103 protein-coding genes and 1 pseudogene (2 of these 104 cut by a window edge) are annotated in these 115,343 nt (G+C 54.3%); 64 read left to right on the top strand and 40 right to left on the bottom strand.

The annotated features are described in order from the left end of the window. The 6 genes from EKL30_RS02750 to EKL30_RS02775 all read left to right on the top strand — a co-directional run. Window positions 1-404, top strand: partial view of an efflux RND transporter periplasmic adaptor subunit gene (locus tag EKL30_RS02750; RefSeq protein ID WP_126705639.1) — the final stretch only. Its footprint begins 847 nt before the window's first position; only the last 404 of its 1,251 coding nucleotides appear in the window; the start codon falls outside the window, past its left edge; its stop codon occupies window positions 402-404. A 65-nt stretch (window positions 405-469) separates the two neighbouring features. Continuing rightward, complete coding sequence (locus EKL30_RS02755) at window positions 470-3,673, top strand: efflux RND transporter permease subunit (protein ID WP_126705640.1); 3,204 nt, start codon at window positions 470-472, stop codon at window positions 3,671-3,673. Then, window positions 3,670-5,199 carry an efflux transporter outer membrane subunit gene (locus EKL30_RS02760; protein ID WP_126705641.1) on the top strand — a complete coding sequence of 510 codons (1,530 nt, stop codon included), beginning with the start codon at window positions 3,670-3,672 and terminating at the stop codon, window positions 5,197-5,199. Before EKL30_RS02755 ends, EKL30_RS02760 begins: the two co-directional genes overlap by 4 nt. A gap of 56 nt (window positions 5,200-5,255) precedes the next feature. Further along, on the top strand, window positions 5,256-5,987 hold the full coding sequence (gene pdxJ / locus EKL30_RS02765) for a pyridoxine 5'-phosphate synthase (RefSeq protein ID WP_126705642.1): 732 nt from the start codon (window positions 5,256-5,258) through the stop codon (window positions 5,985-5,987). Window positions 5,988-6,000: 13 nt separating this feature from the next. Continuing rightward, complete coding sequence (locus EKL30_RS02770) at window positions 6,001-6,576, top strand: nitroreductase (RefSeq protein ID WP_126705643.1); 576 nt, start codon at window positions 6,001-6,003, stop codon at window positions 6,574-6,576. Between the two features lie 21 nt (window positions 6,577-6,597). Next, a complete protein-coding gene (locus EKL30_RS02775; protein ID WP_126705644.1) occupies window positions 6,598-8,037 on the top strand; it encodes a dihydrolipoyl dehydrogenase in 1,440 nt (479 codons plus the stop codon). A 1-nt stretch (window position 8,038) separates the two neighbouring features. On the opposite strand, the gene EKL30_RS02780 is transcribed toward EKL30_RS02775, so the two are convergent. The 5 genes from EKL30_RS02780 to EKL30_RS02800 are packed head-to-tail and all read right to left on the bottom strand — an operon-like array spanning window position 8,039 to window position 14,022. Then, a complete protein-coding gene (locus tag EKL30_RS02780; protein ID WP_126705645.1) occupies window positions 8,039-8,629 on the bottom strand; it encodes an SCO family protein in 591 nt (196 codons plus the stop codon). A gap of 59 nt (window positions 8,630-8,688) precedes the next feature. Beyond that, window positions 8,689-10,767: a M3 family metallopeptidase gene (locus EKL30_RS02785; RefSeq protein WP_126705646.1), complete on the bottom strand. Its 2,079-nt coding sequence runs from the start codon at window positions 10,765-10,767 to the stop codon at window positions 8,689-8,691. Window positions 10,768-10,775: 8 nt separating this feature from the next. After that, the gene (gene folD / locus EKL30_RS02790) at window positions 10,776-11,645 is read right to left on the bottom strand and encodes a bifunctional methylenetetrahydrofolate dehydrogenase/methenyltetrahydrofolate cyclohydrolase FolD (protein ID WP_126705647.1); all 870 of its coding nucleotides are present in this window, start codon (window positions 11,643-11,645) and stop codon (window positions 10,776-10,778) included. After that, entirely contained in the window at window positions 11,642-12,268 is a 627-nt protein-coding gene (locus EKL30_RS02795) for a response regulator transcription factor (protein ID WP_126705648.1), read from the bottom strand. The genes folD and EKL30_RS02795 overlap by 4 nt, the downstream gene beginning before the upstream one ends. After that, window positions 12,265-14,022 (bottom strand): PAS domain-containing sensor histidine kinase, encoded by a 1,758-nt coding sequence (locus tag EKL30_RS02800; protein ID WP_126705649.1) that lies wholly within the window; start codon window positions 14,020-14,022, stop codon window positions 12,265-12,267. The genes EKL30_RS02795 and EKL30_RS02800 overlap by 4 nt, the downstream gene beginning before the upstream one ends. Window positions 14,023-14,280: 258 nt before the next feature. Here EKL30_RS02800 and aceE point away from each other — a divergent pair, with 258 nt between their 5' ends. The 9 genes from aceE to EKL30_RS02845 all read left to right on the top strand — a co-directional run bounded on the left by aceE (window position 14,281) and on the right by EKL30_RS02845 (window position 27,175). Continuing rightward, a complete protein-coding gene (gene aceE, locus EKL30_RS02805; RefSeq protein WP_126705650.1) occupies window positions 14,281-16,989 on the top strand; it encodes a pyruvate dehydrogenase (acetyl-transferring), homodimeric type in 2,709 nt (902 codons plus the stop codon). An 11-nt stretch (window positions 16,990-17,000) separates the two neighbouring features. Further along, window positions 17,001-18,725 (top strand): dihydrolipoyllysine-residue acetyltransferase, encoded by a 1,725-nt coding sequence (aceF, locus tag EKL30_RS02810; protein ID WP_126705651.1) that lies wholly within the window; start codon window positions 17,001-17,003, stop codon window positions 18,723-18,725. Between the two features lie 8 nt (window positions 18,726-18,733). Further along, entirely contained in the window at window positions 18,734-20,536 is a 1,803-nt protein-coding gene (gene lpdA / locus EKL30_RS02815) for a dihydrolipoyl dehydrogenase (RefSeq protein ID WP_126705652.1), read from the top strand. A 143-nt stretch (window positions 20,537-20,679) separates the two neighbouring features. Next, window positions 20,680-22,098, top strand: a complete 1,419-nt coding sequence (gene folC, locus EKL30_RS02820; RefSeq protein WP_126705653.1) for a bifunctional tetrahydrofolate synthase/dihydrofolate synthase — start codon at window positions 20,680-20,682, stop codon at window positions 22,096-22,098. A gap of 48 nt (window positions 22,099-22,146) precedes the next feature. Beyond that, window positions 22,147-22,959, top strand: a complete 813-nt coding sequence (locus EKL30_RS02825) for an SPOR domain-containing protein (RefSeq protein WP_126705654.1) — start codon at window positions 22,147-22,149, stop codon at window positions 22,957-22,959. After that, window positions 22,956-23,444 carry a CvpA family protein gene (locus tag EKL30_RS02830; protein WP_126705655.1) on the top strand — a complete coding sequence of 163 codons (489 nt, stop codon included), beginning with the start codon at window positions 22,956-22,958 and terminating at the stop codon, window positions 23,442-23,444. The genes EKL30_RS02825 and EKL30_RS02830 overlap by 4 nt, the downstream gene beginning before the upstream one ends. Window positions 23,445-23,466: 22 nt before the next feature. Further along, the gene (gene purF / locus EKL30_RS02835; protein WP_126705656.1) at window positions 23,467-24,966 is read left to right on the top strand and encodes an amidophosphoribosyltransferase; all 1,500 of its coding nucleotides are present in this window, start codon (window positions 23,467-23,469) and stop codon (window positions 24,964-24,966) included. Between the two features lie 45 nt (window positions 24,967-25,011). After that, window positions 25,012-26,565 (top strand): murein L,D-transpeptidase, encoded by a 1,554-nt coding sequence (locus EKL30_RS02840; RefSeq protein WP_233582691.1) that lies wholly within the window; start codon window positions 25,012-25,014, stop codon window positions 26,563-26,565. A gap of 55 nt (window positions 26,566-26,620) precedes the next feature. Next, on the top strand, window positions 26,621-27,175 hold the full coding sequence (locus EKL30_RS02845; protein ID WP_126705657.1) for a DUF882 domain-containing protein: 555 nt from the start codon (window positions 26,621-26,623) through the stop codon (window positions 27,173-27,175). Window positions 27,176-27,202: 27 nt separating this feature from the next. On the opposite strand, the gene phbB is transcribed toward EKL30_RS02845, so the two are convergent. From phbB to map, 6 genes are all read right to left on the bottom strand, one after another. Further along, a complete protein-coding gene (phbB, locus tag EKL30_RS02850; protein ID WP_199748457.1) occupies window positions 27,203-27,949 on the bottom strand; it encodes an acetoacetyl-CoA reductase in 747 nt (248 codons plus the stop codon). A gap of 13 nt (window positions 27,950-27,962) precedes the next feature. Further along, the gene (locus EKL30_RS02855) at window positions 27,963-29,732 is read right to left on the bottom strand and encodes an alpha/beta hydrolase (protein WP_126705658.1); all 1,770 of its coding nucleotides are present in this window, start codon (window positions 29,730-29,732) and stop codon (window positions 27,963-27,965) included. A 296-nt stretch (window positions 29,733-30,028) separates the two neighbouring features. After that, window positions 30,029-30,517 (bottom strand): disulfide bond formation protein B, encoded by a 489-nt coding sequence (locus EKL30_RS02860; protein WP_126705659.1) that lies wholly within the window; start codon window positions 30,515-30,517, stop codon window positions 30,029-30,031. Between the two features lie 88 nt (window positions 30,518-30,605). Beyond that, window positions 30,606-31,307, bottom strand: a complete 702-nt coding sequence (locus EKL30_RS02865) for a MarC family protein (protein WP_126705660.1) — start codon at window positions 31,305-31,307, stop codon at window positions 30,606-30,608. Window positions 31,308-31,340: 33 nt separating this feature from the next. Continuing rightward, on the bottom strand, window positions 31,341-33,926 hold the full coding sequence (locus EKL30_RS02870) for a [protein-PII] uridylyltransferase (protein ID WP_126705661.1): 2,586 nt from the start codon (window positions 33,924-33,926) through the stop codon (window positions 31,341-31,343). A 35-nt stretch (window positions 33,927-33,961) separates the two neighbouring features. After that, entirely contained in the window at window positions 33,962-34,768 is an 807-nt protein-coding gene (gene map / locus EKL30_RS02875; protein WP_126705662.1) for a type I methionyl aminopeptidase, read from the bottom strand. Window positions 34,769-35,014: 246 nt separating this feature from the next. Between map and rpsB the strand changes: the two genes are divergently transcribed. The 16 genes from rpsB (at window position 35,015) to EKL30_RS02955 (ending at window position 50,535) form a co-directional block, all read left to right on the top strand. After that, the gene (gene rpsB, locus EKL30_RS02880) at window positions 35,015-35,764 is read left to right on the top strand and encodes a 30S ribosomal protein S2 (protein WP_126705663.1); all 750 of its coding nucleotides are present in this window, start codon (window positions 35,015-35,017) and stop codon (window positions 35,762-35,764) included. A gap of 132 nt (window positions 35,765-35,896) precedes the next feature. Next, window positions 35,897-36,775 (top strand): translation elongation factor Ts, encoded by an 879-nt coding sequence (gene tsf / locus EKL30_RS02885; RefSeq protein WP_199748458.1) that lies wholly within the window; start codon window positions 35,897-35,899, stop codon window positions 36,773-36,775. A gap of 92 nt (window positions 36,776-36,867) precedes the next feature. After that, window positions 36,868-37,584 carry a UMP kinase gene (gene pyrH, locus EKL30_RS02890; protein ID WP_126705665.1) on the top strand — a complete coding sequence of 239 codons (717 nt, stop codon included), beginning with the start codon at window positions 36,868-36,870 and terminating at the stop codon, window positions 37,582-37,584. A 14-nt stretch (window positions 37,585-37,598) separates the two neighbouring features. Further along, a complete protein-coding gene (gene frr / locus EKL30_RS02895) occupies window positions 37,599-38,159 on the top strand; it encodes a ribosome recycling factor (protein WP_126705666.1) in 561 nt (186 codons plus the stop codon). A 28-nt stretch (window positions 38,160-38,187) separates the two neighbouring features. Further along, window positions 38,188-38,946: a polyprenyl diphosphate synthase gene (gene uppS, locus EKL30_RS02900; protein WP_126705667.1), complete on the top strand. Its 759-nt coding sequence runs from the start codon at window positions 38,188-38,190 to the stop codon at window positions 38,944-38,946. Between the two features lie 14 nt (window positions 38,947-38,960). After that, on the top strand, window positions 38,961-39,821 hold the full coding sequence (locus tag EKL30_RS02905; RefSeq protein WP_126705668.1) for a phosphatidate cytidylyltransferase: 861 nt from the start codon (window positions 38,961-38,963) through the stop codon (window positions 39,819-39,821). Further along, window positions 39,818-41,026 (top strand): 1-deoxy-D-xylulose-5-phosphate reductoisomerase, encoded by a 1,209-nt coding sequence (gene dxr / locus EKL30_RS02910; RefSeq protein WP_126706007.1) that lies wholly within the window; start codon window positions 39,818-39,820, stop codon window positions 41,024-41,026. Before EKL30_RS02905 ends, dxr begins: the two co-directional genes overlap by 4 nt. A gap of 20 nt (window positions 41,027-41,046) precedes the next feature. Next, window positions 41,047-42,381: an RIP metalloprotease RseP gene (gene rseP / locus EKL30_RS02915; protein WP_126705669.1), complete on the top strand. Its 1,335-nt coding sequence runs from the start codon at window positions 41,047-41,049 to the stop codon at window positions 42,379-42,381. 69 nt (window positions 42,382-42,450) lie between these two features. Beyond that, the gene (bamA, locus tag EKL30_RS02920; protein WP_126705670.1) at window positions 42,451-44,793 is read left to right on the top strand and encodes an outer membrane protein assembly factor BamA; all 2,343 of its coding nucleotides are present in this window, start codon (window positions 42,451-42,453) and stop codon (window positions 44,791-44,793) included. Window positions 44,794-44,855: 62 nt separating this feature from the next. Continuing rightward, the gene (locus EKL30_RS02925; protein WP_126705671.1) at window positions 44,856-45,410 is read left to right on the top strand and encodes an OmpH family outer membrane protein; all 555 of its coding nucleotides are present in this window, start codon (window positions 44,856-44,858) and stop codon (window positions 45,408-45,410) included. Between the two features lie 5 nt (window positions 45,411-45,415). Continuing rightward, on the top strand, window positions 45,416-46,510 hold the full coding sequence (lpxD, locus tag EKL30_RS02930) for a UDP-3-O-(3-hydroxymyristoyl)glucosamine N-acyltransferase (RefSeq protein ID WP_126705672.1): 1,095 nt from the start codon (window positions 45,416-45,418) through the stop codon (window positions 46,508-46,510). A 46-nt stretch (window positions 46,511-46,556) separates the two neighbouring features. Next, window positions 46,557-47,006: a 3-hydroxyacyl-ACP dehydratase FabZ gene (fabZ, locus tag EKL30_RS02935; protein WP_126705673.1), complete on the top strand. Its 450-nt coding sequence runs from the start codon at window positions 46,557-46,559 to the stop codon at window positions 47,004-47,006. Between the two features lie 2 nt (window positions 47,007-47,008). Then, window positions 47,009-47,803, top strand: coding sequence for an acyl-ACP--UDP-N-acetylglucosamine O-acyltransferase (lpxA, locus tag EKL30_RS02940; RefSeq protein ID WP_126705674.1), 795 nt, complete (start codon window positions 47,009-47,011; stop codon window positions 47,801-47,803). Beyond that, window positions 47,800-49,068 carry a lipid-A-disaccharide synthase gene (gene lpxB, locus EKL30_RS02945; RefSeq protein WP_126705675.1) on the top strand — a complete coding sequence of 423 codons (1,269 nt, stop codon included), beginning with the start codon at window positions 47,800-47,802 and terminating at the stop codon, window positions 49,066-49,068. The genes lpxA and lpxB overlap by 4 nt, the downstream gene beginning before the upstream one ends. Further along, window positions 49,055-49,663 (top strand): ribonuclease HII, encoded by a 609-nt coding sequence (gene rnhB / locus EKL30_RS02950; protein WP_126705676.1) that lies wholly within the window; start codon window positions 49,055-49,057, stop codon window positions 49,661-49,663. Before lpxB ends, rnhB begins: the two co-directional genes overlap by 14 nt. A 74-nt stretch (window positions 49,664-49,737) precedes the next feature. Then, window positions 49,738-50,535: an RNA methyltransferase gene (locus tag EKL30_RS02955; RefSeq protein WP_126705677.1), complete on the top strand. Its 798-nt coding sequence runs from the start codon at window positions 49,738-49,740 to the stop codon at window positions 50,533-50,535. A gap of 27 nt (window positions 50,536-50,562) precedes the next feature. On the opposite strand, the gene EKL30_RS02960 is transcribed toward EKL30_RS02955, so the two are convergent. Then, window positions 50,563-51,396, bottom strand: coding sequence for a pyruvate, water dikinase regulatory protein (locus EKL30_RS02960; protein WP_126705678.1), 834 nt, complete (start codon window positions 51,394-51,396; stop codon window positions 50,563-50,565). Between the two features lie 178 nt (window positions 51,397-51,574). Here EKL30_RS02960 and ppsA point away from each other — a divergent pair, with 178 nt between their 5' ends. Beyond that, window positions 51,575-53,938 (top strand): phosphoenolpyruvate synthase, encoded by a 2,364-nt coding sequence (ppsA, locus tag EKL30_RS02965; RefSeq protein ID WP_126705679.1) that lies wholly within the window; start codon window positions 51,575-51,577, stop codon window positions 53,936-53,938. Window positions 53,939-54,056: 118 nt separating this feature from the next. Here ppsA and EKL30_RS02970 read toward each other — a convergent pair whose 3' ends face one another. Then, entirely contained in the window at window positions 54,057-54,659 is a 603-nt protein-coding gene (locus EKL30_RS02970; protein WP_126705680.1) for a TetR/AcrR family transcriptional regulator, read from the bottom strand. Between the two features lie 162 nt (window positions 54,660-54,821). Between EKL30_RS02970 and EKL30_RS02975 the strand changes: the two genes are divergently transcribed. From EKL30_RS02975 to EKL30_RS19080, 5 genes are read left to right on the top strand one after another with little or no spacing between them, the layout of a single operon-like run. After that, the gene (locus EKL30_RS02975; RefSeq protein WP_126705681.1) at window positions 54,822-56,042 is read left to right on the top strand and encodes an efflux RND transporter periplasmic adaptor subunit; all 1,221 of its coding nucleotides are present in this window, start codon (window positions 54,822-54,824) and stop codon (window positions 56,040-56,042) included. Between the two features lie 17 nt (window positions 56,043-56,059). Then, window positions 56,060-59,212 carry an efflux RND transporter permease subunit gene (locus tag EKL30_RS02980; RefSeq protein WP_126705682.1) on the top strand — a complete coding sequence of 1,051 codons (3,153 nt, stop codon included), beginning with the start codon at window positions 56,060-56,062 and terminating at the stop codon, window positions 59,210-59,212. Window position 59,213: 1 nt separating this feature from the next. Continuing rightward, on the top strand, window positions 59,214-60,623 hold the full coding sequence (adeC, locus tag EKL30_RS02985) for an AdeC/AdeK/OprM family multidrug efflux complex outer membrane factor (RefSeq protein ID WP_126705683.1): 1,410 nt from the start codon (window positions 59,214-59,216) through the stop codon (window positions 60,621-60,623). Between the two features lie 44 nt (window positions 60,624-60,667). Then, window positions 60,668-61,978, top strand: coding sequence for an NAD(P)/FAD-dependent oxidoreductase (locus EKL30_RS02990; protein ID WP_126705684.1), 1,311 nt, complete (start codon window positions 60,668-60,670; stop codon window positions 61,976-61,978). 39 nt (window positions 61,979-62,017) lie between these two features. Further along, complete coding sequence (locus tag EKL30_RS19080; RefSeq protein WP_233582693.1) at window positions 62,018-62,719, top strand: methylated-DNA--[protein]-cysteine S-methyltransferase; 702 nt, start codon at window positions 62,018-62,020, stop codon at window positions 62,717-62,719. A 20-nt stretch (window positions 62,720-62,739) separates the two neighbouring features. Here EKL30_RS19080 and smpB read toward each other — a convergent pair whose 3' ends face one another. After that, the gene (gene smpB / locus EKL30_RS03000; RefSeq protein WP_126705685.1) at window positions 62,740-63,192 is read right to left on the bottom strand and encodes an SsrA-binding protein SmpB; all 453 of its coding nucleotides are present in this window, start codon (window positions 63,190-63,192) and stop codon (window positions 62,740-62,742) included. Window positions 63,193-63,249: 57 nt separating this feature from the next. Between smpB and EKL30_RS03005 the strand changes: the two genes are divergently transcribed. The 5 genes from EKL30_RS03005 to mmsB all read left to right on the top strand — a co-directional run bounded on the left by EKL30_RS03005 (window position 63,250) and on the right by mmsB (window position 67,408). Further along, a complete protein-coding gene (locus EKL30_RS03005; protein ID WP_126705686.1) occupies window positions 63,250-63,684 on the top strand; it encodes a type II toxin-antitoxin system RatA family toxin in 435 nt (144 codons plus the stop codon). Then, window positions 63,684-64,049, top strand: a complete 366-nt coding sequence (locus EKL30_RS03010) for an RnfH family protein (protein WP_126705687.1) — start codon at window positions 63,684-63,686, stop codon at window positions 64,047-64,049. The genes EKL30_RS03005 and EKL30_RS03010 overlap by 1 nt, the downstream gene beginning before the upstream one ends. A 122-nt stretch (window positions 64,050-64,171) precedes the next feature. After that, window positions 64,172-65,326: an acyl-CoA dehydrogenase family protein gene (locus EKL30_RS03015; RefSeq protein WP_126706009.1), complete on the top strand. Its 1,155-nt coding sequence runs from the start codon at window positions 64,172-64,174 to the stop codon at window positions 65,324-65,326. Then, window positions 65,323-66,471: an enoyl-CoA hydratase/isomerase family protein gene (locus EKL30_RS03020; protein WP_126705688.1), complete on the top strand. Its 1,149-nt coding sequence runs from the start codon at window positions 65,323-65,325 to the stop codon at window positions 66,469-66,471. The genes EKL30_RS03015 and EKL30_RS03020 overlap by 4 nt, the downstream gene beginning before the upstream one ends. Before the next feature lie 46 nt (window positions 66,472-66,517). Next, window positions 66,518-67,408 carry a 3-hydroxyisobutyrate dehydrogenase gene (gene mmsB / locus EKL30_RS03025; RefSeq protein WP_126705689.1) on the top strand — a complete coding sequence of 297 codons (891 nt, stop codon included), beginning with the start codon at window positions 66,518-66,520 and terminating at the stop codon, window positions 67,406-67,408. A gap of 12 nt (window positions 67,409-67,420) precedes the next feature. Here the strand turns inward: mmsB and EKL30_RS03030 are convergent, their stop codons facing one another. After that, a complete protein-coding gene (locus EKL30_RS03030) occupies window positions 67,421-68,437 on the bottom strand; it encodes a folate-binding protein YgfZ (protein WP_126705690.1) in 1,017 nt (338 codons plus the stop codon). Between the two features lie 152 nt (window positions 68,438-68,589). Here EKL30_RS03030 and mltG point away from each other — a divergent pair, with 152 nt between their 5' ends. From mltG to EKL30_RS03055, 5 genes are all read left to right on the top strand, one after another. Next, window positions 68,590-69,600 (top strand): endolytic transglycosylase MltG, encoded by a 1,011-nt coding sequence (gene mltG, locus EKL30_RS03035; protein WP_126705691.1) that lies wholly within the window; start codon window positions 68,590-68,592, stop codon window positions 69,598-69,600. Then, window positions 69,600-70,244, top strand: coding sequence for a dTMP kinase (gene tmk / locus EKL30_RS03040; RefSeq protein ID WP_126705692.1), 645 nt, complete (start codon window positions 69,600-69,602; stop codon window positions 70,242-70,244). Before mltG ends, tmk begins: the two co-directional genes overlap by 1 nt. Continuing rightward, window positions 70,241-71,299, top strand: a complete 1,059-nt coding sequence (holB, locus tag EKL30_RS03045) for a DNA polymerase III subunit delta' (protein ID WP_126705693.1) — start codon at window positions 70,241-70,243, stop codon at window positions 71,297-71,299. Before tmk ends, holB begins: the two co-directional genes overlap by 4 nt. 78 nt (window positions 71,300-71,377) lie before the next feature. Next, a complete protein-coding gene (locus EKL30_RS03050) occupies window positions 71,378-72,148 on the top strand; it encodes a TatD family hydrolase (RefSeq protein ID WP_126705694.1) in 771 nt (256 codons plus the stop codon). Window positions 72,149-72,335: 187 nt separating this feature from the next. Beyond that, window positions 72,336-73,247, top strand: coding sequence for an ankyrin repeat domain-containing protein (locus tag EKL30_RS03055; RefSeq protein ID WP_126705695.1), 912 nt, complete (start codon window positions 72,336-72,338; stop codon window positions 73,245-73,247). Between the two features lie 85 nt (window positions 73,248-73,332). Here EKL30_RS03055 and EKL30_RS03060 read toward each other — a convergent pair whose 3' ends face one another. The 4 genes from EKL30_RS03060 to EKL30_RS03075 are packed head-to-tail and all read right to left on the bottom strand — an operon-like array spanning window position 73,333 to window position 75,900. Continuing rightward, window positions 73,333-74,130 carry an RsiV family protein gene (locus EKL30_RS03060; protein WP_126705696.1) on the bottom strand — a complete coding sequence of 266 codons (798 nt, stop codon included), beginning with the start codon at window positions 74,128-74,130 and terminating at the stop codon, window positions 73,333-73,335. 5 nt (window positions 74,131-74,135) lie between these two features. Beyond that, window positions 74,136-74,834 carry a glutathione binding-like protein gene (locus tag EKL30_RS03065; protein WP_126705697.1) on the bottom strand — a complete coding sequence of 233 codons (699 nt, stop codon included), beginning with the start codon at window positions 74,832-74,834 and terminating at the stop codon, window positions 74,136-74,138. Window positions 74,835-74,865: 31 nt separating this feature from the next. Continuing rightward, on the bottom strand, window positions 74,866-75,357 hold the full coding sequence (locus tag EKL30_RS03070; RefSeq protein ID WP_126705698.1) for a glutathione peroxidase: 492 nt from the start codon (window positions 75,355-75,357) through the stop codon (window positions 74,866-74,868). A gap of 33 nt (window positions 75,358-75,390) precedes the next feature. After that, window positions 75,391-75,900: a peroxiredoxin gene (locus tag EKL30_RS03075; RefSeq protein ID WP_233582767.1), complete on the bottom strand. Its 510-nt coding sequence runs from the start codon at window positions 75,898-75,900 to the stop codon at window positions 75,391-75,393. 114 nt (window positions 75,901-76,014) lie between these two features. Between EKL30_RS03075 and arsC the strand changes: the two genes are divergently transcribed. Next, on the top strand, window positions 76,015-76,359 hold the full coding sequence (gene arsC, locus EKL30_RS03080) for an arsenate reductase (glutaredoxin) (RefSeq protein WP_126705700.1): 345 nt from the start codon (window positions 76,015-76,017) through the stop codon (window positions 76,357-76,359). Window positions 76,360-76,398: 39 nt separating this feature from the next. Continuing rightward, window positions 76,399-77,271: a DMT family transporter gene (locus EKL30_RS03085; RefSeq protein ID WP_126705701.1), complete on the top strand. Its 873-nt coding sequence runs from the start codon at window positions 76,399-76,401 to the stop codon at window positions 77,269-77,271. A gap of 51 nt (window positions 77,272-77,322) precedes the next feature. Here EKL30_RS03085 and EKL30_RS03090 read toward each other — a convergent pair whose 3' ends face one another. The 4 genes from EKL30_RS03090 to EKL30_RS03105 form a co-directional block, all read right to left on the bottom strand. After that, window positions 77,323-78,390 (bottom strand): sulfate/molybdate ABC transporter ATP-binding protein, encoded by a 1,068-nt coding sequence (locus EKL30_RS03090; RefSeq protein ID WP_126705702.1) that lies wholly within the window; start codon window positions 78,388-78,390, stop codon window positions 77,323-77,325. After that, entirely contained in the window at window positions 78,391-79,296 is a 906-nt protein-coding gene (gene cysW / locus EKL30_RS03095) for a sulfate ABC transporter permease subunit CysW (protein ID WP_126705703.1), read from the bottom strand. 1 nt (window position 79,297) lies between these two features. Next, on the bottom strand, window positions 79,298-80,158 hold the full coding sequence (cysT, locus tag EKL30_RS03100) for a sulfate ABC transporter permease subunit CysT (RefSeq protein ID WP_126705704.1): 861 nt from the start codon (window positions 80,156-80,158) through the stop codon (window positions 79,298-79,300). 74 nt (window positions 80,159-80,232) lie between these two features. Further along, window positions 80,233-81,243: a sulfate ABC transporter substrate-binding protein gene (locus tag EKL30_RS03105; protein WP_126705705.1), complete on the bottom strand. Its 1,011-nt coding sequence runs from the start codon at window positions 81,241-81,243 to the stop codon at window positions 80,233-80,235. A gap of 209 nt (window positions 81,244-81,452) precedes the next feature. Between EKL30_RS03105 and EKL30_RS03110 the strand changes: the two genes are divergently transcribed. The 4 genes from EKL30_RS03110 (at window position 81,453) to EKL30_RS03125 (ending at window position 86,100) form a co-directional block, all read left to right on the top strand. Next, window positions 81,453-81,890, top strand: coding sequence for an MbcA/ParS/Xre antitoxin family protein (locus EKL30_RS03110; protein WP_126705706.1), 438 nt, complete (start codon window positions 81,453-81,455; stop codon window positions 81,888-81,890). A 1-nt stretch (window position 81,891) separates the two neighbouring features. Next, window positions 81,892-82,596, top strand: a complete 705-nt coding sequence (locus EKL30_RS03115) for an RES family NAD+ phosphorylase (RefSeq protein ID WP_126705707.1) — start codon at window positions 81,892-81,894, stop codon at window positions 82,594-82,596. Window positions 82,597-82,617: 21 nt separating this feature from the next. Continuing rightward, window positions 82,618-83,961, top strand: a complete 1,344-nt coding sequence (locus EKL30_RS03120) for an NAD(P)H-dependent oxidoreductase (protein ID WP_126705708.1) — start codon at window positions 82,618-82,620, stop codon at window positions 83,959-83,961. Window positions 83,962-84,075: 114 nt separating this feature from the next. Continuing rightward, a complete protein-coding gene (locus tag EKL30_RS03125) occupies window positions 84,076-86,100 on the top strand; it encodes a PIG-L family deacetylase (RefSeq protein ID WP_126705709.1) in 2,025 nt (674 codons plus the stop codon). Between the two features lie 7 nt (window positions 86,101-86,107). Here EKL30_RS03125 and EKL30_RS03130 read toward each other — a convergent pair whose 3' ends face one another. Next, on the bottom strand, window positions 86,108-86,887 hold the full coding sequence (locus EKL30_RS03130) for a PRC-barrel domain-containing protein (protein WP_126705710.1): 780 nt from the start codon (window positions 86,885-86,887) through the stop codon (window positions 86,108-86,110). Between the two features lie 214 nt (window positions 86,888-87,101). Between EKL30_RS03130 and EKL30_RS03135 the strand changes: the two are divergent. After that, window positions 87,102-89,330 (top strand): annotated as a pseudogene (locus EKL30_RS03135) (heavy metal translocating P-type ATPase); the annotation flags it as partial. 50 nt (window positions 89,331-89,380) lie between these two features. Here EKL30_RS03135 and EKL30_RS03140 read toward each other — a convergent pair. Further along, window positions 89,381-89,581: a heavy-metal-associated domain-containing protein gene (locus EKL30_RS03140; protein WP_126705711.1), complete on the bottom strand. Its 201-nt coding sequence runs from the start codon at window positions 89,579-89,581 to the stop codon at window positions 89,381-89,383. A gap of 125 nt (window positions 89,582-89,706) precedes the next feature. Between EKL30_RS03140 and cueR the strand changes: the two genes are divergently transcribed. After that, the gene (cueR, locus tag EKL30_RS03145) at window positions 89,707-90,102 is read left to right on the top strand and encodes a Cu(I)-responsive transcriptional regulator (protein ID WP_126705712.1); all 396 of its coding nucleotides are present in this window, start codon (window positions 89,707-89,709) and stop codon (window positions 90,100-90,102) included. A gap of 26 nt (window positions 90,103-90,128) precedes the next feature. Here the strand turns inward: cueR and EKL30_RS03150 are convergent, their stop codons facing one another. Both EKL30_RS03150 and EKL30_RS03155 read right to left on the bottom strand, forming a co-directional pair. Beyond that, window positions 90,129-91,409, bottom strand: a complete 1,281-nt coding sequence (locus tag EKL30_RS03150; RefSeq protein ID WP_126705713.1) for an arsenic transporter — start codon at window positions 91,407-91,409, stop codon at window positions 90,129-90,131. A gap of 59 nt (window positions 91,410-91,468) precedes the next feature. Further along, window positions 91,469-92,392 (bottom strand): LysR family transcriptional regulator, encoded by a 924-nt coding sequence (locus EKL30_RS03155; RefSeq protein WP_126705714.1) that lies wholly within the window; start codon window positions 92,390-92,392, stop codon window positions 91,469-91,471. Between the two features lie 155 nt (window positions 92,393-92,547). Between EKL30_RS03155 and EKL30_RS03160 the strand changes: the two genes are divergently transcribed. From EKL30_RS03160 to leuD, 3 genes are read left to right on the top strand one after another with little or no spacing between them, the layout of a single operon-like run. Beyond that, window positions 92,548-93,519 carry a tripartite tricarboxylate transporter substrate binding protein gene (locus EKL30_RS03160; RefSeq protein ID WP_126705715.1) on the top strand — a complete coding sequence of 324 codons (972 nt, stop codon included), beginning with the start codon at window positions 92,548-92,550 and terminating at the stop codon, window positions 93,517-93,519. Window positions 93,520-93,551: 32 nt separating this feature from the next. After that, the gene (gene leuC / locus EKL30_RS03165) at window positions 93,552-94,979 is read left to right on the top strand and encodes a 3-isopropylmalate dehydratase large subunit (RefSeq protein ID WP_199748459.1); all 1,428 of its coding nucleotides are present in this window, start codon (window positions 93,552-93,554) and stop codon (window positions 94,977-94,979) included. After that, on the top strand, window positions 94,972-95,628 hold the full coding sequence (gene leuD, locus EKL30_RS03170; protein WP_126705716.1) for a 3-isopropylmalate dehydratase small subunit: 657 nt from the start codon (window positions 94,972-94,974) through the stop codon (window positions 95,626-95,628). The genes leuC and leuD overlap by 8 nt, the downstream gene beginning before the upstream one ends. A 284-nt stretch (window positions 95,629-95,912) precedes the next feature. Here leuD and EKL30_RS03175 read toward each other — a convergent pair whose 3' ends face one another. After that, entirely contained in the window at window positions 95,913-96,185 is a 273-nt protein-coding gene (locus EKL30_RS03175; protein WP_126705717.1) for a hypothetical protein, read from the bottom strand. 241 nt (window positions 96,186-96,426) lie between these two features. On the opposite strand from EKL30_RS03175, the gene EKL30_RS03180 reads away from it, so the two are divergent. The 3 genes from EKL30_RS03180 to EKL30_RS03190 all read left to right on the top strand — a co-directional run bounded on the left by EKL30_RS03180 (window position 96,427) and on the right by EKL30_RS03190 (window position 99,238). Continuing rightward, a complete protein-coding gene (locus tag EKL30_RS03180; RefSeq protein WP_233582771.1) occupies window positions 96,427-97,677 on the top strand; it encodes a sorbosone dehydrogenase family protein in 1,251 nt (416 codons plus the stop codon). Then, window positions 97,631-98,011: a cytochrome c gene (locus EKL30_RS03185; RefSeq protein ID WP_370246209.1), complete on the top strand. Its 381-nt coding sequence runs from the start codon at window positions 97,631-97,633 to the stop codon at window positions 98,009-98,011. Before EKL30_RS03180 ends, EKL30_RS03185 begins: the two co-directional genes overlap by 47 nt. Window positions 98,012-98,122: 111 nt before the next feature. Continuing rightward, window positions 98,123-99,238, top strand: a complete 1,116-nt coding sequence (locus tag EKL30_RS03190; protein WP_126705719.1) for a porin — start codon at window positions 98,123-98,125, stop codon at window positions 99,236-99,238. A 59-nt stretch (window positions 99,239-99,297) separates the two neighbouring features. Here the strand turns inward: EKL30_RS03190 and azu are convergent, their stop codons facing one another. Both azu and EKL30_RS03200 read right to left on the bottom strand, forming a co-directional pair. Beyond that, window positions 99,298-99,747: an azurin gene (gene azu / locus EKL30_RS03195; protein WP_126705720.1), complete on the bottom strand. Its 450-nt coding sequence runs from the start codon at window positions 99,745-99,747 to the stop codon at window positions 99,298-99,300. 264 nt (window positions 99,748-100,011) lie between these two features. After that, entirely contained in the window at window positions 100,012-101,016 is a 1,005-nt protein-coding gene (locus EKL30_RS03200) for a tripartite tricarboxylate transporter substrate binding protein (protein ID WP_126705721.1), read from the bottom strand. A 213-nt stretch (window positions 101,017-101,229) separates the two neighbouring features. Here EKL30_RS03200 and EKL30_RS03205 point away from each other — a divergent pair, with 213 nt between their 5' ends. Together EKL30_RS03205 and EKL30_RS03210 are read left to right on the top strand one after the other, a co-directional pair. Beyond that, a complete protein-coding gene (locus tag EKL30_RS03205; RefSeq protein ID WP_126705722.1) occupies window positions 101,230-101,964 on the top strand; it encodes an amino acid ABC transporter ATP-binding protein in 735 nt (244 codons plus the stop codon). A gap of 144 nt (window positions 101,965-102,108) precedes the next feature. After that, the gene (locus EKL30_RS03210; RefSeq protein WP_158618378.1) at window positions 102,109-103,176 is read left to right on the top strand and encodes a sensor domain-containing diguanylate cyclase; all 1,068 of its coding nucleotides are present in this window, start codon (window positions 102,109-102,111) and stop codon (window positions 103,174-103,176) included. A gap of 21 nt (window positions 103,177-103,197) precedes the next feature. Here the strand turns inward: EKL30_RS03210 and egtD are convergent, their stop codons facing one another. The 4 genes from egtD to EKL30_RS03230 all read right to left on the bottom strand — a co-directional run bounded on the left by egtD (window position 103,198) and on the right by EKL30_RS03230 (window position 107,759). Then, a complete protein-coding gene (egtD, locus tag EKL30_RS03215; RefSeq protein WP_255414654.1) occupies window positions 103,198-104,193 on the bottom strand; it encodes an L-histidine N(alpha)-methyltransferase in 996 nt (331 codons plus the stop codon). Beyond that, window positions 104,190-105,464 carry an ergothioneine biosynthesis protein EgtB gene (egtB, locus tag EKL30_RS03220; RefSeq protein WP_126705724.1) on the bottom strand — a complete coding sequence of 425 codons (1,275 nt, stop codon included), beginning with the start codon at window positions 105,462-105,464 and terminating at the stop codon, window positions 104,190-104,192. Before egtB ends, egtD begins: the two co-directional genes overlap by 4 nt. A gap of 94 nt (window positions 105,465-105,558) precedes the next feature. Beyond that, complete coding sequence (locus EKL30_RS03225) at window positions 105,559-106,221, bottom strand: phospholipid-binding protein MlaC (RefSeq protein WP_126705725.1); 663 nt, start codon at window positions 106,219-106,221, stop codon at window positions 105,559-105,561. A 173-nt stretch (window positions 106,222-106,394) separates the two neighbouring features. Beyond that, on the bottom strand, window positions 106,395-107,759 hold the full coding sequence (locus EKL30_RS03230; protein WP_126705726.1) for an APC family permease: 1,365 nt from the start codon (window positions 107,757-107,759) through the stop codon (window positions 106,395-106,397). A 212-nt stretch (window positions 107,760-107,971) separates the two neighbouring features. On the opposite strand from EKL30_RS03230, the gene EKL30_RS03235 reads away from it, so the two are divergent. Then, window positions 107,972-108,832, top strand: coding sequence for a cyclopropane-fatty-acyl-phospholipid synthase family protein (locus EKL30_RS03235; protein ID WP_126705727.1), 861 nt, complete (start codon window positions 107,972-107,974; stop codon window positions 108,830-108,832). A 39-nt stretch (window positions 108,833-108,871) separates the two neighbouring features. On the opposite strand, the gene EKL30_RS03240 is transcribed toward EKL30_RS03235, so the two are convergent. The 6 genes from EKL30_RS03240 to EKL30_RS03265 form a co-directional block, all read right to left on the bottom strand. After that, on the bottom strand, window positions 108,872-109,786 hold the full coding sequence (locus tag EKL30_RS03240; protein ID WP_126706014.1) for an aldo/keto reductase: 915 nt from the start codon (window positions 109,784-109,786) through the stop codon (window positions 108,872-108,874). 52 nt (window positions 109,787-109,838) lie between these two features. Further along, on the bottom strand, window positions 109,839-111,188 hold the full coding sequence (locus tag EKL30_RS03245) for an NTP/NDP exchange transporter (protein WP_199748460.1): 1,350 nt from the start codon (window positions 111,186-111,188) through the stop codon (window positions 109,839-109,841). A 193-nt stretch (window positions 111,189-111,381) separates the two neighbouring features. Beyond that, a complete protein-coding gene (locus tag EKL30_RS03250) occupies window positions 111,382-112,941 on the bottom strand; it encodes a TerC family protein (RefSeq protein ID WP_126705728.1) in 1,560 nt (519 codons plus the stop codon). Between the two features lie 116 nt (window positions 112,942-113,057). After that, window positions 113,058-113,390: a hypothetical protein gene (locus EKL30_RS03255; protein WP_126705729.1), complete on the bottom strand. Its 333-nt coding sequence runs from the start codon at window positions 113,388-113,390 to the stop codon at window positions 113,058-113,060. Between the two features lie 68 nt (window positions 113,391-113,458). Further along, window positions 113,459-114,205 (bottom strand): phosphatase PAP2 family protein, encoded by a 747-nt coding sequence (locus tag EKL30_RS03260; protein WP_126705730.1) that lies wholly within the window; start codon window positions 114,203-114,205, stop codon window positions 113,459-113,461. 119 nt (window positions 114,206-114,324) lie between these two features. Then, window positions 114,325-115,343, bottom strand: partial view of a phosphoketolase gene (locus tag EKL30_RS03265; RefSeq protein ID WP_126705731.1) — the end only. 1,378 nt of this gene lie beyond the right edge of the window; 1,019 of the gene's 2,397 nt are visible here — the last part of the coding sequence; the start codon falls outside the window, past its right edge; its stop codon occupies window positions 114,325-114,327.

Raw genomic sequence — 115,343 nt, forward strand, 5'->3', positions numbered from 1 at the left:
TTCCTAATCCCGATCAAATTTTGTTACCAGGTATGTACATTCGTGTACAGCTACAGCAAGGCGTTGATGAAAAAGCCTTGCTGGTTCCGCAACAGGCATTGCAGCGTACGGCCGACGGGCGTAGCAGTCTGATGTTGGTCAAAGAAGGCAAAGTGCAGGTCGTTCCAGTGTCAGTTGGGCCGCGTATTAACGGAAACTGGATGATAATGCGAGGTCTTAACAGTGGTGACGTGGTCGTAGTCGAAGGCTTCCAGAAGATCCGGCCTGGGGCCTCCGTGCAGGGCATCCCCTGGAAGCCGGCCGCAACGGCGCAAGGACAGCCGCCATCTCCGAGCCCTGCTGCTGAAGCCGCCAGCAAGCCGGCCGAAGACGCCCCTACCACTGACCCGGCGCCCAAGGGTTAAAACAAATTGCTTATCCAGGCTGTGTTAATGGCCTGCAAAGTTAAATGCTTTTAGAGTGAGCACGCATGGCGCAGTTTTTTATTGAAAGGCCGATTTTTGCCTGGGTCATTGCCCTGGCCATTACATTGGCAGGTTTGTTGTCGATTGCGAATATGCCGGTTTCGCAGTATCCAGAAGTGGCTCCCCCGGCAATCTCCATTCAGGCCACGTACCCCGGGGCATCGGCAGAAGACGTAGCGGACTCGGTGTCCAGCGTGATCGAAAATGAACTGAACGGGGCCACGGGCTTGCTGTACTACGAATCGGTCAGCGATTCGTATGGCAGTTCACAGATTACTGCTACCTTCGCGCCCGGCACAGACCCAGAGTTGGCACAAGTAGACGTGCAGAATCGGATTGCGAACGTCACAGCAAAGCTGCCGAGCGCTGTAACACAACAAGGGCTAAGAATTAGTAAAAACAGTGCCAGCTTCTTGATGGTGGTAGCGCTTTCGTCAACAGATGGCACGTTAGGTCAGGTTGCACTAGCCGATTACATTACTCGCAACGTCCAGAACCCTATTTCCCGAGTCCCTGGCGTAGGGAAATTCCAGTTGTTTGCGGCGCCACGCGCCATGCGCGTCTGGGTCGATCCCGATAAATTGACGGGCTTTAAACTCAGCATGGCGGAAGTGAACGCGGCGGTCGCTGCGCAGAACGTCCTGATTTCCGCTGGTATTATCGGCTCACCACCGAATCCCGGCGGGCAAAGGGTGACCGCGCCTATCGTTGTCAACGGCGAGCTGACCACTGTCAAAGATTTCGAAAATATCGTTCTCCGATCCAACGTCGATGGCTCCAGTGTTCGAGTGCGCGACGTTGCCCGCGTTGAAATCGGTGCAGACAATTACCAATTTGGTGCCCGACTGAACGGCAAGCCGACCGCTGCGTTTGCTATTTCGCTGGCCACCAATGCTAACGCCTTGTCAACCGCAGAAGGCGTTAAATCCCGTATGGCAGAACTGGAGAAGTTCTTTCCGGGTAACGTGACGTATTCAATTCCGTACGATACGACGCCCTATGTCGAAATCTCGATTGAACAAGTGGTTCATACACTTCTTGAAGCCATGGTGCTTGTGTTCATCGTGATGTTCATATTTTTGCAGAATGTCCGCTACACGCTGATCCCCGCGCTGGCTGTTCCGATCGCGATTTTTGGGGCCTTCGCCGTAATGCTTGCACTGGGATTTTCCATCAATGTGCTGACGATGTTTGCCATGGTGCTGGCTATCGGTATTCTGGTGGACGACGCCATTGTCGTGGTCGAAAACGTTGAACGGATAATGGTGGAAGAAGGGCTATCGCCCAAAGAGGCCACTAAGAAAGCTATGCCGCAAATCAGCGGCGCCGTGGTGGGCATGACGCTGGTGCTGGCCACCGTGTTTCTTCCGCTGGCATTCATGAGCGGCTCGGTTGGCGTTATTTACCGCCAATTTTCCATTGCAATGGCCGTATCGATTCTATTCTCCGGCTTCTTGGCTCTGACCTTTACGCCGGCTCTATGTGCCACGATACTCAAGCCCATACCCAAAGGGCATCATGAACAAAAGAGGGGCTTCTTTGGCTGGTTCAACCGGTCATTTGACCGGGTTACGAGCCGTTATGAGGGATGGGTCGAGCGCAGTTTAAGGCGGGGTGGTCGTTTGATGATCGTTTACCTGATATTGGTCCTGGTACTCGGCTGGATGTATATGCGCCTGCCTACGGCGTTCCTACCCGAGGAAGATCAGGGCTACATCATCGTTAACATGGAGTTGCCATCGGGTTCGACGAGTAGCCGTACGATGGATGTGATCCATAAAGTCGAAGACTATTTCAGTAAGCAGCCGGAAACCAAAAACATTGTTACTGTGCAGGGCTTTAGCTTTAACGGTAATGGCCTGAATGCGGCCTTGGCATTCGTTCCTCTCAATGACTTCGCGGAACGTAAAGCCAAGGAAAATTCGGCTCAGGCCGTAGCGGCCAGGGCAACACAGAATCTGCTTTTTGGTCTGCCTGATTCCATGGTTTTTGCGATCGTACCTCCGGCGATTTCTTCCTTGGGAAACGCTTCTGGTTTTGATATGCGCCTGCAGGATCGAGGTGGTCAGGGTCACGAAAGCTTGTATGCCGCCACGCAACAATTGCTGCAGCTCGCGATGAAAAGCCCGGTGCTAGCTAACACCCGCATCACTGGCCTGGGGCCTGGCGCACAACTGAGCCTTACCATTGATCGCCAGAAGGCGGCTGCCCTGGGGGTCGACTTCAGGGAAGTGGCTACGCTTCTTTCGACATCGCTGGGCTCTGCCTTCGTTGCCAAGTTCCCCAACATGGGCTGGATACAGAACGTCTGGGTGCAGGCCGAACAGGCCCACCGCATGAACGCCGACGACATCATGAAACTTAACGCACGTAACAGGCAGGGCGAGATGGTGCCACTGTCATCGTTCGTAAAGGTAGACTGGCAGCAAGGCCCGGTTCAAGTCGTTCGCTATAACAGTTATGAATCCATCCGGCTGGGGGGGTCTGCAGCGCCTGGGTATTCTACTGGCGAGGCCATGGCCGAGATGGAAAGATTGGTTGCGGAATTGCCTGCGGGTTATGGCTACGAATGGACTGGCTTGTCATATCAGGAAAAACAGGCGGGCGCGCAGTCCATTATTCTTATGGGCCTGGCGATGTTAGTAATATTCATGCTGCTCGCTGCCTTGTACGAAAGCTGGGCTATCCCGCTTTCAGTCATGCTGATGGTTCCGCTTGGAATGTTAGGCGCGGTGGGGCTTGTAACCGCCCTTGGCATGTCGAACGATGTTTACTTCCAGGTCGGCATGATCACGGTGATAGGGCTGGCGGCCAAGAATGCAATTCTTATTGTGGAGTTCGCCAAAGATACCTATGCCCAGGGGGGCAGTATCATCGACGCCACAGTCGAAGCCGCCCGCCTGCGTTTTCGACCGATTCTCATGACTTCATTTGCCTTTATCCTGGGCGTTGTGCCGCTGGCATTGGCCACTGGCGCAAGCTCTGCGAGCCAAAATGCGGTGGGGCTTGGGGTATTGGGCGGTATGCTGGCCGCTACACCGCTGGCCATGATCTTCGTTCCTACCTTTTTTGTTGTGGTATTAACATTGTTCAAAACCAAGCCTAAGCTATTGGGCAGTCACGCAAAAATGGCGCCTCTGACTTCCGTGCATCACGGGTCTACCGTCCATCCGCCTGCCCAACCTTCCAAAGATGGGGGTCAGCCATGAAGCAGGTTGTTTGCCGAAGAACGGTTCTATCAATGTTGATCGCCGTCGCGCTTGCGGGATGTTCATTAGCCCCGAAATATGAACGTCCGATAGCACCCGTGCCAGGTCAGTATCCGGATCAGGATGCCGTCAGTAACAGCGGCCCTGGCAGCGCACGGGCCATAGCACCAAACGCAGGGTTTAGCGCAGACTTGGGCTGGAGCGAATTCTTCCGCGATCCGCGGCTGAGAAAGCTTATTAGTCTATCGCTGGCTAACAATCGCGATATCCGCATTGCCGTGCAGCGTGTCCAAGAGGCAAGGGCGCTGTATGGAATCGTCGATAGCGATCGCTTGCCAGCCATAGGCGTCGGCGTTACCGGGCAACTCATACGTAGTCCGGAGGACGTTCGCATCCCTGGGACGCAATCCGTTAGCCGCCTTTACCAAGCGGGCGTTGGCATGACCTCGTTCGAACTTGACTTTTTTGGACGCGTGAAAAACCTTTCGGAAGCCGCGTTCCAGCAATATCTTTCCACGGCGCAGGCTTCCCGCACCGTTCATATTAATTTGGTGGCACTGGTTGCCGAGGCATATTTCCGCTTGCGTACCTCGCAACAACTCGAAGGCTTGATGCAGAAAACTTTCGAATCGCGCCAGAATACCTACGCACTGGTTAAAGCTCGTTACGATGCAGGGGTAGCATCCGCATTAGATCTGAGCCAGGCCAAAACCCAGCTAGACACGGTGCGTGTTGATATGGCCACTATCCGGCGCACCGAAAGTCAAGCGCTAAATGCCTTGCAGTTACTCCTAGGCGCGCCCCTTCCAGCCGATTTGCCTGCTCCCGCCGTGTTCGGCCGCGATCAGTTATTGGCTGCGATCCCCGTAGGGTTACCCTCCGATCTTTTGGAACGTCGTCCCGACATCATGGGTGCCGAAAACGCCTTGCTTGCCGCGAATGCCAATATCGGCGCGGCGCGCGCTGCGTTCTTTCCCAATATATCGATCACTGGCTTGCTGGGTTTTGCCAGTCCGCAGCTAAGTGGCTTATTTGGCTCGAGCCACGGCTTTTGGCAGTTCGCGCCGCAACTGCAAATGCCCCTCTTTTCGGGCAGTGTAAGCAAAAATCTGGATTTGGCCGAAGCGCGTAACAACATTGCCGTAGCTCAGTACGAAAAAACGATCCAGACAGCATTCCGGGAAATCGCCGACGCGCTCGCGGGCGAGGCTACCTATTCGAACCAGTTGGACGCTTTGCGTGCGCTGGAAGCATCAGCGTCCGAAACGTTGCAACTTGCCACACTGCGCTATGAAACTGGGATCGACAGTTTTTTGCAGGTACAAAATGCCGAAGTCGCTTTGTACACTACGCAGCAGGCATTTTTTCAGACTGGCCTGGAATCCTTGTCGAATCGGGTAGAACTATACAAGGCGCTGGGTGGTGGGTGGCTTGAGAGTTCGGTAGTTGCCAATGCGCCATCCGTATCGGGACGGGAAACGGGCGTTACGACGGGCAAGGCAAGCGCCAAGACATTGTCTAGGTAAAAGGCGATAATGCGGCGTTAAGGTGAGTGACCAACCATAGGCGGAGTGCAGCTGAGATGATTGAACTAGGCGTAAATATTGACCACGTAGCTACTTTGCGTCAGCAGCGATTTACGACATATCCCGACCCAGTTGTAGCTGCAATGCGTGCTGAGGATGCTGGCGCCGATGTTATTACCTTGCACTTGCGCGAAGACCGCCGCCATATACAAGACAGCGACGTCGCAGCCATACGACCCTTGTTGCGTACTCGCATGAACCTGGAATGCGCAATTACTCCCGAGATGCTGGCCATTGCCTGCCAGATTGTGCCTCACGATGTATGCCTGGTGCCTGAAAAGCGCACAGAACTAACGACCGAAGGTGGCCTCGACGTAGAAGGGCAATTCGATATCGTCAAAAATGCAGTGTCGCAGTTGCACGATGCAGGCATACGGGTTTCACTCTTCATCGATCCCGTCGCTTCCCAAATCGACGCAGCCGCGCACTCCGGCGCGCGTGTCATTGAACTGCATACCGGAGCCTACGCCGAGGCTGTCGATGCGGCGGCTATCGACTTTGAGCTCGTGCGCATGCGCGCCGGAATTGCCCTTGCGGTAGGTAAAGGCTTGCGCGTTAACGCTGGCCATGGCCTACATTATGAAAACGTTCAGACGATTGCTGCCATGCCCGGGATAGCCGAGCTCAACATTGGCCATGCCATCGTCGCTCGTGCTATCTTCGATGGCTGGGAAAAGGCAATTCGCGATATGAAAGCCCTCATGCTCACTGCAAGAGCGGCTTCCTGAAAAAGGACCACAGATGTCAGTTACACCGATCGACTACTTGCTATCAAGACGATCCACTAAATTCGTACAGGCGCCCGGCCCGGATGAATCCGAGCTGAATTTGATTCTTCAATCGGCAATGTCAGCGCCCGATCACGGCCGTTTACAACCCTGGCGGTTCACATTGATCCGCGGCGAACGCATTGCGCAGTTCGCAGACTTTGCTATTCCCGCTATCAAGGCAGCCGGAGTACCGCTTACGCCCGAAAAAGAAGCCAATACTCGGCGCTGGATAGATCAAGTGCCGCTATTGATCGCCATAGCATGCCGCCTTGATCACTCGAACACCAAGATACCCGAAGAAGAACGTTTGCTGGCGGTTGGGTCCGCTGTCATGAACATGCTTAATGCGGCATATATGCTGGGTTATGGCGCCTTCTGGAGCACAGGGTTGGGAAGCTATGTTGATGAAGTAACCGAAGCCTTGGGCTACGACGGGTTGGATTATCGCTTTTTGGGATACCTTGCCGTCGGCACGCCTATTCAAAAACTGGGTCCCCCACAGCGCCCGGATTTTCACGAATTCGTAAGCGAGTGGACGGGCGCGTAAACCTGACTGGGGTCTCCGCTCATGAGAAAACTGAAAACCGATGTGGCGATTATCGGTGCAGGCACTGCTGGCCTTTCGGCCTACCGCGCGGCTAAAGCCGCTGGCGCTAGCGTTATCTTGATCGAAGGGGGGCCTTACGGTACAACCTGCGCTCGTGTGGGCTGCATGCCTTCCAAACTTCTGATTGCCGCGGCTGAGGCCGCTCACGGTGCAACTGCCGCCGTTGGTTTTGGCATTCATATTGACGGTAAGCTGCGCATTGACGGAATACAGGTAATGGATCGGGTCAAACGTGAACGCGATCGTTTTGTCGGGTTTGTGCTTGAAAGCGTCGACGACATCCCTGCCGCAGATAAGATGCGCGGTTACGCCCGTTTTATATCCGACACTGTGCTGCATATCGACGATCACACAGAAATACAGGCTTCTCGAGTCGTCATTGCCACAGGCTCGATGCCGGTGGTACCCGACGCGTACAAGGCCCTGGGCGATCGGGTGGTCGTTAATGACGATGTATTCGCCTGGAACGATCTGCCGCATAGCGTATTCGTTGCGGGTGTGGGCGTGATAGGTTTGGAAATAGGGCAAGCCCTGGCCCGACTGGGTGTCAAGGTTCGCTTGGTGAATCGTAGCGCCAGCCTGGGAGGGCTTAGTGATCCAGACGTTCGCGCCAGCGCCTTGGCAGCCTTCCAAGCTGAACTTAATCTAAGCCTGGATACCAAAGTAATCAAGGCACACCGGGTTGGCGATCAGGTTGAAATCAGCTATCAGACCGCTGGCCAGAGTGCAGTAACCGAGAAGTTTGATTATCTGATGGTTGCCGCGGGGCGACGACCCAATATAGAAATGCTGGATCTTCAAAACACGTCGGCTATCCTCGATGACAAGGGGATGCCAGCTTATGATCGCGAAACGCTGCAATTGGGCTGCGCGCCAATATTTATCGCGGGCGATGTCAACGGCGTATTACCTTTGCTTCACGAGGCGAGCGATGATGGCCGTATCGCGGGGCATAATGCGGCACTTTATCCCGACGTCAAGCCCGGTAAGCGGCGGGCGCCGATAGCAGTGGTTTTTTCTGATCCACAGCTCGCCCAGGTGGGAGTCCGTTTCAAGGATCTCCCAGCTAGGGGTGTGGTATTTGGCGAAGTGGATTTTGCAGATCAGGGACGTTCGCGGGTCATACTGAAAAACGCGGGTAAGCTGCGAGTCTATGCCGATCAGGATAGCGGCCGTTTTTTAGGGGCCGAGATGGCGGGCCCCGCAATGGAGCATATTGCTCATCTACTGGCATGGGCGTTACAGCAAAAACTCACCATCACCGAGATGCTGGGTATGCCGTTTTATCATCCGGTGATCGAAGAAGGCTTGCGAACGGCTTTACGCCGTGCAGAAGCCGAATTTCTAAAAGCGGAATTGGCAAGCGTCCGCCAGGAAGACGAATGCGTGAACATCACGTAGACTAAGGAATAAGCGACTTTACGCCTGCAGTCAAGGCCTCGACTGACTCAGTATCTGCCGCCAGTAAACGGGCATGGCCTTGCTCATCGAACATATACACTCCACGGCTATGGGCAACTTCATAGTTGTTTTTGTCGGTTCCTGACGGCTTTTCGATTTGATACGCGACGCGATAGCGCCGCGCTACGGCTGCCACCTGTTTCTCGCTACCCGTCAGGCCTATGGCGTTTTTGTCGAAGGCGTCGACGTATGCCTGCAAGATTTCGGGCGTATCGCGGTGTGGATCAACGCTAATGAACAAAATTCGAACTTTGCTGGCGTCGTCGCCCAACTTCAACATGACTTGTGAAAGCTGAGCCATGGTCGTTGGGCAGACATCCGGACAGCTTGCATAGCCAAAAAAAAGCATGACCGTCTTACCTTTGAATGCTTTCTCAGTAACGGTCTCACCCCCGGCGGCTTGCAGGGTAAAGCGCAAGTCCGGCAAGAAGCCTTTGACGGCATGGACAGTAGTCGCCTGCTGCGCCATAGCTGGAATCGCCAACATGCAAGCGCAAACGGCAGCGATGAGGTAACGGATAGACGCGCGCATATGAAATCTTAATCCCGCTTTATCAGAGCTCGTCACAAATCGTGAAATGCGGCCCACCATTATAGGTGGGGCTCGGCTTCCGCCATTCCGCTGTGACGCAGCAAGGCTTCAATTGACGGCTGTCGTCCGCGGAAGGCATGGAAAGACTCTGCCGCGGGTCGTGAACCGCCGACGGCGAGAATCTCTTTTAGGAACCGCTGCCCGGTCGCTGCGTTCAGTGTTTCCCGGGTGTCGTCGGGGCCCGCGACTGCAGTTTCTTCAAACGCGGCATAGACGTCAGCGGAAAGAACTTCAGCCCATTTGTAGCTGTAGTATCCGGCCCCATATCCGCCCGCGAACAGATGAGAAAAATTATGCGGGAACCGGTGCCATGACGGTGGAAAAAGGACTGCGACTTCTTGCCGAACCGCGTTCAGCGCTTCCATGACGCCTTGCATGGACAGGCCTTGAGCTTGATGATGAATGCTCATGTCGAACAGCGAAAATTCGACCTGACGCAACATTTGCATGCCGCTTTGAAAATTGCGTGCAGCCAAAAGCTTGTCATACAGTGCGCGCGGCAGCGGCTTTCCGGTATCGACATGACTCGACATGGCTTGCACGACAGTCCATTCCCAACAAAAATTCTCCATAAACTGCGAGGGCAGCTCTATGGCATCCCATTCGACGCTCGCAAACGCAGAGGCGCCCGGTTCATCGACTTGTGAAAGCAGCGCGTGCAATGCATGACCGCTTTCATGGAACAGTGTTATCACGTCGTCGTGAGTCAGGAGGGCGGGTTTGCCATTTTGGGGGCGCGAGAAATTACAAGTGAGGTAGACCACCGGAGTCTGGATAAGCCCTGCGATGTTGCGTCGATTTCGTTCGCTGTCGACCCAAGCCCCGCTTTGCTTTCCATTACGTGCGTATAGATCGATATACAGGGTACCTAGCAAGGTGTTGTCCGCAGCCCTGACTTCAAGAGCTTGAGCATCGCTGTGCCAGGTCGGTGCATTCGAGTGCCGCAAATTAACGTTAAACAGCTCTTCGATGACATGGAACAGGCCTTTCAGAACTTGCGGCTCGGTAAAGTACTGCTTAATTTCTTCCTCTGAGTAAGCATAACGCTCTTCACGCAGCCGTTCCGATACAAAGGCAATGTCCCATGGCTCGAGCGCACTAAGGCCTAGCTTTTCACTTGCAAAGGCCTGTAGCTCAGTCAGGTCGCGGGTTGCGTAAGGCTTTGCCTTCCGTGCAAGTTCGCGCAGAAAGTCCAGCACCTGGGCTGCGTTGTCGGCCATGCGCGTTTCCAGGCGCAGGTCAGCGAAACTGCCATAGCCCAGTAAAGCGGCTTCTTCCGCACGGAGGGCCAGCAACTGTTCAATTAAAGGCGAATTATCCAGTGAGGCGTCGCCTTGCTCGGACGCCACCGTGGCGTAAGCACGATAGAGTTCATGCCGAAGGCTACGATCTTGCGCATTTTGCATGACGGGAATATAGCAAGGCATTTTTAGCACTAGTTTCCAGCCTTCCCGCTGTTCAGCCTCAGCCGCCTGTTTTGCCGCTTGAATAACGTCAGCGGGCAAGCCAGCCAGCCTTGCCGCATCAGTGACATGCAGAGACCACTTATCGACGCTATCGAGCACATTTTCGGAGAACTTTTGCGATGCCTGCGCCTGTTGGTCTGAGATCTCGGCATAACGTGCCCGCTGCTCCCCGACCAGTTCCACACCACTAAGACGGAAGTCACGCAGCGCCAAGTCAACGATGCGTTGCCGTACGGGTGGTTGCTGGGCGAAATTGCTGGAATCTTTCAAACGTTTGTACTGCTCGTACAAGCCTGTATGCAGCCCGACCCACGTAGAAAACTCCGTAACGATAGGCAGGCATTCGTTATAGGCAGCGCGTAATTCCGGTGTATTGACAACAGCATTCAGGTGGCCGGCGACAGACCATGCGCGCCAAAGCTTTTCTGACGCATCTTCCAGTGGATCCACGATGGCTTCCCAGGTCGCCGGCAGGCTATCATCGGCCGCACGCTCTACTGCCCGGCGGGTCTCGTCTATGAGAGCCGTAATTGCCGGTCGTATATGCTCGGGCTTGACGCCTGCGTAATCGATCAGGGAAGAAATGGAAGCCAGGAGGGGATTTTGTGTCATTGCAATATTCAGTGTTCTATAACGGTGTGCTTTGCGCTGCGTTCAGCAGCTTCCAGCGTGTTTACCAACAGCATGGCGATCGTCATGGGTCCGACCCCGCCGGGGACAGGCGTTATGGCGTCTGCTACGGTTTTGGCGGATTCGAAATCCACATCGCCAACCAGTTTTCCGTCGGGCGTCCGATTGATACCCACATCGATGACGACGGCGCCAGGTTTGATCATGTCGCCCGTGACCATTTTCGGCTTGCCGGTGGCGACCACCAGTACATCGGCCCTACGGGTCTGGGCTCCGAGGTCGCGCGTCTTGGAATTGCATAGGGTCACAGTGGCGCCGGCGGCCAAAAGTAGCATGGCCATGGGCTTGCCGACAATATTGCTTGCCCCTACGACAACCGCCTCGGCCCCACGCAACGGGACGTTCTCGGACTCGAGCATCTTCATGATGCCATATGGCGTGCAGGGGCGAAACAAAGGCTGACCCGTCATCAACAGACCAGCATTGCTGATATGAAAGCCGTCGACGTCTTTGCTGGCGGCAATCGCTTCTATCACTTTGCTCGAGTTCATGTGCTTCGGGAGCGGCAGTTGCACAAGAATTCCATGTACCGCAGGATCGTTATTGAGGCCATCGACCACATCAAGCAAAGCCTGTTCAGTGACGTCGGCTTCCATGCGTATGACGCTGGAATGCAGTCCTGCTTTCTCGCACGCGGAGGCCTTGTTCCGTACATATACCTGCGAGGCAGGGTCTTGACCGACCAAGACGACTGCCAAGCCCGGTACTAAACCTTGTTGCTTCAGCGCAAGAACGCGATGCGCGACGTCGGCCTTCACGGCATCCGACAACGCTTTGCCGTCGATAAGGCGTGCTGTCATGCCGTGCCTTCAGCTTTGGTAAGGGCGATTTTCATTAAGTCTGCTACGGTAGTCACTTCAAGCTTTTCCATAATGTTGGCGCGGTGTGCTTCGACTGTCTTGATGCTGATATTCAAATCACCTGCGATTTGCTTATTAAGACGGCCAGCAACAATGCGCTCCAGCACCTGCTGCTCGCGCGCCGTCAGGCGGCTCAAGACCGCTTGGTGATTCTTTTGCGCCTGCGCCTGGCTTACCCGTTCGGTCGCCTGGTCTAGCATGCGCGCAACAATGGTACGTAAATCGGTTTCGTTAAAAGGCTTTTCCAGGAAGTCGACCGCACCCTTTTTCATGGTGGTCACGGCCATTGGAACATCACCATGGCCCGTTATGAACACGATGGGTAAGGGCGCTTGCCGAGCAATCAGCTCTTCCTGGAGCTCGAGGCCGCTCATGCCGGGCATACGCACGTCGGCAATTAATACACCAACTTGATCGGGTTCATAGGCATTTAGAAATTCTTCTGCACCGCTAAAGCTTCTTACCCGGTAACCATTGGCTTCGAGCAGCCATCGCAAGGAGTCGCGTACCGCTTCGTCATCATCGACGATGAAAATAGTGCTCGGCGCTTGAGGTGTAGTCATGCATGCAACTCCTGGGTATCGTGTGTCGTGCTTGGCGCCTCTGGCGTCGCGCATGGCAAGGTAAAACGAAAAATAGTGCCGCCATCCGGGTTTTCACTGGCCCATAGACGACCATGGTGTGATTCAATAATAGTACGGCAGATATTAAGCCCCATGCCCAGGCCTTCAGACTTGGTGCTGTAAAAAGGTTCGAACAAACGCTCGGGATCGCGTAGCCCATGGCCGCGATCAATGACGGCGATTTCTATCAATGGATGCTGGACGCTCACGACCACATGAAGAATATGATAGTCGCTGGTTTCCATCGCCTCGACGCCGTTTTTAAGCAAGTTTAATAATACCTGCTCTATAAGGATCGGGTCGGCCATGACATCAGGCAAAGCCTCAGGCAAGCGTGCCTCGATATCGATCTGGCGCTTGCGGGCGTCGATTTCAGCAAAGCCGACCGCATTATCGAGTATGCGGCTAACCGGAACTCGCTGCCTGCGTGGCTCGCTGCGCTTAACGAATTCGCGGATGCGGCTGATTATTTTACCGGCGCGTTCCGCCTGCTGGGCCGCTTTTTCCAGTGCCTCGAGCAGCCGTTCTGGCTGCGTATTACCAGCTTTAAGCATGGCCACGGCACCCATGCTGTAATTACTGATGGCGGTAAGGGGTTGATTCAATTCGTGAGCCAGTGAAGACGCCATTTCGCCCATGGTCGTCAGGCGGCTGGTTAGCTGGATCTTTTCTTGCTGCACCCGTGAGTCTTCTTCATGGTTGCGGCGCTCGGTAATGTCGCGGGCAACCTGCAGACGCACCCGGCGCCCATCAGTCCAGGCCAAGATACGGTGATGGACCTCGAACCAGCGCTGTACCGACGCTGAAAATATTTCCACGGTTTCGTCAGTAAACCGGCCCAGCCGTCCGCCAAGAAGCTCGCTATGTCCATTGGATTGCGCCCCGAAGACGCGTCGGTATGTTCGATTGGCAAACAATAGCTCCAGGCCTTCGGATGTGTCGGCGACAACTGAAATAGCATCGTCGAGGCCTTCCAGCACTGTCATGAATCGTTCATGCGCGGCGGTTAGCGCCTCGCGTATGCGCTTTGGCTCGGTGATGTCGGTCATGGATGTCATCCAGCCAATTTGCTCACCGTTGGGGTCGCGCAGCGGCGACACATACATGCGTGCCGTGAAGCGGGAACCATCGCGCCGCTGCGCTTCGACTTCAAGACCGCTGCTGGGGGTCCGGCCCGATAAAAGCAGGTCGAGGGTCTCTTGGTGCTGAGCGTGCCTGCCGGGGAGCCAATAAGGGAAGGGGGTGGTGCGGCCGATAAGGTCGGCTTCATTCCAGCCTATCATCCGACAGAAGGCCGGGTTGACATAGGCTATACGCCCGTGCATATCGAACACGCGCATTCCGGTCGACATGGAGTTTTCCATGGCGCGGCGGAATCCGGTTTCGGCGATCAATGCGGCCTCAGCCGTCGTGCGAAAGCGTGTGTAGCGCCACAAGGCCAGAAGGCTAAGGACGATCACACATGACAGGGCCACTACCACCATAAGCAAACGTTGCTGGCGAGTTTCCTGGTCGATGGTGACGAACATGACGCTGTCATTGTGCAAGCGCTGCAGCCAAATGAAGGCGCCCATCACACAAAGGTACAGAACCAGGACGATGGCTGGCGTCAGCCAATAGAATCCGCGGCGGGCATGATTGGCCTGGTCGTAGAACGTCGTCGGGATCAGGGATTTTTTAGAATGGCTCGCCATGGCTCTTGCTTTACTGCGGACAGAGGTACCCACTATTCTAAACCGTAACGAGCCTGTAAATATTTCACATTATAAAAAGTCATATCATAAAATGAAATATTGCTTGAACATATTGACGGTCTTTCCTAGAATTGAGTCCACTGCAGCTTTACGCTGTTTGCTTGCTCATGTCCGAAATGGCCGCCTATCGGGTATAACGGGGACAACGGTCACATGTTGTCAGTGTTCGGATCCAATAATTTAAACAGGAGACACTTGATGTCCTCTCTTGATCAAACCCACGCTACGACAGGTCTCGTCGACGACGCAGCGCTTGAAACCCAGGAATGGCTCGAAGCACTTGAATCAGTATTAGATCGCGAAGGACCTGAGCGCGCTCATTACCTGCTTGAACGTCTAATTGATTTGGCCCGCCGTTCCGGTGCGCATATTCCATTTTCGCCGAATACGGCATACGTTAATACGATACCGCCTGGACTTGAACCTGCTCATCCAGGCAATCTAGTGCTGGAAGAACGTATTCGCTCGTATGTTCGCTGGAACGCAATGACCATGGTGGTCAAGGCCAACAGCCATAACCCACCGGATGGCGGCGACCTTGGCGGTCACATTGCCTCGTTCGCATCGCTGGCAACCATGATAGGCTGCGGCCAGAATCATTTTTGGCACGCAGAAACTGAAGATCACGGTGGCGACCTGGTGTATTTCCAGGGCCATACATCGCCTGGCGTTTACGGCCGAGCCTACCTTGAAGGGCGTCTATCCGAAGAGCAGCTTGATAATTTCCGCCAGGAAGTGGATGGTAAGGGACTGCCTTCATACCCCCATCCCAAGCTTATGCCAGATTTTTGGCAATTCCCCACCGTCTCGATGGGCCTTGGGCCACTCATGGCCATTTACCAGGCTCGGTTCCTTAAGTATTTGCACGCGCGCGGCATCGCTGACACCAGCAATCGCAAGGTCTGGGTATTTTGCGGCGACGGCGAAATGGACGAACCAGAATCGCTGGGCGCCATAAGCTTAGCCTCGCGCGAAAAGCTTGATAACTTGATCTTTGTCGTCAATTGCAACTTGCAACGCCTCGATGGCCCTGTGCGTGGCAATGGCAAGATCATCCAGGAACTCGAAGGCGATTTCCGAGGCAGCGGCTGGAACGTTATCAAGTTGATCTGGGGCGGATACTGGGATCCACTGCTGGCTCGAGACAAAGAAGGCATTTTGCGCCGAATCATGGAAGAATCCGTCGACGGCGAATACCAGGCCTACAAGGCTCACGATGGAAAATTTGTACGCGAGCATTTCTTCGGCAAGCACCCTAAATTGCTTGAAATGGTTAGCCGCATGAGCGACGAAGACGTCTGGCGCTTGAACCGTGGCGGTCATGATCCCCATAAGGTATATGCCGCATTTGCTGCTGCTACTGAACATAAAGGCCAGCCAACCGTTATTCTGGCGAAAACGATCAAGGGTTATGGCATGGGCCACGTGGGTCAGGCCAAGAACCCGACGCATCAGCAAAAGAAACTCGATTTATCCGCCGTACGCGAATTCCGCGACCGTTTCAATATCCCGGTGCCCGACGACAAGCTGGAAGAGCTTCCCTACTTCAAGCCCGCCGACGACTCGCCTGAGATGAAATATATGCACGAGCGCCGCGAAGCGCTGGGCGGTTACCTGCCTAAGCGACGCGAAAAAGCCGACGAGCATCTGAAAGCGCCTGCACTTGAAGCCTTCAAGGCGGTACTGGAACCCACAGCGGAAGGGCGTGAAATCTCCACGACTCAGGCCTTTGTACGGATACTCAACCAAGTGCTGCGCGATAAAGACCTCAGCCCCCGCGTTGTGCCTATCTTGGCAGACGAATCCCGCACGTTTGGCATGGAAGGCTTGTTCCGCCAAATCGGTATCTATGCACCAGAAGGTCAAAAATACACGCCAGTCGATAAAGACCAAGTAATGTATTACCGTGAGACGGAAAACGGCCAGTTGCTGCAAGAAGGCATCAACGAAGCCGGCGCGTTCAGTTCCTGGATGGCTGCCGCCACGTCATATTCGACGAATAACCGGATCATGATCCCGTTCTACATTTATTACTCGATGTTCGGCTTCCAGCGCATTGGTGATCTGGCCTGGGCGGCGGGCGACATGCAGGCGCGCGGCTTCCTGTTAGGTGGCACCGCAGGCCGCACGACGCTTAACGGGGAAGGCCTGCAGCACGAAGACGGTCACAGTCACATCATGTCTTCGCTGATTCCAAACTGCGTTTCATACGATCCCACGTTCGGTCACGAACTCGCCGTCATCATTCAAGACGGCTTGCGGCGCATGGTGGAAAATCAGGAAAACGTCTACTACTACATTACCGTCATGAATGAAAACTACGCTCAACCCGGTCTGAACCCCGGCGACGAGGCCAACATCATTCGCGGTATGTACAAATTCAAATCGACCGACGACAGCAAGCTGCGTGTCCAGCTCTTGGGTTCGGGCACCATTTTGCGGGAAGTTCTAGCGGCACAAGAATTGTTGCAAAGCGATTGGGGCGTAGGCTCGGATGTCTGGAGCGTGACCAGTTTCACTGAATTGCGCCGTGACGGTCTGGATTGCGAACGTCATAACTTCCTGCATCCGGAAGATGCAAAACCACAAGTAGCGTTTGTAACCCAGCAGCTGCAGGACACTACCGGCCCAATCGTGATTTCCACCGATTACGTCAAGGCGTACGGTGATCAGATCCGCCCATATATTCCCAAAGGCCGCGACTTGCGTGTCCTTGGTACCGACGGCTTTGGACGTTCCGATTTCCGAGCCAAACTGCGTGAGCATTTTGAGGTCGATAGGCATTTTGTCGTGCTGGCGGCGCTGCGCGGCCTGGCTGATGAAGGCAAGTTGCCCGTGGCCAAGGTAGCTGAGGCTATCAAGAAATATGGCATCAATCCAAATAAAGCCAATCCGCATCACGCTTGAGGGGGACGACAATGAGCACTAGCAACGAAATAAAGGTTCCGGATATCGGCGATGTCAGCGAAGTCGACGTCATCGAGATATTAGTTGCCGAAGGCGACACGGTCGCCAAAGAACAAAGCCTGATCACTGTGGAATCCGACAAAGCCTCAATGGAGATACCGTCGTCCGCGGCAGGGGTAGTCAAGTCCATTAAGGTCAAGTTGGGCGATAAGGTAAAAGAGGGCACCGTTATCCTCGAAATTGAAGAAGCCGGCGCCACCGATACGGCCGAAAAGCCTGCCCCAGCGAAAAACAAGCCTGCAAAGGCTCAGGAACCTCCTGCTGCAGCCAGTCCGGCCGTCGCTCCCAGCACGGATGCCGCGCCGACTGCAGCCGCGGGTCCCAAAGGTTCTGTCACGGTTGTGGTGCCTGATATTGGTGATACGACTGATGTCGAAGTCATCGAAATCATGGTGGCAGTGGGTGACACCGTGACCGCCGACCAGAGCCTTATTACCGTCGAATCAGATAAGGCATCCATGGAAGTTCCTTCATCGCACTCCGGTGTTGTGAAGGCGATCAAGGTGAAGCTTGGCGATAAGGTCAACCAGGGGTCCGACATTCTGGAACTCGAAACCAGTGCGACGCCAACCTCGACAAAAGAGGCTGCACCCGTAGCACCGCAGGCGGGCCAGACTGCCGAACCCAGCAGGGCATCGGACGCTGCGGCCCCTGCGCCGGCTGATGTAGCGCCAGGCAGCGCCGATCAGTTGGCATCCGTCCCGCCAGAACGCTCATCGCCTACCGCTGCCTTCGCCGATACTGACGTGCCCTTGCGCAATTTGCCGCATGCATCGCCTTCGGTCCGCAAGTTCGCACGCGAATTGGGCGTTAACCTTACACTGGTCAAGGGCTCGGGGGACAAGAACCGCATCACGGCCGACGACGTTCGTGGTTTTGTCAAACAAGCGCTGGCAACGGGTGCTGTATCCGCACCCACTGCAGCCGCGAGCGCAGCCGGCGGCCTTAATGTATTGGCTTGGCCCAAGGTAGACTTCGCTAAGTTCGGTTCTATCGAAGCGAAACCACTGTCGCGCATCAAGAAGATATCAGGCGCTAATCTGCATCGAAATTGGGTCATGATTCCTCATGTCACCAATAACGACATTGCGGATATTACGGAACTTGAAGAGTTACGCCAGACGCTCAACCAGGAAAACCAGAAATCAGGGGTCAAGGTCACAATGCTGGCTTTCCTGATCAAGGCTGTCGTGGCGGCACTGAAGAAGTTCCCCGAATTCAATGCGTCTATCGATGGCGATAACTTAGTGTTAAAGCAGTATTACCACATTGGCTTTGCTGCTGACACACCGAACGGCTTGATGGTGCCGGTTATCCGTGACGCAGACAAGAAGGGCATTTTCGAGCTCGCCACCGAAACGTCAGATTTGGCCAAAATGGCTCGCGATGGCAAGTTGTCGCCCGCTCAAATGCAAGGCGGATGCTTTTCGATCTCGTCACTTGGCGGTATCGGTGGAACGAACTTCACGCCCATCATCAATGCGCCTGAAGTAGCAATATTGGGTGTCTCGCGCTCCTCGCACCAGCCAGTATGGAACGGTTCGGAATTTCTTCCGCGCCTGATCTTGCCATTGTCTCTGTCATATGATCACAGGGTCATCGATGGTGCGGCGGCTGCGCGGTTCAACGCATATCTGGGCAGTTTACTGGCCGACTTTCGACGCATCGCACTATAGGAGCTGATATGAGCACAATTGAATTGAAAGTGCCCGATATCGGCGACGTGGATGAAGTCGCAGTTATCGAAGTTCTGATTGCCGTTGGCGATACCATTCAGAAAGAACAAAGCCTTATCACCGTCGAATCCGACAAGGCTTCCATGGAAATCCCGGCTGCACAGTCTGGGGTGGTAAAGGCCTTACTCGTTAAAGTGGGCGACAAGGTGACAGAAGGGTCGGCCATTGTGGAAATCGAGTCGGCCGATACGGGGACTGGCACCGATGAACGGGCAACGGCAAGCAAACCTGCCCCTGCTGCTAAGGCCGATGCGCCTGCGGCTCAGACAACCGCGCAGCCGGCGTCGACAGACAATGCCGCTTTGTCCACATCGGCGGCCAGTTTCAGCGGGACGGCCGACGCTCAATTTGATGTGCTGGTGCTGGGCGCTGGCCCGGGCGGTTATTCCGCCGCTTTCCGCGCTGCTGATCTTGGCTTGAAAGTGGTGCTGGTAGAGCGTTATTCCACATTGGGTGGGGTATGTCTTAACGTAGGGTGCATTCCTTCTAAGGCATTGCTTCATACGGCAGCCGTTCTTGAAGAAGCTAAGTCTCTGGGCACACACGGAATCACCTTCGGCGAGCCGAAGATCGATCTGGACGCCGTACGTGCATACAAAGATGGGGTGGTGGCGAAGCTGACCGGCGGACTCGCCGGAATGGCGCGCGCTCGCAAGGTGACTGTACTGACCGGCGTCGGCCAGTTTGCCGATCCCCATCACCTCTCGGTGCAGGGAACCGACGGCGCTATTCAAACCATTAAGTTCGCTTCCGCCGTCATTGCGGCCGGTAGCCAGTCTGTCAAGCTGCCTTTCCTTCCGGACGACAGTCGTGTCGTCGATTCTACTGGCGCCTTGTTGTTGTCCGGCATCCCAAAAAAGATGCTGATCGTTGGCGGCGGTATTATCGGCCTTGAAATGGGCACGGTATATTCGGCTCTAGGATCCCGTCTCGATGTGGTCGAAATGCAAAGTGGCCTGATGCTGGGGGCCGATCGCGACCTGGTGAAGGTCTGGCAGAAAATGAACGCCAAACGCTTCGATCAGATCATGCTTGACACCAAAACCGTAGGTGCTGAAGCTCGGGGGGATGGCATCTGGGTAACTTTTGAAGGCAAAAATGCACCTAAGGAGGCTCAGCGCTACGATCTCGTGCTGCAGGCGGTAGGCCGGGTTCCTAACGGCAATAAAATCGCCGCCGACAAGGCCGGGGTGGCGGTCACCGAGCGAGGCTTCATACAGGTCGACAAGCAAATGCGCACGAATGTGCCGCATATATACGCCATTGGCGACATAATCGGTCAGCCCATGCTTGCTCATAAGGCTGTGCACGAGGGTCACGTTGCAGCAGAAGTCATTGCTGGCGCAAAAAGCTTCTTCGACGCCCGCGTGATCCCGTCTGTCGCGTATACAGATCCGGAAGTAGCGTGGGTGGGGCTTACCGAAGACGACGCTAAAAAAGAAGGTATTGCCATTGAACGAGGCCTATTCCCATGGGCGGCGTCTGGTCGCGCAATTGCCAACGGTCGTGATGAGGGCTTCACCAAGCTGTTATTCGATGCCGAGTCACACCGAATTCTCGGCGGGGCCATCGTTGGCACTCATGCTGGCGATCTTATCGGCGAGGTGGCATTGGCTATCGAAATGGGCGCCGATGCCGTTGATATCGGTAAGACGATTCATCCTCATCCAACCCTTGGCGAGTCGATAGGAATGGCTGCCGAAGTGGCGGAAGGCAGCTGCACCGATCTACCTCCGGTGCGCCGTAAGTAAGCATTACGCGGTTGGCGGCGGGCCCTGAATTTATCGGGGCCCGCCCCAAGAATACCGGGGTGACACTGCGGCTTGCCACGAGTAGGGCGCCGCTATAAATGTTATCATTGGGCTCTGCCGTCGGTACTTCTATAAGCGTCCATATGCCCCGTCTTGAACCCAGTAATTCTTCCACCTTGCAGGAGTGGTTAGCTTATCTGGAAACCCTGCATCGCACCTCAATCGACATGGGCCTTGATCGGGTTCGCGCAGTCGCCGCCAAGCTGAATTTGCAACTTCCGTTTATCAAAATTACGGTGGGTGGCACCAACGGGAAGGGCTCCACGTGCGCCATGCTCGAAGCGATCTTGCTAGCGTCGGGGTATAAGGTAGGGCTTTATACCTCTCCGCATCTCGTCGACTTCAACGAGCGAATCCGCGTAAACGGTGAATACGCCAGCGATCAGCAAATCATTGACCAATTCCACAAAATCGAATCGACGCGGGGCGAGATATCCCTGAGCTATTTCGAATACACGACATTGGCTGCATTGATACTGTTCGAGAATCAAAAGCTTGATGTCGTAGTACTGGAGATTGGCCTGGGCGGGCGTCTTGATGCCGTTAATCTGGTTGACGCCGATTGCGCCATCATTACCAGCGTTGATATCGACCATACCGCGTACCTTGGCGACACACGCGAAAAAATAGGATGGGAGAAAGCTCATATTTTCAGGGCAGGGCGACCTGCCATATGCGCCGACCCGGTACCTCCACAGACGCTTATCGATTACGCAGCCGAGATCGGAGCCGACCTCTGGCTCTTCGGAAAAGATTTCAACTATTCCGGGGATCGCCTTCAATGGGCTTACGGCGGCCGTTCCCAACGCCGTAGCGGTATTGCCTATCCCGCCTTGCGCGGTGCCAATCAATTATTGAACGCAAGCGCCGCGCTTGCGGCACTTGAAGCTTTGCGGCCAAAATTGGCCGTTCCCCAGCAGGCGGTGCGCATCGGGCTTGCACAGGTCTCTTTGCCTGGGCGTTTGCAAATCATTCCCGGCACTCCCGCCATTGTTCTCGACGTCGCGCACAACCCACATGCCGCGGCCGCGCTAGGGCAGAACCTGGATGGCATGGCGTATTATCCATACACCCATGCCGTGGTTGGCATGCTGAACGATAAAGATGTTGCTGGCGTTATCGCTAAACTTGCGACCCGCGTCGACCATTGGTATTGCGCAGGCGTCGAGGGGCCCCGCGGTATGTCAGGTGAGGCTCTGGCCGATATAGTGCGTCAAGTGGTGACCACATCCGCCGCTAAAACCATAGCTCCCGCCCAACCGCTGAATAGTGCGCCGTTTGAATCAGCAAAGCAGGGGATAGCCCCGCATAGACCAGGCGTTCGCCCCGGAATCGTGTCTTCGGTATCTCCAGACGCCGTCACCGTTTCAAGTTTTGATAATCCGGTACATGCGTTTACAGCAGCACGAGAACAGGCCTCCGACAATGATAGAATTGTTGTATTCGGTTCTTTTTCGACTGTTGGCCCCGTCCTCAGCGAATTGGGGCGCAAAGTCGAATAGTTTCCGTCCGCTTTGCTGTCAGAGTTCACCAAAATAGGTTTTTGCTCAATGGGATTGTTCTCTCGTAACGAGTCCGCCGCGGGATCCGGGCGACGTCCGGTGTCACGTTCATCTCAATCCAGCGAAGCGCAAGCTGGCGAGCTGCGCGGCCGCGCCCGTCGCCGTCTCATCGGCGCGCTGGCACTGGTTCTGGCTGCAGTAATTATCGTGCCGATGTTATTTGATTCTTCGGCCCCGCCCGACCAGATCAGCACGCCGGTTGTTGTTCCCGCCATTGTTCCGCCCGCGCCCGATACCAGCGTAGGCGTAGCGATCGCACCGTCTGAACCCACAACGGATCAGGCAGCAAGCGTCAACCTCACCACCCCCGGAACCGCTACAGGCCAAACCGCTGGCGAGGGCACTGTGGCAACCCCCTCAACCCTGCCTGACACTGGCGTATCTGCCGCGGCACCGCCCGTTCCTTCAGTGGCGGCGCCTGAGCCCGCTCCAAAGCCTAAAGCCACTGAGAAACCCGTAGCCAAGCCGGAGCCCAAGCCTGCTGCCGAACGAACCGACGATGGATCGGTTGCGATTGCGTTACTTGAAGGCCGTACACCAAGCAAGCCCGTCAAGGCAGCCAGCAAGGGCAGTTTCACCTTACAGATCGCAGCTTACACCAGCGACAAAGATGCTCAGACTCGTCGCGAACGCCTTGTGGCGGCCGGCGTGACCAACACCTATGTAGAGAACGCCGTGTCCGGCGGAAAGACAACCTATCGCCTGCGTGTGGGGCCGTTTCCTACACGCGAAGCAGCCCAGGCCGCCCAAGCTCGTCTACGCGCACTGGGTTACGACAACGGATTCATCTCCACTAAGTGACCAGCTTCGACTATATCGTGTTGGCAGTCCTTGGAGTGTCAGCATTACTAGGCCTGCTGCGTGGCTTGGTCAAGGAAGTGCTTTCGCTTATCGCCTATGTTGTCGCATTTCTTGCAGGCATCTGGTGGGGACCCATCGTTTCGATATGGCTGACTCCCTATATTGAAAACTCTTTATTACGTACCGGCGTTGCCTACGGCACGGTGTTTGTGGTCGTCTTATTGCTCGTTGGCCTTGTTAACATCACGCTTGGCACGCTGATAAAGAAAACCGGACTTACGCCAGCAGATCATGGTCTGGGCGCTGTATTCGGTTTAATGCGCGGCGCGCTGGTGGTGCTTGTACTGGTGGGTCTTGCCGGTTATACCGACTTGCCCAAAGAACCGTGGTGGCAAGATGCCCGCTTATCGCGGACGGTGGTAATGAGCATCCAGGAAATAAAACTTTTATTACCGCCATCGCTCGCGTCGTGGTTACCATATTGATCGAACTCACAGGAACAGAAAAATGTGTGGAATAGTTGGGGTCGCTGCATCCGGCCCCGTGAATCAATTGATTTACGATAGTCTTCTGCTGCTGCAGCATCGTGGCCAGGATGCTGCCGGAATTGCAACGTCGCACGACCAGTTTTTTAATATGTACAAAGCGCACGGTCTCGTGCGCGACGTATTCCGCACACGCAATATGCGATCTTTGCCAGGTAACAGCGGCCTGGGCCAGGTCAGGTATCCCACCGCCGGTTCCAGCGATAGTGTCGACGAAGCTCAACCATTCTATGTAAATGCCCCATTTGGAATTACCTTTGTCCATAACGGCAACCTGACCAATTGGCGCGAGTTGCGGGAAGCCTTGTTCAAGGTAGACAGGCGCCACATCAACACAAATTCCGATTCCGAAGTCCTGTTGAATGTTTTTGCCAACGAGCTTCAACTAGCCGCTAACGGCGGCTCACTAGACGAAGACGCGATTTTTGCAGCCGTTTCATCGGTGCATAGGCGCGCAAGGGGCGCGTACGCCGTCATTGCCCAAATTGCCAATTACGGGATGGTGGCGTTCCGCGACCCGTTCGGCATCCGGCCCTTATGCCTGGGTTCGATTAGCACCAGCAGTGGCACCGAATGGATGTTGGCTTCCGAGTCTGTTGCCTTGACCGGATGCGGCTTTACTCTGGTACGCGACGTAGAGCCGGGCGAGGCGATTTTCATCGACCTGGACGGAAATATGGTTAGCCGGCAATGTGCTGATAATCCCGCGCTGACGCCGTGCGTATTTGAATATGTGTATTTCGCTCGTCCTGATACGCTGATGGATGGTGTCTCGATCTACGATGCGCGCTTGAATATGGGTGAATATCTGGGCGATAACGTGGCAAAGGCGCTACGTTTAGGCGAGATCGACGTCGTAATGCCGATTCCGGACTCATCCCGCCCCTCGGCCATGCAACTTGCGGCCAGATTGGATCTAAGCTATCGGGAAGGTTTTATTAAGAACCGATACATAGGCCGAACGTTCATTATGCCGGGCCAAGCGGTACGCAAGAAATCCGTACGTCAAAAGCTCAGTGCCATCGACATGGAATTCCGGGGAAAAAATGTTCTACTGGTCGACGATTCCATTGTGCGGGGCACGACCAGCCGCGAAATTGTTGACATGGCCCGCGCCGCTGGCGCCAATAAAGTCTACTTTGCGTCGGCTGCACCGGCTGTTCGGTTTCCAAATGTTTACGGGATCGACATGCCGACCCAAAGCGAACTGATTGCGACTGGGCGGGATACCGAACAGGTTGCGCGCGAGATCGGCGCTGACGGCCTGGTGTATCAGGAATTGTCCGATCTGGAGCAGTCAATTCGGGACCTTAACCCCAAAATTAAGAGTTTTGAATCATCGTGTTTTAACGGCCGTTACGTTACCGGCGACATCGACGAAGCATACCTCGAGCGATTGAGTCTGACTCGCGGACTTCGTCCAGCTGCAGGGGAAATGGCGACCAGCTCGGCCGAACAGTAACGTAAGGCGTATTGCATTCCTTAAATAAACATTAGGGGGACGCAATTGGTTTTTAGATTAATTACCAAGCTGATCCCAATACTGCTGTCTGTCTTTGTGTTGGTTTGTTCAGGCAGCACCGTGGCGCAGGAAGCTTTATTGTGGTTTAGCGAAGGGCGGCCTAATCTACAGGCTTTCGATGCTGTGCAGATTCTTCGCACTGCGCAGCTTGATGGCCTCGAACCTGACGATTACGACGCTGCCGCGTTGGATCTTGGCATTAGCTCTTCGGCACGCGGCGCTGCGTTACCGGCTGCCGCAATCGCGCAATTGGACTCTGTGCTAAGCGCTGCCATGCAGCGTTATCTTTCTGATTTGCATAATGGCCGGCTCGATCCGAAGCAGGCTCAACAATTGTTCACCGCTCCTGCGCTGCGATATTTCGACGTCGCCACTTACCTGAACAATGCCGTCATAAGCGGAGAGTTGAAAGCGGCAGTTCGAAGAGCAGCGCCGCAGATGCCCCAGTACGAGAGTCTGCGAAAGGCTCTGGTTCAATACCACGGCCTGGTTGGTCACTCAGCTTGGCTTTCGGAGCTCGCCCAGCCTATAGAAAAGAAAGTCGAGCCGGGCCAGTTCTACGCGGGGATCGATCTGCTGGTGCACCGGCTTATTGCAACACGCGACTTGCCGCCAGGAACGATTGCGCCTGAAGTTTATGAAGGCGTACTGATTGACGGCGTCCGCGCATTCCAGGAGCGCCATGGCCTCCCGCCGGACGGCATTCTCGGTAACTCGACATTCCAACAGTTGAACATGACTCCCGCGGACCGTGTGCGGCAAATCGAATTGACTATGGAACGGTTACGGTGGACACCAGTGCTTCAGGGGCCCCGCGTAATTGTGGTGAATATTCCAGAGTTTGTTCTTCGTGCCTATGACATGCATGAAGGCGGCCAACACGCTGTGACCGAAATGAGAATTATCGTTGGACGCGCATTGGACACACGTACGCCGGTATTCAATGAAGATATGCGTTTCATTGAATTCAGTCCGTACTGGAACGTTCCGCGATCAATCACCCGTTCTGAAATCATTCCTCGTTTGCGACGAGATCCGGATTATTTTCAAAGGCAGGGTTTCGAATTTGTATCGACGCGCGGCGAGGTGATAAGCGGACTAAGTGGCGAGAGTCTCGACGCACTTCAGCGGGGCGAATTGCGTATTCGCCAGCGGCCTGGGCCTACGAATGCTCTGGGTGATATCAAGTTTATTTTTCCGAACGATCAAAATATCTTTCTGCACCATACGCCGGCACCCGAGCTTTTTGATCGGTATCGTCGGGACTTCAGCCATGGATGCATAAGGATCGAGAATCCGGTCGCATTGGCCAGATTTGTCCTGCACGATGATCCAGAGTGGTCCGAAGAACGGATCCGCGAAGCCATGCGTCGCGGCAAATCCAGGACAATAAGGCTTGATCAGCCCGTGCCCGTATTGATTGCTTACAGCACGGCAGTAGTCAAAAATGATAAGGTTTATTTTTTCTCCGATATATACGGCCATGACAATTTGCTCGACAGAGCGTTAAGTCAGCACATTCGGGGCATTCCTTATTAGATCCTTGTTCGCTGACAGGGAAGGTGCCGTACGGCGTCATCAGCGCTTATTTACCATGACTAAACCATTAGCGCCTTCACGGCGTATTTTCCTTCGAAATTCGGCAAAATTGGCATTGGCTGGTGGAAGCCTGCCATTTGCGACACGCGCGTTCGCCACCGCATCGCCACGCAGCCTGGCGTTGGACCACACGCACACCCGCGAGAAGGTCTCGCTGGTTTATGCCCGGGAAAACCGCTATCTTTCCAGTGCGCTCGATCGCCTGAACCATTTTTTACGCGATCATTACACCGGCGATGTTGGCTTGATAGATCCACAATTATTCGACATTCTTCACCGAATCACGCTGTCACTTAGCACTCGGCAGTCATTTCACGTGATTTCTGGCTATCGCTGCCCGGCGACCAATAACCGCCTGCGTGCTACCGGAGGCGGTGGGGTAGCCAAACGCAGCCTGCACATGGATGGTAAGGCAATCGATGTTCGTATGCCCGGTGTGCCACTTGAAGAATTGCGCGACGCGGCCTTGTCGTTACGGGCCGGAGGCGTGGGTTTTTATCCATCCGACCAGTTCGTGCACATCGACACGGGTAGGGTACGCAGCTGGTAACTTCATTCCAGCGCGGAACCGTAATCCTTAATACATATGCTGTCCGCCGTTCATGGCCACATTGGCACCGGTCATGAAGCCCGCTGCCTCGCTGCAAATGAACGCCACCAATGCAGCAATTTCCCAGGCCTGGCCCAGACGTCCGACGGGAATTTGGGTGATCACTTGTGATTCCAGTACCTCTTTTGGTACTTTCAAGACCATAGGGCTATCCAGATAGCCCGGTGAAACGGCATTTACGGTGACGCCTTTGCGGGCGACTTCCAATGCCAGAGATTTGGTGAAGCCGTAAATGCCGGCTTTGGCAGCGGAGTAATTGCTTTGTCCGAACGCACCCTTACTGCCATTGACTGAAGATATATTAACGATGCGACCCCATCCTCGCTCTACCATGCCCTCGCAAAAAGGTTTGCTCATATTGAAGACTGAATCCAGGTTGCTGCGCAGTACTGCATTCCAATCCACTGGGGAAAGCTTGCGGAGCGTCGCATCGCGCGTGATGCCAGCGTTGTTGACCAGGATATCGACGTCCTGGCCATTTGCACGAATGAGCTCTGCGCAAGCTGCGCAAGAATCGTAGTTGGTCACATCAGCGGGGTAGGCGGTAAAGTGGTATCCGGACTGAGCCCGCGAAGCGAGCCACGATTCAACGTTTTCTTTTCCTGGCGAATGGGTTAGCAATACCCTGTGGCCCGCATCGTGCAAAGCCTTGGCGATAGCTTCCCCCAAGCAACCCATTCCGCCCGTAACAAGCGCTGTACGATGAATCGACATGATGATCCCCTTATCATTTCTCGAGCACGTAGCGCCCTGGCGCCGGGCCGATTTCGGCATAACCCAGTTCTGAAGCACCCATTTGCGGCGGCGCCGTCAAAGGCCCCGAGCGGGCGTCCAACCAAGCTGTCCAGCACGGCCACCACGATCCAACTTGTTTGGGAGCCGTCTGCAACCACTCGTCGGGACCCAAATAGCCGCCGCTTTTGTCTCGGGTAAGGCATTGGTAGTACCGGTCGTGGTGACCTGGCTCGTTGACTACGCCGGAATTGTGGCCTCCGTTGGTCAGAACGAAGGTAATTTCGGCACCCGTGAGAATGTGAATTTTGTAGACGGAGCGCCATGGTGCGACGTGATCGGCCCGGGTTCCCAGGCAGAATATGGGTAGCCGGATGTCAGTCAAGGCGACCGGTCGGCCTCCCATTGGATACCTGCCTTCTGCCAGATCATTGTTTAAAAACAAGCGACTGAGATACTGTGCATGCATTTTGGCGGGCATGCGGGTCCCGTCGGCATTCCACGCCATAAGGTCACCTACGGGGCGGCGTTCGCCCATCAGATAGGTGTCGATGAAATGGGACCACACCAGGTAATCAGACCGCAATAGCTGGAAGGCGCCAGCCATCTGCTCGGTCGTAAGATAGCCGGTGTCGGCCATACGTGCCTCTAGCAATGCATCCTGACTATGATCAATAAAAAGAGATAACTCGCCAGGTTCACTGAAGTCTGTCTGCGCAGCTAGCAGCGAAATTGATGCCAATCTGTCGTCGCCGTCGCGGGCCATGGATGCCGCAGCGATGCTAAGTAGCGTGCCTCCAAGGCAGTAGCCCAGCGCGTGGACTTTTTTTTCGGGCACGATGGCGTTGACCGCTTTTAGCGAGGCGTCAAAACCCAGAGCGACATAATCGTCCATTCCCATATCGCGTTGCGTCGCGTCTGGATTTTTCCACGAAATGCAGAAGACCGTATAGCCCTGGCCGACGAGAAACCTGATAAGGGAGTTGTGCGCCGATAAATCTAAAATGTAGTATTTCATGATCCAGGCTGGAACAATCAGCACCGGTTCCGGGCGAACTTTCTTGGTGGTCGGGGTGTACTGAACAAGTTCCATCAGCGCATTGCGCAAAACTACCTTTCCCGGCGTCGCGGCGATGTTTTCACCAACGATAAAATTTTCTGTACCGTAGGGTCCCCGGCGCGCCGCTTGGCGGGACAGGTCATCCATCGCGTACATGGCCCCCCGCAAAAGGTTGGCTCCAAACTCTTCAATAGTGCGTTCAAGTAGTTGCGGATTGGTCGCTAGAAAATTGCGTGGAGAGAACGGCTTGAGGAGCTCCCGGGCGGCGAAGCCGACGACATGTGCATGGTGTGGTGAAAGGCCACGTACATCGGTAGTCGCTTCTGTCCACCATTGCTCCGACATCAAATAAGACTGATGCAGCAGGTTATAGGGCCAATTTTGCCATTCAGCTGCGGCGAAGCGCCAATCCGACTGAGGGGGCGGTGCAGTACTCACTGGCTGTGCGGGCAACCAACTAACTGAAGCCATTGTCCCGGCCGCAACGCCGTGGATATACTGGGTGAGCAACAGATTTTGTGCCGTCGCCATTTCTGCAAGTTCAATCTGTTTGCCGGGGGCAGCAGCCAAGTGAGTCGCCCAATCTATAAAGCTGATAAGAGCCAAGGTAGGCGAAAGTGACCCGGTGACGCGTGAAATGGCCGCATGTAGTCGTTGATCCAGTTCATCAGTAGCATTTTCACGACGAAAGGTATGAAAGCTCATGATCGACCTTCTGCAAGAATGGAGCCGGAAGCTTGCCGGCGTTCTCAGCATCGGCGCTTGCGTCCAGAACCTGGCAATGAGTCCGTGCCTCTATGCAATTTGTAATCCTTTACAGGGGATTATGGCAACAGGCAAGTATTGGTTTCTTCAGAACATAGTTAGCGCCAAGTGGATTACGCAGCCATCGAAACTCGAGTTGTTGCTGTCGGGGCGCATGATATCGGCCCTGCGCAGCAAACCTTGGCTTGTGGGCGCACCGACGGAATGGCGACACACTACAAAGATCTCCTGTTCGGCTATTTTTTCCTAGGTGGCACTAAGGCGGCTAGCGCCAGTATGCCCGTTACCATGAACAGCGCAAGCGCCCACAGTGCGTACTCGACCCCCAGAAAATCGACCTTTGCATCCATACAGGTAGCGAAAATCCCGAACAGCCAGGGTACGTTGGCATCCAGTCCGCTTTTCACCATAAAGCGATCCGCGAATGTCATGTCGCAGGAAAACATATTTGCCGCGACAGTGTATTGATACCATGCAGCCAGTACCCCTCCTACGCTAAGCGCAGCAGCTGCCAATGCAGCACCTTTGAGGGCGATAGACCAACGCCGGCCCCACAAAAGTCCAAGCCAGCATACTGCGGCAATAAGTAGATAAATAAAACGCTGAAAAACGCACCAGGCGCAGGGCCTCATATCAAACATATGCTGCGAAACCAAGGCTACCGCTACGGCACCGACGCAGAGGAGGGCAATGATATGCAGCAGCCTGGATGTCCGGTTTGTCATGAAAGGTGTCCCGTGCATTAAGTTAGAAAGCGACAATCTTGTGGAGTTCGTGCAGATCCGACGTGAAGAGATCTTCACGACCTTTTGATTAAAGACCTATAGCGGCCGCCTGGCGCATAAGGCCAAGCAATAATTCTTGCGCGCCGTCCCATATGATCTGGACTCCGAGGCACAGCAGAATAAATGCGGAGAGACGCATCAATACCGCAGTCCCATTCGGGCCCAGCTTATGAAGGAACTGGGCAGCGAACTTAAGACAAAAATAAACGACCAACGAGGCAATCGCTATGGCAACTAACGAACCCGTTAAGTTTAAAGCCGTATACGTTGTGCTTTCGGCATGCAACGTTGCCCCGACGGTAATCGCCGCCGAAAGGGCACCTGGACCGCAAATCATGGGAAAGGTCAAAGGATAGAATGCCTTTGATCGAACCTGATCGAAGGAGTAGGCCTCGGCCATGTTTTGCGCTTGCTGCGCGTCGAAGTCTGAAGCACTTACAAGTCGCCAAGCGGTCGCGACAACCAGTAAGCCACCACCCACACGAATAATCGGCAAGGAGATTCCGAAGAACACCAATACCAAGTTGCCCGCAATCATCGCTATGGCGAGCATTAGGCATATATTCATGGCCACCCGCTGGGCCAGTTGCGTTCTTGCGTTGGTACTTGCGCCCTCGGTCAGGGTAAGAAAGATGGGCGCGACTGCAGGGGGGTTCAATATCGGTAGCAAAGTGGCCAAAGCGAACAAGAAACTGCGCCCGAAGTTTATTACCAGATCGTTAAAAGCCATATTGCCCTGCTCCAAGGTAAAAGGGAGACGATCTTAGTTACTCGCGCTATCCAGCGTAGCCAGAATGTCGCGTTCGAATTGTAGCTGGGCCCGAGGGTGACCAAGAACATCGCCCTCGATAATGAATATATCCTCGGCGCGGTCACCCAACGTGAGCACTTTGGCCATCTTGAGATTAATCGAATGTGCGGCGAATACCTCTGCCAGACTGTAGAGCAATCCAGGCCGGTCAGATGCCGTCACAGATAAGCGCCATGAGGTACTGCGTTCATCGGGCTGCAGTTCGACGTTTGGAATAATTGGGAAGACTCTGGACCGACGGGAACCGGTTCGCCTTTCGCTAGCGTTTTGAGGGCGCTGGTAAGTGTTGTCGCGTGCTTGCCTTAGCCGCTCGTTTAGTTCATGTTCCACAAGTGAAGCATACGAGCGGAGATCTTTTTCATGAGGGGGCAACAAAACAACGAAGCTGTCAAGTGCCCAGCCATGATGCGTCGTATGAATGCGGGCATCCTGGATGCTAAGGGCGCGCTGATCGAAATAGCGGCATATTGTGACGAAGAGTTCTTTGATGTCCTGGGTATAGACCATTACTTGAAGCGCTTCGCTTTGCCCCATTACGCGGGCCTTGACTACGGGATCAGGCGAGTTCACGCGATAATAAAGATGGCGCGTATGCCATGCGATTTCGCTGGCTTCGTGGCGCAGAAAATACGCGATATCCAGCTGACTCCAGAAAACTTCTCGGCTCTCGTCCCGTAAGCCCATTAGCCGGATTTCGTTTGCTGCGATCTCTTTGCGCTGAGCCAGTACCGTTCGCGTGTCTGGCTGCGATCCACCTAGAACGGTTAATGTCAGCCGATACAGGTTCTCGAGCAGCTTACCTTTCCAGGAGTTCCACACCGTGGGGCTAGTGCCGCGGATATCGGCGACTGTTAACAAGTACAAGGCGGTTAGATGCCTTTCATCTCGCACACAATAGGCAAAATCGCGAATAACATCAGGGTCGCTAAGATCTCTTTTCTGGGCGACCATCGACATCGTCAGATGCTGCCGCACTAAGAATTCAACGAGTTCGGCGTCATCGCCATCAATGCCATGGTCCTGGCAAAAACGCCTTACCTCGATGGCTCCAAGTTCAGAATGATCTCCTCCTCGGCCTTTGGCAATATCATGAAAGAGAGCCGCGACATACAACAGCCAGTTTCCATCGAAATCGGCGATAAGTTGGCTGGCCAGTGGATACTCTTGAGCATGCTCGGGCATCGTGAATCGGCGCAGGTTGCGCACGACCATCAAAATATGTTGATCCACTGTGTAAGCATGGAACAGATCGTGCTGCATTTGCCCGACAATATGCCGGAACACCGGAAGGTAGCGGGGCAGTATATTCAACATCGTCATGCGCCGCAGAGCATGCACAATCCCGCGCGGCTGTTGCAATATTTGAATAAACTGATGACGATTTATGGGGTTTTGCCGGAACTGGGAATCGATGCGGCGTCGGGCATGCCACATGGCACGCAATGTCTGCGCCGACATTCCCAATAATTCCGGACGCTCCTGCATTACCAGAAAGGCTCGAAACAGCAGAGCGGGATTGCGTTCGAAGCCATCCTCGCGGCGTATATCCAGCCGTCCCCGAACCATGCAGAAATCATCATCGATAATATGCACCTGGGCGTCAGGCGACGGAAACAGAAGCTCTTCCAGACTCTGCAAAAGTATCGTGCTAAGTTGGCTGACCACGCGCGCCGCCCAGTAGTACCGCTGCATCAATAGTTCGCTGGGCCGGCGATTCTTCACCGCCTCGAATCCATAGATTGCCGCGAGACCAGGTTGCAAATCGAACAATACCCGGTCTTCGCGACGGCCGGTAAGTAAATGAAGCTCGATGCGCAAACGCTTGAACGCCATATCGGCCCTGCGCAAGGCGCGGAACTCGGCAGCAGTCAATAGGTCGGTACGCGCAACCTCGCGCCATGTGCGGCCCAGGCCCGCTGCCTGGGCGAGCCACAAGATAACTTGCAGGTCGCGCATGCCGCCGGGCGCCTCTTTACAGTTTGGCTCCAGCGCGTAAGGTGTATCTTGATGACGGGCATGACGTTGTTGCATTTCGGCGCGTTTTGCCTGAAAGAAGGTTTGCACATCCATCTGATTGCGCATCACTTCACCCAGAGTCGCCAGCAGCGCCTTGTCTCCTACGAGCCAGCGCGCTTCCATTAGAGCGGTTTCAACTGTGATGTCGTTGGCAGCTTCGCGCTGGCAGTCTTCTATGGTACGGACGCTATGGCCGGGCTCGATGCCGAGGTCCCACATCGCTGCAACCAGCGATTCGATCATGAGGGTGTCGCCGGGCCCAGGCGGCTCGCGCAGCAAGATCAGAACGTCTACGTCTGAATAGGGATAGAGTTCACCACGTCCGTAACCGCCTACCGCCGCAAGTACTGCTCCGGCGGGAAGCGGATGCAAGCGCACGAGTTCGCGCAGGGTCTGATCGGTGATCCGCCGCAGTGCCGTGAGCAGAAGTTCGGGGCGCAATTTTTCGCGAAAACTTTTTATCGCTTCGCTACGCCTTTCCGCCAACTGGTTGCGCAACGGAACTACGGTTGGCGCATGCATACTGTTTCTGTAGAAGGTGCTTCTGTCGAAAGAAATCAGGCCACCGAAACAAACGAAGGTGGAGCGGGCATTTTCTCGGACACAGTAAGAATCTCGTAGCCGGTGTCAGTCACGAGGATGCTGTGTTCCCACTGAGCGGACAAGCTATGGTCGCGCGTAACAACGGTCCAGCCGTCGGCGAGGGTACGAATTTCTTTGCGGCCGGCGTTGATCATGGGTTCAACGGTGAAGATCATGCCCGGTTGCAACTTTACTCCGGTGCCTGCTTTTCCGTAATGCAGCACTTGCGGATCTTGATGGAATTTTCGACCCACTCCGTGCCCACAATACTCGCGCACCACAGAGAATCCATTTTTTTCAGCATGAACCTGTATGGCATGGCCGATGTCCCCGAGGGTGGCGCCCGGACGGATCTGCTCAATGCCCAACCACATGCATTCATAAGTCGTTTCGGTAAGGCGCCTGGCCAATATCGAAGGCTCGCCAATGTAGTACATACGGCTTGTGTCGCCAAACCAGCCGTCCTTGATGACCGTGACGTCGATATTCATGATGTCACCGTTCTTGAGTGCCTTGTCGCCAGGAATGCCATGGCAAATCACATGATTGACCGATGTGCAGATGGCGGCAGGGAAAGGCGTGTACCCAGGTGGAGCGTAACCCACGGTAGCCGACTCGACCTTGAGCTCGTTAGTGATGAAATCCACGCACAAACGGTCGAGGTCGCCCGTTGTGACACCCGCACGAACATGCGGTTCGAGGAAGTCGAGGGTGGCGGCGGCAGCCTGGCAGGCTGCGCGCATTTTGTCGAGATCCGTGGGATCAGTAACGAGAGTACTCATGTCAACTTGAATTAGGTGTGATAAAAATAGTAGAATTATAGGCTTTCTTAAATTTCCTTTAAGAAAGGAGTGAGCCAGAGGGGCTACTTGGGGCATCCATTATAGGGCTTCCCAGGATCAGCTTTTCTAGACATTCCAAAATCGCGTGCCTGGTTAACACAGGGTGTTCGGTGTACTGAATGCGCTTATATGCGCAGCTGTCATCGAATGCAGACCTGGCACAAGACTAAACCCTCGGAGAATATTATGTCGTTAATGCGCGAAATGCTTGAAGCCGGTGTCCACTTTGGTCACCAGACCCGTTACTGGAATCCCAAGATGGCACCGTACATCTTTGGTCACCGTAACAAGATCCACATCATCAACCTTGAACAAACTGTCATTAAGTACCAGGAAGCGGCCAAGGTCGTGCGTCAGATCGCTGCTCGCGGCGGCAATGTCTTGTTTGTAGGCACCAAGCGCGCAGCTCGCGAACTGGTCGCTGCTGAGGCCGCACGCTGCGGCATGCCATACGTCGACAGCCGTTGGTTGGGCGGCATGATGACCAACTTCAAAACGGTCAAAAGCTCGATCAAGCGCCTGAAAGAAATGGAAATTCAGCTTGCCGATGGCGCTACCGAGCGCATGAGCAAAAAAGAAGGCTTGATGTTCGATCGCGAACTTGAAAAGCTGAACAAGGCGATCGGCGGTATCAAAGACATGAACACCTTGCCCGATGCGTTGTTCGTTATCGACGTGGGCTATCACAAAATTGCAATCGCTGAAGCCAAGACCCTTGGTATTCCGGTCGTAGCAGTTGTTGATACCAACCACTCGCCAGACGGCGTCGAATACATCATCCCGGGTAACGATGACTCGGCCAAGGCGATTGCCTTGTATGCTCGTGGCATGGCCGATGCAGTGCTTGAAGGCCGCGAACAGAACCTTAACGGTCTGGTCGAGGAAATTGCAGAAGGCGACGAAGAATTCGTCGAGGTCGAGCAAGAGCGCGAATAAGCGCGTGTTGTACCCGACTATGCTTTAGTCCGGGTTCCGGCCGCTGCCTGTCACAAGCAGGGCGGCCGATTGCATCGATATGCACCTGCCCCGGCTATGCCGGGGTGTGTTTTAGTGAACTGGAGAAAAAAAGTGGCTCAAATTACCGCATCTATGGTTAAAGAATTGCGCGAGAAAACCGACGCGCCCATGATGGAATGCAAGAAAGCACTGACCGAAGCCGACGGCGACCTTGCCCGCGCTGAAGAAATTCTCCGCGTTAAACTGGGCAACAAGGCCAGCAAGGCAGCAACTCGCGTAACCGCTGAGGGCCTGATTGGCTTGTATATCTCTGCCGACAGCAAGCGCGGCACCGTCGCAGAAGTCAATTGCGAAACTGACTTCGTCGCCAAGAACGACGATTTCATCGGCTTCATCAATAGCGTGGCTCAACTCATCACCGAAAAGAACCCCGCCGACGTGGCCGCCCTTGCAGAGCTGCCTATGGGCGAGGGCACCGTCGAGTCGACGCGTGCAGCTTTAGTCGGCAAGATCGGCGAAAACATCTCCATACGGCGCTTCCAGCGTTTCGAGACAGAGAACAAGCTTGCCAGCTACGTTCATGGTGGCAAAATCGGCGTGTTGGTCGATTTCGCAGGCCCTGACGAAACCGGTAAAGACGTTGCCATGCACATTGCCGCCACAAAACCCAAGGCGCTTGACGCCGATGGCGTTTCACCTGCCGATATCGCTGCAGAGCGCTCGGTCGCTGAACAAAAGGCTGCCGAATCGGGTAAGCCGGCTGAAATCGTGTCCAAAATGGTCGAAGGCTCGGTCCAAAAATTCCTGAAAGAAGTCACATTGCTTTCACAACCGTTTGTTAAAAACGACAAACAATCCATTGAGCAGATGCTTAAGGAAAAGGGCGCCACGATATCCGGCTTTGCCCTGTATGTCGTCGGTGAAGGCATCGAGAAAAAATCGGAAGACTTTGCTGCTGAAGTCGCCGCTGCGGCCGCCGGCACTGCCTGATTCTCGTTAAGTAAAAAGTTGGACTTGCGTAGCCGCGCAGGTCCGACTCTGGCTTACACTTTCGTTGGACTGTTTCACCTAGGATCCTACCTATGACCACCAGATCGTATAAGCGCGTTCTTCTCAAACTTTCCGGCGAAGCGCTGATGGGAGAAGACGCCTTTGGGATCAATCGCGCAACAATTTTGCGCATGACCGAAGAGATAGCAGAAGTCGCCGCCATGGGCGTGCAACTAGCAATTGTGATCGGTGGCGGGAATATTTTTCGGGGTATCGCTCCCGGAGCGCAAGGCATGGATCGGGCCACCGCCGACTACATGGGCATGATGGCGACCGTCATGAATGCGCTGGCGTTGCAAGATGCACTCAAACATCGTGGCATCGACACCCGTGTGCAGTCAGCCCTGAATATCGATCAAGTTGTCGAACCTTATATCCGTCCCAAGGCCTTGCGATACCTCGAAGAAGGCAAGGTCGTCATTTTCGCGGCCGGAACTGGTAATCCTTTTTTTACCACTGATACTGCCGCAGCGCTGCGTGGCGCTGAAATAGGCGCCGAGATCGTTCTTAAGGCGACCAAGGTCGATGGTATATACAGCGCCGATCCAAATAAGGATCCCACGGCAACTCGGTATACCCGCATCAGTTTCGACGAGGCCATTGTGCGTCGGCTCGAAATCATGGATGCCACCGCATTCGCTTTATGTCGCGATCAAAAATTGCCCATCAAAGTTTTTTCGATCAATAAGGCAGGCGCTCTCAAACGCGCCCTGACTGGCGAAGACGAAGGCACTTTGGTACACGTTTGAATAAAGGAATAGTAATGAGTCTATCTGAGGTCAGGAAATCGGCTGAATCACGAATGATCAAGTCGCTTGAAGCACTCAAGCTGAGCTTATCCAAGATTCGCACCGGTCGCGCTCATGCGGGCATACTGGATCACGTGACAGTCGAATATTACGGTTCGCCTGTCCCAATCAGTCAAGTCGCCAATGTAAACCTGATCGATGCACGGACAATCAACGTGCAGGTCTGGGAAAAAAACATGGCAGGCCCAGTTGAAAAGGCCATACGCGATTCCGACCTCGGTCTGAATCCTGTTTCCATGGGCGACAGTATCCGAGTACCTATGCCGGCCCTTACCGAAGAGCGTCGTCGCGATTTGACCAAGGTTGTGCGCACCGAAGGCGAGGACGCCAAAATCGCGGTTCGCAATTTGCGGCGCGATGCTAACGATACGCTTAAGAAGCTGGTGAAGGACAAGGAAATCTCGGAAGACGACGAGCGACGCATGCAAGAAGACGTTCAAAAGCTTACCGATAAGCATGTCGCCGAAATCGATAAGCTGGTTATACAGAAGGAAGCCGAGATCATGACGGTTTAGTACCGTCTCCGATGCCGGCCTATCCCTCATGCTAAGCAGCACGACCCTGGCTGTACCTGTTTGTACAGACGTCCCGCGACATCTTGCCATCATCATGGACGGCAATGGGCGATGGGCGACCAAGCGCTTTCTGCCTCGAACCGCGGGGCATATTCGCGGTGTGCAGGCAGTACGGCGCGCTGTCGAGACCTGTGGCAAGCTTGGCGTCGAATATTTGACACTATTTGCGTTCAGTTCCGAGAATTGGCGGCGCCCCAAAGATGAAGTCTCGCTGCTGATGCGGCTGTTTATCCAAACACTCGAAAAAGAAGTGACCAAGCTCGAACAACAGGGCGTGCGCCTGCGTATCGTGGGCGATCTGTCGCCGTTCGAACCTAGGCTGCGCGAGCTGATACGGTCAGCCGAGCAACGAACAGAGCATAACAATGCGCTCAATCTGACCATCGCCGCAAATTATGGCGGGCGATGGGATATCCTTCAGGCCATGCGACGGTTGCTGCTTGCGCACCCCGACCTGGCCAATAACCCAGACGCCCTAGACGAATCGCTATTAAGCGAACACCTGTCCATGGCCTACGCGCCCGAGCCCGACCTTTTTATCCGTACCGGCGGCGAACAACGCATCTCGAACTTTCTCGTCTGGCAGTTGGCCTATACCGAGCTGTATTTTTCGGATGAATATTGGCCCGATTTTGGTGCCCCGGAAATCGAAGCCGCATTCGAGTGGTATCGTACCCGGGAACGCCGATTTGGCCGCACTAGCGCCCAGGTGGCAAAACCAATCTGAATACGGAGTTCCCTATGTTGAAGCAACGCGTCATTACGGCGATTGTATTGCTTGCTGTATTGCTGGGAACGTTGCTTGCGCCTGGTCCATGGCCGCTTGTCGTGCTACTGACTATCCTTGCAGCCTGCGCTTTGTGGGAATGGCTACGACTTACCTGGCCCCGGCAGCCTGCTGCAAGCCCCATGCTGCTTGCTATATTATTAGCAGCCGGTTTATCGTCGGTGGCATACCAGTGGTTGGCGCCAGATCCGGCGCAGTGGTCGATTAACCTGCAGTCGCTGATCAACCACGGACTTCTCCCCACGGTTGCTCTCCTGTGGATATTCATTGCTACCGGCATGGTATTCCAAGGCAACTCCACAGAGCGCTCGGGCGGAGGTTGGCTCAGTCTTTTCGGCATTCTTGCGATCATCGCAGTTTGGGCTGCGCTAGTGCAACTGTTTTTAACGCGTGGCGCGGGTTTCCTGGTGTCCCTGCTTGCGCTGATCTGGATCGCCGATATTGCTGCCTACTTTACAGGCAAGGCCATTGGCAAGCATAAGCTTGCGCCCAAAGTGAGCCCGGGAAAGACGTGGGAAGGTGCAGTGGGCGGCGTGCTTGGGGCTGCAACATGGGTTCTAGCAACGGCGTACTGGCCCGGTAGCTTCGGAGCTGTCCTATCAGAGCAGTGGCCCTGGTGGCTGGTGCTGGCGCTGGCTATTTTTCTTGCCGCTATTTCTATCGTCGGTGACTTGTTCGAGTCGCTGCTGAAGCGTCGTGCCGGCGTGAAGGATTCCAGCCAATTGCTGCCCGGACATGGCGGTGTCTTTGATCGAATTGATGCTCTGCTGCCCGTGGCTCCGATCGCTTTACTATTGACCGGAGTGTGGCTCTGATGAAGGTACAGCACGTATGCGTTCTGGGGTCTACAGGCTCGATCGGCGAGAATACGCTGGACGTCATATCCAGACATCGAGAAACCATTTCCATCTACGCCCTTAGCGCATTCAGCCGCATCGAACGGTTAGCCGAACAGGCCAGGGAAACGGGCGCCAAGGTTGTGATTGTGCCGACCGATGCGGCCCGCGTCCGGTTTTTGCAAGCCTGGGCCGGTCCAACGGCAGTTCCAGAGATCAGGGTAGGGCAACAGGCCTTGGCCGACACGGCAGCCGAGGCGCCTGTCACCACAGTAATGGCAGCAATAGTCGGTGCGGCAGGATTGCCCGCCGCTCTTGCTGCTGCAAGGTCCGGGAAGAGGGTACTGCTTGCCAACAAAGAGGCCTTGGTAGCCGCAGGCGGTCTCTTCATGCAAGCGGTGCGAGACAGTGGCGCCGAACTCCTTCCCATCGATAGCGAGCACAACGCAATATTCCAATGCATGCCCCAAACGGGAAGAGCGACGGCGCCGACTACGCCTGCCAAAGGCGTTCGTCGCTTACTGCTTACTGCGTCCGGGGGGCCATTTCGCACCACAGCCCTCGATCAACTGGCTGCCGTCACGCCCGACCAAGCCTGTGCTCATCCCAACTGGAGCATGGGGCGAAAGATTTCGGTTGATTCAGCGACCATGCTCAATAAGGGCCTTGAAGTGATCGAGGCCCATTGGCTCTTCGCAATGCCAGTCAGCCAAATCCAGGTCGTCATACACCCGCAAAGCATGGTCCATTCCATGGTCGAGTACGAAGATGGATCGATTCTTGCCCAGTTGGGGCAGCCCGATATGCGTACTCCCATCGCATACGGTTTAGGGTTTCCCGAACGTATCGATAGCGGTGTCGGGTTGCTTGCCCTTACGGCGTTGGGGCGGCTGGACTTTGAAGAACCCGACTTTGAACGCTTTCCCTGCTTGCGGCTGTCCTTCGAAGCACTGGGAACCAGCCAGGCGGCGTGCGTTGCCTTGAATGCTGCGAATGAGATTGCTGTCGACTGTTTTCTCAAACAGCAAATTCGCTATACTGAAATAGCGCGTGTTATCGAATCTTGCCTTGATCGCATTTCAGGCATGCCAGCCTCAGATCTTGATACGCTCGACGATGTGCTGGCGCTCGACGCCCATACCCGACGCATCGCGTCGGAACTCTGCCTCCTCCAAAGGCTCTGAGCAGTTTTTTCGGGAATTTCATGCTTTTCACCTTGCTCGCCTTTGCCCTCGCCCTTGGGGTATTGATTACTTTTCATGAGCTCGGCCACTATTGGGTGGCGCGTCGTTGCGGGGTGCGAGTGCTGCGCTTTTCTGTGGGATTCGGCAAGGTACTTGCCCGTCGCGTAGATCGCCATGGAACTGAATGGGCAATATCCGCCATACCACTGGGCGGCTACGTCAAGATGCTCGATGACGCCCCGCCAAACGCTTCAGCAGCAGAAGGCAATGAAGCATTCAATCGCAAATCCTTATGGCGACGCAGTGCCATCGTATTGGCTGGACCAGTAGCCAATCTTGTTCTGGCGGTATTGTTGTATACCGCTCTGGGTTTGCTCGGTTCGAACGAGCCAGCCGCTATTCTGGCGGCGCCACCTGCCAACTCCATGGCAGCGCAGGCAGGTTTCCAGGCCGGCGATCGCATCACCGCGATCAATCAAGAAGAAGTCCAATCCTGGAGCGAGGCACGCTGGAGCTTGCTTGACGTCTTGACTAGTGGCGGCGAAGTCAGCGTGCAGGTCGACACCGCCACGGGACTCAGCAGGGAACGCCTATTGAGGCTTACTGCCGGGACGATCGAACCAGATGGCTCCGATCTGATGGCCGAGGCTGGCCTAAACCTTGCAATGCCTAGGCCATTAGTGAATCAGATAAACCCGGGCGGCGCCGGAGAGCAGGCCGGTTTACGTAGCGGCGACATTATCGTGGCTCTGGGATCGTTGAAAGATCCGTCTGCGGGCACGGTGGTCGCCGAAGTCCAGAAAAATCCTGGCAAAACTCTGCCGATTACTGTTCTGCGTGATGCAGTGCCCGTCACACTTACCGTGATCCCTCGCGCCGAGGCTGCCGCGAGCGGGGCGCAAGTAGGCCGCATCGGCGTGATGTTGGGAGCCGACTTCCCTATGGTTACGGTTCGCTATGGCGTTCTTGACAGTCTCGGAAGAGGCATTTCCCGCACTGTGGATACGGCTTGGTTCTCCTTGAAGATGATGTGGCGTATGGTTCTGGGCGACGTTTCTCTGCGCAATGTCAGCGGCCCGGTTACTATTGCCGATTATGCCGGCCAAACTGCTCGCCTCGGACTCTCTGCGTACATAGGTTTCCTGGCGTTAATCAGTGTTAGTATCGGCGTTTTGAATTTGCTACCCATACCCATGCTGGATGGTGGCCATCTAATGTATTACGTGCTTGAGGCCGTGCGCGGCAAGCCCGTACCAGATAAATGGCTCGAGAATGGCCAGCGCATCGGACTCGGGTTGCTGGCAGGTCTCATGGGGCTAGCCTTTTTCAATGATTTTTCACGTCTGTTCAGTTGAAGGCTTTGTATCTTACAAGCTTTGTGCCTTACAATCTTCCACCATTAATTCGCCCAAGGATCGTCCAGGATGTCGTTTAGCCGGAAATTCACTTTTGCCAAGCGCGCCATGCCGGTTTTACTGGCGGCGCTGCTTATTCCTAGCCTCGCGAACGCGTTCTCACCGTTTGTAGTGCGCGATATTCAGGTCAATGGAATTCAGCGTGTTGATGCGGGCACAATATTCAGCTATCTGCCGGTCAAGGTTGGCGAGCAATTTACTGAAGCTCAGGCCAGCGAAGCCATCCAGCGTTTATATGCGACCGGTTTTTTTAGCGACGTGAAAATTGACACAGCCAACAATGTGTTGGTGGTATCAGTGCAGGAAAGGCCGACGATTGCCTCGGTAAGTTTCAACGGCATGCACGAATTCGATGCGAAAGCCATTACCAAATCATTGAATCAGGTAGGTTTTGGTCAGGGCCGTGTGTTCGACCGGTCCATGCTGGAACGCGCCGAATTCGAACTTAAGCAGCAATATCTTTCCAAGGGCAAGTACGGTGTCGAGATCACCCCGATTATCACACCCTTACCGCGCAACCGGGTAGGCGTAAGCTTCGATGTTTTCGAAGGCGATCTGGCAAAGATCAGACAAATCAATATAGTTGGCAACAAAGCGTTCTCGGAAGGTACCTTGCTCGACGAAATGGAGCTCACCAACTCCGGCGTGATGACCTGGTATACGGGTACCGATAAATATTCTCGGGAAAAACTGGAAGGCGACGCAGAACGCCTGCGGTCTTTCTACTTGGACCGTGGCTATCTTGAATATTCGTCCGAGCCGCCTCAAGTGACGATATCGCCAGACCGCCAGGACATTTTCGTTACCCTTACCATCAATGAGGGCGAGCCCTACAAGCTGCGCAGTGTAAAACTGGCAGGCGACCTCCTTGGTCTGGACGACAAAATTCAGCCCTTGGTACAAGCGCAGGCCGGAGAAACCTTCTCGGCAGCGAAGACCAATGCAACGGTAAAAGCCATCACGGAATACCTTGGTAGCTTGGGCTACGCGTTTGCCAACGTGAATCCTAACCCTGTGCTCGATCGCGAAACGCGCGAAGCCGATCTTACGTTTTACGTAGATCCCGGTCGTCGTGTGTACGTCCGTCGGATTCAGATCGGCGGCAATACGCGCACTCGCGACGAAGTCATACGCCGCGAGATGCGCCAGCAGGAGGCAGCTTGGTACGATTCCGCCAACATCAAATCGTCGCGTGACCGCGTCGACCGCCTTGGATACTTCAATGATGTCAATGTCAGTACCGCTCCGGTAGCCGGTTCGCCGGACCAAGTCGATGTAAACGTCGATGTTAAAGAAAAGCCGACCGGGCTGATTAATCTTGGTGTAGGTTACGGCTCAACCGACAAGGTCATCTTGTCGGCCGGTATCAGCCAGGACAATATTTTCGGCAGCGGCAATACATTGTCCTTGCAGGTTAATACCAGCAAGACGAATCGGGCGGCCATCCTCTCGCACACCGATCCTTACTGGACCAAAGATGGCGTCAGCAAGACGACATCGCTGTACTATCGTCGCACCACACCTTACGATAGTGCCAATGGCTTCGGCGACTACGAAGTCACCGCCTCTGGCGGTGGCCTGAATTTCGGTGTACCAATATCTGAAACTGACCGCGTGTTCACCGGGGTGACGTTCGAGCACAACAAGCTTAGCAAGCTGAACCTTTTGACGACGCCGCAGGCTTACCAAGATTTCGTCAACGAATACGGCGAATCCACGAACGCGGTCATCTTTAACCTGGGTTGGTCCAAAGACACGCGCGACAGCGCCATCGCACCGACAAAAGGCAGCTACACCCGCCTGGCCGGAGATCTGTCCACGATGGATCTGCGCTACTACATGTTAAGCGCGCAGCAGCAGTATTATTTGCCTCTGGGACGTTCCTACACTTTGGCTTTCAATGCACTGGCCGACTGGGGTAAAACCTATGGCGGAAAATCGTTCCCAGTCATCAAAAATGTCTACGGTGGCGGTATAGGTTCGGTACGTGGCTACGAAGGGGCCTCCTTAGGACCGCGCGACACGCTTACGAATGATTACCTCGGCGGATCGCGCCGGGTCGTAGGTAATGTACAGTTATACCTTCCATTCCCGGGGGCATCGCGCGATCGTACGTTACGGTGGTTCTTGTTTACCGATGCGGGTCAAGTGGCCAATACCAGTGGCGGTAGTTGCGCGCGTGGTATTAATAACCAGTCTGAAGATCCTTGCGGATGGAAATACTCAGCTGGTATCGGCTTGTCCTGGCAATCGCCTTTAGGCCCGCTGCAGTTGTCTTATGGCCGCGCCCTGAATGCCAAAGAAGGTGACGACACGCAGGCTTTCCAGTTCCAAATCGGTACAGGTTTCTGATTCATGCCATTTAATGGCACAATAGCTTTTTTATCTCTGCTACTTTGCAAGGTAGATTTTTCATGAAGTCTCAATTAGTTTTAAAAGTTTCTGCTTTAGCCCAGAGTATTAGCCGCTGTAATCGTGCTTTGGTCCTAACGGCAGCACTGGGCGCCAGCGCCATGGTGGCCGCACCTGTCTACGCCCAGTCGACCAAAATTGGCTTCGTGAGCACAGAACGTATTCTGCGCGACTCCAAACCTGCCAAGGCAGCACAAGCCAAGATCGAAGCCGAATTCAAGCGCCGCGACGACGAACTGCAGAAGCTGGCCAATAGTTTGCGTACCCAGGCACAAAAATTCGACAAAGATGCTCCGGTCTTGTCGGAGTCTGATCGTGTAAAACGTCAACGGCAATTGGCTGACCTTGATTCCGACCTGCAGCGCAAACGTCGCGAATTTCAGGAAGACTTCAATCGCCGTCGCAATGAAGAGTTTTCCAGCATCGTCGAAAAGGCCGATGCCGCAATCAAAAAGATTGCTGAACAGCAAAACTACGACTTGATTGTTCAAGACGCGGTAACGGTAAGCCCGAAAGTCGACATTACCGATCAGGTGATGAAAGCCCTGGGTGGCTAATATCGATGCCGGTATTGCTTGCACCTGAACAGGCGCCAACGCTGCATGAGCTTTTGGCCGAAGCAAACACCATCGGCCTGGATTGCATACCGGTAAACACCAACACCGAACCGCCTCCCCGAATACGGGGCATCGGCTCGTTGGTGTCCGCAGGTCCGGCAGAAATAAGCTTTCTATCGAATCCCAAGTTACGGGATCAGTTGCTCGATTGCAGGGCAGCTGCTGTCATTATGACCGCTGCGGTCTACGAAAGCCTTGAACCGGGAAGCTATTCCTACCATGTTGTTTTATGCAGCGAGCCATACTTGATGTATGCCTTATTGGCGCAGTGGTTCGACCGGCACAGAATCGAAGGGCTGGAGACGGGCATTCATGCCACGGCCATCATCGCTTCTTCCGCGCATATTGCACCGGGCGCAAGCATTGGTCCGTACTGCGTGATCGAAGAGGGCGCATCCGTAGGCCAAGGCACACGTCTGGGTCCGCATTGCACCATCGGCGCGAACTCCGTACTTGGCCAAGACTGCCTGGTGTACGCACGCGTGACCCTTTATCATAACGTTACGGTAGGGGATCGCGCTATTTTGCATTCGGGCGCAGTCTTGGGTGCCGACGGGTTTGGTTTTGCCCCCGATCCCCATAAAGAAGCCGGTGCCTGGGCTAAAATCGCACAGCTCGGCGGTGTGCTCGTGGGTGACGATGTCGAAATTGGCGCCAATACGACCGTCGATCGCGGAGCCCTCGAAAACACCATATTGGGGAATGGCGTAAAGCTCGACAACCAGATCATGATCGGCCATAACGCGCAGATCGGTGATCACACAGCCATGGCGGCGTGCGTCGGCGTGGCCGGTTCCACCACCATAGGCCGACGGTGTACTATAGCCGGCGCCGCAATGCTGTCAGGCCATCTTGTGCTGGGCGACGACGTCCATGTTTCGGGTGGCACTGCGATCACCTCGGACATCAGCAAGCCCGGTCACTATACCGGTGTGTTCCCGTACGCAGAACACAGCCAATGGCAACGCAACGCCGCGGTATTGTCACAATTGGCGCAATTGCGGCGCCGTTTGATGGCCCTCGAAAAAAACGAAAAGTAACCATGAAATCGTATTTCGTACGATTCAAGCACGCAGGATATCAAAGATGGAACTCGACATAAAACAAATCATGGAACGCTTGCCGCATCGCTTTCCGATGCTGCTGGTTGACCGTGTCATTGAAATGGTACCGGGCAAGAGCATCGTGGCCATCAAGAACGTGTCGATGAACGAACCTTTCTTCACAGGTCATTTTCCTCATCACCCAGTCATGCCCGGAGTGCTTATCATTGAAGCACTGGCGCAGGCAGCGGCCTTGTTTTCCTTCGAAGACAATGACGTGAAACCCGCTGACAAGAAGATGGCTTACTACCTGGTGGGTATCGACGAAGCGCGCTTTCGCAGACCGGTCGTGCCGGGAGACCAATTGCGCCTGGAAGTTACCGCGGACAGAATCAGCCGATCCATTTGTAAATACCACGCCAAAGCAACCGTCGAGGGCCACCTTGTCGCCTCAGCCAAGATTATGTGTGCTATTCGTGTTCTGGAAGATTAGCAATGGCCAACCTTATTCACCCCACGGCCGTAGTAGCCGCCGGAGCCCGCATCGCTGACGACGTCAGTGTGGGACCCTATAGTGTAATTGGTGAACACGTCACCATAGGCGCAGGCACCATCATCGGGCCCCATTGCATTGTTGACGGTTACACGACCATCGGCGCCAACAATAATTTCTATCGATTTTGTTCGGTTGGCGGCATGCCTCAAGACAAGAAGTATCGCGGGGAACCTACGCGTCTTGAAATCGGCGACAACAATACGATTCGTGAGTATGTGACGCTTAATACGGGTACTGCACAAGATGTGGGCATTACCCGCTTGGCCAACGACAACTGGATCATGGCCTATGCGCACGTCGCGCACGACTGTCAGGTGGGAAGCCACACCGTGATTGCGAACGGTGTTCAACTTGGCGGCCACGTTCATATCGGCGACTGGGCGATCCTGGGAGGTTTGTGCGCCGTACATCAATACGTACGGGTCGGCGCGCACACCATGGTGGGCGGTACCAGCACTCTTCGTCAGGACACGCCGCCGTTTCTTCTCGGCGCCGGAGATCCGTTCCGGCCTGTCGGCATAAATTCTGAAGGATTGAACCGACGTGGTTACAGCCCCGAGGCAATTGCCGCCCTGAAGGAAGCGTATAAACTGTTGTATCGACGTAAGCTTAAAATCGACGAGGCGTGCGAACAAATGCGCGCCTTACAGGAACAAAGACCACTGGCCCACGAACCGCTACAGGTAATGATTGATTTCCTTGCCGCCTCTACGCGTGGCATTGCACGGTCATGACGTTACATGTGGGCATGGTGGCGGGCGAGCCTTCAGGTGATTTGCTTGCTGCCAGAGTCATACAAGGCATTAAAAGCCGCAATAATGCCAGCCATTGCGAGGGCATAGGCGGGCCCGCCATGGCCCGGCAAGGGTTTCACACCCTGCATTCTATGGATGCTCTTACTGTTTTTGGTTATGTCGATGCGCTCAAGCGCCTGCCCAGCCTACTGTCGACTTATTCCAACGTGAAGAAGCGCTGGCTTGCGCAGCGCCCCAATGTATTTGTTGGTGTCGATGCGCCGGATTTCAACTTGCGCCTTGAGCACCAATTGAAAATGGCCGGCATACCCACAGTGCACTTTGTGGGGCCTTCAATTTGGGCCTGGCGCTACGAGCGTATTCATAAAATACGCAAAGCGGTGTCGCATATGCTGGTCCTGTTCCCTTTCGAAGAACAGATTTATCAGAAAGAAGGCATTCCAGTTACGTATGTGGGTCATCCTCTGGCCGAACTGATTCCGATGGATCCGGACCAGGCGGCTGCCCGTCGCTACCTGAACATCAATGCCGAGGCCCGCGTATTAGCGTTGATGCCTGGCAGCAGGGCTTCGGAAATCAAGCTTTTGGGTCCGCGGCTTTTGCAGGCAGTCCAACTATTGGCAAAACAAGACCCGCAACTGCAAGTACTGGTTCCCATGGTGAATGCGGCCCGCCGAAGCGAATTCCAGGCATTGTTGCAGGCGCATCCTATTCCGAATTGTCGTATTATTGACCAAGCTCGAACCGGTGAGCAGGGCATAGCGGCCTTGGCGTCCAGCGGCAATGCTTCGATGCCATCTTCCAGCGCCGATACCACTTCGAATGACTGGTTTGATGCGCGTCCAGCAGCATGGAATGTAATGCAAGCTGCTGATGCTGTCCTGGTTGCCAGCGGAACTGCGACTCTTGAAGCTGCCTTGTTCAAACGCCCTATGGTCATTTCTTATGTGCTGTCGCCCATGATGAAACGCTTAATGGAATGGAAGTCAGGTCAGGCCCGACCTTACGTTCCGTGGGTCGGTTTACCCAATGTGCTGGCCGGCGAGTTCGTGGTGCCTGAATTGCTGCAAGATGACGCTACCCCGCAGGCTTTGGCGGAAGCCACCTGGAAGGCTCTGACCGATAAGCCTTATGCGAAGCAACTTGTACAGCGTTTTTCCGCCATGCACGAGTCGTTGTGGCGAGATACGCCAGGGCTGGCGGCAAAAGCAATACTGGAGCAGGCCAGCCGTGGAACAATCTGACCTTTTTCATGCCCTTGCTCCGGTCGCCGTGCATGTAGCTGGTATCGACGAAGCCGGCCGCGGCCCCTTGGCCGGTCCGGTATACGCTGCGGCAGTCATTCTTGACCCCGCCCGGCTCATCAAGGGCCTGGATGACTCTAAAAAGCTAAGCGCTTTACGCCGCGAGGAACTCGCTATCGAGATACGCGGCTACGCGTTATCGTGGTCCATTGCCAGCGCTAGTGTAGAAGAAATCGATAGTCTGAATATTCTGCAAGCGACCATGCTCGCCATGCGGCGCGCCTGCGATGGCCTGTCGTTAAAGCCCGATAAAGCCGTGATCGACGGAAATTGCCTACCTCGCGGGCTCAGCTGCTTCGCCGAGACGATCGTAAACGGCGACGCCACAGTGGCGTCTATTTCGGCCGCATCGATTCTGGCTAAGACGGCGCGCGACGCCGACTGCCTGGTTTTACACCAAACCTATCCCAATTACGCTTTCGATCAGCACAAGGGATACGGCACGGCTTTGCATTTAGCGTTGCTCGAGAGCCATGGGCCATGTCCCGCCCATCGACGCAGTTTCGCTCCGGTCAGGCGCTTGCTGATTTCTTAGCCTGTCGGTATCTGCTTGCAAGCCCATACGCAACCGTGCTTTCTGGTCCGGCGAAGTGATCAAGAGATCTTTATATGAAGCATATCAGTTCACGCGATAATCCCGTGTACAAACGAGTCTTAAGGCTGGCTAGCGGCAAACGTGAGATCGGGGAGGGGTCTGCCCACGGAGAACACCATATCGTGCTAGAGGGCATTCATCTGTGCCAAGCCTGGCTCGAGCACATCGGCCCTCCGGAACAGGCTTTGTTCGATGCCGGCCGGCTAGAAGTTAATGCTGAATTAAACGCACTAGCGCAAAATATCGACTCGAGATTGTGTTTGGCTTGCGAGCCGCGCCTGATGAAAGCCTTGTCGCAAGTTGAGCATGGGCAGGGCGTCTGCTTCGTCGTCGCGGCGCCGATTCCCGAGCTGCCAGCACGTATCGACAATACTTGCCTATGGCTGGATCGAATTCAGGATCCGGGCAATGTGGGCACCTTGCTACGCACTGCAGCTGCTGCCGGGATCAATCAGGCGTACTTGTCGGCGGGCTGCGCGTCGGCATGGTCGGCGAAAGTCTTGCGAAGCGCCCAAGGTGCGCATTTCGTAATGACCATCCATGAACACACGGATTTGCTGGCCTTGCATAAGCGGCTGGCGATACCGTTGGTTGCGACAGCGTTAGAAAGCGCACACTCCTTACACCAGACAAGTCTGCCGCGGGCGTGCGCGTGGGTGCTTGGTAATGAGGGGCAGGGCGTCGACCCTGCGCTATTGACCCTGGCGGAAAAGCGTGTTTTCGTACCACAGGCCCCTGGGGTTGAGTCTTTGAACGTGGCAGTCGCTGCCGGAATCTGTCTGTTCGAGCAACGGCGCCAGCACCCACATTAAATGGGCGCCCACCCTCGATAAGAACATTTAATAAATACGGCGATCCAACCCGACTTCGTCAAGTACCTTGGTGGAAATTTCTTCGATAGACTTTGTCGTCGTGGACAGCCAGGGAATGTTCTCCATGCGCATCAAGCGTTCCGCTTCAGCAACTTCGTGTCGGCATTGCTTGATAGAAGCGTACTGGCTATTGGGCCGGCGCTCGTTACGAACTTCGGCAAGGCGGCCGGGTTGAATCGACAAGCCGAAAAGTTTCTTACGATAGGGCGCCAGCGTCGCGGGCAGCATGCCACGATCGAAGTCTTCCGGAATCAATGGAAAATTTGCCGCCTTCACGGCATATTGCATCGCCAAATAAAGACTGGTCGGCGTCTTCCCGCAACGGGATACCCCCACGAGTATGACATCGGCCTGCTCTAGTCCGTGAATGAACTGGCCGTCGTCGTGCGCCAGACTGAAGTTGATGGCTTCAATCCGATTGTTATATTGCTTGGATAATCCCCCCATATGGGAGCGGCCCACGGAATGGCTGGATTTCATCCCCAGCGCGGTTTCAATATGTTGGACGAAGGTTCCAAAAAGATCCAGAAAAGTGCAGTTCGTGGACTGGATCGTTAGCGCGATCTCTGGGTCAACCAAGGTGCTGAATACCAGCGGGGGGGCATTCTGTTCATCTGCGCAGCGATTGATGCGCAGTGCGGCGGCTCTCGCCTTTTCGATGGTGTCGAGAAAAGGGATGCGTATCGCTTCGAACTTGATTTGCTCGAATTGTGAGAGCACGGAATTGCTGAAAGTTTCGGCGGTGATACCGGTGCTGTCCGAGACAACGAATACAGTTCGTTCGATAAGGGGAGTGGTCATTGAATAGTTAATGCAGAAGATGCCGGAAACGGTACAATCGCAAGGTTAACAGTCGCCTTACCAGCAGGCAAGGCTGGTTTGCTTAGGGTGTGCGTCCAAAGCGTCGCGGACAACAGGTCGTTTTCTTACCCCTGCGTCTTAAGCAAACAAGCTTTCTTCTATAGTTAAAGGTGACTTTATGTCGTATGTTGTATCTTTCGAGCAGCTCCGCATGACGGATGTCGACTCGGTAGGGGGTAAAAACTCATCACTTGGTGAAATGATCAGTCAGTTGGCAGGCGCGGGAGTCCGGGTTCCGGGAGGGTTCGCGACCACGTCTGACGCATTTCGCGATTTCCTAAAATCAACCAAGCTCGACCAGCGTATCGCTGAGCGTCTGCTCACACTCGATTCGGAAGACGTGCGCGAGCTGGCGAACGCCGGCGCTGAAATACGTCAATGGATTATCGACACCCCGTTTCCCGCCGATTTCGAGCAGGCTATTCGTGGTGCTTTCGCCGAGCTTGACGCTGACGGCAACGGTTCGTTCGCTGTACGTTCGTCGGCAACTGCCGAAGATCTGCCCGATGCCTCTTTCGCAGGCCAACAAGAAACGTATCTGAATGTGGTCGGCATCGATGAAGTGCTGGAAAAAATCCGCCACGTATTTGCATCGCTCTACAACGACCGCGCCATTTCTTATCGTGTGCATAAAGGGTATGCGCACGGCGACGTCGCCTTGTCGGCAGGCATTCAGCGCATGGTCCGTTCCGACCGCGGCGCTGCTGGTGTGATGTTCACTCTTGACACCGAGTCGGGGTTTAAAGACGTTGTCTTCATCACCTCATCTTATGGCCTGGGCGAGACCGTCGTCCAAGGCGCTGTGAATCCTGATGAATTCTATGTATTCAAGCCCACGCTGGCATCAGGCCATTACCCCGTAATCAGCCGCCGTATCGGCTCCAAACTGCTGAAAATGGAGTTTGACACCGACCGCACGACGGGGCATGCAGTGCGTACGGTCGATGTCCCGGTATCCGAGCGCAATCGCTATTCGCTTACCGATGATGAAGTCATCGAGCTGGCACGTTATGCTGTCATTATTGAAAAGCATTATCAGCGTCCCATGGACATCGAGTGGGGTCGCGACGGCATTGACGGCAAAATTTATATTCTCCAGGCACGTCCTGAAACGGTTAAATCGCAGCAGGGCCACCACGACGTGCAGGAGCGCTATCGCCTGAAAGCGACAGGCGAAGTCCTTATCACCGGACGCGCTATCGGTCAGAAAATCGGCTCAGGAAAAGTGCGGGTCGTGGGCGATATTTCCCAAATGGATCAAGTGCGGCGCGGCGATATTCTGGTCACCGACATGACGGACCCCAACTGGGAACCGGTCATGAAACTGGCCTCGGCCATCGTGACCAATCGCGGCGGGCGTACGTGCCATGCGGCTATCATCGCACGCGAACTGGGCATACCGGCTGTCGTAGGATGCGCTAATGCCACCGACGTGTTGGCCGAAGGCAAGGAAGTTACCGTTTCGTGCGCCGAAGGCGATGAAGGCCGGATCTACGACGGTCTGCTCGAAACCGAAGTCGACGAGGTTCGCTGGGGCGAAATGCCCGATATTGGCTTGAAGGTCATGATGAACGTGGGCAACCCCCAATTGGCGTTCGACTTCTCGCAAATCCCGAACCATGGCGTGGGCCTTGCACGTCTGGAATTCATCATTAACAATAATATCAATGTGCATCCAAAGGCCGTGCTTGATTATCCCAATGTCGATACCGAACTAAAAAAGGCGGTCGAATCGGCAGCACGAGGCTACGCCAGCCCGCGCGCATTCTATGTCGAGAAACTTGCCGAAGGTATCAGCACGCTGGCAGCGGCTTTCTTCCCCAAACCCGTCATTGTTCGTCTGTCTGATTTCAAGTCCAACGAATATCGCAAGCTGGTGGGCGGTTCGCGTTACGAACCCGAAGAAGAAAACCCAATGTTGGGTTTCCGCGGAGCGTCGCGCTATGTGTCGGCCGAGTTTGAAGAATGCTTCAAGATGGAATGTGAAGCATTGAAGAAGGTTCGCGACGAGATGGGCTTGACCAACGTAGAAATCATGGTGCCCTTCGTCCGCACACTTCCCCAAGCTGCCAAGGTGGTTGACCTTTTGGCCAAATACGGCCTGGCTCGTGGCGAAAACGGCCTTCGTTTGATCATGATGTGCGAAGTGCCGTCAAACGCAATCTTGGCGGAACAATTCCTGGAATACTTCGACGGGTTCTCGATTGGCTCCAACGATATGACTCAGCTGACGCTCGGTCTGGATCGCGATTCCGGGCTGGAACTGTTGGCAGCGGACTTCGACGAACGAGACGAAGCCGTCAAGTTCATGCTTAGCCGCGCCATCAAGGCCTGCCTGGCTGCTGGCAAATATGTCGGTATTTGTGGTCAGGGCCCTAGCGATCATCCTGATCTCGCGCAATGGTTGCGCGATGAGGGAATTTTGTCGATGTCGTTGAATCCGGATACGGTGGTAGACACCTGGCAGCGTCTTGCCCAATAAGATGCTAATAAATCTTTAACACCGGTCGACACGCAGATCAACACGTTGATCTGCAATGGCGCCACCTTGAAGAAGTGCAAACGGGCGTCCCGATAGATTATCGGGACGCCCGTTCGACTTACGTGGCAGCGCCATAAACGCGCAGGAAAATATCGACAATGCATTGTGCTTTGCGTTCGGCATCCTCATCGCTTAATGCTGCGCCGGCACCCAGAAGGTTGCGTGTCATGTCGGCGTCGCAAAGGCTACGCAACAACATGGCCATCATGTCTGGATCGCCAACACGCAGGGTGCCAATTTCTATTTCCTGGCGCAAGATAGCGGCGATCTCGCTCCACACCCGATGGGTTCCTAATTCGTAAAACTGACGGCCGATGTCCGACGTTCCGCCTACGGAAATTGCAACCCTCAGTATTTGGATGGTATCCGGGGAATTGATAAGTTTGAGCAGCGACATGACGAAGCGATGTAACTGCGTCGGCAAATTCCCGGACGTCTTCACGAGCTCCATGACGTCGTCTGCATATTTATCGGCGGAGCTGAGAAGGGCAGCCAGCAACAACTCTTCTTTTGAAGAGAAATAGTTATACAGAGTTGCCTTGGAACCGCCTACGCGCGCGGCGATCTGGGACATCGATGCGGCATCGAAGCCGACCTCTCGAAACACTGATACCGCGGTCTCCATGATGGCATCGCGGCGTGCCTCACTTTTCGTTCTCATTTTGGTCTCACATAATTGAACTGCCTTGTACAGTTTTGCTTGACACGGCGCTTTTGTCAAGCGTAAACTGACCGTACTGTACGGTTATAAATTCCCACATCTACCTCTGCGCTCCCAATGAGCAGTCACCGCCTTTTTCCTAATCTTCATCCCCGAGACCCTATGAATTCCAACTTACGTCGCCCGTACTTGCTATCGCTATCGATTCTGGCCAGCGCAATGATAGTCGCAGGTTGCGCCGAACCGGCTGCACAAGAGGCTCCGGCTTCAGTGCCTGAGGTCAGTGTCGTGACAGTTGAGGCCGGACCTGTATCGCTGACGAGCGAGCTAGCAGGGCGTACCAGCCCGTTCATGGTCTCGGAAGTCCGTCCTCAGGTTGGTGGGATCGTGAAGAAAAGATCGTTCGTAGAGGGCAGTGACGTAAAAGCGGGCGATACCTTATACGAGATCGATCCTGCAACATATAAAGCGAATCACAACAGCGCCAAGGCCGCATTGGCCAAGGCTGAAGCCAACTTGAAAGTGGCGCGGCTGACGTCAAACCGCTACAAGGAATTGGTCAAGATCAATGCGGTCAGCCGTCAGGACAACGACCGCGCCACGGCTGAAATGCTTCAAGCTCAGGCCGATGTTGCTTCTGCAAAAGCGGCGCTTGATATGGCGGCCATCAACCTGGGATACACCCGCGTCACAGCGCCAATCTCTGGACGAATTGGTCAGTCCAGCATCACGCCTGGCGCACTGCTTTCAGCCAATCAAACTAGTCCTTTAGCGACGATTCAGCAACTGGACCCTATCTATGTCGACGTAACGCAGTCCAGCGTTGAACTGATGCGTCTGCGTCGAGCGTTGGCTTCCGGTTCTTTGTCAAGTACAGAAGACGGCAAGGCGAACGTGAAGCTGGTGCTCGAAGATGGAACGCTGTATGCGCACCCCGGAAAGCTGCAATTCTCGGATGTAAGCGTGGATATCGGCACCGGCATGGTAAGGCTGCGAGCGGTCTTTCCCAATCCAGAGCAGCATCTACTGCCCGGAATGTATGTGCGGGCGGTCCTGGAAGAGGGCGTGCGTCACGATGCGATCCTGGTGCCGCAAAAGGGCGTCACGCGTGACGCCAAAGGCAATGCGACAGCGCTTGTCCTTAATGCGGCAGACGTGGTCGAGGCCCGGGTCCTGAAGACGTCACGGACGGTAGGCGACCAATGGCTCGTTGACGATGGCATCAAGGCCGGAGAGCGACTGATTGTCGAGGGCGTGCAAAAGGTACGTCCGGGGACAAATGCCCAGGTAGCAGAACAGCAAGTCGCTGACCCAGCTGCCGGTAAAGGTGATGATCTAGCCAGCGCTGATCGTTCATCCGATCACTCTCAAGCATCCAACTAAACCCCGGAGCAGTAACCATGTCACGATTTTTTATTGATCGCCCTATCTTTGCATGGGTGATCGCGCTCGTCATCATGCTTGCGGGGGGATTGTCGATAATGAGCTTGCCCGTCGCGCAGTACCCCGCCATTGCTCCGCCGCAAGTCAGCATCACGGCGAACTATCCAGGTTCGTCCGCACAGACCTTGCAGGACACGGTGACCCAGGTCATCGAGCAGCAGATGAAGGGCATTGATGGCATGGACTATATGTCTTCGACCAGCGATTCCTCTGGACGCATGGCGCTGACCATCACGTTCAAGGCAGGTACGGATCCCGATATCGCCCAGGTTCAAGTACAAAACAAGCTGGCGATCGCGACCCCCATGCTGCCGCAGGAAGTGCAACGTCAGGGCGTGCAGGTAACCAAATCAACGGCGAACTTCCTGATGGTGGTCGGGCTGATATCCCAGGACGGCAGTATGAGCGCCACCGACCTTGGCGACTATGCCGTTGCCAATCTACGCGATCCCATGAGCCGTGTCGAGGGTGTCGGCGAACTGGAAGTGTTCGGTAGCCAATATGCAATGCGCATCTGGCTTGATCCAAATAAGCTTTTCAGCTACAACCTTGTGCCTGGCGATATCGTGAACGCGGTTCGGGCACAGAACGCCCAAGTTTCCGCCGGACAACTCGGTGCCACACCCTCCGTTCCAGGGCAACAATTAAACGCGACGATCACCTCGCAGACGTTGTTGCAGACGCCAGAGGAGTTTGGAGCGATACTCTTGCGGTCTACCCCAGAAGGGGCGGCCGTCCGCTTGCGCGACGTCGCGCAAATTGAAATGGGCAGCGAGGGCTATAACATCGTTGCACGGTATAACGGACTGCCGACTGCAGGCCTGGGTTTCAAACTTGCTACCGGCGCGAATGCCCTGGACACCGCTGAAGCCATCAAGGCGCAGGTTAAGACCATGGAATCATCATTCCCGTCGGGGATGAAAGCAGTGATTGCCTTCGATACAACGCCGTTCGTTGAGGTATCAATCAGTGGAGTGGTTACCACCCTGATTGAGGCCGTGATCCTGGTTTTCCTGGTGATGTATCTGTTCCTGCAGAACTTCCGCGCCACGCTGATTCCAACCATTGCTATCCCCGTGGTACTGCTTGGCACCTTCGGCATATTGAGCGCGTTCGGATTTTCGATCAACACGCTGACGTTGTTCGGGGTTGTGCTCGCCATCGGATTGCTGGTCGATGATGCCATTGTGGTGGTTGAAAACGTCGAGCGGCTAATGACGGAAGAGGGCTTGTCGCCGATAGAAGCGACACGAAAGTCCATGGACCAGATCACAGGCGCCCTGGTGGGGATTGGCATGGTGATCTCGGCGGTGCTGATACCTATGGCATTTTTCGGAGGGTCCACCGGGGTAATTTATCGCCAGTTCTCCATCACCATTGTGTCGGCGATGGGATTGTCTGTATTAGTTGCGATCATCCTCACACCCGCACTATGTGCAACGATGCTCAAGCCGATAGCCAAGGGTCAGCACGCAAAGCGTGGCCGTTTCTTCACTTGGTTCAACCAGGCTTTTGACCGCAGCAACAATAAATATCAAGGCATCGTGGGCGGCATGCTGGCTCACAGCACCCGCTACCTATTGATCTATGCTGCGCTGGTTGCGGTCACCGTACTTATGTTCGTTCGGATGCCGACTTCCTTTCTCCCAGATGAGGATCAGGGCGTATTGTTCACGCAGGTATTGTTGCCGGCCGGAGCAACGCAAGAACGCACCCTGGCTGCACTGGACAAGATGGAAGCCCACTTCATGGAAAATGAAAAGGATAACGTCGAATCGGTGTTTACCGTAGCGGGCTTCAGCTTCGCCGGTGCCGGGCAAAATGCCGGCTTGGGATTTGTGAAACTGACACCGTGGGATGAACGCCCCGGAGAAGAAAACGGCGTAGCAGCGATCGCAGGCCGTGCCATGGGCGCTTTGTCTCAGATAAAAGATGCAATGGTCTTCGCCTTCGCCCCGCCCGCCGTGATGGAGCTCGGCAATGCCGGTGGATTCGACTCATACTTGCAAGATCGCTCGAGCGCAGGTCACGAAAAATTGACCGAGGCACGCAATCAATTGTTGGGTCTCGCCGCCCAGCATCCAGGCCTCTCGGCGGTAAGGCCAAACGGACAGGATGACACACCGCAGTACCGAATCGAAATCGACCAGGCGAAGGCCGGTGCGTTGGGCCTGAGCATGGATCAGATCAATAGCACCCTATCTACCGCGTGGGGCGGATCTTATGTGAATGATTTCATCGATGGCGGGCGAATCAAGAAAGTGTACGTTCAATCCGAAGCGGCCTCGCGCATGGTGCCGGAGGACTTAAAGAAATGGTACGCCCGAAATACAGAAGGCGAAATGGTTCCGTTTTCTGCGTTTTCGAGCGCGTACTGGTCGTCGGGATCTCCTCGGCTAGAGCGCTATAACGGAATTCCCGCCGTGCAAATCCAGGGCGCGCCGGCTCCCGGCGTCAGTTCAGGCGATGCTATGGCCGCTATGGAAGAAATTGCTGCTCAACTGCCGCCAGGCTTCGGTATTGAATGGACCGGACAGTCTTACCAGGAACGCATGTCGGGATCCCAGGCTCCAGCTCTGTATGCGATTTCATTAATTGTTGTGTTCCTGTGCCTGGCCGCCTTATATGAAAGCTGGTCTATTCCCTTTGCTGTGATGTTGGTAGTGCCTTTAGGAATTCTGGGCGCGCTCGTCGCGGCCAGCACCCGTGGAATGTCGAATGACGTTTACTTCCAGGTCGGGTTGCTTGTGACGATTGGGCTAGCGGCAAAGAACGCCATCATGATCGTAGAGTTTGCACGGGATCTGATGAACGACGGTATGGGTGTGGTCGACGCAGCGCTGAAAGCAGCCAAGCTGCGGTTGCGACCCATTTTGATGACGTCGATTGCCTTCGGGCTAGGGGTGTTGCCCCTAGCAATTTCCACGGGCGCAGGCTCGGGCAGCAAAAATGCCATCGGAACCGGGGTACTGGGAGGTACGATCGCCGCCACCTTCTTGGGCATTTTCTTTATCCCTCTGTTCTTCGTGGCAGTGCGCAAGCTGGTGTCCCGTAAAAAGCCCGATACCTCGGCAAAACCTCCAATTGCTACCCAGCCGGACGAAGCCTGACATGAATCGTTTATCTTTACCCACTATAGCGACTGCTTTACTGCTTGCAGGCTGCACCAGCATGGCGCCCAACTACGAACAACCCGCTATGCCGGTCTCAGGCAACTGGCCCACTGGGCCAGCCTATGAGATGTCGGCCGAAGATGCAACGCCTTTGGCTTTTGACATCGACTGGAAACAGTTTATTGTCGATGACAACCTGCGCAAGCTGGTTGCCATCGCACTAGAGAACAATCGCGACTTACGCGTTGCGGCCTTGAATATTGAACGTGCTCGTGCGCTATATCAAATACAGAGCGCCGATAGCTTCCCCTCGATTGGCATCTCGGGCTCGGGCACAAGCCAGCGTATGCCGGCCGACCTGACACCTAGCGGTGAAGCCGGCATCAGTCGTCAGTACAGCGCCGGTGTGGGAATGAGTGCCTACGAGATCGACCTTTTCGGACGCGTGCGCAGCCTCAAAGATGAAGCCTTGCAGCGCTATTTGTCGACCCGCGAGTCTAGGAATACGGTGCAGATTTCTCTTATAGCGGAAGTTGCCAACGCCTATCTGACGATGGGTGCTGACCAGGAGCGCCTGGAGCTGGCACGGCAAACGCTGGCAAATCAAACGAAGTCATATGATCTAACCCGCCGTAGCCACGAGCTTGGCGTGGCATCCATGCTGGATCTTCGGCAGGCCCAGACGATAGTTGAGTCTGCAAGAGTTGACGTCGCGCGATTTACGAGCCAGGTTGCACAGGATAAAAACGCCCTCATTTTGTTGATCGGCAGTCATGTCCCTGATGAACTTCTTCCTGTATCGCAAAACGACGATAAGGTCACTTTGGCTCGGTTGAATGCTGGGGTGCCGTCCAACGTCCTGCAGCGGCGTCCCGATGTGCTGCAGGCTGAAAAGCTATTGCAAGCGGCTAACGCCAATATCGGCGCGGCAAGGGCGGCATTCTTTCCCAGCATCAGTCTCACGGCTTCGGCCGGAACCGCGAGCAGCGCCTTATCGGGCCTATTTGACGGCGGTAGCGGTTTCTGGAACTTCATTCCGCAGATCAATCTACCCATTTTTGAGGGCGGTCGTAATCGTGCCAACTTGAGAGTGTCCGAGGTTGACCGCGATATCGCATTGGCGCAGTACGAGAAAGCGATCCAAAACGCTTTTCGTGAAGTGGCCGACGGTCTGGCGCAACGCGGAACCATTGACGAACAGCTAAACGCCCAAATGGCGCTGGTCGATGCATCAGCCGACAATCATGCCTTATCGGACGCACGTTTTCGCAGCGGTGTCGACAGTTACCTGAACGTGCTTGATGCACAACGCAGCCTTTATGCTGCTCAGCAAGATCTGATCACGCTGCGGCTGACAAAGAACAGTAATCACGTTACGCTTTACAAAGCTTTAGGCGGAGGATGGTAAGCGGGATTTTTTCTAACCTTTACGGAAATAAGGACAAAGAATAAATGATGCAGACTGGACCGCACAAAGTGGTAATTGTGGGTGGCGGGGCTGGAGGACTGGAATTGGCGGCGAAGCTAGGTAAAAAATTCGGGCCTCAACATGTCTTTTTGGTAGACAGGGCGGGCGACCATATCTGGAAGCCTTCGTTGCACGAAGTCGCAGCCGGCACGCTGGATATACACCGTGAGGGCCTTTCATACTTTATGTTGGCCAAAGATAAAGGGTTCACCTTTATCTTTGGTGAAGTCGCGCATGTCGATCGCGATGGCCGTCTTGTACAACTGAAACCAGTTTTTTCCGACCAGGACATCGAAATTTTCCCCGCACGTAATTTGCATTACGATACTCTGGTATTAGCTGTGGGCAGCAAATCCAATTTTTTCGGCACACCCGGGGCAGCTGAACATGCTATTGCGCTGGACTCCACCCAGGAAGCGGAACGATTCCGCCTAAGATTGCTGCACCAATTAGTAACTGCCAATCAAAAGAAGACTGAGCACGCGGATTACGTCTTGAAGATCGGTATTGTGGGTGGTGGGGCAACTGGCGTTGAGCTTGCCGCCGAGCTGCGTGAAGCTTGCGCTGACGCCGTCTTTTATGGTCTTAATAGCCTTGATCCCCAACGAGACATCCAGATAACTTTGCTTGAAGGCGCCGATCGTATCTTATCGGCACTTCCCGAAAAAATGTCGGTTGCGGCACAGCAATTACTGATTGACCGGGGCATACAGGTGAAAACTTCTGTCCGGGTCGCCAGGGTCGAACCGGACGCTTTGTACGATGCGAATGGCGCCAGGTACCCCATAGACTTATGTGTATGGGCTGCCGGGATCGAAGCGCCGATTTTCCTGAAACAATTGCGTCTTCAAACCAACCGCATTAATCAACTTGTCGTCGATCGAGGGCTACGCACTGAGGACCCCGCAGTCTTTGCCTTGGGCGATTGCGCGCAAGTGCCCTGGGACAACACGACCCAGTTTCTTCCCGCCCGTGCCCAGATCGCTCATCAGCAGGCGAGCTTTCTTTTGCCTGAGATGGCTCGGCGGATACAAGGCCAACAAAGCGAAAACCGTAACTTCCGCTTTCGCGACTATGGATCCCTGGTTTCGGTGGGCCACAGCCGCGGCGTGGGCAGTTTGATGGGGGTGCTTTCCGGGAAAAGCTGGTTCGTTGAAGGGTTGCTCGCCAGGATGATGTACATGAGCCTGCACTTGATGCATCACTTTGCTATTTTAGGCTTCGCTCGTACAGCGGCTTTGGCCTTGGGCAGAATACTGATGAAACGCGGGGCCCCAAGGGTAAAGCTGCATTAAAATAGTTCGACGCCTAGTAAGCTGAAGCCGGGGAACGCCATGACATATTGCGCACAGATGTCATCCGAATTGGGCGACATGGTGCTCTGCTGCGATGGGACATACTTGACCGGTTTGTATTTCACAGACCAGAAAGATAGTCCACAGCCCGCTGGCGCGACGGTGCCGTTGCACCGCAGCTTTGGGCCAGCAGAAGGAATGCTGGCCGGTTATCCCCTGAAGCTTTTGCGGGCAAGAAAAATAAGTGGCGATGGCCCCTTATTCGAGGCCGCTGATTCAACTGAAAGCAATCCGAGGGCTGGTATCACCCAAGCCACTGGCGAATCGCGTTGCGACGCATCGGAGTCCTTCTCTTTGGAACTTATGCAGGCCGTTACGCCTGCCACTGCTCTGGCCGTGTTCGAGCAGACCCGACAAGAGCTTTCCCAGTATTTTTTAGGCACACGAACAGCCTTCACTGTGCCTTTGCAGCCTGATGGTTCGGTTTTCCAGAAGAAAGTATGGCGAGCATTGCTCGACATTCCGTTCGGCGAGTTTGTGTCGTATGGCGATATTGCCCGCGCCGTAGGGCTTAGTCCCCACCATGGCCGCCCGGTTGGCACTGCAGTCGGCAGGAATCCCATCGCGATAATTATTCCTTGTCACCGGGTGTTGTCAGGAACTGGACGCATGACGGGTTACACCGGCGGACTGAATCGCAAACTGGCGCTCTTGAAGCTAGAAGGCTTCAGTCTCGGATAAACCATTTGGGCGTCAAGCAATCATGCCCGAGTGTCGTGTTTCATGATGCGTTGTTTTTCACGCTCCCAGTCTTTATCACGAGCCACGTCGCGCTTATCGTGCAGTTTCTTGCCACGTCCTAAACCAAAATCGAGTTTGATACGCCCGTTCTTGAAATGAAGGTTGAGTGGAACCAATGTATAGCCGCGTTGCTCCACTTTGCCGATAAGCTTGCTGATCTCTTCAGCGTGCAGCAATAGCTTGCGCGTTCGCGTAGCGTTGGGATGGATGTGTGTGGAGGCGGTTGGTAGCGGACTGATATGCATGCCGATAATCCATAGTGCACCATCGCGCACAATAACGTAGCTTTCCTTGAGCTGTACGTGACCCGCGCGTATGGCTTTTACCTCCCAGCCTTCAAGCACAAGACCTGCCTCGTAGCGGTCTTCAATGAAGTAATCGTGCGTTGCTTTGCGGTTGTCGACAATGCTCATGAATAAGTTTAAATGTAGGCTGTAAAATCAGTACATTCTATCCATTAACGACTTTCAATGCATACAGTCCAACGTTCCGTTCTAGTTCCCTATAGCCGTGCACAGATGTTCGATCTGGTTGCTGATGTCGCCAAGTACCCAGAATTCATGCCTTGGTGCGGTGGCGCCATTGTGCATAAGCACGACGAAAAGGGTATGGAGGCATCAATTACGATCAGCATCGCGGGTATCAAGCAGACCTTTACCACGCGAAACGAGCATGATTATCCCAGAGTGATCACGTTTCATTTGATCAATGGCCCATTCTCGGCCTTGACGGGTAACTGGGAATTCCATGAGCTTGCGGAAGATGCATGCAAGGTCGTCTATATTATGGAATACGCGTTTTCCAGTCGTACCCTCGAGGCGGTGGTGGGTCCGATATTTAATAGAATTGCCAGCAGCTTCATTGATTCTTTTACCCAGCGCGCCCAAGCGGTCTACGGAGAATAATGTCCGAAGAAACGGGCACCATCGCGGTGCAATTAATATACGCGCAGCCAGATTCAGTCTGGCAGCTAAATTTGTGCTTGCCCCAGGGCACGACTGTGGCAAGCGCGCTTGCTGGGAGCGGGTTCCCGGCGTTGTTTCCTGAATACCCCTACGATGCGCTGGCAGTTGGAATCTACGGCCAGGTGTGCAGCCTTGATCGCGAATTGCTTCAGGGCGATCGGCTTGAGATTTACCGGCCGCTCACTTTTGACCCTATGGAATCACGGCACCGCCGTGCCATGCACCGCGAGGCCTTCATGACGAAGCCAAAGAACCGGCCCAAGCGACGCAAGGCCAAAATTGCGGCAGGTCTCATCGAATCCTGAGCCTGGTGATTGTCGTGCGTATGACAAAAAAAAGAATCGTAACGCGCTATGGTGAACACGATAAAAATATAAGCCGGGCACCAAGCACCGGATCCAACGACACAGCCGAAGGAGACATGATCATGGACTTTCGTCTAAGCGACGAACAAGAAGCATTCGCCAAAGCCGCACGCGAATTCGCATTAGGGGAACTTGCTCCCCAGGCGGCCCGGTGGGATGCCGAAAGCATCTTCCCGCGCGCGGTTTTTGAACGCGCCGGCGAGCTGGGCTTTTGTGCTATCTATGCGCCCGAATCCATCGGGGGCCTGGGCCTGCCGAGGCTCGATGCCACATTGGTTTTTGAAGAAATGGCGGCCCACGATCCTTCCACGACGGCGTTCCTGACGATTCACAATATGGCGGCATGGATGATCGGATCCTGGGGTACCGAATCCGTGCGCGAGACCTGGGGACCGGGGCTGGTTTCGGGGCAACAACTGGCATCGTATTGTTTAACGGAACCCGGATCCGGATCTGATGCTGGTTCGTTATCCACCCGGGCGGACAAACGAGCCAACAGCTATGTGCTCAATGGCGCCAAGGCCTTCATTTCAGGCGCGGGTGATACTGACGTGCTGGTCGTCATGGCCCGCACTGGCGGACCTGGGTCCAACGGAATATCCGCCTTTGTCGTGCCAGCCACTACTCCGGGTATTACGTATGGCCGCAAAGAAGACAAAATGGGCTGGAATAGTCAGTCGACCCGATCAGTAACCTTTGTCAACGCCGAGATCCCTGAGCAGAATTTATTAGGTAGCGAAGGCGAAGGTTTTAAGTTCGCCATGAAAGGCCTGGACGGTGGCCGTGTCAATATCGCCACCTGTTCGGTCGGAGCGGCTCAGGGCGCTTACGAAGCCGCCCGGCTATATCTCAGCGAGCGCAAACAGTTTGGCAAGCCCCTTGCCAGCTTCCAGGCCTTGCAGTTCAAGCTGGCAGACATGCTCACCAGTATTGTGGCCTCGCGCCAAATGGTGCGTCTAGCGGCCGCCAAGCTAGATCAGGGCGATCCCCAAGCGTCCACCTATTGTGCAATGGCCAAACGGCTGGCAACCGACCTTTGCTTTCAGGTCTGCCTCGACGCCCAGCAAATTCACGGTGGCTATGGCTACCTGAAAGACTATCCCCTGGAACGTCTCGTACGCGACACGCGCGTACACCAAATCCTCGAAGGTACGAACGAGATCATGCGCGTCATCATTGCGCGGCAATTAATCGAAAAAGGAGCTGATATCCGATGAACTCCCCGGTGTTATTTGAAGTTCTGGATACAGCGAGCAACCTGAAAGTCGGGGTCGCCACCCTTAACAGCCCGGAAACGCTTAATGGTTTGTCACTCCAGATGTGCAATCTTCTGGCTGAACAGCTAAATCTATGGGAAAAAGATCAGTCAATCGCCCTGGTAATACTGAAAGGCGCTGGCGACAAGGCTTTTTGCGCTGGCGGCGACTTGCACGGCTTGTACCAGGCCATGCAGGAAAATACGAGCGGCCAGGCATGGAAGAATGCGTATGCGCGAAAATTTTTTGACGACGAGTACCGGCTGGATTATCAGATCCATACCTATCCGAAGCCTATCTTGTGCTGGGGTAGCGGCATAGTTATGGGCGGCGGCGTCGGGCTCATGATGGGCGCAAGTCATCGAGTAGCAACCGACACCACGCGCTTTGCGATGCCGGAAATCTCCATAGGCTTATTCCCCGACGTGGGGGGCACCTGGATGCTCGCGCGCCTGCCAGGCGGCTTAGGGTTGTTCCTGGCCTTGACAGGAGCTCAGCTGGGCGCCAACGATTGTTATTTTCTAGGTTTGGCCGATTACAGGCTTGAGTCTACTCAGTTGAACGAGCTCGTCGGCGCCATCCAAAGTGAAAAATGGTCGGATGTTCGAGACGATAACGATATTCGATTGCGTCGATTGCTGCTTGCACACCAGCCGCAATCCGAATGGCCACAAGGACCACTGCAAAAAAACTACTCTCTTATACGGCAGTGTTGCGACGGGATGGATTTCGATGCGATCTGCCGCAACATCCTAAGCTGGGCCGACGATCCAGATCCCTGGCTAAAGCGCGCCGCCAATACGTTCAGCTCCGGATCACCCGGCTCGGCTCGATTATGTTTCGCCTTATTAAATAGAACTCGACTCTTGTCTCTTGCGGGAGCATTCCGCCAGGAATACATTGTCTCCTTGCATTGTGGCGCCGAGGGCGATTTCCAGGAAGGTATACGGGCGCTGTTGGTCGACAAAGATAAACGACCCCGGTGGGAGCCTGCTACGCTTGAACTGGCCACCGATGCCTGGGTCCAGCGTTTCTTTCAACAGCCTTGGCCGGATTCAGAGTCCCATCCGTTGGCCGACCTCGGACAAACAACATTAACTGATTAGCTGGCATTTCAAGACAACGTTGAATACTAAAAAAAAGGAGACAACCATGAGTCGTATTGCATTTATTGGTCTGGGCCATATGGGTGGCCCGATGGCGTTGAACCTGGTCAAGGCCGGACACGAGCTTGTCGTGTTCGATCTGGTACCCGCTGCGATAAAAACCCTGGTCGATGCCGGCGCCCGTGCGGCAGTTTCAGCAGAACAGTCTGTCGATAATGCCGACGTGGTGATCTCGATGTTGCCGGCCAGCAAACACGTAGAAGGACTATATTTAGGGGAGTCGGGACTACTCAAGCATATACCGTCCTCAAGCCTGGTCCTTGAATGCAGCACCATTGCACCGGAATCTGCCCGCAAGGTTGCCCAAGCCGCCAAGCAGCGCGGTATACGCATGATAGACGCCCCGGTCTCCGGAGGTACTGGCGGCGCCGTGGCCGCGACCCTTACGTTTATTGTGGGCGGCGAAGCCGTAGACCTTGACGCCGCCAGGCCCTATCTGGAAGAAATGGGCAAGAACATCTTCCATGCGGGGGAAGCCGGGGCAGGGCAGGTTGCCAAGATATGCAACAATATGCTGCTAGGAGTTTTAATGGCGGGTACGTCCGAGGCGCTTGCTCTCGGGGTCGCCAACGGACTGGATCCCAAGGTATTGTCTGACATTATTGCCAAGAGTTCCGGGCGCAACTGGGCTACCGAGCTTTATAACCCGTGGCCGGGGGTCATGGACAATACTCCGGCCGCTAAGGGATATGCGGGCGGATTCGGCGTTGACCTTATGCTGAAAGACCTTGGGCTTGCTGCGGAATCGGCCCTGAATGCCCGAGCTTCCGTGCCCTTGGGCGAGCTCGCACGTAACCTATATTCGATGCATAGTGCCCAAGGTAACGGTGCTCTGGATTTTTCCAGCATTGTTAATCTTTTTAAGCGAAGTGCCTGAACGCAGGTTGGCTTAATCTTCGGCCCTTATCTTGTAAGGCATGGGCGCCAAATTAATGATCGGGCCGTCAGGTTGACCCAAACGAAATTCTGCAGTGTCCAAGTCGGACAACTGCACTTCCATCAAAACATGCAGCCCCCCGGAGCGAGCGGCGTTAATAATTCGCCCGCAAGGGGTGGCGGGGTTATGGGTGTTATAAATGTCGGAGCCAGTAAGCGACTCGGTATGAACGTCAGAGCCGGTTTCGGCAATACCATATGCCATGCGGCGCTTCACGGTGCCACGGTAATGGCTGCGGGCCACTACCTCCTGGCCGGGATAACACCCTTTCGTAAAACTGACGCCATCTATCAGATCTAGATTTAGCGTCTGTGGGATGAAAACATCTTGAGTGGCTGCTACGACCCAAGGCAAGCCCGCGGCAATGTCGGCGGCTTGCCAGCGTTCGGCTTTCGATGAGGCAACTGAAGTGTCAACACTGAGCGTCGAAGCGGCGCCGTGGGGCTGTTTGGCAATGAACCACCAGCGCACTATTGCAGGATCGGTTGATGGCGCGCAAATCCAGCTGCCGCTGCTGGTTCGTGCAACGTCCCAGACTTGCGGTTCACCGGACAGAATCTGAGCTTCTTTGATAAGCGTACTGTCTTGCAATGGGTTGGGGTCGGCGGTATGTGCGTCAAGCGTAAAATTATTCACGGCAACACCCGATACCTTCCAGTCAGTAAGCTGCAGTTTGGCTTTTGCCCGCAGCACAAACATCGAAAGCCGCTTTATCAGCGCCAGCGCTAGGTCGGCTTTAACAATGGCATAGAACGAAGGAATGTCGCCTTCATGGCCTCGCCACAGTACCATGCTGGCTAACAGGCGTCCTTTGGCGGTGCAGTAGCCGGCCAGGCGCGCGTGATCCGGACTAAGACCGCTAATGTCGTGCGTCAACTGACTATGGAGAAAACTGGCGGCGTCAGCCCCAGAGACCTCGATAACGGCAAGATCATTTAGGGGGGCAACAAAACTTGATGGATTGTTCATGAAAAAACACGACTCGCTACAAGAGACACAGGCAAAGGTAGCGATTATGATAACGGGCTTCGGGAAATCATGCTGTGGTTTCCCCCGGAAACCGAAGGCTTGATCTTTTCCCCGGTGAAATGCATGTCTTTGCTGGACTACACTTTGGTTCAATGACGAAACTTAAACTGATTTTTCTATATTTGCTATTGCTCGCGGCGGTTATCGCTACGGGGCTCAGCGCGGTTGCCTGGTACTGGGTAGAGCATCCAGTTGCCATGGACAGCGAACGGATCGACTACATTGTCGAGGCAGGTAGCCGTCCTCGGTCAATCGCACAGGTTATGAACAAATCCGGCATACATATTAATGAAACCGCCTTCGTGGCGCTGGCGCGATTGACCGGACGCGATAAGCTGCTGAAGGCGGGCGCCTATGAGGCAATGCGGGGCGATACCCCGCGCGTCTTGCTAGAGCGGATGGCAAACGGCGATATGTCTCAAACCCAGATTACCCTGATCGAGGGGTGGACGTATCAACGCGTCCGCCAGGCCCTGCGCGAAAATCCGCGCATCCGCCAGACGATGACCACGCTAACAGACGCCGAATTGTTAAGCAGACTAGGTTCGTCCGCCAGTAGCCCGGAAGGCCTCTTTTATCCAGACACCTACGTGTTCAATCCGGGATCCTCCGACTTTGATATATTGCGCCGTGCATATCATGCGCAGGAACAGCTGCTTGAGTCCGCCTGGGCTCAGCGCGACCCCGATTTGCCGCTTAAAACTCCTTACGAAGCGCTGGTATTGGCATCCATCATTGAAAAAGAAACAGGCCATAGCTCGGATCGTGACCGCGTTTCGGGCGTATTCATCAATCGCCTTCGTTTGAATATGCCTTTGCAAACCGACCCAACGGTTATCTATGGTATGGGCGAGGCATATCAGGGACGGATTCGCAAAAAAGATCTGCAGACCGACACGCCCTGGAACACTTATACCCGCGGAGGCCTGCCTCCGACGCCCATTGCCAACGCGGGGCGCGCCGCATTAACGGCTGCGTTGCATCCCGAAAAACATAAATTCCTGTATTTTGTCTCCCGTGGCGACGGCACAAGCGAATTTTCTCAAAACTTGCTCGACCATAATCGCGCAGTGTCTAAATATATATTAGGGCGAGGCAATTGATGCCGATTCAGCGAGGTTGTTTTATCACCCTTGAAGGTGTTGACGGAGCTGGAAAAAGCACCCACATTAAGTGGGTGGTCGAACAGCTGCAGCGACATGGGTTGTCGGTTGTCTCCACACGCGAACCGGGTGGCACGGCATTGGGCGAGCAATTGCGTCAGCTCGTGCTCACGCAACCCATGAATCTGCGAACCGAAACTCTGTTGATGTTCGCAGGCCGTTGCGAACACATCGAAACGGTTATTAAGCCAGCATTGGCTGCCGGCTCGTGGGTGGTCTGTGATCGATTCACCGACGCTACCTATGCCTACCAGGGCGGGGGACGCGAGCTGGGGTTTGAGCCGATCAGCCGGCTCGAGCAATGGGTGCACTCGGATCTCCAGCCTGATCGAACCTGGTTATTCGATGTGCCGCTGGCCGTCGCCCGAGAACGCCTGGCTCGTAGTCGTGACCTAGACCGGTTCGAACAAGAGGGAGATGATTTTTTCGAACGTACCCGACGTGCTTATCATGACCGCTTATTAAAGTTCCCCGATCGCTTGCGGATCGTAGATTCGACGTTGCCCATCGAGACCGTCCGTCTTGGCCTTGCGCATCAAGTAGACGAACTGGTTCAAAGCCATCATGCCGGTGTAGGGCCATGAGCGATTTGGCGCAATTCCTTCCATGGCACGAACAGTTGGCGACTTCATGGCTAAGCGATCGTGAGCGTTTCGCTCATGCGTGGCTGATTCATGGACTGCCGGGCATAGGGAAGCGCCAATTTGCATTGGCTGCGGCAGGAAGCCTGTTGTGTGAGTCCCCCATTCAAGGTATTGCCTGCGGTCATTGCGCGGCGTGTCTATGGCTGGCGAGCGGCAATCATCCGGACCTTCGCCGTATACGACCTGAGGCGATGGCCATGGAAGAGGGCGCGTCCGCAAGCGGTGGCGAAGACGAGGGCGACGCAGCTAGCTCCGCCAGCAAGAAGGCGCCATCAAAGGACATTCGCATTGACCAGCTGCGAGGACTGACATCGTGGTTCAACACCGCGACCCATCGGGGCGGTTGGCGCGTGGCGGTTCTGTATCCGGCTCAGGCGATGAATCACATATCGGCAAATGCGTTGCTGAAAGTTCTTGAGGAGCCGCCGGAACATACCGTATTTTTATTGGTGGCCGACGCTCCTGACCGGCTTCTTCCAACACTTGTGTCACGCTGCAGGCGGATGCCTTTGCCGGTACCCGACAAATCACACAGCATGTCGTGGCTGGAGGGTCAAGGAGTAAATCGGGCGGAGGAATGGCTCGCTTCGGCCGGCGGAGCTCCACTACTTGCCCTGCAGATTTCCAAAACGAACGAGAACCCTTGCCCGGAATGGTTGGCGCAGCTTATTTCCCCGCTGGCACGAGCTCAAGTCCCCGATATAGGCCCCGTAGCGGATCAATTGGAAAAAATACCCCCGGAGATCTGGATAGACACTTTGCAGCGACTTGTTCTCGATCTGCTTCTGGCGGCAGCCAACGCGCCCGTGCGATATTTTCCCGCTCTGGAGCGACAAACCCGCCTTGCCGCCGGTCACGCATCGCCGGTCGGTCTGGCCGAAGCGGCAAAATGGCTCGCACAGCAACGTGCGACTGCGTCGCACCCACTTAATGCAAAGTTGTTGGTACACGCTACTTTGCAACGGCTGATGATCGCCTGCGGCAAGGCCGTGTAGCGTTAGCAAAGAAGCTACACTGTGAAAATGGTGTCTCCTTTCGCCTACCTTTGAACTGATCAGCACAAGAAACTTATTATGTACGTCGACTCGCATTGCCACCTTGATTTCCCCGAACTGGCTGAAAACCTGCCTGAAATCCTGAAACGCATGGAAAAAAACCTAGTAAGTCACGCTTTGGTGGTGAGCGTCAATCTTCCGAATTGGCCTGGGCTGATGAGCTTGGTGGCGCCGCATCCGCACCTGTACGCCTCGGTTGGTGTGCACCCGGACTACGAAGATACGCCCGAGCCAACGGTACAAGAGCTGGTCGACATGGCAGAGTCTCCAAAAGTGGTCGCGATAGGCGAAACAGGCTTGGATTATTTTCGACTGTCCGAACCCCTGGAATGGCAGCGGGACCGTTTTCGAACGCACATCCGGGCAAGCCGGCAAAGCGGTTTGCCCCTTATTATTCATACTCGTTCGGCAAGCGCCGACACCTTACGGATTATGAAAGAAGAGGGCGCCGATGAATTTGGCGGTGTAATGCACTGTTTTACGGAATCTTGGGAAGTCGCCAAGGCCGCCATGGACCTGAATTTTTATATTTCGCTTTCGGGAATCGTCACGTTCAAAAAGGCGGCAGAGTTGCACGAGTTGGCTAAAAACCTGCCACTCGATCGACTGCTTATTGAAACGGATTCGCCCTATCTCGCGCCCGTGCCGCATCGTGGTAAAACCAATGATCCCTCCAACGTTATCCACGTGGCTGAAAAAATCGCCGAATTGCGGGGGATACCCGCCGTCACGATCGCACAACACTCTACCGATAATTTTTTTAGTCTTTTCAATAAGATAAGGCGTTAATCTAATCTAACTTATCTAATGTAAATTATCTAAAGTCCTTTCTCTACAGTGATTTATTCAATGTGGCCTACTTAACGAAAATTAGTTAAAGTAAGTTGTTAAACATCGCTGCTTAACCGCTAAAATGTCTAACAAAAGCATTTATCGAAACCTATCTCACAATATTGCCTTGTCTTTGGGGGCTGCCATGAAAAGTCTTTCAGATGGTTTATCTAGGCGCAGCCGCCTATCGGTGGCTTTCGCAGCGATAGTGCTGTCAATTTCCGCTTTTGCGGCACCCCCCTCAGACTGGTGGGTTCACATCGCGAACGATCAAGCGAAAAATGTGCAAACCATGCTGACGCGGGGCGTCGACCCCAACGAGCTTAGCGCGAAGGGTCAACCAGCGATCATGCAAGCCATCCGCGATGGTGCGTGGAACGTTTACGATGTATTGGCGGCGAATCCGAAAACCGCGCTCAATGCGATCAACATCAATCGTGAAACGCCATTGATGTATTTAGCAGTATTGGGCGAGACAAAACGCTCCGAGGACTTGATCCGTCGTGGCGCGATGGTGAATCGGCTGGGCTGGACGCCATTACACTATGCGGCATCCACGGGCAAAGTTGATACAGCAAAAATGCTCATTGCTCATAAAGCCATCATCGACGCCCCAGCGCCAGATGGCACTACGGCTTTGATGATGGCCGCGCATTCCGGGAATGAAGCAATGGTTCAGTTACTACTCAACCACGGTGCCGAGGTCACAACGCAAAACTTGCAGAAGCTCGACGCCGCCGACTGGGCACGCAACAATAAACACGAAGCGCTGGCAGCGAAACTCGACGCACTGACAAACAAAGTGCTGCAGCAGCGGGCAGCAATACGCCAGCAAAACAGTGTGCACGCGGCAAGGCCGGCGCACGAAGGTGTTGACGCCCGGCAAGGCGCTACCCAGACACAAGGCACCACAGATGTTAAGGCGGTTGATCTTAATGATCTCGATGCGGACGCGTCGAAGCCTCCGAAAGCCTCCAAGCCTTCCTCAAATAGCAGTGGAACGAAAAGCACACCTTATTTCGACCTGGAACGTTTCAACGACAAGCCGGCTGATTGATCAACGATTTGGCGTAGAAAGGCGGGTTACGACGCCAAACGACATTGCCTCAGAAAATGCTTATGCCTACATGGGGCCGTTTTATTTACGTGGGCAAGTATTCCGGTCGCAGGACATCTTGTAGGGCAGAGTAAGGAATTAGCAGTTCGGGTTGGCCTGAAGAATACGGGGCTAGTTGGTATGAATCGTATTTGACGATTAACCCTTGATCTGAAAAGCCAAAGTTGTTGCTTACTTGGAAGGGCCATACACGCGCGTAGGCTTGCGGGTCGCGCTGTGCGTCAGGGTTGGCGGCCAGCCATTGACTGTGCACAGATCTGAGCGCTGCTACGTAAGCATCATTTTTCCCAGGCTGCAGGACGTTCGCCAGGCCAAGCACTTTGCCCGCGGCATTATCCCAGTTCAGAAACTGCGTGGCAGAAATCCCATGCGCCGAGCCCGTGAAGTATTGCCAGGTATTCAACTCAACCACTGTCAGGTTCTTGTTCCTGTAGCGTGTCTTGGCCGCCAGCAACACAGAATCACGTGGAGCCGCTGTCTTCCAAAAGTATTGTTCGTACTCAGCGACCGTATCGTACGGGGGCAGTCCGCTATTACCGACGCCGGTCATTACAGCCAAAGCGTGATCAACCAGTTGCGTCAGTCGCTCTATGCCTGGAAAAATCACTGAATCCAGCTTTAATGTGGGGCAGTCCCCGGTACATCCCGGTTTCTTGTGTTCCCATTTGATTGCCTGAGTGAACAGCCCCTCTTTACTGGTCTGCTCGGCGATCTCAGCAGGTATTAAGGAAATGTTATCGGAAGGTCCGCTTGCACAGGCTGCGAGCACAGCAAAGGAGCCGGCGATCAGGGCCAGACGTAATTGTCGAATCAGAGGTTTCATAATGCTTATTTTACGGTGGAGGCATCCTGGCCGAAAAGAATTTTCCGTGAAGCCTCATCGTGGACTGAAGGTGCGGTATTGATTTGGGCCGCCAGTTCGTAGGCGCGCTGCGTGGCCGGACGTGCCCTGATCGATTCGAACCAACGTTGCAGGTTAGGGAAATCGTTCAGATCTTGCTCCTGGCGCGCATGCGGAACTATCCATGGATAGCACGCCATGTCGGCAATGGAATACTCGCCTGCGATAAAGTCCCGGCCCGTCAGGTGGTGATCAAGCACGCCGTACAAACGCGCCGTCTCACGAACGTATCGGTCAATAGCGTAAGGAATTTTGTCTAGGGCATAAGTATTGAAATGATGATTCTGCCCGGCCATAGGTCCAAGCCCGCCCATTTGCCAGAATAGCCATTGCAATACGTCTACCCGGCCTCGCAAAGTCGATGATATGAACTTGCCGGTTTTGTCGGCAAGATAAAGCAATATTGCCCCGGACTCAAAGACGCTAATCGGTTCACCGCCATCACTGGGAGCATGGTCGACAATGGCCGGAATACGATTATTCGGCGCGATTTTGAGGAATTCAGATTTGAATTGTTCGCCTTTGCCAATATCGACCGAAAAAATCTTGTACGGCAGGCCGGTTTCCTCTAGAAACAAGGTGACCTTGTGTCCGTTGGGAGTCGTCCAGTAATGAAAATCGATCATTGTGTTCCTTGTTCGTTTACGCCGGGATAGCTTACGGCCGCGATGCCAGCGCCTTTTCGATGTCGCTGCGCAATGCTGGGGGTTTCGTCATTGAGCCGTAACGATTCAGTACCTTACCATCGCGGCCAAGCAAAAACTTCGTGAAATTCCATTTGATATTCTGGCTACCCAGTACTCCGGCCTTTTCACTTTTCAGCCAGGTAAACAAAGGATGCGCTTGAGGACCATTGACGTCGATTTTCTGGAACATGGGAAAGGTCACGCCATAGTTGCGACTACAAAAATCGGCAATTTCGTCGGCACTGCCGGGTTCCTGGTTTCCGAACTGGTCGCAGGGAAAACCAAGCACAGCGAAACCGCGCTCGACATACTCCCTATATAGGGCCTCAAGGTCGTGGTACTGCGGAGTGAAGCCGCATTCTGAGGCAACGTTGACCACCAGAAGCACCTGGTCCTCGAATCTTGACAGCTCTATGCTTTCACCATTGAGCGCCCGCGCGGAAAACGAAAAAATGGAAGTCATGGAGTTTGCATTAATGATGGCCGACGATGAGTCTTACTTTACCATTGCAGCCCACTTTTTGACTGCGGCCATGGTATTGGCAACATGATCGTCGGGGCTCATACTGCTGTATTTATAATAGATCTTGCGATCCGGTGTGATCACGTAAGAGACGCGATTGGCCATATTTGGCATAAACGCCATTTTGGCGTCGTAGGCCTTTATCACATTGGCCTGCGGGTCGGCCCCTACGGCGAATTTGCTCCTGCATGCACTGACCGAGAACTCTTTCAACTTTTCCAGATTATCGGCGGACACGCCCAGTACCGTGGCTCCATATTGCTTGTATTCGTCGATGGCCTCGGCGAAGCTGTACGCTTCGATAGTGCAGCCTTTGGTGAAGGCTGCAGGATAAAAATACAGCACGACCGGGCCTTTTTTTAAGGCCTGATTCAATGAGAACGAGAATGCGTTGCCCCCAAGCGTGGCGTCGATAGTGAAGTCGGGAGCGTGTGCTCCTGGCTTCAACTGGGCATTGGCTGGCGTTGAAATGGTCCCGGCCATGATCAGCAAAGCACATGATGACGCAGCGACTAAACGAATAAAATTCATGGTGGCTCCCGGAGCGCAATTCAGTAGGCTAAGATGTCAAGTCTTACAAACACATGACTTATTGCGATGACTACGATCTATCATAATCCGCGTTGTGGCACTTCGCGCACTGCATTACAAATCTTGCAAGACCGGGGTCTGCAAGTCAAGGTTATCGAATACTTGAAAACTCCTTTGTCTCGCGACTCGCTTGGCGCATTGATCACCGATGCCGGTCTTCCGGTTCGCGAAGCGATACGCAGTAAAGAATCCTTGTTTCAAGAATTGAAACTTGACGATCCGGCGATTACCGATGACCAATTGCTCGATGCCATGGCAGAACATCCCATCCTGATGAACCGGCCCTTCGTGGTGACAAATAAGGGCACGCGCTTGTGCAGACCGGCCACCGTGGTGGAAGAGATCCTTTGAACTTTAGCAATGGCCGCGGCATAAAATAAAGCGCTCCAGATGACCGCTCAGGCCTTTTTTCTGGTGGTGATCGCCGCCGCCTTGCACGCGTCGTGGAACCTGATCTCCAAGCGGGCAGCCATAGCGGGCGCATCGTTTGTTTTTGCGTATCGATTTTGTTCTACAGTTGTGTATGCACCATGGGTCGCTTACATTTTCTGGAACGACGGCATGGCGTGGAGCTGGCTGGTCGTAGCTTTCATTGCTATGTCGAGTGTGCTGCATCTGGGCTACAGCATTTGTCTCTTACGAGGCTATCGTGCAGCCGAGTTGTCTGTCGTGTATCCGGTTGCCCGCGGGACGGGACCTTTACTGGCCAGTGTAGGCGCCTTTCTTTGGTTGTCAGAAATTCCTTCATTATCGGGCGCGCTGGGTATTTTCAGCGTAGTGGGGGGCATATTGCTGATCGCTACACAAGGAAACTGGCGACAATTTGCGCACGCGCAAGCATGGATCGGGATCCGATGGGGTGTCTTGATCGGCGTTTTTATCGCCGCTTACAGCCTGACCGACGCCTACAGCGTAAAGGTTTTGCTGGTCGCGCCGGTCTTGCTCGATTGGCTGTCCGCGTTCGGCGGCACGTTACTGATGGCGCCCTCGACATGGGTCAGGCGGGCGCATGTGCGCGAGCAGATGCGCGGTAAATGGGGACTTGCCCTGGCTGTCGGCATTTTGTCGCCGCTGGCGTATATTTTGGTGCTCTATGCTTTACAGCAAGGGGCCGAAGTCAGCGTTGTGGCCCCCTTGCGCGAGATGTCCATGATGATGGCCACGTTCGCCGGTTTCCTGATACTGAAAGAAAAAGTCTCCGCCATGCGCTGGCTGGGCTGCGTGGCCATCATCGCCGGCGGTGTCTTGTTGACCATGCGTTAAGACCAAAAGACCTTAACGCATACATTCGGCTGATCTAAAGGCGGGTAGGGCTTAGGCAGCCTGTTCCAGAAAAATATGCACCTGACGCGGCCTGACGACTAAGGTTTCGTTGTCTTTAAGTTGCAGCTGAGATAAGCGTTCCTGAGATATCACGGCCTCGATGAGTTCGTTGGTATCGTTGCGCTTAAGTTCAAGCTGGGCGAGAGGGCCAATAGCATGCACGCGCTGCAGGCTTACCACCAGTCCTTTTGCTCCGGCGGTATAGCGTTCAATTTCGATGTCGTGCGGCCGTACGTAAGCAGTGCCTTTTGTATCTTGCGCGTCTTGATGACCGGGTGCTTCGAAGACCGTATCACCTGTTTCAATCAAACCATTATGAACTCGGCCGTGAAATAGGTTCACATTGCCTAGGAAACCATAGACAAACGGCGACGCGGGATGGTCGTACACGGCAGCCGGCGACCCTGTCTGTTCAACCTTGCCGTGATTCATGACCACGATCTCGTCGGCGACTTCAAGCGCTTCTTCTTGATCATGCGTCACGAAAATGCTGGTGACATTCAGTTCGTCGTGCAATCGGCGCAACCAGCGCCGCAGTTCTTTACGTACCTGGGCATCAAGCGCCCCAAACGGCTCGTCGAGCAGCAGCACCCGTGGCTCTACCGCCAACGCACGCGCCAACGCTATTCGCTGTCGCTGGCCACCTGATAATGCGGAAGGTTTGCGATCGGCGAGCCAGTCAAGTTGGACCAGTTCAAGCAATCGCATCACTTTCGCGCGTATCTGTTCTTCGGAGGGGCGATCTTTGCGTGGTTTGACGCGCAAGCCAAATGCAATGTTTTCGAACACGCTCATGTGCTTGAACAAGGCGTAATGCTGAAATACGAAACCCACTTGGCGTTCGCGCACATGCCGGTCTGTTGCGCTTTCATTGTCCAGCAGTATTTGACCGGAGTCCGGGGCTTCAAGCCCGGCCACAATGCGCAACAACGTCGTTTTTCCACAGCCCGACGGCCCAAGCAAAGCAGTCAGTTTCCCATCGGGAAATTTTAGGGAAACATCGTTCAGGGCGACAAAATTTCCAAACCGCTTGTGAATATTACGTACTTCGATGCTCATTTAATACTCCTGCGCAGAGGGTGAATGCACTCGGTTTTGGGCGTGCCATTCAACCCAGGATTTCAGGGCGAGCGTAACCAGTGCCAAAAGCGCTAACAAGGACGCCACGGCGAACGCTGCCGAAAAGTTGTATTCGTTGTAAAGGATCTCGACGTGTAAAGGAATGGTATTAGTTAGCCCTCGGATATGCCCGGACACCACTGAAACGGCTCCGAATTCACCCATAGCGCGCGCATTGCACAAAATAACGCCATATAACAGACCCCATTTAATATTCGGAAGTGTAACGTGCCAGAAGGTTTGCCATCCGGAAGCCCCTAGAACAAGCGCCGCTTCCTCTTCTTCGCTGCCCTGCGACTGCATCAACGGAATGAGCTCGCGGGCGACAAAGGGAAAGGTGACAAATACGGTGGCGAGTACGATTGCCGGCACCGCGAATAGTATCTTGATATCGTGTTCGTAAAGCCAGGGACCGAGCCACCCTTGGGCGCCAAATATCAGTACATAGACCAAACCAGAAATTATGGGAGAAACCGAAAAAGGGAGATCGATCAGCGTGATCAGTAGATTCTTGCAACGGAACTCAAACTTGGCGATCGCCCAGGCTGCACTGACACCGAAAACCAAATTGAAAGGTACTGCGACAACGGCCGCCAAGAGCGTCAGCTTGATCGCCGAGACCGCATCGGGCTCGATGATGGCGGCAATGTACGCATCCCATCCCTTCCGAAAGGCCTCGGCAAAGACTGCCAATAAGGGGATCAACAGAAATAGCGTCAGGAACAGGAGAGCAGTGATGATCAGCGCGTACCGTACCCGCGGAGGTTCCTCCGTGGCGGATTTTGCGCGTGCCGACCTGGCGTACGGCACCGAAGGAGAGGCGAGGGCAATATCGATGGAGGCCATATTATGTCCCTGTCGCGAAAGTACGTCGGCGCGTCCAAGCTTGAAGCAGATTGATGGCCAACAGAAGAATAAAAGAAATTGATAGCATTACGACTGCAATGGCAGTCGCGCCAGCGTAATCGTATTGTTCGAGCTTAGTCACAATGAGTAAGGGAGTGATCTCTGAAATCATGGGCATATTGCCCGCAATAAAAATCACCGAACCATACTCGCCGGTCGCCCGGGCAAAGGCCATGGCAAAACCAGTAAGCAGGGAGGGCAATATGATAGGAAAAACCACCAGACGAAATGTCTGGAAGCGGCCTGCGCCCAGACTGGCGGCAGCCTCTTCCAGCTCCCGTTCAGCTTCCTCAAGCACCGGCTGTACTGTCCTGACAACAAACGGCAGGCCAATAAATGTCAGCGCCACAATCACCCCCAGCGGGGTAAACGCGACCTTAATACCTAAGGGCTCAAGATACTGTCCCAGCCAACCGTTCGGAGCATATAAGGCCGTCAAGGCAATACCGGCCACTGCTGTGGGCAGGGCAAAGGGCAGGTCAACCAGGGAGTCGATGAATCGCTTTCCAGGGAAACGATATCGGACCAAGACCCATGCCACAATACTGCCAAAGACGACGTTGATGGCGGCCGCGATCAGCGACGCGCCGAAGCTAAGGCGATACGAAGCCATGACCCGGTCCGACGTCACGGCTTCCCAAAATCCGCTCCAGGTCAGCGTGAAAGTTTTGAGGAAGACGGCCGACAACGGAATCAGAACAATCAGTGCCAGGTACAGCAAGGTAAAGCCCAGGGTGATATTGAATCCCGGAATTACGCGGAAGCTTCTAGATATCCGGAGAGTAGAGGCAATGCGGGACATAAGTATCACTTGTTGACATTACAACAAGCAGCGACCCGATTGAGCCGCTGCAGACGATGGCCTTGAGCCGGTGTTCATTTCTTGCCTGGTTGGTAAATCTGGTCGAATACGCCGCCATCTGCGAAGTGCGCCTTCTGGACTTTGTCCCAGCCGCCGGCAATTTCATCGATAGTGAACAGCTTCACGTTTGGATATTGGCTGGCATATTTGGCCGCGATTTTTTCATTCGTTGGACGGTAATAGTTCTTACCCGCAATGTCCTGGCCTTCATCGGTGTAAAGGTATTGCAGATAAGCCTCGGCCACTTTTCGGCTATTTTTTTTGTCAACCACCTTATCTACGATGGCAATAGGCGGCTGGGCCAGAATGCTGACTGAGGGAGCAACGATTTCGACCTTTTCCCGACCTAGTTCCTTGATAGCAAGCAGGGCTTCGTTTTCCCATGCCAGCAAAACATCACCTATGCCACGCTCGACAAAGGTAGTGGTCGATCCTCGCGCCCCTGAATCCAGTACGGGCACTTGCTTGAAAAGTTTGCGGACAAATTCTCTGGCCTTTTCCTCATTGCCGCCCGGCTGCGTCAGGGCATAACCCCAAGCTGCCAGGTAGTTCCAGCGTGCTCCGCCCGAAGTCTTCGGGTTGGGAGTAATGACCGAAACACCGGGTTTGACCAGATCGTTCCAATCAGTGATTTTCTTGGGATTGCCCTTGCGCACCAGAAAGACGATTGTCGACGTGTATGGTGAACTATTCGAGGCGAACTGCTTCTGCCAACTGGGCTTAAGAATTCCTCGTGCAGCAATGGCATCGATATCGGAAGCCAGCGCAAGGGTCACGACGTCAGCGTCGATGCCGTCGATGACCGACCGCGCTTGCTTTCCGGAACCGCCGTGCGATTGTTTGATGGTGAGGGTATCGCCCGTCTTCGCTTGCCAGTGCTTTGCGAAAGCCTGATTGAACTCCTTATACAGCTCGCGAGTGGGGTCGTACGACACGTTAAGCAAGGAAATTTCGGCCGCGTTGCCGGCTTGGGCCGCGAACAGCCCGGCAATAAAGAGTGTCTTGATCAGTCTGGGCAGCAACATAACGCATCCTTGGAATGGTAGTTTTTTTAGTACAGACGTCCAGACTAAACAGATAGGTATAAAAACTGAACGAATAGTTAGCTCATTGTTAATAAGCTGACGGCATAATGTTTTTTTGTCCTCAGGCAATAGAAGTTCCTTATTCGAACCGGCACATCCTTGCAAAGTCCAGGTCAGGAGTATAAAATGTCCATAACCGGAGAAACAAAATGAGCCTCGCTTATGCCTATCCCCTTAGTCGGTTCGAACCAGCCGCCGTCATTGACCTGAATGACAAGGCCGCAAGAGAGCGCTTGTCCAAGTCCGCGTTGCAAGGCTTCTTTAAATTGGCTGAGGCCTGGAAGCTGCGTGATGAAGATGCCTGCATTTTGCTTGGCGGCGTTTCAAGTAGCGCTTTTTATGAATGGAAGAAGAAGCCTGGCCGGGTGCTCGAAGTAGATCGCATCACGCGCATCTCTTATCTACTGGGCATTTACAAAGCTTTGCATATTCTGTATGGCGACGAGCTTGCCGATCGCTGGGTCAGCTTGCCGAATCGCAATATTATTTTTAGCGGCAAAACCCCGCTGCGGTATATGCAAGAAGGCGGACTGCTGGCTATGCAAACGGTGCGCGCCTTGCTCGATGCTCGCCGCGGCGGAATGTAGGATGCGTAGTCCGCCGGTTTCGCTGATTCGTCAACTAGACACCTGCCGCTTGCTGCCTTCCCGATTTGCCGACCAGGAAGATTCCGTCCTGTCCCCGCTGGCCAACAATCCTGAACACCTTAAAGATTTGTTCGATCTTGATAATGCCACTAACCAGCGGCTGGCGGCGGAACGCGGTGCCATGCCCGGCATCGGTATCGATGAACTCGTGTTCGGCGTGCCCAACTTTCGTATGGTGAACGCAGCTTATGCCTACCCGCGGCCCGAAGGCAGCCGGTTTAATACAGGCGCTCGAGGAGCCTGGTATTGCTCGTTCGATGTGGAGAGCGCCTTGGCGGAGGTCGTCTTTCACAAAATAGTTGAGTATTCCGAGATAGATTTTTTCAATGATACGGTCAACTACCAGGTCCTGATGGCGGATTTCAGCGCAGAATTCCACGACCTTCGTACAGCTCCTGGCTTCAAGGCCTGCCTGGATCCGGTCAGCTATGTGGCTTCCCAGCGACTTGCGGTTCAGTTGCTCGAGCGAGGTTCGATGGGTATTGTTTATCCCAGCGTTCGACATAAGGGGGGCACTAACCTCGCCTGTTTCCGCCCTGCGCTGGTGGGAAATGTACGCCGAGGCGTCGCCTACACCCTGAGTTGGTCCGGATCGCCAGAACCAGCGGTGAACCTGGCATCGCCCTTAAAAAAGAAAAAATCATAACTTAATAAGAACGGGGACTTCATGAGCCTTTACACGCAACTTCGAGCACGCGCCGCCAATAACAGACCTATCAGGGTAGGCCTTATTGGCGCCGGGAAATTCGGGTCTATGTACCTGGCGCAAATACCGCAAACGCCCGGTGTGCACCTGGTCGGAATTGCCGATCTGTCTCCATCGGCAGCTCGTGTAAATCTGGCTCGCGTCGGGTGGAACCCTGAACAATCGGCGGCTCAATCAGCCCAGGACGCCATCCGAACCGGAGCCACCTGGATCACCGACGACTGGCAAGCTTTGGTCAGCGTCGCTGAAATTGACATCATCGTTGAATGTACGGGTAACCCCATCGCGGCGGTCGAGCATTGCCTCCAGGCTTTCGCCCATGGCAAGCATGTCGTTAACGTCACGGTCGAAGCCGATGCGTTTTGCGGACCGCTGCTCGGACGCAAGGCACAGCAGGCCGGAGTTATTTATTCGATGGCCTTCGGCGATCAACCTGCCTTGATTTGCGATCTTGTTGACTGGGCCCGCACCTGCGGCTTTCCGGTAGTAGCGGCAGGCCGAGGTCATAAGTGGCTACCTCACTTCGTTGAGTCTACCCCGGAAACGGTTTGGGGCTATTACGGCCTCAGCCCTGATCAGGCGGCTCGAGGCGGGCTTAACCCTAAAATGTTCAATAGCTTTCTTGATGGATCCAAACCATCGATTGAAAGTTGCGCAGTGGCCAATGCAACGGGTTTATCCGTCCCATCGAATGGCTTGCTGTACCCGCCGGCCAGCGTCGAAGACATTCCCTTCGTGACACGTCCGGTCAGCGAAGGCGGGGTGCTCGAACGTAAGGGCATGGTAGAAGTTGTGTCCTCGCTGGAAGCGGACGGGCGAAAGATTCCTTACGATATTCGCATGGGCGTATGGGTAACCGTCGAGGCGGAAAGCGACTATATCAAGAACTGTTTCGAGGAATACAACGCGCATACGGATCCCACCGGGCGTTACTTCACACTTTACAAAAGATGGCATCTTATTGGACTGGAAGTTGGCATGTCGGTTGCATCAGTGGCTTTACGTGGAGAGGCTACAGGCGTCGCTACCCAATGGTTGGCTGACGTGGTCGCCACCGCGAAGCGGGACTTGTTGCCAGGCGAAACCCTGGACGGTGAAGGGGGCTACACCGTATGGGGCAAGTTATTGCCCGCCACAACATCCATAGGGCTTGGCGGTTTACCGTTAGGGCTGGCTCATAACGTCGCCCTCGTCAGGCCAGTAAAAAAGGGACAAAGCCTCGTTTGGGATGACGTCGCCATCGACAGCTCCACCGCGGCCTACAAGGTGCGTCGCGAAATGGAAGTCCTGTTCAATAAAGGATAAAATTGCAGTTCCCTATTTTTCTGATTACCTTTGAAAGTCATCCCACTACTGTTCAAATGGTGTTGCACGCTGATAGTGGCGTGTAGTCTCGGCACGGCCTGGGGGGGACCTTCAATGGTTCAATGCAACGGCATCAAGGATTTGGTGTTCGTCCCTCATCAGGATGATGATCTTCTTTTCATGAATCCAGACATATCGTCGTCAATCGATGCCGGCGGCTGTGTGCAGGTTGTATACCTTACGGCCAGCGAGCGGGGCGAAGGCGAGGGTTATATGCTTGGGCGCGAACGGGGTGTACGCGCGTCCTATGCCTATATGGCTCAAGAGCCCAACATCTGGACCGAAGATTTCCACACCACCGGTTCACGCCGTTTGGCGCGCTTCACATTAAATGGCAACAAACGAGTTCAACTGCTCAGCATGCGGCTGAAAGATCCTTGGCTAGGTAAGGGCTGGGGCAGTCTCACCCCCTTGAGTCAGGTTGAATCGGTGCCAGGGAGCTCGGCTGACTCCCTGGGTCCCGCGGTGGAGCACTACACTCGGGTCGAACTTGTGGCGCTCATCAAGCAAATTATTCAAGAATATCAACCTTCCACCGTCCGCCATATGGATGACAGCATAGCGATTCCGTACGCCGATTTATGCTGGCGCTGTGCCGGTCACGATCATCCCGATCATATTGCCAGCGCGCGTTTAGTGCGTGAAGCGATTGCGCTCGAACGGGGGACGTTTGCCGAAGTCGCTTACGTGGACTATCCAAGTCAAGAAAGGGAGACGAATCTTTCATCCGAAGAAACCCGGCACAAGACGCAAGCCTTTCGCCACTATGCCTGGAACGATTACCGGTATTGCACTAGTCAAGCTCTTTGCCTGGAACCGGCCGGAGCTGCGGCGGCGTGGGTAAGCCGTAGCTATTACGTATCACGCAGTGACGTAGCACCTGTTGTCTTGCAAGACATGAAGGGTGGTCTTTCCTTGTTCGCGGTCGGTGAGTCCAATCGCGCAGCGAACGTCTGGCAAAGCGGCAGCCAAATATGGTCCACTTTGGGCGGGCGTACCGCCGATCCCATTGCTGCGTTTACACACAGCGACGGGCGCAATGGAATTTTCGCACGAGATCCGACAGGGCTAGCCTGGACCAACACACAGGAGGCGCAAGGGCGGTGGCAAGGCTGGCGTATGCTGAAAGGCGCGCGGCTAACCACATTGCCCATTGTTTCCAGGGGTCGCAGCTTGATGGCCATTGCCATGGGAAACGATGGTTTCTTCCATTACTCTGTTTCGCTGACCAATGCCACCGCTGACTGGACTGCTTGGCGACTGTTGCCGCCGCTACCTGGTGCGCTTGCCGAGGCAGCGATAGTGATCGATAACAACGGAGCGCCGGCAGTTTTTACCGTGGATTGGCATGGCACCATTTGGGTCAGTACGTTTTCATCCACGAGAAATCGCCCGTTAAATCGATCGATAATGTTGCCCGCTGTTACGTCAAATCAGCCTATTTCGTCGAACCATGAAGAAGCGGGGTCTTGGAGCCCCTGGCACGCCATACCGACTTCGGGTAGCAGTGGAGGGCTAGCTGCGATCCTTAATTCCGACGGTCTTATTGAGCTGTTTCTGCGGGATCGTCAGTCCGGCACTATGCACCGTATGGTGCAGTCGACGCCAGGATGCCCTACCGGCGGGTGGACGAATCCGACCGATCTCGGAATAAGGTATGTTGGCACGCCAGCGGTCGTGATCAATGAAAAGGCCGGGATCACCATTGCGGCCGCCGGGCAAGCCAAAGGAACGTTATGGTTAAGGGAAGACGAGAAAACGATAAGAATTTCCCACAATATTGCATCGGCGCCCGCATTGTTGCTGGCTGACGATGCGTTATATCTCGCCGCCCGGATCGCAAACGCCCGACAGTCTTATCTCGTCAATGTTAGAACAGCAGGGAAGTGGGGTTCTGCAATAGTGGTAAGCCCGCCGCCACCGGTCGGCGGCGGCTCTTTCGGGTTGGTACAACACTCGGGAATGGGGCGAATTGAGCCTCTGAAAATTTGGACTGCCGGCAGGAAAACACCCATGGCCCCGGCAACGCTGGCAATTGAAGCCAGCGCTGGTGAATCAAGCACAGTGCCCCCGCGGTAACAGAACATCAGTCCCAATAGCCCCGCTGTCCGTAGAAGTCGTGAAGCCGCGCTTCATAGGACCGATCCAATGGCATGCTTTCATCGTATTCAGGACTGTTTTTAATCTGCTCGCGCGTCAATTTGGTTTGTACGGTGGAATCGGTCCAATCGATACGTTCGATCCACTTGTTTGCGAGTAAAACCTTTTTACCTCCCGGCCACCAGTTATGAGTGTCGACCATCAAGTATCTTATGGCCCAGTCTTTGTCATCAAAAATAAAATCCTTTACGTGCCCAATCTCGTCGTCAGTACCTAAAATATGGTAGCCGCTGACTGCATCGCTGCTACGCAAATGGCTGTCGCCGGTTTGCTCGGCCTTATAATTCGCCATTTCCGATACTTCTTCACGCGCAGGAGGTACAGCGCCCGGCTCTGACAAGGGGAATTCCGGATAACCCACTGCCCCCCACAGGTAGGGGCCAGACCAATAATTGCTATAGCCGTAATACTGTGAAAATGTACCTTCAAGCTGTCGCGATATCGGCTGATGCGTGTCGATATCGGGGCTATTCTTTACTTGATCGCGCGTGAGCGACACAAGAATCAAGCCATCATTTTCGTCAATTTCCGTAACGGAATAGGGCGAAATCAGGACCTGACGACTTGAAAGCCATGAGCCTGTTTCGACAACCAGATATCGAATGGCCCACCGCTCGTCATCAAAATACACTTCTTTGACACTGCCCAATTCGCCATCCGTGGCCTGAAGGGTGTACCCATTCAAACTATCGACTGTACGTAACATAAGCCTGCTCCTGTTATTGTGTGTAAGCGCGTATTAGCAGCAAGCGTCATGCCTAGGCCTCGGGCGTTCTTCTTAACTCTCTCGGCGACATGGCTTGACCTTGACATGATGGCAAGCTTTATTGTGCATATAAGCTGTTGTGCATTGGCTTTAATTTCGTAGGAAACTGTTAATGGCCTCTATCTCGTCATCCTTGCCCCCTCGGGTCGATCCTACTACCAGCCTTAATATTGAAGGCATGTCCTGTGCCTCGTGCGTAGGTCGGGTGGAACGTGCCCTAAAAGCTCTGCCGGGTGTGACGAATGCTAATGTCAATCTGGCGACGCAAAGGGCCGAGCTTACCTTTGTTGGTATCCCGGACCAGGCGGCGGCAGTCAGTGCCGTACAAGCCGCAGGCTATAAAGCCACGGTAGTCGACGACGACAACACCGACGAGATCGCCACTCGTAATGAAGCCGAAATGACTTCATTGAGACAGGCTTTGGTGATGGCACTACTTTCCGCGTTACCGGTCTTCTTATTGGAAATGGGTTCGCATTTGTTCCCTTTTGTACACCACTTTATTGCGGGGACAATCGGCATCCGGACGAGCTGGATGCTGCAGTTCATACTGACCACAATGGTTTTAGTATGGCCTGGTAGGGTCTTTTTCGTAAGCGGCGTGCCTGCTTTGCTGCGCGGTGCCCCCGATATGAATGCTCTGGTAGCACTAGGGGCCGGTGCCGCATATGTCTATTCGGTCGTCGCCACCTTTGCTCCAGCCCTTTTGCCTGTCGGAACGGTCCATGTGTACTATGAAGCCGCCGCGGTTATTGTGGCCCTTATTTTGTTGGGGCGCTACCTCGAGGCACGGGCAAAAGGGCGCACCTCCGAGGCCATACAGCGCCTGGTTGGCCTTCAGCCGCAAACTGCGCATGCATTTCGTGATGGACGATTCATCGACATCGAAATTGCAGATGTCAAAACCGGCGAACTCGTCGAAGTACGTCCTGGCGAGCGTCTGCCGGTCGATGGGCAAGTCGAGCACGGGGTCAGTTTTGTAGACGAATCGATGATCAGTGGCGAGCCCGTACCCGTAGAAAAAAAGCAAGGCGACCAAGTCACCGGCGGCACCGTTAATCAAAACGGCGTCCTGGTATTCAAGGCGACTAAAGTCGGGCGGGATACCGTTTTGGCTCAAATCATACGAATGGTCGAGCAGGCACAAGGGGCGAAGCTGCCGATACAGGCCATGGTTGACCGCATTACCATGTATTTTGTGCCAGCGGTCATGGCGGCAGCGGCACTAACCTTTGTTATATGGCTCGTCTTCGGACCTGAACCGAGTCTGACCTTAGCCCTGGTAAATACCGTAGCGGTACTAATCATTGCCTGCCCCTGCGCTATGGGCCTGGCGACGCCCACCTCCATCATGGTAGGCACCGGCCGCGCAGCACAGATGGGTGTGCTTTTTCGGCGCGGAGAAGCATTGCAGTTGCTTAAAGACGCCAAGGTCGTGGCGGTTGATAAGACTGGGACGCTTACAGAAGGCAAACCAAAGTTAACTGACCTGTTTCTGTCTGCAGGATTTACGCGGGCTACCGTGTTGGCCATCGTGGCTTCGGTAGAGGCTAAATCCGAACACCCTATAGCGCAGGCCATTGTCGATGCCGCGGCAGCAGAGAATCTGGTTCTGACGTCGCCCGAAAACTTCGAATCGATAACGGGTTTCGGCGTGAAGGCAAACCTTGAAGGCAATCGCGTTGAAATTGGAGCCGACCGCTACATGACCAAGCTCGGCCTCGATGTATCTGGTTTCGCAGCTGCGGCGATTCGCCTGGCCGATGAAGGTAAGACGCCGTTGTATGCCGCTATCGGCGGAAAATTAGCGGCAATGCTGGCCGTGTCGGACCCGATCAAGGGATCCACCGCGACAGCCATTCGCGACTTACACGCGCTTGGTTTAAAAGTTGTCATGATCTCCGGAGACAATCACAGGACTGCGAATGCCATTGCCCGGAAGCTGGGAATCGATGAGGTCATCGCAGAAGTTTTGCCTGCCGAGAAAGTCGACGCAGTGCAACGCTTGAAAAAGCAGTACGGAGTGATTGCCTATGTGGGCGACGGCATCAACGACGCTCCGGCGCTCGCTGAGGCGGACGTCGGCATAGCCATTGGAACTGGCACCGATATCGCCATTGAAGCGGCAGATGTGGTGTTGATGTCCGGCGACATGGGTGGTGTATCCAAGGCAATTGCCTTATCCCAAGCGACGATTACCAATATCAAACAAAATCTGTTTTGGGCATTCGCCTACAACACAGCCTTGATACCGGTGGCTGCGGGCGCACTTTATCCAATCAATGGCACATTGCTTTCGCCAATGTTTGCCGCCGGCGCAATGGCCTTTTCAAGTGTGTTTGTCTTGGGCAATGCCTTGCGCTTAAGAAAATTCACGCGATGAGCCGGTTTAGCACCCAAGAAATAGCCAGGCGAAGTCGCCAGGTTATTTCGTTAACCATTTCTGACGGGTGCATAGCCGGCATCGCGAATCGCGTTTTCAACAGCGTCGGCGTTGCTTGCCCCCATTACTTGAACCCTATGTGCGGGCAAATCAATTTTTACTTCGGCAGCAGGCGCTACGGCACTAACTGCATTGGTAATGACACCTGCGCAATGGCCACAGGTCATATCGCTTACTTCAAATTCCAACATCGGTTTCTCCAGTGTATGTGCATCGCTTGCGAGAACTGCGTTCCCAGGAATACCTTAAAGGTTCCAATAGTAGCAATGTCAAGCAATCGCCTTCACACCGTAGCTAACAGTCCAAGGATATCCCAATGAATATCGGTCAAGCCTCAACAGCATCTGGTGTATCAGCCAAGATGATCCGGTATTACGAAAGCATAGGCCTCATCAAGCCGGCCAAACGAAGCGAATCCGGATACCGGCAGTATTCTGATACGGAAGTACGATCACTGCGTTTTATCAAGCGGTCGCGCGATCTGGGATTTTCGCTGGAACGCATCAAAACGTTGATTGGCTTGTGGCAAGACACCACGCGCAAAAGCGGAGACGTCAAACAGCTGGCGCGCCAGCATATTGACGAACTGAATGAAGACATCTCCAAACTGAAGTCGATACGCGACCAACTACAACATCTCGCCGACTGCTGCCACGGCGATAACCGTCCCGACTGTCCGATTCTCGACGATCTAGCGAAACCAGGTCGTTGATTGCAAGCTTCGGACTGAACTGTTGATCACGCCGCTAGCCGCAGCGCCAATGCGGACAAGGTCAGCACCAAAACTGGAATGGTAAGAACAATGCCTACTTTAAAGTAGTAGCCCCAGGAAATTGTAATGCCCTTGCGTTCAAGCACATGAAGCCATAGCAAGGTCGCCAAGCTGCCGATCGGGGTTATTTTAGGCCCCAGATCGCTGCCTATCACGTTGGCGTAAATCATGGCTTCCTTTACTGCTCCACTTGACTGACTAGCGTCAATCGACAGGGCGCCGATCAACACGGTGGGCAAGTTATTCATTATCGAAGATAACAGCGCTGTCAGCAGACCTGTACCCAACGCGGCAACCCAGATACCGTGATCTGCCAGCCTGGTCAGCAGGATCGCTATCAAGTCCGTGAGGCCTGCGTTGCGCAGTCCGTACACCACCATATACATGCCCAACGAAAAAACCACGATGTGCCAAGGCGCTTCCCGGATAACCTTGCGGGTGCTTATGGCATGGCCTCGCCCTGCAACAATGAGCAGGGCCAAGGCTCCTGTCGCTGCGATCGCGCTCACGGGTATGCCGTATCCTTCCAGCACGAAGAAACCGATAAGCAGAATCGCCAACACCACCCAGCCGGCACGAAATGTATTCAGATCACGAATTGCATCGCTTGGCGGCCGCAATCGGGCCGCATCGTAACTGCTCGGTATATCAGCACGAAAAAATAGCAGCAGGACCAACAAGGTAGCGGCTACTGACACCGCGCTCACGGGCACCATGACGGCGGCGTAGCGTGCAAAACTGATATCGAAAAAGTCGGCGGATACAATATTGACCAGATTCGACACCACCAGCGGCAGGCTTCCCGTGTCGGCCACAAAGCCAGCGGCCATTACAAAGGCGAGCGTTGCGGCGGGTCCGAAGCCCAGCGCCATCAACATAGCCATAACAATAGGGGTCAGGATAAGAGCCGCCCCATCATTGGCGAACAGGGCCGATACGGCTGCGCCGAGTAAAATGATTAATATGAAGAGCAGGCGGCCACTACCCTTGCCCCAGCGGCCGACGTGCAGGGCAGCCCACTCGAAAAGTCCCGCCTCATCAAGCACCAGACTGATGATGATCGCTATAAAAGCAGCGGTAGCATTCCATACAATCTGCCAGACCACCGGAAAGTCAGCCAGGCTGACTACACCGGTAAGAAGGGCGGCAGTAGCGCCGATGCATGCGCTCCATCCAATACCGAGGTTGCGGGGCTGCCAAATCACAAGCGTCAGGGTGGACAGAAAGATAAGCGTTGCAAGAATCATGCTGATGCGTAGAAAGGGACAAGGGACTTGTGAAGTATCGGCAATCGGTCACCAGCGGCTTACCACTTGCTGTCTTCAAGACTGGTGATGACTCGCTGGGCGGCAAACCAATCCGTCAGTCCAGCGACAAAAGTCCGAGTGCGCGCCGATAGGTTTTGACGGGTAGGGTACACCGCCATAATGTTGGCCGACGGAAGCGTCCAGTCTTGTAGTACCTGGCGTAATCGTCCTGAACGCAGATAAGGGACGGCATCCCATTCAGAGCGCAACAATATTCCATGCCCGTCCAAGGCCCAGGCCAGGGCGGACTCACCGTCGTTGGTACTGACTCGGCCCCGAACTTTTACGGTTTCAATCCGTGTACCTTGCGCCAAGTGCCACGTACCGTAGGTCTCGTCATTCTCGCGGATAATGATGCAATCATGTGAAGGGAGTTCGCCCGGGTGGGCGGGCTCTCCGGCCTGCTTCAAATAGTGAGGCGACGCACATAGCAAGCGCCGATTGAATGCAATGGTGCGCATGGTCAAGCGAGAGTCTGGTATGTCGCCAAACCTTATCGCGACATCAATGCCTTGCTCTACAAGGTTAACAGGCCGATCGCTCAAATGAAGCTGGACCTCGGTTTCTGGATGAATCCGTATAAACCGCGATACGGCCGGAACAATATGGCGGCGTCCAAAGCCCAGCGTTGCGTGGACCCTAAGCAGTCCACGCGGAACCGCCTGGCTGCCTGCAACGGTCTGTTCGAGCACATTCAACTCTGCAAGAAGCCTGGCACCTTCTGTCAGGTACGCCTCGCCTTCGGCGGTGAGTCCAATTCTGCGCGTTGTACGATTCATCAGGCGAACGCCCAATCGTTGCTCGAGAGCCGCGAGCCGTTTGCTGACCGTAGGAGGAGTCACGCCCAATTCCTGAGCGGCTCGCGCCAGCGTCGAGTACTTGGACAAGAGCACGAAAAAATTAAGATCGGAGACGGGGTCCATACTATTTTGGCTAACGTAAATCGTCGACGTGACCCTGATTCGGTCGCGGGAGGAACTAATGTAGTGTCTTAAGCGACATTATTAGCTCGGCGTGCCATATTACCATTCGCTTTGCGGCCACCCGGCCGCGCTATAAAAAGTCCAGGAGACCATCTATGACCTCGTTTGTCCCAGCGCGCCGCTTGCTGTGCAGCGCCTTGCTAATGTTGCCCATGGTGTGCGCTGCCCAGTCCTATCCGGAACGGCCCGTGAAATTGATTGTCCCGTACGCACCCGGCGGAAGTGCAGACATCGCTGCCAGGCTTATATCAGACGAATGGGCCAAAGCGCTCGGTCAGCCAGTGATCATCGAGAACCGCTCGGGTGCAGGCGGCAACATTGGTGTAGATGTCGTGTCTAAATCCAAGCCGGACGGCTATACCGTCGGCTTGCAAACGGTATCGTTGGCGATTAATCCGGCTCTTTACGCCAGGATGCCTTATGACACACTGAAAGATCTCGTTCCTGTTGGCACAGTGGCCACTTCTCAGCACATGCTGGTCGTCAATAACGATTTGCCCGCCAAATCAGTCGCTGATCTGGTCGCAGCAGCCAAAGCTGCGCCGGGCCAATTACTGTATGGGTCGGCGGGCAGTGGCAGCACCTTCCACATGGCTGCGGAGCTATTCAAATCGGTGTCCAAAGCGGACATCGGCCACGTCCCGTACCGCGGAGGCGGTCCTGCCATGCTTGACACCATCGGCGGTCATGTACAGATGAGCTTTCCTGTTCTTTCCGCGGCTTTACCCCAGGTACAAGGCGGAAAGCTGCGTGCTCTAGGAGTTACAGGCCCAAAGCGCTCGCCTCTGATGCCCGACGTTCCTACCATCGCTGAAGCCGGGCTTCCCGCCTACAGTTTCGAGACCTGGTTCATGGTGATTGCACCTGCCGGCACGCCACAAGCGGTAGTTGACAAGCTCAATGCGACCTTGAATCAAGCGTTAGCTTTACCAGCATTGAAAGAACGCATGATTAAAGAAGCTTATGATCCTGCGCCGTCATCGCCAACCGAGGCGAAGGCCCTGCTTGTCAACGATCTGGAAAAATGGTCCAAGCTTATTGCCGCCAATGGCATCAAAGTCGACTAAACGATATACCGCCTTACCATCAGGACCTTTGAATGATTGCGCGTACTTTGTACCAGAAGCTGGTGGATTCGCATAAGGTAGTACAGCTGGATAGCCAGAATGTACTGCTCTACGCAGATTTGCATTTAATGAACGAATACACCAGCCCTCAGGCATTTTCCGGTTTGCATGAACGCGGGCGTGGCGTACCGGCGCCGGGTCAAAATGTGGCGGTAGTCAGCCATATTATTCCGACTCACCCTGTTAAGTTCAGGGTAATCGCGGACCCGGCATCGGCGTTACAAGCCAGTAATCTTCAACGTAATTGCGAACGCCACGGCATCCCTTTGTTCGATACCAATGATCACCTACAGGGTATCGAGCATGTGGTAGCGCCCGAGCACGGCATGATACGCCCCGGTATGGTTGTGCTGTGTGGCGACAGCCATACCACCACGTACGGAGCCCTTGGGGCGCTGGGGTTTGGAATCGGGACGTCGGAAGTAGAGCATGTCCTGGCTACCCAGACGCTTGTGTATCGCCTGGCACAAAACATGCGCATTCGCGTAGACGGTGTCTTATCTCGCGGTGCAACGGCTAAAGACCTGATTTTAATGATTATCAGCCGCATCAGCGCGCAGGGCGCACGCGGCTACGTTGTTGAATTTTGTGGTTCGGCGATTGAAGCCCTGTCTATTGAAGCACGCTTTACTTTGTGCAACATGGCGGTCGAGGCCGGAGCCCGCGGTGCATTGATTGCGCCCGATGCGCTTGCCATCGACTACGTACTTTCCCGAGCGCCCGATATCCAAGGCCCAATTCGCGAGCAAGCGTTGGCTTATTGGGCCACGCTATGCAGCGATCCCTCTGCTGTCTTCGAATGTGAGCACGTTTTCGACGCCAGCGACGTGGCTCCTTATGTTACCTGGGGCACCAGTCCCGACCAAGCGATTCCGATCGACGGCCTGGTACCGTGGCCACAAATGAGCAAGGACGGCAATCCAGATCAGTCTACAGAAAACGCTTTGCGCTACACCGGTCTATCCAGCGGCACGTCTCTGGAAGGAGTGCGCGTACAACATGTATTTATTGGGTCCTGCACCAATGCGCGAATAGAAGACTTGCGCGCCGTGGCCGACATTGTGATGGATAACAAAGTCGCAAAAGGGGTCCGTGCCATGGTTGTACCGGGATCGGGCGCCGTTCGCGACCAGGCAGAGGCAGAAGGAATTGCAGATCTCTTGAAAAAGGCCGGTTTCGAGTGGCGACAGCCCGGTTGCTCCATGTGTCTTGCTATGAACGATGATGTTCTTGGGCCAGGGCAGCGATGTGCCTCGACGACGAACCGCAATTTCGAAGGCCGGCAAGGGCGGGGTGCAATCACCCATTTAATGAGTCCGGCGATGGCAGCGGCAGCTGCGTTGACTGGGTTTATAACTGACGTTCGCAAGCTTGCAAAACCTGGAGCTTCCCATGAGTGACAGCTTGATCATCAATGGCATCGCCGCGGCGTTGCCCCTGGCTAATCTAGACACCGATCAGATCATGCCCAAGCAATTTCTGCGTGGGATCGATAAAAGTGGACTTGATAAGGGCGTGCTGTACGATATGCGTTTCGACGCCGACGGAATCGTTCGTAACGATTTTGTGTTGAACCGGCCCGGCTATGACAAGACCAAAATATTGATTGCAGGCTCCAATTTTGGTTGCGGATCAAGCCGCGAACATGCCGTCTGGGGTCTTCAGCAGTTTGGCATTCAGGCAATTATCGCCTCCAGCTTCGGGGAAATATTCTATTCCAACGCAATGAATAATCAGCTTCTGCTGATAATGCTAAGCGACACTGATGTCCAGACATTAATGGCCGATGCGGCCAATCCAGAAACTTGCCAGATAATTATCGACATTCGGGCCCTCACCGTCCAAAGTCACAGCCTTGCTACGACCTTTACGCTGGCTGAACGCTACCATCAAATGTTTATCGAAAATCTGGATTTCATTGGGTCGTCACTTACGTTCCGGGAGGCAATAGACCGCTACACCGAAGATCACTGGGCGCGCCAGCCGTGGCTCAAGGATGTAGCCAGCCTGACGCGCAACCGGCTATCGGGACAAGATTCAATTACGTAGATTCATGCTGTATCAATGGACGTTACATTCGATTCCCAAGCTGGAATTCTACGATGCGGGTATGGTCCCCAAGCCGCAACATCGTTATGCTGATGGCTTTATCCGCGACGGCAACTTCTTCGCGCGCTCGTCTGTAACTGCAACGCTCCACCCCATAGGAGTTGACGAGCGTCACTACGATGCTGCACCTGGATGAAACCGAAGCGCCGACGTGGATTTCAGTGACTCGTTCTAAGCCGGTCATCTGCGGTTTAGTCCACCCAATAGACCCTAGCCCAGCAGTATCAAGCCTTCAACGCCTTATCGAGCAGAGCGCCGACGATTTCATTTGTGCTGACATTTTGTGCTGTCGCTTGGGCACGGATCTCGTCGACCAGGGTTTGCTTAATCTTTACTGGAAAAGCGATCAGTCCCTGCGCCTGATCCAACTTACGCTGTTCCCGACGATCAATTAGTCCGGCTGAAGAGTCGCCCGAAAAACGATTGGGTGTAGGGCCTTTTTTCATTTTCTCTACTATCTTCAGTGCTTTGTTCTTTTCGAGATCAGTCTTCTTCATGGGGTTCCATTGCTAGGTTTTATGGCAGATGATCGGGCCAACCTGTCATTATACGGTGTGTACCTAGCGATCCGATGGATTGGCATAATCGCCTTAAAGTCTGGCCGCCATTCCTATACAGACATGGGATAAACAGCCGAAATGTCAACGACGGGAAAGCGTGTAGGATCAGCAACTAACGCTGCAGACGCCAAACATGCACGGCTTTTTATAACATCGGAGATACAAAATGAATATCAGAATGCGTGTATCAACTGTTGTAGTAGGTCTTGTGTGTTGCCCGCTGGCGGGTGTTGCACTCGCTCAGGATAATGTCGATAAGCTCATGAATATGGGCACCACGGGCGCGTCACTGGAAATAGAGTCGGTTCCCCAAAATGGCGCGGCCGCAGAGGCGATCAAGAAAAATCTGGAAAACATCAAGTTGCCCAGTGGATTCTCGATTGCCTTATATGCGATGGTGCCCGATGCACGGCATATGGCGGTGGGCCCGTCTACGGGTGTAGTGTTCGTCGGCACCCGCAAAAACAAGATGTGGTCGGTGACCGACAGGACGAAACGTCGTGTGGCCGACGACGTCAAGCGGTTTGCTCCATCAGTGGACATGAAGGTACCCAATGGCGTTTGCTTTTCACGCGACGGAATGCTTTATAGCGTGGAGCACAATCGCGTAATGGTATATCCGGCGGCAGAATTTTTCTATGAAGGCCCTGACGTTGCCGCTGGCATAGTGGTTCCCCAAGGCGAGCTGGTGCCTGTAACAGAAGAAAGTTTTAACCATGGCGCCCGGACGTGTCGGGTGGGGCCCGATAACAAACTTTATATTACGCTAGGCAACCCATTTAACGTGCCGTCCAAAGAAAAAGCAGCACTTTACGAATCCAACGGCATGATGGGCATTATCCGGATGGATACCGACGGCAAAAACCGCGAGGTTTACGCACGAGGAGTGCGCAATTCGGTAGGTCAGGATTTTAATCCGAAAGACAAGACGTTATGGTTCACCGACAATCAGGTAGACGGCATGGGCGATGACATTCCCCCCGGGGAACTGAATCGGGCGACCGAGATGGGTCAGCACTTTGGCTTCCCTTACTATGGTGGGGGAAAGATTAGGACCGTTGAGTTTAAGGACGCTGAACCGCCAGCAAATGCTGTCTTCCCGCAAGTGGAAACGGTGGCTCATGCGGCTGACCTCGGTATGACTTTCTACACTGGCCAGATGTTCCCACAGCAGTATAGGGGCGGTATTTTCTCTGCGCAGCATGGCTCCTGGAATCGCACCACGCCCATGGGCGCGCGAGTCATGTACACCAGCCTGAAGGAAGATGGCACCGCTGATAAAACCGAGGTTTTTGCCGAAGGGTGGCTGTCGTCTAACAATGAATACATGGGCCGTCCAATAGATGTAGCAGTGTTGGCCGACGGATCTTTGCTGGTGTCAGATGACTACGCCGGAGCTATTTACCGTATTTCGTATGACCAAAAGTAGATTAAATATATATACAAGATGCTTTGTACAGCTTGCCGTGACAGCTGCACTGATGTCGGCGGCCCCAGCCGGGGCTGCCGACATCGCCGCCGGTCGGGCTAAATCGGTTCAGTGTGCTACATGCCATGGCCCGCTTGGCATCGCTACACTGCCGGAAGCGCCTAATTTAGCAGGGCAAAATAAGATCTATCTGATAAAGGCCTTGCTAGATTTCAAGTCGGGCGATCGCAAAAACGAGATGATGTCCTTGATGGTCGCAATGTTGTCCGATACGGATATTCAGAACCTCGCAGCTTTCTACGAAAGTTTAGAAATCAGCGTTAAAAAGCCTTGAGGAGGATGTTGCTTGGATAGCTGCCAGCTTGTCGGGATACCGCAAAATAGAAGCCAGCGATGTGGGACGGGCAGCTTGACCTACTCCGAGCTTTAGCTTACGGCCATAACCATGAATGCCAGATTTTTATGCGTCATTGCCTTAATTACAAGTTCTTGCACCACCTATGCAGGTGAACCGTATTCCGACGACTCAGGCCTGAATCTTTATGGCGCTATAGACTCAGGGTTCAGCTCGACCCGCGTGCATGATCCGGACGGGACGAGACAAAAACTAACAGGCCTTATCTCTGGCGGATTAGAGGACTCGGTGCTTGGGTTCAGGGGTAGGGAAATGGTATCGGATGGGTGGGCAGCAGTCTTTCAGCTCGAAACCGAGATTGACAACCGTATAGGCGACCTCGACGACAACAAGTACTTTTTTAGCAGGACAGCATGGCTAGGTCTTGCAAGCGAACGGTTTGGCGAAATACGTTTAGGCCGCCAACACACCGTCGCTCAAGAGTTTTCCGAGGATCTTGAAATAGCATCGTGGAAGGCGATGGGAATGGAAGCCACTTTCCTCGCATCCGAGCCCTATTCAATAGACAATGCAATCAGCTATCTGACTCCAAAGTGGGGAGGACTGCGGTTTGGAGCAAGCCATAGTTTTGATGTCACCGACGACCAGACCAGCGGAAGTAGGTCGCCCGCCTACAGCGCAGCGCTGAAATACGAACGTGGTCCGACGATCGTGGCCATTACCTGGGATAAAACCATTCTGTCCGACAGCGTACTGACTGATCCCCATAACCCTGAAGCATGGCAGCTAGGCGTATCGTACGATTTCGAAATTGCAAGACTATCGCTTGCCTGGAGCCGGCAAAAGAATGGCTATGTCGGGCTGAATGGCGGCGACCCAGGTGATCTAGGCCTCGGTCTCGGAGCGCCAGAGTTCGCGAACGGCGGTCGCCTGGATGCTTTTCTGCTCGGCGTTGCCATTCCGCTTAGTGCCAGAGGAACTTTGCTGGCCCAGTGGTCGCTGGTCAAGCCTGACTGGTCTTGGGGAAATGGGGAAAAAGCTGAGAATGGGCAGGTGGCAACATTGGGTTATGTATTTACGCTTAGCCCCCGAACCCGTCTATATGCCGCGGCAGGGCTCGCCAGCCGATATTCCCTTGACGATCAGATTGTGCAGGGGCAGGGTACAACTACCCGCGTGATGGCCGGAATTCACCACCGTTTTTAGCATCAAATAGCATACAAGCTGGCACGAAGGTACTGATGTACCCGCGTGCCCATGGATACTTAACTGCCAAGTTTAAGAGCACCTGTCATGACGGCCCAGTGTCCCGGGAACGAGCAAAAGAAAGTGTAGTCTTCGCCAGCGGCGAGCTTTGACGTATCAAACGTAACGGAGTCAGTTTCACCCCCGCCGATGACTTTGGTGTGGGCAATGACCCGCGCGTCGTCAGGTTTGACATAGTCCTTGTCCAACCCTGCGGACATGCCATCAGTGGCAACACCTTGCTTGTCTGCCGTTTTAGTAAGGACCCAATTGTGTCCCATGGCAGCCTTAGGGAGTTTTCCGGTGTGCTTGAGATGTACCGTGTATTTGGTGCAGCTTTTGTCTATCGTCATTTCCTTGGTGTTGAACTGCATTGCGTCGTTGGCCTCGATTGTGGCTTCACAATTGGCGGCCAGAGCAGGTAGGCTCATGACTGACAACAACGCTGCAAGCGTGACTTTAGCTAACATAATGGATCTCCCGGGATTGAAACGACAAAAAGAAAACGCGAACGTCGACCTGAGGATAACTATATCGCGTATTGAACGATAAATGCAGAGAGACACTTCGATTCTTGATCGTTATCAACCTTCTGGACACTTCATAGATGGACTAAGCGGCGAATGCGTGTAGCCGTAGCGTCCGCCCTTAACTCAAGTTGTTAGATCACGCGCTACCAAAACACCCCTCTGGTGTCAGCAAGGGGGCCTTGGAGTCACTACGGCCGTTATCAATTACTGGAGCGTTACACCTGCAGCTTTCACGACCTCAGCCCATTTCAGACGATTTTGATGCACTGTTTCACGGAACTTTTCGGGTGACGACGTGTGAATCCTGTTGCCCGTTGCAGTAAGTCGGTCTGCCACTTCGGGTAATTGCAAAGCCTGAGTCGCTGCAGCGTTTATTTTGTTGACGACGGCAGGATCCATATCCTTGGGTCCGAACAGACCAAACCAAATGAAGCTGTCAAACCCAGGGAGGCCCGACTCGGCGATGGTCGGGACCTCTTTGACCACGTCAATCCGCTCGGCGGTAGATACGCCCAGCAACCGTACCGTTCCGGCCTTGTATTGCCCCAATACCGTTTGCACCTGATTAAAGATGCAGCAAGTCTCGCCTTTCACGACAGACTGCAATGCTTCCGGTCCGCCTTTGTACGGCACGTGCACCATCTTCAGGCCGGCACGCGCATTGAACTCTTCAAAGGCCAATTGAACGCCAGTGCCCACCCCCGTCGAGGCAAAGTAGTATTTTCCTGGATTGGCTTTTACCTCGGAAATAAACTCGGCTACCGAGCTGACGTTGATCACATTCGGATTGATAGTCAGGACGTTGGAGACATCGATAAGTGGTGCAATAGGGGTGAAGTCCTTCTCGACATCAAAAGGCAGGGAGTTGTAGATTGCTGGATTAATTCCATGAGTCGCCGCTGTACCGAGCAAGATCGTATAGCCATCAGGCTTGGCTCGGGCCACCAGCCCAGAGGCCAGGTTACCGCCTGCGCCAGACCGATAATCGATCACAACCGGCACACCCAGCGCTTTTTCGAGCGGCCCTTGAATGCCACGAGCAATAACGTCTACCCCTGAACCCGCTGGAAAGCCCATGAGCAAAGTAATGGGTCTTTCGGGCCATTCAGCGGCAACGCTGATATTGGACACCAGTGAAGCAGACCCAAGCACTGCGGCGCTCGATATCTGCAGAACGTAGCGACGAATCTTTTTTATTGATACAAACATTTTTGCTCTTGCTAAGTTAAACCGATACATTAACAGCGGCGGGGGCAAGAACATAAGACTTATCGGCTACGTGCATATAACTGAAAGGCATATAACCGGCGCGCAATAAAACTGCTTCATTGGCGCTCGATCAAAGTTATGGCTCTGCAACATCGCAGCAGGCGATGCATGCGCAGAGCCACCCGGACACAGGACCAAACGGCAGGGGCACCAATGATAGACATCAAGCACGTCAGCAAATGGTATGGGCCGACGCAAGTATTGAACGACTGCACCATGTCGGTTTCGAAAGGCGAGGTCGTGGTGGTATGCGGCCCCTCGGGATCCGGCAAATCAACCCTGATAAAGACGGTGAACGGACTTGAACCATTTCAAGAAGGCGAGATCATCGTCGACGGAATTTCCGTCGGCGCCAGGGACACTAACCTGCCTCAACTACGTGCACGCATTGGTATGGTGTTCCAGAGTTTCGAGCTTTTCCCTCATCTGTCCGTGACGCAGAATTTGGTATTGGCGCAGGTCAAGGTACTAGGGCGCGGCCCATCCGAGGCCGTTGCGCGAGCGACGGCTTTGCTCAAGAGAGTGGGGCTACAGGCCTATCAGGATCGATTTCCAAGCCAGCTATCGGGAGGACAACAGCAACGCGTGGCGATTGCCCGGGCATTGGCCATGGATCCGATCGCGATGCTGTTTGACGAGCCCACATCCGCCCTCGACCCCGAAATGGTTAACGAGGTACTAGACGTCATCGTAGACTTGGCCAGCGAAGGCATGACCATGATGGTAGTGACCCACGAAATGGGCTTCGCCCGAAAGGTTGCCGATCGGGTCATATTTATGGACCTTGGTGCCATCGTTGAAGACACCAGCAGCGAAGAGTTTTTTGGCGATCCTGAGGCACGAACCGAACGCGCGCAGCAGTTCTTATCAAAAATTCTTCATCATTAAGCCGGCGTGAAACAACTAATGACATCTGGACATATAATTCAGAACTGAACTGGCAAGCGCTGGTAGAACGCGATGCCAAGAATCCTTGCGCCCGGACACACGGTGCAAGCATATGACGCAACTACAATGAGGCATGGAATAGCAATGGCCCCGGCTCGAAATATTGTCGCCTCGATTCAGGCCGATAGCACTCTGGTTCTTAAGCTTCAATACGAAATCGCTACTATTCTGGCACGTTCGGGAAACATCCAAGCGGCGCTCTCAGAGGTCTTAAACAAAATCGCCAGCAGCGGCGGCTGGGACATAGGCATCGCCTGGATTGTCAATGATGGGTTTCCAAGTTATCAATGCGAATGGCATAAGCAATCTCTCGACGTTTCTGACTTCGTGGACGAAAGCCGCAGCGCGTCTTTCAATGAGGACCGCGGATTGCCAGGTGCTGTCCTGGATTCCGCAGCGCTTGTATGGATAGACGATCTCCGTAAAGACTGCCGCTTCTCGTCACGAGAAGCGGCGCTTGCCCTGCAATTGCGAAACGCCATGGCATTTCCGCTTTGTTGCGGTGGGACGATATACGGGGTGATCGAACTTTTCCGTACATCGATCAATGAGCTCGACAGAAACGCGCACAACGTATTTAACGCTATCAGCAACGATGTAGGGCAGTTTCTGCAAGCACGCCGCATGTACGAAGAACGCCTTGAAAAGTCTGCTCTGCATGATCCACTTACCGGCCTGGCAAACCGGGCACTGCTCGTCGAACGAGGCAACAGGGCGCTTTTACTTGCCGAACGCAATGGTGACAACATTGCCTTGCTGTCGATCGGTCTGGATTTCTTTACTTCCATAAATGATACTTACGGTTATGAGGTGGGCGATCAGCTGTTGACTCTTTTTGCCGAACGGCTAAGTGTGACTGTCCGAGCATCCGACACGGTCGCGCGGATCGAAAGCGATACATTCGCCGTTCTGATCCCCAGAATTGATCAAGCGGATACTGCGCTGATCGTGGCGCAGAAAATTTCGGGCCAGATGGCCATGCCATTCCAGTTGGAAGGTCTCGACATTGTTTTAGGTATGAGCATCGGGGTTTCGCGCTATCCCCAAGACGGACTGGATATGCCAACCTTGTTGCATAGTGCAGGCGAGGCTCTGCACAAGGCTAAACTAGCCGGCCGAAGTAATTGCGTCGTGTGCAGCAAACCAGAATAGGGCACGAGCAAAGAAACAAGGTTATAAAGCCGGCGCCTCAAGCCAATGCAGACTGAACCTGTTGTCGTCATCTGTCCACACTGTGGCTGGCTGGAACCCGGCCTTTTTCGCAAGCGCTTGAAGACCGGCGATGGTGAATTTATACGAATTTTCAGTATGTATGGTTTCACCTTCGGTGAAGACGAAGTACTGATCGCCGACACGCACTTGTTGAGCGCATCGGCTCATTAGATGCATTTCGATGCGCTGTGCCGGAGCATTATAAAAGGCGCTGTGATAGAACTGCTCAATATCAAAGTTTGCACATAGTTCTCGGTTGGCGCGAACCAGCAAATTAAGATTAAAAGAGGCCGTAACGCCTTTAGAGTCGTTGTAGGCAGCATGTAATAGCGAAGGGTCCTTTACAAGATCAACGCCAATTAGCAAAGCTCCGCCCTGTAACACTTTGGCAGCTTTCTTCAAGAATGCCAATGCTTCTAAGGGACTTAAGTTTCCTATTGTTGAGCCGGGGAAAAACCCGATACGTCTCGCTGCGTTAACCGCCATGTCGGGCAGGCTCAGGGCGCCGGTATAATCTGCCACCACAGGCATAACCGGCAATTTCGGATAAATGCGTTGCAGCGCGCGAGCCGATGCGGCAAGATGGGCTCCAGAAATATCAACCGGTAGATACCGGGCAGGCGCGCGTATCGCATCCAGTAGAATGCGTATTTTTTGCATCGACCCCGCACCAAACTCCACTATTTCCGCGCGACGACCGATCTGTTTGGCAATGTCGCGTGCGTGCTTTGTAAGCAAGGAAATTTCAGTTCGCGTGGGGTAGTATTCTTTCAACTCGCAAATACGGTCGAACAGGGCAGAACCTGTTTCATCATAGAAGTATTTCGGGGATAAACAGCGAGGCCTTATCGCCAGGGCCGACATCAGGTCATTCCCAAAATTATCAATAAGAGCTGAGTTCTCCAACTCGGCGGTGAAGGCCAAAGCAGTTCGAGCTAAACTTTTTACTGTCATCATTTAAGATCGCTAGCCAAGCGCAGACCCGAAAACTGCCAGCGCGCGTTGGGTGGGAAGAAATTTCTGTAGCTCGGTCGAGTATGGCCCGCCGGGGTGGCGTAACTACTTCCTCGCAAAACCAGTTGCCCGACCATAAATTTGCCGTTGTATTCTCCTACGGCTCCAGCGGAAGGACGAAAACCGGGATAAGGATCATAGGAAGATCGGGTCCACTGCCACGCATAGCCTGCCATTTGCCTCATGCGCATGTCCGTCGCAGAGTTCTCCCATTCGAACTCAGTGGGCAATCGCGCGCCAGCCCATTCCGCATAGGCGGCCGCCTCGTAGAAGCTGATATTCGTAACGGGTGCCGAGGGAACCATTGCCTGCAGACCGTGGAGTCCGAATACCTGCCAGTGGGGGCTGGCACCAGGGCCTTCGTCTTCTATCCAATACTCGGGAGACTGCAAGCCCTGGGACTGTACCGCCGCCCACCCATCGGAGAGCCACAAGGAAGGCCGGCGATAACCGCCGTCCTCGATGAATTCGGCGAATTCACCGCAAGTTACCAACCGATCTGCAAGTTGATAAGGCCGCAATAACACCTCATGGCGCGGAGTCTCGTTGTCGAAAGCAAATTCGTCCAGAGCCTGGGCATCATGGCCTATTAAGATCACCCCCCCCGGATACTGTTGCCACTTGATCGCAGGGGCCGCACTCGCCCGAGCAGGTATCAACAAATGAGCAATATCGCCCGTCTGGTATGCGGGATGTAGGGGATTGCACCAAAGAACATGCAGGATATCCGTTAGCATCAACTCTTGATGCTGTTGTTCATGATGCAAGCCTAACTGCCCTAATGAAAAAATCTGGTGCCATTGTTTTTCATCACAATTTTCGATTAACACCCGCATCGCCGCATCGACGTAAGCGCGATACTCGTGAATGTCGTCCAATGAGGGCCGTGTCAGCAAGCCGCGCTGCGGACGCGGATGACGCGGACCTAGGGCTTCGTAATACGAATTGAACAGGTAAAAGTAGTGCTCATCGAACGGCTGATAAGCCGGCAGGAACGGACGCAATAACATCGCCTCGAAGAACCATGTCGTATGTGCAAGGTGCCATTTTGTCGGGCTAACATCTGGCATCGATTGCACACACTGGTCTTCTGCGGATAAAGGCGCTGCGCGCTCAAGGCTGTGCGCTCGCACTTCGCCATATTGGTGAAGCAGGATTTGACGAGACGCGTCGTTCCAGCCTATGTCTAAAGCACTCTGCAAGTTTGCTGTCATGAAGTTTCATCCAGCAAGTGACGTGCCTCCCAACAGACAAAAACACTTCCGACCCTAAAAGATCAAGGCCGGAACTACCGGTAAACGCTGGTAGCTATTGATTTTTTTCGTTTAACGTGGCGATTAGCCCGTCGATGCCACTTTGATTGATTTGCTGGGTAAATTGATTTCGGTATGTCTGGATCAACCAAATTCCTTCAACGTTGACGTCGTAAATTTTCCATCCTTCCGATGTTTTCTCCAATCGGTAGTCCACGGCAACTGCCGGGCCATTGCGCCGTATAAACGTGGAACGCACTACGACGTCGTTCGCATTCGGATCACCGCGGAACGGCAAAGTCTGCAAGCGATCGATCTGGTCAACATCTGCCAGTGCTCCACCATAAGTGCGGAGCAAAGTCCCTCTGAATGCCGCAACGAGATCCTTGCGCTGTTGTGGTGTCGCTTTTCGCCAATGGGGGCCCGCAGCCAATCGAGTCGTTTTTTCAAAATTGACGTAAGGCAGCAGATAGTGATCAACCAGTTCATTGATCCTGCGAAGGTCCCCCTGTTTCGCGGCCGAATCCTGTCGAACAGCATTCAGCGCATTATTCCCAATGCTCTGCACAAAGTCGTTTGCTGACGCATGCGGATCAACAACCGCCTCTGCGTGGCTTACCCCTGCAATACCTGCAAGAGCGAGGCCAAGCCATAAAACTACGATAGAAAGGAAACCATTGACGTTGCCGTAGATACTCAAAAATAGAGGGGGTCTCATGGTGCGCTCCTTCATGTGTGCCTATTCCATCGAATTCTCGCCGCTTAAGAATGTGTGATAGCACGGTGCGATCCCGGCCAGCAAGTAAAATTTCGCTGTCGCTGACCCCGGCTCAACACGTGCAAAAAGCGGCAAGCGGCTGGCGAAAAAAGATAAGAAACGTGTTGCGTTCGCTATGGCGATGGCGAGATACCCACGCGCTGGGCGAAGGCAATGGCTGGGATCCCAACCAGAAGCACCAGCAACCCCACAATCGCCCACGCACCTGCGTAGAGCGTGCTTGCCCACATTAGGCCTGCACAGGTCAATGCGAATAGCACCGGTGTGAACGGGTACAGAGGCGTTTTAAACGGACGCACATGTCCAGGATCGATTCGGCGCAGACGCCACACCGACAACGCCACCAACATCATAAACAGCCAAAACACGGGGGCTGTATAGGCGACCATTGCCTGCACGCCATTGTCGGAAAGGGCACCGAACAAGATCAGCGCCAGTGTGATGGCGCATTGGAGTAGTAAAGCTCGCACCGGTGTCTGCCCGCGCGCGCTCCATACTCCTAGCGCTCGTAGGCAGGGCAGATCTCGACCTAGGGCGTAATACACCCGGGCGCCCGTCATGATGGTGCCATTGATAGTGCTGATTGCAGTACAGCAAATTAGGATGCTAAGGGCAACGGCTGCGTAAGGGCCTGCCGTCAAGCGCATCACGTCGGCGCCGATCGCCTGACTTTGGCGCAAGCCTTGTATTCCGAATAGCTCAAGGAACGTAAGGTTTATCAGTAAATAAACAACAGTGACGATAAGACAGCCTACCACTAGCACGCGCCGCAAATCCCTCGCGGGATTACGCATTTCGGAAGATAAATACGCCGTTTCGTTCCAACCGCCGTAGGTCAGTAAGACGAACACCATACCCATCCCAAGCCCGCCAAGCCAACCTGCATTAGCCGTGTTCTGAACTGGTGTCACCACAAGCGGCTCGGTGTCTGCCCACAGACCTGCCAGCACGACTGCACCTAGGGCAGCCACGGTCAGGGTCGTGAATATCAATTGCATCTGTTTTGATTCGCGTGTTCCCCGGATGTTGAGCGCGGTCATTACCATTACGCCCAATGCAGCGTGAATCGAACTCCCATGGATCCCAAGACCGACCAACTGCTGGGCGTAATCGCCATAGATGAAGGCCACTGCTGCGATGGCCCCTGTCTGGATGACAGTGCAACGAGCCCACGCAAAAAGCAGCCCGATTCGTAAGCCCCATGCTCGGCTTAAATAGTGGTATTCGCCGCCAGCAGATGGATAGGCGGAACCTAGTTCGGCATAGCAAAGTGCCCCGGCCAGCATGATCAGGCCACCTGCGGCCCATAACCCCATATAGACAGCCGGAGAATCAGTGTATTGGGCTACCAACGGAGGGAATCCGAAAATTCCGATGCCTATGACGACGCCGACCAATACTGCAACGCCATCCAGGACTGTCAGGTTTCCTTTTTGTGGTTTAGGCGTGGGAATTTCGCTGGCGGCATCAGTAGTCATGCATTTTCCCCATTGGCATACAAGTTGCTGCGCTTCTAAACTTAGACAGCGGTTTCTTTGTCATGCTGCAAGCCCCAATTTTGGTTAGAGCAGTGCTGACGGTATGACTGTACAACGCGGTTGGAAGGGTTTATGGATTATGGAGCATGTGAGCGGAAGCGGGCAACAAATTGGGCGCAGATTTTTCCCCACCATTCAACAAGAAGACCATTATGCATACATCATTTGAAACCGCGGCAAGCCTGCCAGCGCCAATAACGTATATACGGTACGGCGCCTCAAGAAGCAGGCTTCTTGCTTTCCTGTTCGGGCTAATCATTTCAATGCCCATTATGGCGCAGCCCGCTACCGCTACATACCAGCCCAATGAGGGCCAGGAGGGCAAAGACGTCATCTGGGTTCCTACGCCGCAGAGTCTTGTTGAAAAGATGCTGGATATTGCCAAAGCGGCCCCGAACGACTATTTGATTGATTTAGGATCGGGTGATGGCAGAACCGTTATCACCGCAGCCCGGCGTGGTATACGAGCACATGGAATCGAGTACAACCCTGATCTGGTTGCTCTATCCCGAGAGAATGCGGCCAAGGCTGGGGTGGCCGATAAGGCCACGTTCGCCACCGCAGATTTATTTGAGACGGACCTTTCCCAGGCACAGGTCATTACCATGTTTTTGCTGCCATCGCTTAACATCAAGCTGCGCCCGCGGCTCTTGGATCTGCAGCCTGGAACTCGTATTGTTTCCAATTCGTTCACGATGGGCGATTGGAAACCAGACGAGACCGTGACCATTACTGAAAACTGCAGGCATTGGTGTACAGCGCTGCTGTGGATCGTGCCCGCAAAAGTAGAAGGCTCATGGCGCGTCGGGGGTCAGGTGTTAAAGCTTAATCAGGAATACCAGACGGTGAGTGGCACCCTCGGCGCGCTCCCTATTTCAGAAGGACGCCTGCTTGGCAATAACATCAGCTTTACCGTCAAAGGGGTACGCTACACCGGCAATGTCAATGGGAAAACCATGAGCGGCAAAATAGAAGGGCCACGCACGGCAAGCTGGAAAGCCAGCAGGGCATAATAAAAGCAGGGGAAAGAACGACTTTTTTCGCCTAAGGCCCTAGGCGATTATCGTCGCCCGCTTCGTCCAGAAACTCGGGTCTGGAAATGGCCCTTGGCCGGCGATTGCATTGTCCATCATGTGTTCCGGCTTGCCAGTACCCGGAATTACACAGTTGACAGCAGATTGACTCAACACAAACTTGATTAAAATTTGCGCCCAGCTACCGCAGCCGATTTCTCCTGCCCAGACGGGTATAGGTTTGTCCCGTAATCGACGCATCAAACCTCCACCGCCAAACGGCCTGTTGATGATCACAGCAACACCAAGGTCCGCGGCAAGCGGCAAGAGGCGCTTGGCGGCGTCAGGCTCCTCTGCGGAATAATTAATCTGCAAAAAGTCGACCGGTACGGATCGTAGGACTTTTTCAACTTCGTCATGAGCCGAAGTATCGTAGTGCGTAATGCCAATATATCGTGTGCGCCCATTGGCTTTCCAATCATGCAGAGTGGCGAGCTGAGTCTTCACGTCAATAAGGTTATGCACTTGCATAAGATCCAACTTGTCCGTCATTAGGTCTTTCAACGATCGCTCCATTTGCTGTACGCCCGCCTCGCGGCCCGTGGACCAGACTTTGCTTGCGAGAAAAATTTGACGGCGCAAATTGCCCTCTTGAAGCACTTCCCCCACACTGCGTTCGGCACGACCGTAGATAGCAGCGGTATCGATCACTTTTCCGCCGGCTTCTAGAAGAGCGTAGACCACCCGCCCAAGACGCGCGTATTCGTCGCTGCCCGGTGCGTAATCGAAACCGCGATATGTCCCGCAGCCCACCACAGGCAATGGCTCTCCGGTGGACGGAATTGGGCGGGTAGCCATTGCCGTGGCCGTTCTCGATGCCGCTAGCCCAGAGTTTGAAAGCATTCCGGCGACCGCAAGTTGTGCGCAAGTACGCAAGAACTGCGCTCGGGTCATGGCCGTACTAGACGCTAACGACGTTTCGAACATACGTTTCTCCACGATATGCCTAGATTTTTACTGTGCTGGTTTCTTCCTGCGAAAATTTGTGTTGTCTTTCTTGATTCCGCGACAACCATAAAGAAAGAGCGGCCCATAAACCAATCAGCGGAATACACAGCAGCGTAATACCGGCAAAACCTATACCCAGCGCGGTAAGTGCGGAAGATATCCATCCGCTTACCGCATCGCCGCCGCGATAAACAACGGTATCAATAGCGTTCTTGGCCTTGTATTTTTTCTCGCGATCGAGCACGGTAAACAACACCTCCCGCGCGGGGCGGGCAATCGAATAGTCAAGCGTACGCCGAGCGATTTGTGCTATGGCGAGCACGCCAACCGTGGGCCAGATCGCCACCATACCGAACGACATTGCGGTTATAAACGGCAAAACGATCAGTGCAACGCCTACGCCGAACCGAGGCATCAAACGGCCCGTGGCGAACAACTGTACGCCGAGCGTAAAGACTGAAACACCAAAATCGACCATCGCAAAAAAACGCGCGCGCTCGGCCGTGTCCTGGAATGTTTCCGTGACGATGCGGCCCTGTTCAAAATACAAGAAGGTGGACGCGGCGGAATGCAGAAGAAGATAAGCACAAATCCCCAGAAGATACGGCGACTGCACAATAAGGAGGAGACCGCCGAGCACGCCGCCACCAATTGGCGTGCTATTGCCACGGGCAGTAACGTCTTCGATCTCGCCCTCAATCGTTGCTATCGTTTGACCTGGCTTGGGATAAAGACCGTGAAAGCACTGTAATGCGACCTCAAGCAACAGTGCCGCGCACAACGTGAGTACAACCGGGCCCAAAGTCGTGACGACCGACGCAGCAATGGCTGGGCCGATAAGACCACCGGCGGTCCCTCCTGCGGCTATGAAACCGAATAGGCGTCGCCCTTGAGCATTGCTGAAGCAATCTGCAAGGACGCTCCAAAAAACGCTGACAACAAAGAGATTAAAAACGCTGATCCAGACAAAAAAAATGCGAGCAGTCCAGGCGGTTTTGACGTCTGTCCCAAGCAAAGCGCTAAAGATGAGGATGGTGACGATAAAAAAACGATAAGCCAGCGGTACAAACTGACGCGGCGAAAGTCGGCTAACCAACGTACCAAATAAGGGCACTATCGCAAGCATGACCAGAAAGGTAGCGGTAAAGAGCCATTGGAGTTCGCCCGTTCCGCTGAGCAAGCCGAGAGCGTCTCGCAGGGGACGCAATAGGTAATAGCCCGATAAAAGACAAAAAAACCAGCTCGCGCCCAGCAGCATTGGTCGTAGTTCGTGCGCACGCACATTCACCACCCGACTCAGCAGGAATGCTGTGACATTGCGCAGCCGGTTGATAATATGCGCGCTCATTCTGGACCTGCCGATTTAAAAGCTGCAATGCAACTCGTCGAGTTACTGGACTGACCAGCGGTAAACCGCCATTTCTATCGCATCGATGTTCAGTATAGTGGTGCAATAAGGTCGATTGTCACCTATCGCTGCTAGCTTGATGCGGCGAACTGGCATGGCTGTAGCCATACCTGTTTCATAGTGCGCTTTGGTCCTAAGCGGAGGAGGGCGCGCGACCGTCCAGACGCTTCACATCGAGCGAGGCAATACGGCGGTTGCTGATTTCCAGCACTTCGAAACGCAAACCATCCAGTTCGATCGCCGCGCCCACCTCGGGCAATGTGCCAAATCGATCTAGAAGCAGGCCCGCAATAGAAGCAAAGTCTTCGCCATTGACCAGCACTGCATCGGTTTCCAAGACTTGAGCCAGATACCGAAGGTCCGTTGCACCGTCGATTCGCCAATGTCCCGGCTTTATCGACTGAATCGCCGGATGCTCGTCTTCGTCTGGAAATTCTCCCGCGATCGCTTCCAGGATGTCGATTGGGGTAAGTAGCCCCTGGATAGTGCCATACTCGTCGGTAACCAAGACCAATTGACCCTGCGATTTCTTGAGGGTATCCATGGCACTTAAAACACCCGTTAGTTCATGGACGATAATGGGCTGGCGCAGGCTCGACAAGTTGCTGGGGTCCCGGCCATCCATCATGTCGGCCATGAGATCTTTAGCGCGCGCCACGCCCAATATGTTGTCGAGTTGCCCCCGGCAGACGGGAAAGAAGCTATGAGGCGTTTCTCGCAAATGGCGCTGTATCGTCTCGATATCATCGCCCAGATCAATCCAGGAAATTTCCGACCTTGGCGTCATAACGGACCGAATCGACCGCTCGGCTAGCGTTAACACGCCACTCACCATGCTGCGCTCTTCAGCGCCGAAGGCAGATTCATCAAGTTCCGCATTGGCTTCAGTGGCCATCTCTTCTCGCTCGGAAGGCTTCTTGTTCCCGAGCATGCGCAATACTGCCTCCGCAGTGCGATCTCGCAGGGGAACACGAGCTTCATTTCTCAACAGACTCCGGCGCGCCACTTGGTTAAAGAACTCAATCACGATGGAAAATCCAATCGCGGCATAGAGATAGCCTTTAGGGATTTTGAACCCCAGACCTTCTGCACTAAGGCTCAACCCAATCATCAATAAGAAGCTTAGGCACAACACGACGACGGTAGGGTGCGCGTTAACAAAGCGCGTCAAGGGTTTGGAGGCCCACATCATCATACCCATCGATATAACCACCGCCGCCATCATGACGGGAAGCTCGTCGACCATACCAACAGCCGTTATTACGGCGTCCAGCGAAAAGACCGCATCAAGGACCACAATTTGGGTCACCACGACGGCGAAGCTAGCATAAGCTTTCGAGCTACTGTGTTGGTGAGTCGTGCCTTCCAGCCGCTCATGTAGTTCAGTAGTGGCCTTCACCAAAAGGAATACGCCCCCGAGGAGCAGGATCAGATCCCGGCCGGAAAATGAAAAATGTCCCACAGAGAACAACGGCTCTGTTAGCGTGACCAGCCACGAAACTATCGTCAGTAAACCTAGCCGCATCAACAAAGCCAGCGTTAAACCGATCATTCTTGCCTTGTCACGTTGATGCGGTGGCAATTTATCGGCCAAAATGGCAATAAAAATGAGATTATCGATTCCAAGTACGATTTCCAGTACTACAAGAGTCAGCAGACCCACCCAAATATTGGGGTCTAAAAGCCATTCCATATAAAACCTAGTAAGAGTATCTAAAGAGAGTGCGCCGTCGTGCCGCAGGATGAACACGACGCTGGCGAATTCAAATGGCGCGCCGAAATCAATCAGCCGTGTCTGTGCCATGGCGCTCAGATAAGCGGCGGCTTTAAGAGTGAAAGAAATACGGCGGGAAACGCGACCAGGATGTAGCGGGCGGCAATGAAAACTGGTGGATCACATCGAAGACATTGAACGATTTCAATATCGACCAGATCTCCTGTGTCTGCAGGCACCTGCAAGGGGCTGGATGGGTCTGCATGCACGGGCAGGCCGTTTGCAGTCTGGTCGCCTTTCGCCGTGTCGCTTTTGTTCGTACCGACATGATGTGGTTCGCTGAGCGTTGGACTCGGGTCGACTATAGATGCAGCTAAAAGCTGAACAGGGAACAATAGCAGTATGAAGATGACGATAAATCGTCGCATGCCTGTGAATCAAAGTGGTAGTGCACCGAGTATAACCTGCAGCAGTGGGGCAGTAGCAGACCGTTCCGTTATCGCGAACTTTCATCCATAAGTGGCGCCGGTTCGACAATGCCTCGCTGTTGTAGCCACCGTTCGGTTAGCCAACATAGCCCCGCCCAAGCAGCGCCCATGGTCCATCCAGCAACAACGTCAGTCGGCCAATGGACACCCAGATAGACACGGCTCGCGCCTACTAATATGGTGAGAAATAGGGCGTAGATAAGGAAAAAAGACCGTAGTCGCCAAGAAGCCACGGCACGAGTCAATAAGGCTGCGAGTGTAAGATAGGTGACTGCCGACATCATCGCGTGGCCGCTCGGAAAGCTTGCGGTATACAGGATCGATTCGTGAGGGAACAAGTCAGGCCGTGGCCTGTCGTAAGCCAGCTTCAGTAAGTTGCTGACGAGCCACCCAGTAGCGATGGCTGCCAGCGTAAATAAGGCTGCACGTGCCCGGTTGATCAAAAATAAGTAGACGCAGATTCCCAGAGTCAGAATGCTCAGCACGCCAACACTACCAAGGGCCGTGAAATCGCGACCCATCTCTTCCAGCCAGCCCGGCCCCAGCGGATCTGAATAATCGTTCGGATTACGCAGTAACAATAAGATCATCTCGTCGATGGCTCGCGTATCGTTTTCAAAGACCTCATCTGCAATCGACAAGAAAATCCAGATAGCGGCAGAGATGGCGGCCACGCCGATAAGAACTTTCAGCTCACGACGTCGGAGCCAATTGAACCCCGTTTTTATCGCTCCATTCAAACCTTTGAGTCGCACTGAGTTTCTCCTGGATTTCTGGCGTGAACGCGCAAATCCACGACGCTACTTGCGCTACTGTTGGCTTCGACGCAGTTTGAGTTTATGTTGGCACAATCGACGTCGATTGACTTGCCTTCCTATTTCGGCGCCCGCCACTTCCAGTCACGGACCTCGGGCATGTCTTCACCGCACCGTCGAATATAGCGCGAGTGTTCTTTAAGCTTTTCATGCATGACTTTACACAAGGTTTCTGCCTGAGCGCCGAGGTCGGGAACATAGTTGAGGACATCGCACACTAGATGGAACCGATCCAGGCGGTTCAGCACGGTCATGTCAAAGGGCGTCGTGGTGGTACCTTCCTCTTGGTAGCCTCGAACGTGGATGTTTGCGTGGTTTGCGCTGCGGTATGTCAGGCGGTGGATCGTCCAGGGGTAACCATGGTAGGCAAACACGACGGGACGGTTTGTCGTGAACAATGCATCGAAGCGGTCGCTGGACAAGCCGTGTGGGTGCACCTCAGCCGGCAGGAGCGCCATAAGGTCGACCACGTTGACCACGCGGACCTTCAGCTTTGGAAGATGCTCGCGAAGAATGCTTACTGCTGCCAGAACTTCGAGCGTTGGGATGTCGCCCGCGCAGACAAGGACCGCATCGGGTGTTTCTTCGCCGTCATTGGAGGCCCACTCCCACTTTCCCAAACCTGCTTCGCAATGCACACGCGCAGCATCAAGGGACAGCCACTGAATGGACGGCTGTTTTCCGGCAACCACAACATTGACTCTATTCCACGTGCCCAGGATGTGTCGGGTGGTCCACAGCAGTGTGTTGACGTCCGGCGGCAGATACACCCTTACAATGCTGTATTTCTTGTTGGCCACCACGTCGATGAACCCGGGATCCTGATGGCTGAAACCGTTATGGTCCTGTCGCCATACATGGCTGGTCAGCAGGTAATTCAATGAAGCAATCGGTTTTCGCCAGGGCAGTTCACTGCAGGCATCGAGCCATTTCGCATGCTGATTGAACATGGAATCAACGATGTGGATGAAAGCCTCGTAGCACGAGAAAAGACCATGGCGCCCCGTAAGGAGATAGCCCTCCAACCATCCCTGGCACGTAGTTTCTGACAAAATCTCGAGTACGCGGCCGTCAGGGC

The organism is Candidimonas sp. SYP-B2681, assembly GCF_003971065.1.
Taxonomy (GTDB): domain Bacteria; phylum Pseudomonadota; class Gammaproteobacteria; order Burkholderiales; family Burkholderiaceae_B; genus Pollutimonas.

Excerpts from the sequence above, each read along its gene's own strand:
- EKL30_RS03205 (WP_126705722.1), top strand. The coding sequence starts at position 101,230 with ATGATAGACATCAAGCACGTCAGCAAATGGTATGGGCCGACGCAAGTA.
- EKL30_RS02960 (WP_126705678.1), bottom strand. The coding sequence starts at position 51,396 with ATGACCACTCCCCTTATCGAACGAACTGTATTCGTTGTCTCGGACAGC.
- leuD (WP_126705716.1), top strand. The coding sequence starts at position 94,972 with ATGAGTGACAGCTTGATCATCAATGGCATCGCCGCGGCGTTGCCCCTG.
- EKL30_RS02925 (WP_126705671.1), top strand. The coding sequence starts at position 44,856 with ATGAAGTCTCAATTAGTTTTAAAAGTTTCTGCTTTAGCCCAGAGTATT.
- EKL30_RS03180 (WP_233582771.1), top strand. The coding sequence starts at position 96,427 with ATGCGTGTATCAACTGTTGTAGTAGGTCTTGTGTGTTGCCCGCTGGCG.
- arsC (WP_126705700.1), top strand. The coding sequence starts at position 76,015 with ATGACTACGATCTATCATAATCCGCGTTGTGGCACTTCGCGCACTGCA.
- lpdA (WP_126705652.1), top strand. The coding sequence starts at position 18,734 with ATGAGCACAATTGAATTGAAAGTGCCCGATATCGGCGACGTGGATGAA.
- rpsB (WP_126705663.1), top strand. The coding sequence starts at position 35,015 with ATGTCGTTAATGCGCGAAATGCTTGAAGCCGGTGTCCACTTTGGTCAC.
- leuC (WP_199748459.1), top strand. The coding sequence starts at position 93,552 with ATGATTGCGCGTACTTTGTACCAGAAGCTGGTGGATTCGCATAAGGTA.
- mmsB (WP_126705689.1), top strand. The coding sequence starts at position 66,518 with ATGAGTCGTATTGCATTTATTGGTCTGGGCCATATGGGTGGCCCGATG.
- EKL30_RS03075 (WP_233582767.1), bottom strand. The coding sequence starts at position 75,900 with ATGGCCGGGACCATTTCAACGCCAGCCAATGCCCAGTTGAAGCCAGGA.
- EKL30_RS03050 (WP_126705694.1), top strand. The coding sequence starts at position 71,378 with ATGTACGTCGACTCGCATTGCCACCTTGATTTCCCCGAACTGGCTGAA.
- EKL30_RS02825 (WP_126705654.1), top strand. The coding sequence starts at position 22,147 with ATGGGATTGTTCTCTCGTAACGAGTCCGCCGCGGGATCCGGGCGACGT.
- EKL30_RS03175 (WP_126705717.1), bottom strand. The coding sequence starts at position 96,185 with ATGAAGAAGACTGATCTCGAAAAGAACAAAGCACTGAAGATAGTAGAG.
- EKL30_RS03250 (WP_126705728.1), bottom strand. The coding sequence starts at position 112,941 with ATGGAATGGCTTTTAGACCCCAATATTTGGGTGGGTCTGCTGACTCTT.
- egtB (WP_126705724.1), bottom strand. The coding sequence starts at position 105,464 with ATGACAGCAAACTTGCAGAGTGCTTTAGACATAGGCTGGAACGACGCG.
- EKL30_RS03030 (WP_126705690.1), bottom strand. The coding sequence starts at position 68,437 with ATGAACAATCCATCAAGTTTTGTTGCCCCCCTAAATGATCTTGCCGTT.
- EKL30_RS03055 (WP_126705695.1), top strand. The coding sequence starts at position 72,336 with ATGAAAAGTCTTTCAGATGGTTTATCTAGGCGCAGCCGCCTATCGGTG.
- EKL30_RS03235 (WP_126705727.1), top strand. The coding sequence starts at position 107,972 with ATGCATACATCATTTGAAACCGCGGCAAGCCTGCCAGCGCCAATAACG.
- EKL30_RS03070 (WP_126705698.1), bottom strand. The coding sequence starts at position 75,357 with ATGACTTCCATTTTTTCGTTTTCCGCGCGGGCGCTCAATGGTGAAAGC.
- EKL30_RS03240 (WP_126706014.1), bottom strand. The coding sequence starts at position 109,786 with ATGACCCGAGCGCAGTTCTTGCGTACTTGCGCACAACTTGCGGTCGCC.
- EKL30_RS03160 (WP_126705715.1), top strand. The coding sequence starts at position 92,548 with ATGACCTCGTTTGTCCCAGCGCGCCGCTTGCTGTGCAGCGCCTTGCTA.
- EKL30_RS02955 (WP_126705677.1), top strand. The coding sequence starts at position 49,738 with ATGAAGCATATCAGTTCACGCGATAATCCCGTGTACAAACGAGTCTTA.
- EKL30_RS02905 (WP_126705668.1), top strand. The coding sequence starts at position 38,961 with ATGTTGAAGCAACGCGTCATTACGGCGATTGTATTGCTTGCTGTATTG.
- tmk (WP_126705692.1), top strand. The coding sequence starts at position 69,600 with ATGCCGATTCAGCGAGGTTGTTTTATCACCCTTGAAGGTGTTGACGGA.
- EKL30_RS02770 (WP_126705643.1), top strand. The coding sequence starts at position 6,001 with ATGTCAGTTACACCGATCGACTACTTGCTATCAAGACGATCCACTAAA.
- EKL30_RS19080 (WP_233582693.1), top strand. The coding sequence starts at position 62,018 with ATGACATATTGCGCACAGATGTCATCCGAATTGGGCGACATGGTGCTC.
- EKL30_RS02865 (WP_126705660.1), bottom strand. The coding sequence starts at position 31,307 with ATGGCTTTTAACGATCTGGTAATAAACTTCGGGCGCAGTTTCTTGTTC.
- EKL30_RS03245 (WP_199748460.1), bottom strand. The coding sequence starts at position 111,188 with ATGAGCGCGCATATTATCAACCGGCTGCGCAATGTCACAGCATTCCTG.
- EKL30_RS02970 (WP_126705680.1), bottom strand. The coding sequence starts at position 54,659 with ATGAGAACGAAAAGTGAGGCACGCCGCGATGCCATCATGGAGACCGCG.
- EKL30_RS03230 (WP_126705726.1), bottom strand. The coding sequence starts at position 107,759 with ATGACTACTGATGCCGCCAGCGAAATTCCCACGCCTAAACCACAAAAA.
- frr (WP_126705666.1), top strand. The coding sequence starts at position 37,599 with ATGAGTCTATCTGAGGTCAGGAAATCGGCTGAATCACGAATGATCAAG.
- cysT (WP_126705704.1), bottom strand. The coding sequence starts at position 80,158 with ATGTCCCGCATTGCCTCTACTCTCCGGATATCTAGAAGCTTCCGCGTA.
- EKL30_RS03010 (WP_126705687.1), top strand. The coding sequence starts at position 63,684 with ATGTCCGAAGAAACGGGCACCATCGCGGTGCAATTAATATACGCGCAG.
- EKL30_RS02795 (WP_126705648.1), bottom strand. The coding sequence starts at position 12,268 with ATGACTACACCTCAAGCGCCGAGCACTATTTTCATCGTCGATGATGAC.
- lpxD (WP_126705672.1), top strand. The coding sequence starts at position 45,416 with ATGCCGGTATTGCTTGCACCTGAACAGGCGCCAACGCTGCATGAGCTT.
- EKL30_RS03020 (WP_126705688.1), top strand. The coding sequence starts at position 65,323 with ATGAACTCCCCGGTGTTATTTGAAGTTCTGGATACAGCGAGCAACCTG.
- aceE (WP_126705650.1), top strand. The coding sequence starts at position 14,281 with ATGTCCTCTCTTGATCAAACCCACGCTACGACAGGTCTCGTCGACGAC.
- EKL30_RS03065 (WP_126705697.1), bottom strand. The coding sequence starts at position 74,834 with ATGATCGATTTTCATTACTGGACGACTCCCAACGGACACAAGGTCACC.
- EKL30_RS02775 (WP_126705644.1), top strand. The coding sequence starts at position 6,598 with ATGAGAAAACTGAAAACCGATGTGGCGATTATCGGTGCAGGCACTGCT.
- adeC (WP_126705683.1), top strand. The coding sequence starts at position 59,214 with ATGAATCGTTTATCTTTACCCACTATAGCGACTGCTTTACTGCTTGCA.
- ppsA (WP_126705679.1), top strand. The coding sequence starts at position 51,575 with ATGTCGTATGTTGTATCTTTCGAGCAGCTCCGCATGACGGATGTCGAC.
- EKL30_RS03115 (WP_126705707.1), top strand. The coding sequence starts at position 81,892 with ATGCGTAGTCCGCCGGTTTCGCTGATTCGTCAACTAGACACCTGCCGC.
- folC (WP_126705653.1), top strand. The coding sequence starts at position 20,680 with ATGCCCCGTCTTGAACCCAGTAATTCTTCCACCTTGCAGGAGTGGTTA.
- pyrH (WP_126705665.1), top strand. The coding sequence starts at position 36,868 with ATGACCACCAGATCGTATAAGCGCGTTCTTCTCAAACTTTCCGGCGAA.
- EKL30_RS02780 (WP_126705645.1), bottom strand. The coding sequence starts at position 8,629 with ATGCGCGCGTCTATCCGTTACCTCATCGCTGCCGTTTGCGCTTGCATG.
- EKL30_RS03060 (WP_126705696.1), bottom strand. The coding sequence starts at position 74,130 with ATGAAACCTCTGATTCGACAATTACGTCTGGCCCTGATCGCCGGCTCC.
- bamA (WP_126705670.1), top strand. The coding sequence starts at position 42,451 with ATGTCGTTTAGCCGGAAATTCACTTTTGCCAAGCGCGCCATGCCGGTT.
- folD (WP_126705647.1), bottom strand. The coding sequence starts at position 11,645 with ATGACAGCACGCCTTATCGACGGCAAAGCGTTGTCGGATGCCGTGAAG.
- aceF (WP_126705651.1), top strand. The coding sequence starts at position 17,001 with ATGAGCACTAGCAACGAAATAAAGGTTCCGGATATCGGCGATGTCAGC.
- EKL30_RS02860 (WP_126705659.1), bottom strand. The coding sequence starts at position 30,517 with ATGACAAACCGGACATCCAGGCTGCTGCATATCATTGCCCTCCTCTGC.
- egtD (WP_255414654.1), bottom strand. The coding sequence starts at position 104,193 with ATGATGACAGTAAAAAGTTTAGCTCGAACTGCTTTGGCCTTCACCGCC.
- EKL30_RS03210 (WP_158618378.1), top strand. The coding sequence starts at position 102,109 with ATGGCCCCGGCTCGAAATATTGTCGCCTCGATTCAGGCCGATAGCACT.
- EKL30_RS03190 (WP_126705719.1), top strand. The coding sequence starts at position 98,123 with ATGAATGCCAGATTTTTATGCGTCATTGCCTTAATTACAAGTTCTTGC.
- EKL30_RS02845 (WP_126705657.1), top strand. The coding sequence starts at position 26,621 with ATGACTAAACCATTAGCGCCTTCACGGCGTATTTTCCTTCGAAATTCG.
- azu (WP_126705720.1), bottom strand. The coding sequence starts at position 99,747 with ATGTTAGCTAAAGTCACGCTTGCAGCGTTGTTGTCAGTCATGAGCCTA.
- EKL30_RS03155 (WP_126705714.1), bottom strand. The coding sequence starts at position 92,392 with ATGGACCCCGTCTCCGATCTTAATTTTTTCGTGCTCTTGTCCAAGTAC.
- mltG (WP_126705691.1), top strand. The coding sequence starts at position 68,590 with ATGACGAAACTTAAACTGATTTTTCTATATTTGCTATTGCTCGCGGCG.
- map (WP_126705662.1), bottom strand. The coding sequence starts at position 34,768 with ATGAGTACTCTCGTTACTGATCCCACGGATCTCGACAAAATGCGCGCA.
- cysW (WP_126705703.1), bottom strand. The coding sequence starts at position 79,296 with ATGGCCTCCATCGATATTGCCCTCGCCTCTCCTTCGGTGCCGTACGCC.
- EKL30_RS02755 (WP_126705640.1), top strand. The coding sequence starts at position 470 with ATGGCGCAGTTTTTTATTGAAAGGCCGATTTTTGCCTGGGTCATTGCC.
- lpxB (WP_126705675.1), top strand. The coding sequence starts at position 47,800 with ATGACGTTACATGTGGGCATGGTGGCGGGCGAGCCTTCAGGTGATTTG.
- EKL30_RS02975 (WP_126705681.1), top strand. The coding sequence starts at position 54,822 with ATGAATTCCAACTTACGTCGCCCGTACTTGCTATCGCTATCGATTCTG.
- EKL30_RS03125 (WP_126705709.1), top strand. The coding sequence starts at position 84,076 with ATGGTTCAATGCAACGGCATCAAGGATTTGGTGTTCGTCCCTCATCAG.
- EKL30_RS02800 (WP_126705649.1), bottom strand. The coding sequence starts at position 14,022 with ATGGCGAGCCATTCTAAAAAATCCCTGATCCCGACGACGTTCTACGAC.
- EKL30_RS03150 (WP_126705713.1), bottom strand. The coding sequence starts at position 91,409 with ATGATTCTTGCAACGCTTATCTTTCTGTCCACCCTGACGCTTGTGATT.
- EKL30_RS02855 (WP_126705658.1), bottom strand. The coding sequence starts at position 29,732 with ATGAGCTTTCATACCTTTCGTCGTGAAAATGCTACTGATGAACTGGAT.
- EKL30_RS03015 (WP_126706009.1), top strand. The coding sequence starts at position 64,172 with ATGGACTTTCGTCTAAGCGACGAACAAGAAGCATTCGCCAAAGCCGCA.
- EKL30_RS02760 (WP_126705641.1), top strand. The coding sequence starts at position 3,670 with ATGAAGCAGGTTGTTTGCCGAAGAACGGTTCTATCAATGTTGATCGCC.
- cueR (WP_126705712.1), top strand. The coding sequence starts at position 89,707 with ATGAATATCGGTCAAGCCTCAACAGCATCTGGTGTATCAGCCAAGATG.
- EKL30_RS03090 (WP_126705702.1), bottom strand. The coding sequence starts at position 78,390 with ATGAGCATCGAAGTACGTAATATTCACAAGCGGTTTGGAAATTTTGTC.
- EKL30_RS03140 (WP_126705711.1), bottom strand. The coding sequence starts at position 89,581 with ATGTTGGAATTTGAAGTAAGCGATATGACCTGTGGCCATTGCGCAGGT.
- EKL30_RS02785 (WP_126705646.1), bottom strand. The coding sequence starts at position 10,767 with ATGACACAAAATCCCCTCCTGGCTTCCATTTCTTCCCTGATCGATTAC.
- EKL30_RS03110 (WP_126705706.1), top strand. The coding sequence starts at position 81,453 with ATGAGCCTCGCTTATGCCTATCCCCTTAGTCGGTTCGAACCAGCCGCC.
- EKL30_RS03200 (WP_126705721.1), bottom strand. The coding sequence starts at position 101,016 with ATGTTTGTATCAATAAAAAAGATTCGTCGCTACGTTCTGCAGATATCG.
- EKL30_RS03005 (WP_126705686.1), top strand. The coding sequence starts at position 63,250 with ATGCATACAGTCCAACGTTCCGTTCTAGTTCCCTATAGCCGTGCACAG.
- holB (WP_126705693.1), top strand. The coding sequence starts at position 70,241 with ATGAGCGATTTGGCGCAATTCCTTCCATGGCACGAACAGTTGGCGACT.
- EKL30_RS03255 (WP_126705729.1), bottom strand. The coding sequence starts at position 113,390 with ATGCGACGATTTATCGTCATCTTCATACTGCTATTGTTCCCTGTTCAG.
- uppS (WP_126705667.1), top strand. The coding sequence starts at position 38,188 with ATGCTAAGCAGCACGACCCTGGCTGTACCTGTTTGTACAGACGTCCCG.
- fabZ (WP_126705673.1), top strand. The coding sequence starts at position 46,557 with ATGGAACTCGACATAAAACAAATCATGGAACGCTTGCCGCATCGCTTT.
- lpxA (WP_126705674.1), top strand. The coding sequence starts at position 47,009 with ATGGCCAACCTTATTCACCCCACGGCCGTAGTAGCCGCCGGAGCCCGC.
- pdxJ (WP_126705642.1), top strand. The coding sequence starts at position 5,256 with ATGATTGAACTAGGCGTAAATATTGACCACGTAGCTACTTTGCGTCAG.
- EKL30_RS03185 (WP_370246209.1), top strand. The coding sequence starts at position 97,631 with ATGACTACGCCGGAGCTATTTACCGTATTTCGTATGACCAAAAGTAGA.
- EKL30_RS03120 (WP_126705708.1), top strand. The coding sequence starts at position 82,618 with ATGAGCCTTTACACGCAACTTCGAGCACGCGCCGCCAATAACAGACCT.
- EKL30_RS03085 (WP_126705701.1), top strand. The coding sequence starts at position 76,399 with ATGACCGCTCAGGCCTTTTTTCTGGTGGTGATCGCCGCCGCCTTGCAC.
- EKL30_RS03225 (WP_126705725.1), bottom strand. The coding sequence starts at position 106,221 with ATGAGACCCCCTCTATTTTTGAGTATCTACGGCAACGTCAATGGTTTC.
- rseP (WP_126705669.1), top strand. The coding sequence starts at position 41,047 with ATGCTTTTCACCTTGCTCGCCTTTGCCCTCGCCCTTGGGGTATTGATT.
- EKL30_RS02870 (WP_126705661.1), bottom strand. The coding sequence starts at position 33,926 with ATGCATGCGCCAACCGTAGTTCCGTTGCGCAACCAGTTGGCGGAAAGG.
- smpB (WP_126705685.1), bottom strand. The coding sequence starts at position 63,192 with ATGAGCATTGTCGACAACCGCAAAGCAACGCACGATTACTTCATTGAA.
- EKL30_RS02980 (WP_126705682.1), top strand. The coding sequence starts at position 56,060 with ATGTCACGATTTTTTATTGATCGCCCTATCTTTGCATGGGTGATCGCG.
- EKL30_RS02990 (WP_126705684.1), top strand. The coding sequence starts at position 60,668 with ATGATGCAGACTGGACCGCACAAAGTGGTAATTGTGGGTGGCGGGGCT.
- EKL30_RS03130 (WP_126705710.1), bottom strand. The coding sequence starts at position 86,887 with ATGTTACGTACAGTCGATAGTTTGAATGGGTACACCCTTCAGGCCACG.
- EKL30_RS03105 (WP_126705705.1), bottom strand. The coding sequence starts at position 81,243 with ATGTTGCTGCCCAGACTGATCAAGACACTCTTTATTGCCGGGCTGTTC.
- phbB (WP_199748457.1), bottom strand. The coding sequence starts at position 27,949 with ATGTCGATTCATCGTACAGCGCTTGTTACGGGCGGAATGGGTTGCTTG.
- purF (WP_126705656.1), top strand. The coding sequence starts at position 23,467 with ATGTGTGGAATAGTTGGGGTCGCTGCATCCGGCCCCGTGAATCAATTG.